Origin of the sequence: Pseudomonas sp. OF001 (assembly GCF_904426495.1) — a bacterium.
Taxonomy (GTDB): Bacteria; Pseudomonadota; Gammaproteobacteria; order Pseudomonadales; family Pseudomonadaceae; genus Geopseudomonas.
Map to the genome: position 1 here is coordinate 1 of NZ_CAJGBM010000005.1, position 111,957 is coordinate 111,957.

Annotated in this window: 105 protein-coding genes and 1 riboswitch (1 of these 106 only partly in view); of the genes, 48 read left to right on the plus strand and 57 right to left on the minus strand. The window is 70.5% G+C overall.

The annotated features are described in order from the left end of the window. Positions 1-124, plus strand: a 124-nt coding sequence (locus RA210_RS04215; RefSeq protein ID WP_201485414.1) for a transposase, incomplete at its 5' end; no start/stop codon positions are given. 170 nt (positions 125-294) lie between these two features. On the opposite strand, the gene RA210_RS04220 is transcribed toward RA210_RS04215, so the two are convergent. After that, positions 295-1,719, minus strand: coding sequence for an aspartate ammonia-lyase (locus tag RA210_RS04220; protein ID WP_201485508.1), 1,425 nt, complete (start codon positions 1,717-1,719; stop codon positions 295-297). A gap of 170 nt (positions 1,720-1,889) precedes the next feature. Here RA210_RS04220 and RA210_RS04225 point away from each other — a divergent pair, with 170 nt between their 5' ends. After that, the gene (locus RA210_RS04225) at positions 1,890-2,837 is read left to right on the plus strand and encodes a LysR substrate-binding domain-containing protein (RefSeq protein WP_201485509.1); all 948 of its coding nucleotides are present in this window, start codon (positions 1,890-1,892) and stop codon (positions 2,835-2,837) included. A gap of 100 nt (positions 2,838-2,937) precedes the next feature. After that, complete coding sequence (locus tag RA210_RS04230) at positions 2,938-3,564, plus strand: SanA/YdcF family protein (protein ID WP_168772534.1); 627 nt, start codon at positions 2,938-2,940, stop codon at positions 3,562-3,564. A 56-nt stretch (positions 3,565-3,620) separates the two neighbouring features. Here RA210_RS04230 and hutC read toward each other — a convergent pair whose 3' ends face one another. From hutC to hutI, 6 genes are all read right to left on the minus strand, one after another. Next, positions 3,621-4,334, minus strand: coding sequence for a histidine utilization repressor (gene hutC / locus RA210_RS04235; RefSeq protein WP_201485510.1), 714 nt, complete (start codon positions 4,332-4,334; stop codon positions 3,621-3,623). 120 nt (positions 4,335-4,454) lie between these two features. Next, positions 4,455-5,795 carry a Na+/H+ antiporter family protein gene (locus RA210_RS04240; RefSeq protein ID WP_201485511.1) on the minus strand — a complete coding sequence of 447 codons (1,341 nt, stop codon included), beginning with the start codon at positions 5,793-5,795 and terminating at the stop codon, positions 4,455-4,457. A 98-nt stretch (positions 5,796-5,893) separates the two neighbouring features. After that, positions 5,894-7,432, minus strand: coding sequence for a histidine ammonia-lyase (gene hutH, locus RA210_RS04245; protein ID WP_201485512.1), 1,539 nt, complete (start codon positions 7,430-7,432; stop codon positions 5,894-5,896). Between the two features lie 3 nt (positions 7,433-7,435). Then, complete coding sequence (gene hutU, locus RA210_RS04250; protein ID WP_201485513.1) at positions 7,436-9,127, minus strand: urocanate hydratase; 1,692 nt, start codon at positions 9,125-9,127, stop codon at positions 7,436-7,438. Between the two features lie 45 nt (positions 9,128-9,172). Further along, positions 9,173-10,120, minus strand: coding sequence for a formimidoylglutamase (gene hutG, locus RA210_RS04255; protein WP_201485514.1), 948 nt, complete (start codon positions 10,118-10,120; stop codon positions 9,173-9,175). Further along, positions 10,110-11,327: an imidazolonepropionase gene (hutI, locus tag RA210_RS04260; RefSeq protein WP_201485515.1), complete on the minus strand. Its 1,218-nt coding sequence runs from the start codon at positions 11,325-11,327 to the stop codon at positions 10,110-10,112. The genes hutG and hutI overlap by 11 nt, the downstream gene beginning before the upstream one ends. A 302-nt stretch (positions 11,328-11,629) precedes the next feature. Between hutI and RA210_RS04265 the strand changes: the two genes are divergently transcribed. Then, complete coding sequence (locus RA210_RS04265) at positions 11,630-12,304, plus strand: HutD/Ves family protein (protein ID WP_201485516.1); 675 nt, start codon at positions 11,630-11,632, stop codon at positions 12,302-12,304. Positions 12,305-12,426: 122 nt separating this feature from the next. Continuing rightward, entirely contained in the window at positions 12,427-12,732 is a 306-nt protein-coding gene (locus RA210_RS04270) for a DUF6482 family protein (protein ID WP_136490642.1), read from the plus strand. A 24-nt stretch (positions 12,733-12,756) separates the two neighbouring features. On the opposite strand, the gene RA210_RS04275 is transcribed toward RA210_RS04270, so the two are convergent. Continuing rightward, a complete protein-coding gene (locus tag RA210_RS04275; RefSeq protein WP_201485517.1) occupies positions 12,757-14,505 on the minus strand; it encodes a cation:proton antiporter in 1,749 nt (582 codons plus the stop codon). Positions 14,506-14,721: 216 nt separating this feature from the next. Between RA210_RS04275 and purE the strand changes: the two genes are divergently transcribed. From purE to RA210_RS04295, 4 genes are all read left to right on the plus strand, one after another. Next, positions 14,722-15,213, plus strand: coding sequence for a 5-(carboxyamino)imidazole ribonucleotide mutase (gene purE, locus RA210_RS04280; RefSeq protein ID WP_136490640.1), 492 nt, complete (start codon positions 14,722-14,724; stop codon positions 15,211-15,213). Positions 15,214-15,224: 11 nt separating this feature from the next. Continuing rightward, positions 15,225-16,307, plus strand: a complete 1,083-nt coding sequence (locus RA210_RS04285; RefSeq protein ID WP_136490639.1) for a 5-(carboxyamino)imidazole ribonucleotide synthase — start codon at positions 15,225-15,227, stop codon at positions 16,305-16,307. 76 nt (positions 16,308-16,383) lie between these two features. Continuing rightward, on the plus strand, positions 16,384-16,629 hold the full coding sequence (locus RA210_RS04290) for a GlsB/YeaQ/YmgE family stress response membrane protein (protein ID WP_136490638.1): 246 nt from the start codon (positions 16,384-16,386) through the stop codon (positions 16,627-16,629). A 28-nt stretch (positions 16,630-16,657) separates the two neighbouring features. Further along, entirely contained in the window at positions 16,658-17,194 is a 537-nt protein-coding gene (locus tag RA210_RS04295; RefSeq protein WP_201485518.1) for a DUF3299 domain-containing protein, read from the plus strand. Between the two features lie 107 nt (positions 17,195-17,301). On the opposite strand, the gene pbpG is transcribed toward RA210_RS04295, so the two are convergent. Then, complete coding sequence (gene pbpG / locus RA210_RS04300) at positions 17,302-18,231, minus strand: D-alanyl-D-alanine endopeptidase (protein WP_201485519.1); 930 nt, start codon at positions 18,229-18,231, stop codon at positions 17,302-17,304. A gap of 180 nt (positions 18,232-18,411) precedes the next feature. On the opposite strand from pbpG, the gene RA210_RS04305 reads away from it, so the two are divergent. The 4 genes from RA210_RS04305 (at position 18,412) to RA210_RS04320 (ending at position 22,542) form a co-directional block, all read left to right on the plus strand. Beyond that, entirely contained in the window at positions 18,412-19,806 is a 1,395-nt protein-coding gene (locus RA210_RS04305) for an aspartate aminotransferase family protein (RefSeq protein WP_201485520.1), read from the plus strand. A gap of 150 nt (positions 19,807-19,956) precedes the next feature. After that, positions 19,957-21,324 carry a glutamine synthetase family protein gene (locus RA210_RS04310; protein WP_201485521.1) on the plus strand — a complete coding sequence of 456 codons (1,368 nt, stop codon included), beginning with the start codon at positions 19,957-19,959 and terminating at the stop codon, positions 21,322-21,324. 289 nt (positions 21,325-21,613) lie between these two features. Beyond that, positions 21,614-22,096: an acyl-CoA thioesterase gene (locus tag RA210_RS04315; protein WP_136490633.1), complete on the plus strand. Its 483-nt coding sequence runs from the start codon at positions 21,614-21,616 to the stop codon at positions 22,094-22,096. 56 nt (positions 22,097-22,152) lie between these two features. Further along, on the plus strand, positions 22,153-22,542 hold the full coding sequence (locus RA210_RS04320) for a DUF3301 domain-containing protein (protein WP_136490632.1): 390 nt from the start codon (positions 22,153-22,155) through the stop codon (positions 22,540-22,542). A 9-nt stretch (positions 22,543-22,551) separates the two neighbouring features. Here the strand turns inward: RA210_RS04320 and RA210_RS04325 are convergent, their stop codons facing one another. From RA210_RS04325 to RA210_RS04360, 8 genes are all read right to left on the minus strand, one after another. Then, the gene (locus tag RA210_RS04325; RefSeq protein WP_201485522.1) at positions 22,552-23,433 is read right to left on the minus strand and encodes an alpha/beta fold hydrolase; all 882 of its coding nucleotides are present in this window, start codon (positions 23,431-23,433) and stop codon (positions 22,552-22,554) included. Positions 23,434-23,446: 13 nt separating this feature from the next. Continuing rightward, positions 23,447-24,352 (minus strand): AEC family transporter, encoded by a 906-nt coding sequence (locus tag RA210_RS04330; protein WP_201485523.1) that lies wholly within the window; start codon positions 24,350-24,352, stop codon positions 23,447-23,449. 75 nt (positions 24,353-24,427) lie between these two features. After that, complete coding sequence (locus RA210_RS04335) at positions 24,428-26,377, minus strand: DUF7844 domain-containing protein (RefSeq protein ID WP_201485570.1); 1,950 nt, start codon at positions 26,375-26,377, stop codon at positions 24,428-24,430. Between the two features lie 17 nt (positions 26,378-26,394). Then, a complete protein-coding gene (locus tag RA210_RS04340) occupies positions 26,395-26,712 on the minus strand; it encodes a DUF2388 domain-containing protein (protein WP_201485524.1) in 318 nt (105 codons plus the stop codon). Positions 26,713-26,888: 176 nt separating this feature from the next. Continuing rightward, positions 26,889-28,403: an acetyl-CoA hydrolase/transferase family protein gene (locus tag RA210_RS04345; RefSeq protein ID WP_136488437.1), complete on the minus strand. Its 1,515-nt coding sequence runs from the start codon at positions 28,401-28,403 to the stop codon at positions 26,889-26,891. A 195-nt stretch (positions 28,404-28,598) separates the two neighbouring features. Then, positions 28,599-30,035 (minus strand): NAD(P)(+) transhydrogenase (Re/Si-specific) subunit beta, encoded by a 1,437-nt coding sequence (locus tag RA210_RS04350; RefSeq protein ID WP_201485525.1) that lies wholly within the window; start codon positions 30,033-30,035, stop codon positions 28,599-28,601. Position 30,036: 1 nt separating this feature from the next. Further along, positions 30,037-30,351, minus strand: coding sequence for an NAD(P) transhydrogenase subunit alpha (locus RA210_RS04355; RefSeq protein WP_041506114.1), 315 nt, complete (start codon positions 30,349-30,351; stop codon positions 30,037-30,039). 29 nt (positions 30,352-30,380) lie between these two features. After that, positions 30,381-31,505: a Re/Si-specific NAD(P)(+) transhydrogenase subunit alpha gene (locus RA210_RS04360; protein WP_201485526.1), complete on the minus strand. Its 1,125-nt coding sequence runs from the start codon at positions 31,503-31,505 to the stop codon at positions 30,381-30,383. A gap of 301 nt (positions 31,506-31,806) precedes the next feature. Between RA210_RS04360 and RA210_RS04365 the strand changes: the two genes are divergently transcribed. From RA210_RS04365 to RA210_RS04380, 4 genes are all read left to right on the plus strand, one after another. Next, positions 31,807-32,127 (plus strand): ArsR/SmtB family transcription factor, encoded by a 321-nt coding sequence (locus tag RA210_RS04365; RefSeq protein ID WP_201485527.1) that lies wholly within the window; start codon positions 31,807-31,809, stop codon positions 32,125-32,127. Continuing rightward, complete coding sequence (locus RA210_RS04370) at positions 32,124-32,558, plus strand: YeeE/YedE family protein (protein WP_201485528.1); 435 nt, start codon at positions 32,124-32,126, stop codon at positions 32,556-32,558. Before RA210_RS04365 ends, RA210_RS04370 begins: the two co-directional genes overlap by 4 nt. 2 nt (positions 32,559-32,560) lie before the next feature. Next, complete coding sequence (locus RA210_RS04375; protein ID WP_201485529.1) at positions 32,561-32,977, plus strand: YeeE/YedE family protein; 417 nt, start codon at positions 32,561-32,563, stop codon at positions 32,975-32,977. A gap of 106 nt (positions 32,978-33,083) precedes the next feature. Continuing rightward, positions 33,084-33,554, plus strand: a complete 471-nt coding sequence (locus RA210_RS04380) for a c-type cytochrome (RefSeq protein ID WP_136490340.1) — start codon at positions 33,084-33,086, stop codon at positions 33,552-33,554. A 49-nt stretch (positions 33,555-33,603) separates the two neighbouring features. On the opposite strand, the gene RA210_RS04385 is transcribed toward RA210_RS04380, so the two are convergent. The 8 genes from RA210_RS04385 to RA210_RS04420 form a co-directional block, all read right to left on the minus strand. Continuing rightward, positions 33,604-34,299, minus strand: coding sequence for a cytochrome b/b6 domain-containing protein (locus tag RA210_RS04385; RefSeq protein WP_201485530.1), 696 nt, complete (start codon positions 34,297-34,299; stop codon positions 33,604-33,606). Positions 34,300-34,382: 83 nt separating this feature from the next. Further along, positions 34,383-36,938, minus strand: coding sequence for a TRAP transporter permease (locus tag RA210_RS04390; RefSeq protein WP_201485531.1), 2,556 nt, complete (start codon positions 36,936-36,938; stop codon positions 34,383-34,385). 127 nt (positions 36,939-37,065) lie between these two features. Then, complete coding sequence (locus RA210_RS04395; protein ID WP_201485532.1) at positions 37,066-38,037, minus strand: TAXI family TRAP transporter solute-binding subunit; 972 nt, start codon at positions 38,035-38,037, stop codon at positions 37,066-37,068. Positions 38,038-38,187: 150 nt separating this feature from the next. After that, complete coding sequence (locus RA210_RS04400; RefSeq protein WP_201485533.1) at positions 38,188-38,952, minus strand: N-acetylmuramoyl-L-alanine amidase; 765 nt, start codon at positions 38,950-38,952, stop codon at positions 38,188-38,190. Between the two features lie 82 nt (positions 38,953-39,034). Further along, entirely contained in the window at positions 39,035-39,886 is an 852-nt protein-coding gene (locus tag RA210_RS04405; RefSeq protein WP_201485534.1) for an endonuclease/exonuclease/phosphatase family protein, read from the minus strand. A gap of 11 nt (positions 39,887-39,897) precedes the next feature. Further along, complete coding sequence (locus tag RA210_RS04410) at positions 39,898-40,542, minus strand: thiol:disulfide interchange protein DsbA/DsbL (protein WP_201485535.1); 645 nt, start codon at positions 40,540-40,542, stop codon at positions 39,898-39,900. 147 nt (positions 40,543-40,689) lie between these two features. Next, entirely contained in the window at positions 40,690-41,295 is a 606-nt protein-coding gene (locus RA210_RS04415) for a c-type cytochrome (RefSeq protein ID WP_201485536.1), read from the minus strand. A gap of 42 nt (positions 41,296-41,337) precedes the next feature. Continuing rightward, complete coding sequence (locus RA210_RS04420) at positions 41,338-41,634, minus strand: c-type cytochrome (RefSeq protein ID WP_136490320.1); 297 nt, start codon at positions 41,632-41,634, stop codon at positions 41,338-41,340. Positions 41,635-41,857: 223 nt separating this feature from the next. Here RA210_RS04420 and yihA point away from each other — a divergent pair, with 223 nt between their 5' ends. Beyond that, on the plus strand, positions 41,858-42,505 hold the full coding sequence (yihA, locus tag RA210_RS04425) for a ribosome biogenesis GTP-binding protein YihA/YsxC (protein ID WP_136490321.1): 648 nt from the start codon (positions 41,858-41,860) through the stop codon (positions 42,503-42,505). Positions 42,506-42,702: 197 nt separating this feature from the next. Here yihA and polA read toward each other — a convergent pair whose 3' ends face one another. Further along, positions 42,703-45,513: a DNA polymerase I gene (gene polA, locus RA210_RS04430; RefSeq protein ID WP_201485537.1), complete on the minus strand. Its 2,811-nt coding sequence runs from the start codon at positions 45,511-45,513 to the stop codon at positions 42,703-42,705. Between the two features lie 76 nt (positions 45,514-45,589). Between polA and RA210_RS04435 the strand changes: the two genes are divergently transcribed. Beyond that, positions 45,590-45,874, plus strand: coding sequence for a DUF2782 domain-containing protein (locus RA210_RS04435; RefSeq protein WP_136490323.1), 285 nt, complete (start codon positions 45,590-45,592; stop codon positions 45,872-45,874). Between the two features lie 28 nt (positions 45,875-45,902). After that, on the plus strand, positions 45,903-46,862 hold the full coding sequence (locus RA210_RS04440; RefSeq protein WP_136490324.1) for a homoserine kinase: 960 nt from the start codon (positions 45,903-45,905) through the stop codon (positions 46,860-46,862). 13 nt (positions 46,863-46,875) lie between these two features. On the opposite strand, the gene RA210_RS04445 is transcribed toward RA210_RS04440, so the two are convergent. The 4 genes from RA210_RS04445 to RA210_RS04460 all read right to left on the minus strand — a co-directional run bounded on the left by RA210_RS04445 (position 46,876) and on the right by RA210_RS04460 (position 50,035). Continuing rightward, positions 46,876-47,412, minus strand: a complete 537-nt coding sequence (locus RA210_RS04445) for a hemerythrin domain-containing protein (RefSeq protein WP_136490325.1) — start codon at positions 47,410-47,412, stop codon at positions 46,876-46,878. Between the two features lie 117 nt (positions 47,413-47,529). Continuing rightward, positions 47,530-47,976 carry a CZB domain-containing protein gene (locus RA210_RS04450; protein WP_136490326.1) on the minus strand — a complete coding sequence of 149 codons (447 nt, stop codon included), beginning with the start codon at positions 47,974-47,976 and terminating at the stop codon, positions 47,530-47,532. Positions 47,977-48,207: 231 nt separating this feature from the next. Further along, positions 48,208-48,672 (minus strand): bacterioferritin, encoded by a 465-nt coding sequence (gene bfr, locus RA210_RS04455; protein WP_136490327.1) that lies wholly within the window; start codon positions 48,670-48,672, stop codon positions 48,208-48,210. Between the two features lie 109 nt (positions 48,673-48,781). Further along, on the minus strand, positions 48,782-50,035 hold the full coding sequence (locus RA210_RS04460) for an MFS transporter (protein ID WP_136490341.1): 1,254 nt from the start codon (positions 50,033-50,035) through the stop codon (positions 48,782-48,784). A 231-nt stretch (positions 50,036-50,266) separates the two neighbouring features. Between RA210_RS04460 and RA210_RS04465 the strand changes: the two genes are divergently transcribed. The 13 genes from RA210_RS04465 to RA210_RS04525 all read left to right on the plus strand — a co-directional run bounded on the left by RA210_RS04465 (position 50,267) and on the right by RA210_RS04525 (position 64,409). Beyond that, on the plus strand, positions 50,267-51,115 hold the full coding sequence (locus tag RA210_RS04465; protein ID WP_136490328.1) for an IclR family transcriptional regulator domain-containing protein: 849 nt from the start codon (positions 50,267-50,269) through the stop codon (positions 51,113-51,115). Positions 51,116-51,325: 210 nt separating this feature from the next. Beyond that, positions 51,326-52,279, plus strand: a complete 954-nt coding sequence (locus RA210_RS04470) for an AraC family transcriptional regulator (protein WP_201485538.1) — start codon at positions 51,326-51,328, stop codon at positions 52,277-52,279. Between the two features lie 205 nt (positions 52,280-52,484). After that, positions 52,485-53,849, plus strand: coding sequence for a benzoate 1,2-dioxygenase large subunit (benA, locus tag RA210_RS04475; RefSeq protein ID WP_136490330.1), 1,365 nt, complete (start codon positions 52,485-52,487; stop codon positions 53,847-53,849). After that, positions 53,846-54,334 carry a benzoate 1,2-dioxygenase small subunit gene (gene benB / locus RA210_RS04480; protein WP_136490331.1) on the plus strand — a complete coding sequence of 163 codons (489 nt, stop codon included), beginning with the start codon at positions 53,846-53,848 and terminating at the stop codon, positions 54,332-54,334. Before benA ends, benB begins: the two co-directional genes overlap by 4 nt. Before the next feature lie 104 nt (positions 54,335-54,438). Next, the gene (gene benC / locus RA210_RS04485; protein ID WP_201485539.1) at positions 54,439-55,449 is read left to right on the plus strand and encodes a benzoate 1,2-dioxygenase electron transfer component BenC; all 1,011 of its coding nucleotides are present in this window, start codon (positions 54,439-54,441) and stop codon (positions 55,447-55,449) included. 63 nt (positions 55,450-55,512) lie between these two features. Next, complete coding sequence (locus RA210_RS04490; protein ID WP_201485540.1) at positions 55,513-56,292, plus strand: 1,6-dihydroxycyclohexa-2,4-diene-1-carboxylate dehydrogenase; 780 nt, start codon at positions 55,513-55,515, stop codon at positions 56,290-56,292. 78 nt (positions 56,293-56,370) lie between these two features. After that, positions 56,371-57,705, plus strand: a complete 1,335-nt coding sequence (locus RA210_RS04495) for an MFS transporter (protein ID WP_136490334.1) — start codon at positions 56,371-56,373, stop codon at positions 57,703-57,705. Positions 57,706-58,132: 427 nt separating this feature from the next. Then, positions 58,133-59,398, plus strand: a complete 1,266-nt coding sequence (locus tag RA210_RS04500) for an OprD family porin (RefSeq protein ID WP_136490335.1) — start codon at positions 58,133-58,135, stop codon at positions 59,396-59,398. Positions 59,399-59,652: 254 nt separating this feature from the next. Then, on the plus strand, positions 59,653-60,876 hold the full coding sequence (locus RA210_RS04505; RefSeq protein ID WP_201485541.1) for an ABC transporter substrate-binding protein: 1,224 nt from the start codon (positions 59,653-59,655) through the stop codon (positions 60,874-60,876). A 123-nt stretch (positions 60,877-60,999) separates the two neighbouring features. Beyond that, positions 61,000-61,860: a branched-chain amino acid ABC transporter permease gene (locus RA210_RS04510; RefSeq protein ID WP_236574613.1), complete on the plus strand. Its 861-nt coding sequence runs from the start codon at positions 61,000-61,002 to the stop codon at positions 61,858-61,860. Positions 61,861-61,873: 13 nt separating this feature from the next. After that, positions 61,874-62,905, plus strand: coding sequence for a branched-chain amino acid ABC transporter permease (locus tag RA210_RS04515; protein ID WP_201485542.1), 1,032 nt, complete (start codon positions 61,874-61,876; stop codon positions 62,903-62,905). Beyond that, the gene (locus tag RA210_RS04520; RefSeq protein WP_201485543.1) at positions 62,902-63,660 is read left to right on the plus strand and encodes an ABC transporter ATP-binding protein; all 759 of its coding nucleotides are present in this window, start codon (positions 62,902-62,904) and stop codon (positions 63,658-63,660) included. Before RA210_RS04515 ends, RA210_RS04520 begins: the two co-directional genes overlap by 4 nt. Beyond that, on the plus strand, positions 63,660-64,409 hold the full coding sequence (locus RA210_RS04525) for an ABC transporter ATP-binding protein (RefSeq protein ID WP_236574614.1): 750 nt from the start codon (positions 63,660-63,662) through the stop codon (positions 64,407-64,409). The genes RA210_RS04520 and RA210_RS04525 overlap by 1 nt, the downstream gene beginning before the upstream one ends. Positions 64,410-64,500: 91 nt before the next feature. Here RA210_RS04525 and RA210_RS04530 read toward each other — a convergent pair whose 3' ends face one another. Further along, positions 64,501-65,556: a TRAP transporter substrate-binding protein gene (locus tag RA210_RS04530; RefSeq protein WP_442963370.1), complete on the minus strand. Its 1,056-nt coding sequence runs from the start codon at positions 65,554-65,556 to the stop codon at positions 64,501-64,503. A gap of 258 nt (positions 65,557-65,814) precedes the next feature. On the opposite strand from RA210_RS04530, the gene RA210_RS04535 reads away from it, so the two are divergent. Beyond that, complete coding sequence (locus RA210_RS04535) at positions 65,815-68,172, plus strand: penicillin acylase family protein (RefSeq protein WP_201485575.1); 2,358 nt, start codon at positions 65,815-65,817, stop codon at positions 68,170-68,172. A gap of 50 nt (positions 68,173-68,222) precedes the next feature. Continuing rightward, positions 68,223-68,759 (plus strand): DUF3087 domain-containing protein, encoded by a 537-nt coding sequence (locus RA210_RS04540; RefSeq protein ID WP_201485544.1) that lies wholly within the window; start codon positions 68,223-68,225, stop codon positions 68,757-68,759. 10 nt (positions 68,760-68,769) lie between these two features. Here the strand turns inward: RA210_RS04540 and wrbA are convergent, their stop codons facing one another. Together wrbA and RA210_RS04550 are read right to left on the minus strand one after the other, a co-directional pair. Beyond that, a complete protein-coding gene (gene wrbA, locus RA210_RS04545; protein ID WP_136490785.1) occupies positions 68,770-69,366 on the minus strand; it encodes an NAD(P)H:quinone oxidoreductase in 597 nt (198 codons plus the stop codon). A 47-nt stretch (positions 69,367-69,413) separates the two neighbouring features. Next, entirely contained in the window at positions 69,414-72,080 is a 2,667-nt protein-coding gene (locus tag RA210_RS04550) for an EAL domain-containing protein (RefSeq protein WP_201485545.1), read from the minus strand. A gap of 158 nt (positions 72,081-72,238) precedes the next feature. Between RA210_RS04550 and RA210_RS04555 the strand changes: the two genes are divergently transcribed. The 5 genes from RA210_RS04555 to RA210_RS04575 all read left to right on the plus strand — a co-directional run bounded on the left by RA210_RS04555 (position 72,239) and on the right by RA210_RS04575 (position 77,655). After that, positions 72,239-73,468, plus strand: coding sequence for a nucleoside recognition domain-containing protein (locus tag RA210_RS04555; protein WP_201485546.1), 1,230 nt, complete (start codon positions 72,239-72,241; stop codon positions 73,466-73,468). A 79-nt stretch (positions 73,469-73,547) separates the two neighbouring features. Then, entirely contained in the window at positions 73,548-74,567 is a 1,020-nt protein-coding gene (locus RA210_RS04560) for an AraC family transcriptional regulator (protein WP_201485547.1), read from the plus strand. A gap of 141 nt (positions 74,568-74,708) precedes the next feature. Further along, on the plus strand, positions 74,709-75,749 hold the full coding sequence (locus RA210_RS04565; protein WP_201485548.1) for a TRAP transporter substrate-binding protein: 1,041 nt from the start codon (positions 74,709-74,711) through the stop codon (positions 75,747-75,749). Positions 75,750-75,783: 34 nt separating this feature from the next. Then, the gene (locus tag RA210_RS04570) at positions 75,784-76,548 is read left to right on the plus strand and encodes a class II aldolase/adducin family protein (RefSeq protein ID WP_201485549.1); all 765 of its coding nucleotides are present in this window, start codon (positions 75,784-75,786) and stop codon (positions 76,546-76,548) included. 114 nt (positions 76,549-76,662) lie between these two features. Next, entirely contained in the window at positions 76,663-77,655 is a 993-nt protein-coding gene (locus RA210_RS04575) for a 2-dehydropantoate 2-reductase (protein ID WP_201485550.1), read from the plus strand. Positions 77,656-77,739: 84 nt separating this feature from the next. Here the strand turns inward: RA210_RS04575 and RA210_RS04580 are convergent, their stop codons facing one another. The 7 genes from RA210_RS04580 to RA210_RS04610 form a co-directional block, all read right to left on the minus strand. Further along, positions 77,740-78,516, minus strand: coding sequence for a MetQ/NlpA family ABC transporter substrate-binding protein (locus tag RA210_RS04580; RefSeq protein WP_201485576.1), 777 nt, complete (start codon positions 78,514-78,516; stop codon positions 77,740-77,742). A gap of 71 nt (positions 78,517-78,587) precedes the next feature. Next, a complete protein-coding gene (locus RA210_RS04585; protein WP_201485551.1) occupies positions 78,588-79,256 on the minus strand; it encodes a methionine ABC transporter permease in 669 nt (222 codons plus the stop codon). After that, on the minus strand, positions 79,256-80,263 hold the full coding sequence (locus RA210_RS04590) for a methionine ABC transporter ATP-binding protein (RefSeq protein ID WP_201485552.1): 1,008 nt from the start codon (positions 80,261-80,263) through the stop codon (positions 79,256-79,258). The genes RA210_RS04585 and RA210_RS04590 overlap by 1 nt, the downstream gene beginning before the upstream one ends. Before the next feature lie 112 nt (positions 80,264-80,375). Continuing rightward, the gene (locus RA210_RS04595; protein WP_136490794.1) at positions 80,376-80,771 is read right to left on the minus strand and encodes a hypothetical protein; all 396 of its coding nucleotides are present in this window, start codon (positions 80,769-80,771) and stop codon (positions 80,376-80,378) included. A gap of 36 nt (positions 80,772-80,807) precedes the next feature. Continuing rightward, positions 80,808-81,596 (minus strand): zinc ABC transporter permease subunit ZnuB, encoded by a 789-nt coding sequence (znuB, locus tag RA210_RS04600; RefSeq protein WP_201485553.1) that lies wholly within the window; start codon positions 81,594-81,596, stop codon positions 80,808-80,810. Between the two features lies 1 nt (position 81,597). Beyond that, entirely contained in the window at positions 81,598-82,371 is a 774-nt protein-coding gene (gene znuC / locus RA210_RS04605) for a zinc ABC transporter ATP-binding protein ZnuC (RefSeq protein ID WP_136490796.1), read from the minus strand. Then, on the minus strand, positions 82,368-82,853 hold the full coding sequence (locus tag RA210_RS04610) for a Fur family transcriptional regulator (protein WP_201485554.1): 486 nt from the start codon (positions 82,851-82,853) through the stop codon (positions 82,368-82,370). The genes znuC and RA210_RS04610 overlap by 4 nt, the downstream gene beginning before the upstream one ends. A gap of 65 nt (positions 82,854-82,918) precedes the next feature. Here RA210_RS04610 and znuA point away from each other — a divergent pair, with 65 nt between their 5' ends. From znuA to RA210_RS04630, 4 genes are all read left to right on the plus strand, one after another. After that, positions 82,919-83,896, plus strand: a complete 978-nt coding sequence (znuA, locus tag RA210_RS04615) for a zinc ABC transporter substrate-binding protein ZnuA (RefSeq protein WP_201485555.1) — start codon at positions 82,919-82,921, stop codon at positions 83,894-83,896. Between the two features lie 100 nt (positions 83,897-83,996). Then, the gene (gene ribA, locus RA210_RS04620) at positions 83,997-84,614 is read left to right on the plus strand and encodes a GTP cyclohydrolase II (protein WP_136490799.1); all 618 of its coding nucleotides are present in this window, start codon (positions 83,997-83,999) and stop codon (positions 84,612-84,614) included. After that, entirely contained in the window at positions 84,611-85,033 is a 423-nt protein-coding gene (locus tag RA210_RS04625) for an MFS transporter (protein WP_136490800.1), read from the plus strand. Before ribA ends, RA210_RS04625 begins: the two co-directional genes overlap by 4 nt. Further along, on the plus strand, positions 85,033-85,842 hold the full coding sequence (locus RA210_RS04630) for a cobalamin-binding protein (RefSeq protein WP_136490801.1): 810 nt from the start codon (positions 85,033-85,035) through the stop codon (positions 85,840-85,842). Before RA210_RS04625 ends, RA210_RS04630 begins: the two co-directional genes overlap by 1 nt. Positions 85,843-85,905: 63 nt before the next feature. Here the strand turns inward: RA210_RS04630 and RA210_RS04635 are convergent, their stop codons facing one another. The 12 genes from RA210_RS04635 to RA210_RS04690 form a co-directional block, all read right to left on the minus strand. Next, positions 85,906-87,804, minus strand: a complete 1,899-nt coding sequence (locus RA210_RS04635) for a TonB-dependent receptor (protein ID WP_201485556.1) — start codon at positions 87,802-87,804, stop codon at positions 85,906-85,908. Positions 87,805-87,905: 101 nt separating this feature from the next. Beyond that, positions 87,906-88,112: riboswitch (cobalamin riboswitch) on the minus strand. 42 nt (positions 88,113-88,154) lie between these two features. Continuing rightward, a complete protein-coding gene (gene dxs / locus RA210_RS04640; protein WP_201485557.1) occupies positions 88,155-90,065 on the minus strand; it encodes a 1-deoxy-D-xylulose-5-phosphate synthase in 1,911 nt (636 codons plus the stop codon). Between the two features lie 164 nt (positions 90,066-90,229). Then, on the minus strand, positions 90,230-91,120 hold the full coding sequence (ispA, locus tag RA210_RS04645) for a (2E,6E)-farnesyl diphosphate synthase (RefSeq protein ID WP_201485558.1): 891 nt from the start codon (positions 91,118-91,120) through the stop codon (positions 90,230-90,232). Then, positions 91,117-91,356, minus strand: a complete 240-nt coding sequence (locus RA210_RS04650) for an exodeoxyribonuclease VII small subunit (RefSeq protein ID WP_136490805.1) — start codon at positions 91,354-91,356, stop codon at positions 91,117-91,119. The genes ispA and RA210_RS04650 overlap by 4 nt, the downstream gene beginning before the upstream one ends. Before the next feature lie 161 nt (positions 91,357-91,517). Beyond that, on the minus strand, positions 91,518-92,288 hold the full coding sequence (locus tag RA210_RS04655) for a sulfite exporter TauE/SafE family protein (protein ID WP_201485559.1): 771 nt from the start codon (positions 92,286-92,288) through the stop codon (positions 91,518-91,520). Between the two features lie 70 nt (positions 92,289-92,358). Further along, positions 92,359-94,224: a putative bifunctional diguanylate cyclase/phosphodiesterase gene (locus RA210_RS04660; protein WP_201485560.1), complete on the minus strand. Its 1,866-nt coding sequence runs from the start codon at positions 94,222-94,224 to the stop codon at positions 92,359-92,361. A 126-nt stretch (positions 94,225-94,350) separates the two neighbouring features. Then, positions 94,351-94,878, minus strand: coding sequence for an inorganic diphosphatase (ppa, locus tag RA210_RS04665; protein ID WP_136491751.1), 528 nt, complete (start codon positions 94,876-94,878; stop codon positions 94,351-94,353). 88 nt (positions 94,879-94,966) lie between these two features. Further along, positions 94,967-96,874, minus strand: a complete 1,908-nt coding sequence (locus RA210_RS22055; RefSeq protein ID WP_201485561.1) for a diguanylate cyclase domain-containing protein — start codon at positions 96,872-96,874, stop codon at positions 94,967-94,969. Positions 96,875-96,937: 63 nt separating this feature from the next. After that, positions 96,938-97,786 (minus strand): zinc-dependent peptidase, encoded by an 849-nt coding sequence (locus tag RA210_RS04675; protein ID WP_201485562.1) that lies wholly within the window; start codon positions 97,784-97,786, stop codon positions 96,938-96,940. A gap of 94 nt (positions 97,787-97,880) precedes the next feature. Continuing rightward, a complete protein-coding gene (locus tag RA210_RS04680; RefSeq protein ID WP_136491754.1) occupies positions 97,881-98,225 on the minus strand; it encodes a YdbL family protein in 345 nt (114 codons plus the stop codon). A 10-nt stretch (positions 98,226-98,235) separates the two neighbouring features. Further along, the gene (locus RA210_RS04685; protein ID WP_136491755.1) at positions 98,236-98,436 is read right to left on the minus strand and encodes a YnbE family lipoprotein; all 201 of its coding nucleotides are present in this window, start codon (positions 98,434-98,436) and stop codon (positions 98,236-98,238) included. Positions 98,437-98,452: 16 nt separating this feature from the next. Continuing rightward, entirely contained in the window at positions 98,453-100,699 is a 2,247-nt protein-coding gene (locus tag RA210_RS04690; protein ID WP_201485563.1) for a YdbH domain-containing protein, read from the minus strand. Positions 100,700-100,867: 168 nt separating this feature from the next. On the opposite strand from RA210_RS04690, the gene mpl reads away from it, so the two are divergent. The 3 genes from mpl to RA210_RS04705 are packed head-to-tail and all read left to right on the plus strand — an operon-like array spanning position 100,868 to position 103,198. Next, positions 100,868-102,220, plus strand: coding sequence for a UDP-N-acetylmuramate:L-alanyl-gamma-D-glutamyl-meso-diaminopimelate ligase (gene mpl / locus RA210_RS04695; RefSeq protein ID WP_201485564.1), 1,353 nt, complete (start codon positions 100,868-100,870; stop codon positions 102,218-102,220). An 11-nt stretch (positions 102,221-102,231) separates the two neighbouring features. Continuing rightward, complete coding sequence (ubiX, locus tag RA210_RS04700; protein ID WP_136491417.1) at positions 102,232-102,864, plus strand: flavin prenyltransferase UbiX; 633 nt, start codon at positions 102,232-102,234, stop codon at positions 102,862-102,864. Beyond that, the gene (locus RA210_RS04705) at positions 102,857-103,198 is read left to right on the plus strand and encodes a YceK/YidQ family lipoprotein (RefSeq protein ID WP_136491418.1); all 342 of its coding nucleotides are present in this window, start codon (positions 102,857-102,859) and stop codon (positions 103,196-103,198) included. Before ubiX ends, RA210_RS04705 begins: the two co-directional genes overlap by 8 nt. A gap of 21 nt (positions 103,199-103,219) precedes the next feature. On the opposite strand, the gene RA210_RS04710 is transcribed toward RA210_RS04705, so the two are convergent. From RA210_RS04710 to RA210_RS04730, 5 genes are all read right to left on the minus strand, one after another. Beyond that, the gene (locus RA210_RS04710; protein ID WP_136491419.1) at positions 103,220-104,086 is read right to left on the minus strand and encodes an MBL fold metallo-hydrolase; all 867 of its coding nucleotides are present in this window, start codon (positions 104,084-104,086) and stop codon (positions 103,220-103,222) included. Between the two features lie 134 nt (positions 104,087-104,220). Beyond that, positions 104,221-106,002, minus strand: a complete 1,782-nt coding sequence (locus RA210_RS04715) for an acyl-CoA dehydrogenase C-terminal domain-containing protein (protein WP_136491420.1) — start codon at positions 106,000-106,002, stop codon at positions 104,221-104,223. Positions 106,003-106,093: 91 nt separating this feature from the next. Continuing rightward, the gene (locus RA210_RS04720; protein ID WP_136491421.1) at positions 106,094-107,761 is read right to left on the minus strand and encodes a cation acetate symporter; all 1,668 of its coding nucleotides are present in this window, start codon (positions 107,759-107,761) and stop codon (positions 106,094-106,096) included. Next, a complete protein-coding gene (locus RA210_RS04725) occupies positions 107,758-108,087 on the minus strand; it encodes a DUF485 domain-containing protein (RefSeq protein WP_136491422.1) in 330 nt (109 codons plus the stop codon). The genes RA210_RS04720 and RA210_RS04725 overlap by 4 nt, the downstream gene beginning before the upstream one ends. 102 nt (positions 108,088-108,189) lie before the next feature. After that, complete coding sequence (locus RA210_RS04730; RefSeq protein ID WP_201485565.1) at positions 108,190-109,809, minus strand: acyl-CoA synthetase; 1,620 nt, start codon at positions 109,807-109,809, stop codon at positions 108,190-108,192. Positions 109,810-110,006: 197 nt separating this feature from the next. Between RA210_RS04730 and RA210_RS04735 the strand changes: the two genes are divergently transcribed. Beyond that, a protein-coding gene (locus RA210_RS04735) for a PAS domain-containing sensor histidine kinase (protein ID WP_442963372.1) crosses the window boundary here: on the plus strand, positions 110,007-111,957 show its 5' portion. It continues 362 nt past the right edge of the window; the window shows 1,951 of its 2,313 coding nt (coding positions 1-1,951); it begins with the start codon at positions 110,007-110,009; its stop codon lies beyond the right edge, outside the window.

Sequence of the window (111,957 nt, forward strand, 5' to 3'; positions counted from 1 at the left end):
CACCAGCCTGCTGGAGGGGGTGAACAACCGGATCAAGGTGATCAAGCGCATGGCCTATGGCTTCAGGGACGCCGATTACTTTTTCCTGAAAATCAAGGCCGCCTTCCCCGGGAAAATGCGATGAACCAATAAAAAAGGGACGAGCCATGAGCGTCCCAAGGACACCGGGATGGGACCTCACCATGCCGGTTGTCGGGTGGCGCGCATCGCGCGCCGCAAGGATGTCAGGCGCCGCCGGCGCGTTCTGTTGTGCCGACAAAAAGGACACCGGCGGCGCCTGGAACCGGGTAGCGATCAGCCCTTCAGCGGCACCAGCCGCGGGGCGATCATGTTCTCCGGGCGCAGGATGTCGGCCAGCATCTCCTCGTCGAGCAGACCTTCCTCGCGTACCAGTTCCAGCACGCCGCGGCCGCTGTCCAGCGCCAGCTTGGCGATGCGCGTGGCGTTCTCGTAGCCGATGTACGGGTTGAGCGCGGTGACCAGGCCGATGCTGTGCTCGACCAGGTGCTGGCAGTGCGCGGCGTTGGCGGTGATGCCGACGATGCAGTGCTCGCGCAGCATGTCCATGGCGCGCTGCAGCAGGCGCATCGAGTCGAACATCTTGTAGGCGATCAGCGGCTCCATGACGTTGAGCTGCAGCTGGCCGGCCTCGGCGGCGAGGGTCACCGCCAGGTCGTTGCCGATCACCTCGAAGGCGACCTGGTTGACCGCCTCGGGGATCACCGGGTTGACCTTGCCCGGCATGATCGAGCTGCCCGGCTGGCGCGGCGGCAGGTTGATCTCGTTGATGCCGGTGCGCGGGCCGCTGGACAGCAGGCGCAGGTCGTTGCAGATCTTCGACAGCTTGACCGCGGTGCGCTTGAGCATGGCCGACAGCAGCACGAAGGCGCCCATGTCCGAGCTGGCCTCGATCAGGTCGGCGGCCGCCACCAGCGGCTGGCCGCTGATCGCGGCGAGGCGGGTGACCGCCAGCTTCTGGTAGCGCGGGTCGGCGTTGATGCCGGTGCCGATGGCGGTGCCGCCGAGGTTGACCTCGGTGAGCATCTCCGGGACCAGGCGCTTGAGGCGGTCGAGGTCCTCGCCGAGGGTGGTGGCGAAGCCGCGGAACTCCTGGCCGAGGGTCATCGGCACGGCGTCCTGCAGCTGGGTGCGGCCCATCTTGATGATCCCGGCGAACTCCTCGCCCTTGGCGGCGAAGGCCTGGATCAGGCTGTCCAGGCTGGCCAGCAGGGTGTTGTGACCGAGCAGCAGGCCGAGGCGGATGGCGGTCGGGTAGGCGTCGTTGGTCGACTGCGCCATGTTCACGTCGTTGTTCGGGTGCAGCGCCTTGTAGTCGCCCTTCGGCCGGCCCATGACCTCCAGCGCCAGGTTGGCGATCACCTCGTTGGCGTTCATGTTGGTCGAGGTGCCGGCGCCGCCCTGGATCACGTCGATCACGAACTGGTCGTGGTGCTCGCCGCGGATCAGTTGCGCGCAGGCCTTGCTGATCGCTGCATGCTTGTCGCCGTCGAGGTGCCCCAGCTGGTGGTTGGCATCGGCCGCCGCCTGCTTGACCATCGCCAGCGCGATCACCAGCTTCGGGTAGTGCGACAGCGGCACCCCGGACAGGCGGAAGTTCTGCACCGCGCGCAGGGTCTGGATGCCGTAGTAGGCATCGGCGGGGACTTCGAGGGTGCCGAGCAGGTCTTTTTCGATACGGAAGGATGCAGCAGCGGACATGATGGCGTGAGGTTCCGAAGGATGGCGGTGAGCACCGCGACGCCCATAGGTTAGGGGCTGTGGCGGATCGGCGGCCAATGCTGTTGCTTGCTGGGTCATGCCGAATCAGCATAATGAAGCTGTAACGGCGTCTTGACGCCGGCGATCCGACTGCGGCCGACGGAGGCGCGATGAACCTGGAAACCAAGTGGCTGGAAGACTTCGTCGCCCTGGCCGCCACCCGCAGCTTCTCCCAGGCGGCGCTCAAGCGCTTCGTCACCCAGCCGGCGTTCAGCCGGCGCATCCGCGCCCTGGAGGAAGCCCTCGGCCTGACCCTGGTCAACCGCGCGCGCACCCCGGTGGAGCTGACCGAGGCCGGCCAGCTGTTCCTGGTCACCGCGCGCAACGTGGTCGGCCAGCTCGGCGAGGCGGTGCGCCACCTGCACGACCTGGAGGGCGAGCAGGGCGACATGCTGCAGTTCGCCGCCGCCCACTCGCTGACCCTCGGCTTCTTCCCGACCTGGATCGCCGGCCTGCGCCGCACCGGCCTGACGATCAAGAGCCGGCTGGTCGCCACCAACGTCGGCGAGGCGATGCACGCCCTGCGCGACGGCACCTGCGACCTGATCCTCGCCTACTACGACCCGGAAGCCTCGCTGCAGCTCGACCCCGAGCTGTTCCCCTCGCTGCACCTGGGCGCCACCGCCATGCTGCCGGTGTGCGCGGTGGACGAGGCCGGCCGCCCGCTCTACGACCTCGACAGCGGGCAGAGCGTGCCGCTGCTGGCCTATACCGCCGGCGCCTTCCTCGGCCGCTCGGTCAACCTGCTGCTGCGCCAGCGCGGCCTGCGCTCGACCACCGTGTACGAGACGGCGATGGCCGACAGCCTGAAGAGCATGGCCCTGCAGGGCCTCGGCGTGGCCTGGGTGCCGCGCCTGTCGGTGGAACACGAACTGGCGCGCGGCGAGCTGGCGGTGTGCGGCGGCGAGCAGTGGCAGGTGCCGCTGGAGATCCGCCTGTACCGCTGCGCGCTGCTGCACAAGCCGGCGGTGAGGAGGTTGTGGAAGGTGCTGGAGGAGGGGGCGGGGGCTCTTGCCGGCGCCGGGAGCGATGCCGGCCCGGTCCGGCAGGGCGGGTAACTCGCGCAGCGATTGCCCGCCGCTGGGATCGGTAGAAAAAATCGCGCCGTTGGTTACCCTATTTGCTTCGTTATATACATCAGGAAGAGGTTCGACAGGAATGTCATTCAAGAAATTATTGCTTGTTTCTGTTTCGCTGCTGGTGGCTTTTTTCGCCTATGCGAATCTGAAGGTGATCCGATATCAGGATTTTTCCGGCAATGTTGTGGACGAGCTTCCCACGGAAAAAGCGTGCCTGGTGCTTGGAACTTCAAAATATCTGAAGAGTGGTGGCGAGAACCTGTTCTACAAGTTCAGGATCGAGGCGGCCAAGCAGGTGTATGCGGCAGGCAAATGCTCCAGGATCGTGGTTTCTGGAGACAATCGGCATCATGACTACAACGAGCCGGAGGATATGCGGCAGAGCCTGGTGGAGCAGGGGGTGCCGATAGCGGATATCTACTGTGACTATGCCGGGGGCAGAACCCTGGACTCGGTAGTGAGATTCAGGCATGTCTTTGGCCAGGCTTCAGGCATCGTGATTTCTCAGGAGTTCCACAATGCGAGGGCCATCTACATAGGCAAGGCCAATGGTGTCAGTCTCACAGGCTTCAATGCCGGGGAAGTTGGTGCTTATAGCGGATTGCGTACCAAGGTGCGAGAGGTTTTTTCAAGAGTCAGGGCGGTAGTTGATGTAGAGGTCCTGCATTCGGAGCCGAGACATTATGGGGAGCCGATAAAACTATGAGTGCACTTCCCAGGTCCCATATGGGCTTTCCCACAGGTGGCAAGTGAGGCCGCTCCCTACCCCCCCAACCCCCGCATCGACGACCGCAACTTATAGCGATCCCCCGGATGGATCAGCCGCGCGTAGCTGATCAGGTTCTCCCCCGACCAAGTGCGGCGGATCACCGAGAGGCAGGGCGCGGTGCTGTCGATGCCCAGCGCGGCGGCGGTGGCCTGGTCGACCAGCACCGCCTCGACCACGTGCTCGACGTCGGAAATCGGGCAGGCGGCGACCAGCACCTCGTTGGGGGTGTGCTGGGCGAAGTCGGTGGTCAGGTAGTCGGGCACCCAGCGCGGGTTGACGAAGCGTTCCTCGAGCTGGATCGGCAGTTCGTCCTCGCGGTGCACGAGGATGGTGTGGAACACCTGGCTGCCCAGGCGCACGCCCAGGCGCAGGGCCACCTCGTCGTCGGCGGCGATGGCCTCGCAGCGCAGCACGTCGTTGGAATAGCGGTGGCCGCGGCCGCGCACCTCGGCGGCGATGTTGAGCACTTCCTGCAGCGAGGATTCGGCCTTGCGGTCGGTAACGAAGGTGCCGAGGCCGGCCTGGCGCACCAGGTAGCCCTTCTGCACCAGGTCGCGGATCGCCTTGTTGGCGGTCATCCGGCTGACGCCGAAGTCGCGGGCCAGCTGCTCCTCCGGGGGGATCTGGTGGTGCGCCGGGTAGGCGCCGCTGTCGATCCGCTCGAGCAGGAAGTCCTCGATCTGCTTGTAGCGCGGTGTGCTGGTCACGGCGGGTTCCTTGGTGTTCGCGGCTGGCGGTGATGATACCCAAGGCTGGCCGCGGGTTCATGGTGCGCGTGGCGCACCCTACGGTTGGCGCGGTCGTAGGGTGCGCCGTGCGCACCGGGGTTACAGCACCATCGCCGCCACCCAGCCGAAGGCCAGCAGCGGCAGGTTGAAGTGCAGGAAGGTCGGCACCACGGTGTCCCAGATGTGGTCGTGCTGGCCGTCGGCGTTGAGGCCGGCGGTCGGGCCGAGGGTCGAGTCGGAGGCCGGCGAGCCGGCATCGCCCAGCGCCGCGGCGGTGCCGACCAGGGCGACGATGGCCAGCGGCGAGAAGCCGAAGCCCAGCGCCAGCGGCACGTAGATGGCGGTTATGATCGGCACGGTGGAGAACGACGAGCCGATGCCCATGGTGATGAACAGCCCCACCAGCAGCATGACCAGCGCGGCCATGGCGCGGTTGTCGCCGATCAGCTGCACCGAGTCCTCGACCATCTGCGGAATGCCGCCGGTGGCCTTCATCACCGCGGCGAAGCCGGCGGCGGCGATCATGATGAAGCCGACCTGGGCCATCAGGCGCATGCCCTGCACCACCACGTCGTCCTGCTCGCGCCAGGCGATCACCCCGCTCAGCGAGATCACCGCGAAGCCGACCAGGCCGCCAAAGATCATCGAGTCGGTCCATAGCTGCACCACCAGCGCCAGCAGCAGGGCCAGGCCGATCATCCCCACCTGGCGGCGGCTCAGGCTGCCGCCGGCCTCATCCGCCGGCTCGCCGCTGGCCACCACGCTCTGGTAGCTGCGCTTGCGGCGGTAGCTGAAGGCGGCGATGGCCAGGCCGGCGACCATGCCCAGCGCCGGCAGCAGCATGGCCTGCGGGGCGATGTCGCGGGTGACGCTGAAGCCCTGGGCGGCGCCGGCCTGGTTGATGTTGGCGATCAGGATGTCGTTGAGGAAGATCGCGCCGAAGCCCACCGGCACCGCCATGTACAGGGTGGTGATGGCGAAGGTGATGGCGCAGGCCACCAGGCGGCGGTCGAGGTGCATGCGGTTCATCACGTACAGCAGCGGCGGCACCAGCAGCGGGATGAAGGCGATGTGCACCGGGATCAGCGTCTCGGCCAGGGCGCCGGCGACGATCAGCGCGGCGAGGATGCCCCACTTGATCAGCACCAGGTTGCCGCTGGCCTGCTCGCCGTGGCCCAGATGGGCGACCACGCGCGCCGACAGGCGCTGGGCGATGCCGGTGCGCGACAGCGCCACGGCGAAGGCGCCGAGGGCGGCGTAGGCCAGCGCCACCGGGGCGCCGCCACCGAGGCCGTCGCCGAAGGCGGCGACGATCCTGTCCATCGGCATGCCGGCGGCCAGGCCGCCGACCACCGCGGCGATGATCAGGGCGAACACCACCGAGACGCGCAGCATGGCCAGCACGACCATCACCAGCACGGCCAGAACGATTGCATTCATGTCGTTTTCCACTCGCTAGTTGTTGTTGTCGGGGAAAAGCAGGACGCAGCGGCCCGCACCCGCGGCGCAGGGCCGCGGGCAGGGCACGTTGGCGTCGGTCAGCCCAGGGAGGGCAGCAACCCGGCCGGCATCAGCGCGTTGAGGCCGCGCGCGGCGAGCAGCGCGCTGGCCGCCTCGATGTCCGGGGCGAAGAAGCGGTCTTCCTGGTAGTACGGGACCTGGTCGCGCAGCAGGCTGCGTGCCTGTTCCAGCTTCGCCGAGGTCTTCAGGCCGGTGCGGAAGTCCAGACCCTGGCAGGCACCCAGCCATTCGATGGCGAGGATGCCGCGCACGTTGTCGGCCATGCTCCACAGGCGCTTGCCGGCGTTCGGCGCCATGGACACGTGGTCCTCCTGGTTGGCCGAGGTGGGGAGGCTGTCGACGCTGTGCGGGTGGGCGAGGGCCTTGTTGTCGCTGGCCAGCGCCGCGGCGGTGACCTGGGCGATCATGAAGCCGGAGTTGACCCCGCCGTTGGCCACCAGGAACGGCGGCAGCTGCGACATGTGCATGTCCATCATCAGCGAGATGCGCCGTTCGGACAGCGAGCCGATCTCGGCGATGGCCAGCGCCAGGTTGTCGGCGGCCATGGCCACCGGCTCGGCGTGGAAGTTGCCGCCGGAGATCACGTCGCCCTCGGCGGCGAACACCAGCGGGTTGTCCGACACGGCGTTGGCCTCGATCTGCAGCACTTCGGCGGCCTGGCGCAGCTGGGTCAGGCAGGCACCCATCACCTGCGGCTGGCAGCGCAGCGAGTAGGGGTCCTGGACCTTGTCGCACTTCTCGTGGGACTGGGCGATCTCGCTGCTGGCGCCGAGCAGGTCGCGGTAGGCGGCGGCCACGTCGATCTGCCCGCGCTGGCCGCGGGCGGCGTGGATGCGCGCATCGAACGGGGCGCGCGAGCCGAGCATGGCCTCGACGCTGAGGCCGCCGCAGACGGTGGCGGCGGCGAACAGGTCCTCGCCCTCGAACAGGCCGCGCAGCGCGTAGGCGGTGGAGGCCTGGGTGCCGTTGAGCAGGGCCAGACCCTCCTTGGCGGCCAGGGTCAGCGGCTCGAGGCCGGCCACCGCCAGCGCCTCGCGGCCGTCGATCCACTGGCCCTGGTAGCGCGCCTTGCTCTCGCCGAGCAGCACCAGCGACATGTGCGCCAGCGGGGCGAGGTCGCCGGAGGCGCCGACCGAGCCCTTCAGCGGGATGTGCGGGTAGACCTCGGCGTTGATCAGGGCGACCAGCGCGTCGATCACCTTGCGGCGGATGCCGGAGAAGCCGCGCGCCAGGCTGTTGACCTTGAGCAGCATGATCAGGCGCACCATGGCGTCGTCCAGCGGCTCGCCGACGCCGGCGGCGTGGGACAGCACCAGCGAGCGCTGCAGCTTCTCCAGGTCGGCCGGGGCGATGCGGGTCGAGGCCAGCAGGCCGAAGCCGGTGTTGATGCCGTAGGCGGTGCGGCCTTCGGCGATGATGCTCTCGACGCAGGCCACGCTGGCGTCGATGGCGGCGTGGCAGCCGCTGTCCAGGGTCACGCGCAGCGGCTGCTGGTAGGCGGCGCGCAGGTCGGCGAGGGTCAGCTGGCCGGGGACGAGATGCAGGTTGTGGGTCATGGCTCAGGCTCCCTTCACCGGATTGATCATCGGCAGGTCGAGACCCTGCTCGCGGGCGCAGTCGATGGCGATCTGGTAGCCGGCGTCGGCGTGGCGCATCACCCCGGTGCCCGGGTCGTTGCGCAGCACGCGGCCGAGGCGGGCGTGGGCGTCCGGCGTGCCGTCGGCGACGATCACCACCCCGGAGTGTTGCGAATAACCCATGCCCACGCCACCGCCGTGGTGCAGCGACACCCAGGTGGCACCGCCGGCGGTGTTCAGCAGGGCGTTGAGCAGCGGCCAGTCGGACACGGCGTCCGAGCCGTCGAGCATGGCCTCGGTCTCGCGGTTGGGGCTGGCCACCGAGCCGGAGTCCAGGTGGTCGCGGCCGATGACGATGGGCGCCTTCAGCTCGCCGTTGGCGACCATCTCGTTGAACGCCTGGGCGAGGCGCGCGCGGTCCTTCAGGCCGACCCAGCAGATGCGCGCCGGCAGGCCCTGGAAGCTGATGCGCTCGCGGGCCATGTCCAGCCAGCGGTGCAGGTGCGGGTTGTCGGGGATCAGTTCCTTGACCTTGGCGTCGGTCTTGTAGATGTCCTCGGGATCGCCGGACAGCGCCACCCAGCGGAACGGGCCGATGCCCTGGCAGAACAGCGGGCGGATGTAGGCCGGAACGAAGCCGGGGAAGTCGAAGGCGTTCTTGACGCCTTCTTCCAGGGCCATCTGGCGGATGTTGTTGCCGTAGTCGAAGGTCGGCACGCCCATCTTCTGGAAGTCGAGCATGGCCTGCACGTGCACGGCCATCGAGCGCTTGGCGGCCTTGGCCACCGCTTCCGGCTCGGTCTTGCCGCGCTCGACGTACTCGTCCCAGCTCATGCCCAGCGGCAGGTAGCCGTGCAGCGGGTCGTGGGCGCTGGTCTGGTCGGTGACCATGTCCGGGCGCACGCCGCGGCGCACCAGCTCGGGGAGGATCTCGGCGGCGTTGCCGCACAGGGCGATGGACACCGCCTTGCCGGCGCTGGTGTAGCGGTCGATGCGCGCCAGGGCGTCGTCCAGGTCGGTGGCCTGCTCGTCGACGTAGCGGGTGCGCAGGCGGAAGTCGATGCGTGACTGCTGGCACTCGATGTTCAGCGAGCAGGCGCCGGCGAGGCTGGCGGCCAGCGGCTGGGCGCCGCCCATGCCGCCCAATCCGGCAGTGAGGACCCAGCGGCCGGTCAGGTCGCCGTTGTAGTGCTGGCGACCGGCCTCGACGAAGGTCTCGTAGGTGCCCTGGACGATGCCCTGGCTGCCGATGTAGATCCAGCTGCCGGCGGTCATCTGGCCGTACATGGCCAGGCCCTTGCGGTCCAGCTCGTTGAAGTGCTCCCAGGTGGCCCAGTGCGGCACCAGGTTGGAGTTGGCCAGCAGCACGCGCGGGGCGTCCTTGTGGGTCTCGAACACGCCGACCGGCTTGCCGGACTGGATCAGCAGGGTCTGGTTGTCCTCTAGGCGCTCGAGCACCTCGACGATCTTGTCGTAGCACTGCCAGTTGCGCGCGGCGCGGCCGATGCCGCCGTAGACCACCAGATCCTCGGGTTTTTCCGCCACGTCCGGGTGCAGGTTGTTCATCAGCATGCGCAGCGGCGCTTCGGTCAGCCAGCTCTTGCAACGCAGGGTGGTGCCGGTCGGGGCGGCGATCTTGCGGCTCGGGTCGTGGCGGGGATCGATGGTGCTCATCGGGGTTCCTCTTTCGCTTGTTGTTGTTGGGGCGTGGGGTTGGGGTCAGCCGTGCAGGGACAGCTTGTGGATCAGGCGCGCCGCCACGCGGGCGGTGCGGTGGTCCTGGTCGTGTTCGGGATTCAGTTCGGCCAGCTCGGCGAGCAGCAGCTTGCCGCTGGCGGCGAGGCGCTCGATCAGGGGCTCGAGCAGGGCGACCGGCACGCCGTGGGCGGCCGGGGCGCTGACGCCGGGGCCTTCCCAGGCCGGCAGCACGTCGAGGTCGACGGTCAGGTAGATGGCGTCGGCCTCGGCGACGAAGGCGTCCAGTTCGGCGCCGATGGCCTCGAGGGTGCTTTCGCGGATCTCGAAGTCCTCGCGCACCAGTACGCCCAGCTCGGCGGCGGTGTGGAACAGCGCGCGGGTGTTGGCGGCGCGGCTGACGCCGAGGCAGGCGTAGCGGAACGGCCAGCCGCGCGCGGCGCAGGCCTCGGCGATCTGCGCGAAGGGCGTGCCGGAGGAGTGCACATGGGCCGGGTCGCGCAGGTCGAAGTGGGCATCGAAGTTGACGATGGCCAGACGCGGCGCGCGGCCGAGCTTGGCGTTCAGGTGCGCGGCGATGCCCTGCCAGCTGCCGTAGGCCACCTCGTGGCCGCCGCCGAGCACCACCGGCAGGTGGCCGGCGGCGAGCAGCTCGGCGACGCTGGCGCCGAGGCGCTGCTGGGCGGCGTCGAGGTTGCCGTCCAGGCAGCACACGTCGCCGGCGTCATAGGCCGGGCCCTGGCGGTGCCAGGCCAGGTTGGCGAGCATCTTGCGGATCGCTGCCGGGGCGCCGGCGGCGCCGACGCGGCCCTGGTTGCGCCGCACGCCTTCGTCGCAGGCGAAGCCGAGCAGGGCCAGGCCCGGCTGGCTGTCCGCGCCCAGCGGCTGGATGCGCTGGTGCCAGCGCGGGCTGTCGGCCTCGGGGTCGACGCGGCCGTGCCAGACGTCCAGGTTCAGGCGATCAACGTTCATTCGTAATGGCTCCATTGAAGATGCGCTGGCGCAGGCGCCCGGCCTGCACCGCGTAGGCCAGTTCGGCGGCGCGTTCGACGTCCCACAGGCACAGGTCGGCCGGCAGGCCTTCGGCGAGGCGGCCCAGCTGCGGCAGGCCGAGGGCGCGCGCGCCCTGGGCGGTCATCCCGGCCAGCGCTTCGCGCGGGGTCATGCGGAACAGGCTGCAGGCCAGGTTGAGCAGCAGGGTGGGCAGGAACAGCGGCGAGGTGCCGGGATTGGCGTCGCTGGCCACCGCCATCGGCACGCCGTAGCGGCGCAGCAGCTCGATCGGCGGGCGCTGGGTCTCGCCGAGCACCAGGAAGGCGCCGGGCAGCAGGGTGGCGACGGTGCCGGCTTGCGCCATGGCGGCGACGCCGGCCTCGTCGAGGTATTCGATATGGTCGGCGGACAGGCCGTGGTGGCGCGCCACCAGCGCGCTGGCGCCCTGGTTGGACAGCTGCTCGGCATGGGCCTTGACCGGCAGGCCGTGGCGCGCGGCGGCGGCGAACACCCGTTCGCACTGCGCCGGGCTGAAGGCGATGGACTCGCAGAACACGTCCACCGCATCGGCCAGGCTCTCGGCGGCGGCCGCCGGGATCATCTCCTCGCAGACCAGCTCGATGTAGGCGTCGGCGTTGCCGGCGTACTCCGCCGGCAGGGCGTGGGCGCCGAGCAGGGTGGTCAGCACCCGCACCGGCAGTTCCGCGCCGAGGCGGCGGGCGACGCGCAGCAGCTTCAGTTCGTCGGCCACCGACAGACCGTAGCCGGACTTGATCTCCACGGTGGTCACGCCGTCGGCGAGCAGCGCTTCCAGACGCGGGCGGGCCAGGGCGAACAGCTCGTCCTCGCAGGCTTCGCGGGTGGCGCGCACGGTGCCGAGGATGCCGCCGCCGGCGCGGGCGATCTCCGCGTAGCTGGCGCCTTCCAGGCGCTGCTCGAACTCGCCGGCGCGGTTGCCGGCGTACACCAGGTGGGTGTGGCAGTCGACCAGCCCGGGGGTCAGCAACCCGCCGCGCCCGGCGAGAGTGGCGCCGGCGACGCGTGACTCGTCCAGCTCGGCCATCGGGCAGAGCAGGGCGACGCGGCCGTCCTCGACCAGCACGGCCATCGGCTCGGGCAGCTCCTTGTGGCCGTCGAAGACGCTGACGTCGCGCCACAGCAGGCGGGGGGTGGAGGGTGCGGACATGGAGTGGATGACCTTCGGTTGGCGTTGTTTGTATATACAATATGAGCGGGGACGCAGGTCGTCAACAGCTGCGACTGCCGTTGGTCCGGCCAGGGGCTGCCGCGCGCGGCGGGAAAGTCGCGCAAAGGCTAGTGTGGCAAGGGTTGTAGGCGCAGGGTGGCTTCTGGTTCGGCGGGCCGGCGGGTGGCGGAAAGAGACGGGCGGGCGGCGGTGCGCGGTGGCGGTGCTTGCGGGTTTCGCGTGTATGTATATACATTTGCTGCCAGCCGATACGGCCCGCCCGCACAGAGGAGCACTGCAGCATGCGCAAGATCAGTCTGGCCGCCGCACCGCGGCGGCCGTGGAAGAACGGCGGCGGCGAAACCCGCGAGCTGGTCGTGGCGCCGCCCGGCGCCGGCCTCGACGACTTCGACTGGCGCATCAGCTGCGCGCAGGTGGCCAGCGGCGGGCCGTTCTCGGCCTTTCCCGGCGTCGACCGCAGCCTGCTGGTGCTGGAGGGCGCCGGCCTGCGCCTGGACTTCGGTGCCGGCGAGGCGCTGGAACTGGACGCGGCTGCCGTGCCGCTGCAGTTCGCCGGCGAGCAGCCGGTCACTGCCGAACTGCTCGCTGGCCCGGTCGGCGACTTCAACGTTATGACCCGCCGCGCGCGCTGGTGCCACCGCCTGCAGGTGCTGGTGCTGCACGGCCGCCAGTTTCTGCGCCGCGAGGCCGAGCTGGAGCTGCTCTACTGCGCCGCCGGCCGCATCGACGGCTGGCTGGCCGACGCCCGGCCGTTCGTCCTGGCCGCCGGCGAGGGGCTGTTGTTCGGTGCGAGCGCAGCAGCGAGCGCAGCCGCGGGCGCAGCAGCGGATGCCGCAGCGGACGCCACTACGCTCGCAACCGAGGGCGCCGCTGTGCCCGCCGACGCTGGCGGCCTGCTGCTGTTCGAGGCTTCGGCACCGACCCGCCTGCTGCGGGTGCAGCTGTGGCGGCGCTGAGCGCAGGGGCTGCCGGCGCGGCGCCCTGACGGGTGGTCGCGGCCCGGGCTTGCCGTGCCACCATTTTGTACAAATACTGTACCTGCTGTTTTTCTTGTACAAATAGATGCGAGGTGAGCGCCATGAACCTGCACGACCTGTCCACCCACGCCCTGGCCGGGCGCATCGACAGCCTCGACCTGATCTCCCTGGAGGGCGGCATCTACGTGCTGGAGGCGCAGATGGACGGCCGCCCGCACAGCCTGGTCGACGAGCAGGGGCGCGTCTGCCACCTGCGCTCGGTGGAACACGCCCGCGACCTGCTGCAGGAGGTTCCGCTGCTGCCCTTCCACCTGGTGCACCAGTCGCCCTACGACGAGATGTGCGGCCTCGCCGAGGGCCGCCGCGAACCGCTGCGCGTGCCGATCGGCATGCGTTCGCACTGGTGAGGCTGCGGGGCCGCGGCGGGCGCCTCAGGGTTCGGGCGGCTCGTGCTGGTCGAGGGCTTCCTGCAGGGCGGCATGCAGGCGCGCATGCAGGCGCACGAACCAGCGCCACAGCAGGGCGAGCAGGGTCACGGCGAGCAGGCCGATGATCAGCAGCCACTCGGTCGGCGGCAGGATGCTCGAGCTGAGGGTGGCGAGCAGCGGCAGGAAGCTGCCGAGGGTCAGCAGCGGGATCAGCTCGGAGAGCACCCGGCGCACCCGGCGGGAGCGGCTGCTGCGCGTGCCCAGCTCGGCGAGCAGCAGCGACAGCGCCTTGAGGCGGTGGTAGGCGGCGATCAGCAGCGGCAGCGAGAGCAGCAGGGCGGCGCCCCAGATCAGCGCCTTGTGCAGGGGCAGCGGCAGCTGCTGGCGGCCGAGCCAGGCGCCGATGGGCTCGGCGAAGTAGCCGGCGCCGAGGAAGATCGCCGCCACCAGCGCCAGGTTGATCACCGCGTGCAGCACGCTGCGGCGGATCAGGCTGGCCAGCAGGGCGTGCTGGCCGGGCAGGCGCAGGTTGCGCAGCCAGATGCCGTAGGCCCCGAACACCCGCGCCACGCCGGGCGGCATGGCCCTGGCGAGGCGCTGGGCCAGCGGGTCGGCGGCGCGGATCAGGTAGGGCGTGGTCAGGGTGGTGATCGCCGACACCGCCACCGCCACCGGATAGAGGAAGTCGCTGGTGACGCCGAGCTGCACGCCGAGGGCGGCGATGATGAAGGAGAACTCGCCGATCTGCGACAGGCCCATGCCGACGCGCAGCGAGGTGCGTCCGTCGTTGCCGGTGACGAAGGCGCCGATGCTGCAGCTGAGGATCTTGCCGAGCACCACGGCGAGGCTGATCACGGCGATCGGCCAGGCATGCTCGCGCAGGACCGCCGGGTCGATCAGCAGGCCGATGGCGACGAAGAAGATCGCGCTGAACAGGTAGCGCACCGGCTCGACCAGTCGCTCGATCTGCGCCAGCTGGCGCGACTCGGCCATGACCGCGCCGATCAGGAAGGCGCCGAGTACCAGGCTGTAGCCGAGCTTGGTGACCAGCAGGCAGAAGCCGAAGCACAGGCCGAGCACGGCGACCAGCAGGGTCTCGTCGCTGCCGAAGCGCGCCACGTAGGCGAGGACGCGCGGCACCAGCAGCAGGCCGACCAGCAGCGACACCAGGATGAACAGCAGCAGCTTGGCGAGGGTGGCGAACACTTCGCCGGCGGCCACGCTGCCGCTGGCGGCGATGCCGGAGAGCAGGGCGACGATGGCGATGCCGAGGATGTCCTCGACGATCAGCACGCCGAAGATCAACTGGGCGAAGCGCTCGTGCTTCATCTTCAGGTCGCCCAGGGCCTTGACGATGATGGTGGTCGAGGAGATCGCCAGGATCGCGCCGAGGAACAGCGCATCCATCGCGCTCCAGGCGAACAGCCGGCCGATCTGGTAGCCGAGCCAGACCATCAGCACGATCTCGAAGAAGGCGGCGAGGATGGCGGTGGGGCCGACGCGCAGCAGCTTGCGCAGGCTGAACTCGAGGCCGAGGCCGAACATCAGGAAGATCACCCCCAGCTCGGCGAGGATGCGGATGCTCCGTTCGTCGCTGATCAGGGCGAACGGCGGGGTGTGCGGGCCGATCAGGAAGCCCGCGACTATGTAGCCGAGCACCACCGGCTGCCTGAGGCGGTGGAAGAGTACCGTCACCAGCCCGGCCGCCAGCATCAGCACGGCGAGGTCCTGGATGAAGGCGATGGCATGCATGGCCGGCTCCTCGGGAGCGGCCCCGCCGGCCGCCCCCGTTCGATGATAGGCGGGTCTGCCCGTCAACAGAACCTTTGCGATATACTCCGCAGCTTTCTTTGGCCGAGCACGCTGTCCGGCCCGCATTTGTCATTCGCAGACAAGCCACGCGCGGTTGCCCGGCGTGGCTTGTTGGTTTTTGTCGCGCCAGGCTGGCGCAGAACTAGAGGCACGACGATGAGCGCACTGGTAGGCGTGATCATGGGCTCCAAATCCGACTGGAGCACCCTCAGCCACACCGTCGACATGCTGGACAAGCTGGGCATCCCCCACGAGGTCAAGGTGGTGTCCGCCCACCGCACCCCGGATCTGCTGTTCCAGTATGCCGAACAAGCCGAAGGCCGCGGCCTGGAAGTGATCATCGCCGGCGCCGGCGGTGCCGCCCACCTGCCGGGCATGTGCGCGGCCAAGACCCACCTGCCGGTGCTCGGCGTGCCGGTGCAGTCGTCGATGCTGTCCGGCGTCGACTCGCTGCTGTCCATCGTGCAGATGCCCGGCGGCATCCCGGTCGCCACCCTGGCCATCGGCAAGGCCGGCGCGATCAACGCCGCGCTGCTCGCCGCCAGCATCCTCGGCGGCAAGCACCCGCAGTTCCACGAGGCGCTCAAGGCCTTCCGCACCCAGCAGACCGAGTCGGTACTGGAAAACTCGGACCCCCGCGAAATCTGAGGCAAGCACCCATGAAGATCGGCGTAATCGGTGGCGGCCAGCTGGGCCGCATGCTGGCTCTGGCGGGTACCCCGCTGGGGATGAACTTTGCCTTCCTCGATCCGGCGCCGGACACCTGCGCCGCCGCCCTCGGCGAGCACCTGCGCGCCGACTACGACGACAAGGATCACCTGCGCCGCCTCGCCGACGAGGTCGACCTGGTGACCTTCGAGTTCGAGAGCGTGCCGGCCGAGACGGTGGCCTTCCTCGCCCACTTCGTGCCGGTGTACCCGAGCGCCGAATCCCTGCGCATCGCCCGCGACCGCTGGTTCGAGAAGTCGATGTTCAAGGACCTCGGCATCCCCACCCCGGAGTTCGCCGACATCCAGTCGCAGGCCGACCTCGACGCCGCGGCGGTCGCCATCGGCCTGCCGGCGGTGCTCAAGACCCGTACCCTGGGCTACGACGGCAAGGGCCAGAAGGTCCTGCGTTCGCCGGCCGACGTCGCCGGCGCCTTCGCCGAGCTGGGCAGCGTGCCGTGCATCCTCGAGGGCTTCGTGCCCTTCACCGGCGAGGTATCGCTGGTGGCGGTGCGCGGCCGCGACGGCGAGACGCGCTTCTACCCGCTGGTGCACAACACCCACGTCGACGGCATCCTGCGCCTGTCGGTGGCCAGCAGCGCGCACCCGCTGCAGGCGCTGGCCGAGGACTACGTCGGCCGCGTGCTGGAGAAGCTCGACTACGTCGGCGTGCTGGCCTTCGAGTTCTTCGAGGTCGACGGCGGCCTCAAGGCCAACGAGATCGCCCCGCGCGTGCACAACTCCGGGCACTGGACCATCGAAGGCGCCGAGTGCAGCCAGTTCGAGAACCACCTGCGCGCCGTCGCCGGCCTGCCGCTGGGCTCGACCGCCAAGGTCGGCGAGAGCGCCATGCTCAACTTCATCGGCGAAGTGCCGCCGGTGGACAAGGTGGTGGCCGTCGCCGACTGCCACCTGCACCACTACGGCAAGGCCTTCAAGGCCGGGCGCAAGGTCGGCCACGCCACCCTGCGCTGTGCCGATCGCGCGACCCTCGAGGCGCGCATCAGGGACGTCGAGGCGCTGATCGAGGGCTGAGGCCTTCCACGATCCGGCAACGAGCGCTCCCGCAGGCTAGGCTGAAGGCAACTTCACCTCTGCGGGAGACTCTGCCATGGGCATCCTCGGCACCATCCTCATCGGCCTGCTGGTCGGTGTGGTCGCGCGCTTTCTCAAGCCCGGGCACCAGCCGATGGGCTGGGTCATGACCATCCTGCTCGGCATCGGTGGCTCGGTCATCGCCACCTACGGCGGCCAGGCGCTGGGCATCTACCGCGCCGGCCAGGCGGCCGGCTTCGTCGGCGCGGTGGTGGGCGCGGTCATCTTGCTGGTAGTGTTCGGCTATCTGAAGAAATCCTGAGGCGCCCGTGCGGCGCCGCGAGACCCGCATGCGCCTGCTGTCCGCCCTCTGCCTGACCCTGATCGCCACCCTGAGCCACGCGGCCGAGCCGCCGGAAACCGACTGGCTGGAGCTGCTGCCGCCCGAGGACCTGGCGGCGCTGGAGGCGATGCCGGAGATCGACCACCAGGGCGCCGAGGGCGACAGCCCGTTCTACGGCCAGGGCGGCCTCAGGCAGCAGGCCGATCTGCCGGCGGTGATGTACTCGACGCGCACCGTGGCGGCCTTCGACGGCCGCGAGGTGCGCCTCGGCGGCTATCCGGTGCCGCTGGAGAGCGATGCCGACGGCCGCTTCCACACCTTCTTCCTGGTGCCCTATCCCGGCGCCTGCATCCACGTGCCGCCGCCGCCGCCGAACCAGATCGTGCTGGTGCGCTACCCCGAGGGGATGGCGCTGGACGACATCTACGCGCCGCTGTGGGTCAGCGGCACCCTGCGCATCGAGAAGGTCGGCAACCAGCTGGCCGACGCCGCCTACGCCCTCGACGCCGAGGGCGTGCGGCTGGTCGAGGAGGCCGATCTCTGACGCTCGTCGCGCAGACGCACAAACGCCGCGCAACCCGCCAGGGTGCGCGGCGTTTGTGTGTGTGGCGTCCGTGCCTGCTGCCTCCCTTCAGCCGGCGGACGGCGTGCTCAGCCCGCCTGGCCGGCCAGGCGCAGCTGCTGGATGCGCTGCTGCTTGTAGGAGCGCGCCGCCGCCGGGACCGGCGTGCTCTTGCCGGTCTCCAGCCACTGGCGCACGCGGCTGGCGTCGCCGATGTGGGAGCGCTTGCCGAAGGTACCGAGCAGCACCATGGCCACCGGACGCTGCCCCACGTGGGCGAGCATCGCCAGGCAGTGGCCGGCCTCGTTGATGAAGCCGGTCTTGGTCACCTCGATGTTCCAGGCCGGGTTGCGCACCAGCGGGTTGGTGTTGAAGAAGCTCTGCGCGTAGTTCGGCTTCTGGAAGTGCGCGTCGCGGTTGGGGGTGGTGCTCAGCTCGCGGATCAGCGCGTACTGCCGCGCGGCCTTGAGCAGGCGCACCAGGTCGCGGGCGGTGGAGACGTTGCGCTCGGACAGGCCGGTGGGCTCGACGAAGTGGGTGCGGCTCATGCCCAGCGCCCGGGCCTTGGCGTTCATCGCCGCGACGAAGCGCGCGTGGCCGCCCGGGTAGTTGTGCGCCAGGGCCGCGGCGGCACGGTTCTCCGAGGACATCAGCGCCAGGCGCAGCATCTCCTTGCGGCTGATCCGGCTGTTGACCCGCACCCGCGAGTACACGCCGCGCAGCTCGCGGGTGTCGTGGATGGCCACCGGAATCACCTCGTCGAGGGGCTGGCGGGCATCCAGGGTGACGATGGCGGTCATCAGCTTGCTGATCGAGGCGATCGGTACCACCGCATCCGGGTGGCTGGCGAACAGGACCTGGTCGGTGCTCAGGTCGACCACCATGGCGCTGCTGGAGGCCAGCTCCAGGCGGGCCGGGTCGCGTGCCGCCCGGCCCGGCTCGGCGGCGAGCAGGGGCTGGGCGAGGCCGGTGAATGAGAGCAGCAGACCGAGAATGAGGGTGCGGAATTTCGGGCGCATGGCGGAGGACTTCGCAAGCAGGGGGAGGAACGGCGCGGCGGGCGCCACGGGGGGCAAGTATAGTTGGCCGATGGGTATTGCGGTGGTGGCCGACGCGCGTTGTCGCACGTTTTTGCCCCGCATTGACTTTTCCCGACCGGCCCGCCAACCATGTGCGAAATAAGCAACGAGGTGTTCAAGATGAATTCCAGCGGAATCGCCGAACACGCGGTGGAAGCCCTCAGCGCCCGCGAGCGCCAGCGCTTCCTCGAGCGCAATCCCCAATCCGTGGCGCTCGCCGCGCGTGCGCGGCACTCGCTGTTCGGCGGCGTGCCGATGCACTGGATGAGCGACTGGTCGACGCCGGTGCCGCTGTTCGTCGAGCGCGCCCGCGGCGCGCGCTTCTTCGACGTCGACGGCCACGAGTACGTCGACTTCTGCCTGGGCGACACCGGCAGCATGTTCGGCCACTCGCCGGCGCCGGTCGCCGCGGCGCTGGCCGAGCAGGCCGGCAACGGCCTGACCACCATGCTGCCCGGCGAGGATGCGGTGCTCTGTGGCGAGCTGCTCGCCGAGCGCTTCGGCCTGCCCTACTGGCAGGTGGCGACCACCGCCACCGACGCCAACCGCTTCGTGCTGCGCTGGGCGCGGGCGATCACCGGGCGCAAGGTGATCCTGGTGTTCGACGGCTGCTACCACGGCACCGTCGACGAGGCCATGGTGCGCGCCAAGGGCGGCCACACCGTGCACCGTCCGGGACTGATCGGTCAGGCGCGCAACCTGACCCAGCACAGCCGCGTGGTGCCGTTCAACGATCTCGCCGCGCTGGAAGCGGCGCTGGCCCCCGGCGACGTCGCCGCGGTGCTCTGCGAGCCGGCACTGACCAACATCGGCATGGTGCTGCCGCAGCCGGTCTTCATGGCGCGCCTGCGCGAGCTGACCCGCCAGGCCGGCACCCTGCTGATCGTCGACGAGACCCACACCATCTCCACCGGTCCCGGCGGCTGCACCCGCGCCTGGAGCCTCGAGCCGGACTTCCTCACCCTCGGCAAGCCGGTGGCCGGCGGGGTGCCCTGCTCGGTGTACGGCTGCAGCGCGGAGATGGCCCGGGCGATGCAGCTGGCCCGCCAGCACGCCAGCGAGCTGAGCCACGGCCACGGCCACAGCGGCATGGGCACCACCCTGTCGGCCAACGCCCTGGCCATGCACTGCATGCGCGCCAACCTGGAGCAGGTGATGACCCCGGCGGCCTACGAGCACATGCTCTGGCTGGCGGCGCGCCTGGCCGAGGGCTTCCGTGGGCTGATCGAACGGCACCGGCTGCCCTGGTCGGTGACCGGGCTGGGCGCGCGCTGCGAGTTCCAGTTCTGCGCCGCGCCGCCGCAGACCGGCGCCGAGGCCGAGGCGGCGTTCCACGACAGCCTGCAGATGGCCCTGCACCTGTACCTGATCAACCGCGGCATCCTGATCACGCCGTTCCACAACATGACCCTGTGCTGCCCGGAGACCACCGCCGGCGACGTCGACCGGCTGCTCGCCACCCTCGACGAGGGGCTGAGCGAGCTGCTGGCCATCCCTGGCGCGCGGGAGTCCTGAGCCGTGGCCCTGTATCCTTCCGGCATCGCGCCCGGGCGCGGCTGACCTCCGGCGCGGCCCATGGCCGCCCGTAGGGTGCGCCGCGCGCACCGCCACGCCCCGGGTGCGCACGGCGCACCCTACGCACCGCCGCCATACAAGGATTCCCCCATGCGCTTCGCCGAACTCGCGGAAGCCGACGCCTTCCTCGCCGCCCATCCCGACGTCAACGCCATCGAGCTGTTCATCATCGACCCCTGCGGCGTGCCGCGCGGCAAGCTGCTGCGCCGCGAGGAGCTGCGCGCCATCTACCAGAACGGCCGGCCGCTGCCGAGCAGCATCCTCGGCCTGACCATCCGCGGCGAGGATGTCGACGCCACCGGCCTGGTCTGGGAGGTCGCCGACGCCGACTGCTGGGCCTGCCCGCTGCCCGGCAGCCTCAAGCTGCAGACCTGGCGCGCCCAGCCGACCGCCCAGGTGCAGGTGTCCATGCACCCCGAGCAGGGCCGCCCGGCCAGCGTCGCCGACCCGCGCCACGTGCTGGCGCGGCAGATCGCCCGGCTCCAGGCCGACGGCTACCACCCGGTGATGGCCGCCGAGCTGGAGTTCTACCTGCTCGACCAGGCCCGCGACGCCGCCGGCCGCCCGCAGCCGGCGCGCCAGGCCAATGGCGTGCGCCCGCAGGCGCCGCAGGTCTACGGCGTGCTCGAGCTGGAGCAGCTGGCGTCGTTCCTCGACGACCTCTACGCCGCCTGCGCCGCCCAGGGCCTGCCGGCGCGCACGGCGATCTCCGAGTACGCCCCGGGGCAGGTGGAGATCACCCTCGAGCACCGCGCGGACGCCCTGCAGGCGATGGACGAGGCGGTGCGCTACAAGCGCCTGGTCAGGGGCGTGGCCCACAAGCACGGCTTCCAGGCCTGCTTCATGGCCAAGCCGTTCGGCGAGCTGGCCGGCAGCGGCCTGCACATGCACGTCAGCCTGGCCGACGAAGACGGCAACAACCTGTTCGCCAGCGAGGATCCGACGGGAACGCCGCTGCTGCGCCAGGCCATCGGCGGCCTGCTGGACACTCTCGAGGACGGCCTGGCGGTGTTCTGCCCCAACGCCAACTCGTTCCGCCGCTTCCAGGCCAACAGCTACGCGCCGCTGGCCAGGAGCTGGGGGGTGAACAACCGCACCGTGTCGCTGCGCGTGCCGGGCGGGCCGGCGGCCAGCCGCCACGTCGAGCACCGCATCTGCGGCGCCGACGCCAACCCGTATCTGGCCGCCGCGCTGCTGCTGGCCGGCATCCACCGCGGCCTGCGCGAAGGGCTCGACCCCGGCGCGCCGATCGAGGGCAACGGCTACGAGCAGGCGCGCGAGACCCTGCCCACCGACTGGCTGACCGCCCTGCGCAGCCTGGAGCGCTCGGCCTGGGCGCGCGAGGCGCTCGGCGAGGACTTCCATCGCGTCTACCTGGCGATCAAGCAGGAGGAATACCGCCAGTTCATGGGCGAGGTCGGCGAGCAGGACTGGCGCTGGTACCTGGGCCACGCCTGAGGCGTCGGTGCAGGATTGTTGCGCCGACGGAAAATGTCCTTGCCGTCAGTCGGGGCGATCGTCGACCATGGTCGCCCCTCGTACCTGGCAAAATGCGTCGAACGCGACATTTCGCCGCAGGTCGCGGCACGATGACCGGCGGATCGCCGCGCGACCGTTCGGAGCTGCGCAAAGCCGCGCCGCGTGCGGGTTCGGCGGGTTTCGGCGCAGGGCGAAATTGCTCCACACAGAAGGGGTGCATTCGACTAAAGTAGCGTCCTCTTCACCCGTAATAGAGCCTGGAACACCCATGCAATCCGGCAATTCGCAGCTGACCATGACCGTCCTGATGACTCCGGACAAGGCCAACTTCTCCGGCAACGTGCACGGCGGCACGCTGCTCAAATACCTCGACGAAGTCGCCTATGCCTGCGCCAGCCGCTACGCCGGTCGCTACGTGGTGACCCTGTCGGTGGACCAGGTGATCTTCCGCCAGCCGATCCACGTCGGCGAGCTGGTCACCTTCCTCGCCTCGGTCAACTACACCGGCAGCACCTCGATGGAAATCGGCATCAAGGTGGTCACCGAGGACATCCGCAACCAGACGGTGCGCCACACCAACAGCTGCTTCTTCACCATGGTGGCGGTCGACGGTCACGGCAAGACCGTGCCGGTGCCGCCGCTCAATCCGCAGACCGCCGAGCAGAAGCGCCGCTTCGCCCAGGCCGAACAGCGCCGCGCGATCCGCCGCGAGCTGGAAGAGCGCTACAAGGCGCTGATGAACCACGACTGAGGGTCGTCCATGCCGCACCGCCACCCGCTTCGCCCGCAGTCCGCCCGGAGGCGCGCATGCTGACGCTCGGCGAACTGGCGGTGCTGCTGCTGGTGGGCGGCGTCTGTGCCTGGCTGTGGCACGCCCACGGCGTTCACGAGCACGCCCTGCGCCTGGTGCGCCAGGCCTGCCTGCGCGAGGACGTGCTGCTGCTCGACGACAACGTGGCGTTCCGCCGCCTGCGCCTGCTGCGCGACCGCAGCGGCCGCCTGCGCCTGGCCCGCGAGTACGCCTTCGAGTTCACCGTCACCGGCGAGCAGCGCCACCCGGGACGGCTGCTGCTGCTCGGTCGCACCCCGGCGCAGATCGAGCTGGCGCCGCACCCCTTCCGCGAGCCGGCGACCGACGACGACCACGACGCCGAGCGGGTGGTCAACCTCGACGACTGGCGCCGCCGCCAGCGCTGAGTCCGCCGCTCAGTCGGCGCTCGCCAGCAGGAAGGCGCGCACCCGCTGCGCCGTCTCCTGCGCATCCTCCTGCATGAAGCAGTGGCCGCCGGCCACCCGCTGCGCGCTGACCCGGTGGTTGAGCGCGCACCAGCGCGCCACGCCCTGGGCGACGAAGGGGTAGGTATCCGCACCCTGCAGCACCAGGGTCGGCGTGCTCACCCTGGCCAGCGCGCGCCACAGGCCGCGCGGGTAGGAGGCGAAGATCTCCGCCTCGCGGCTCGGCCGGCACTTGAGCGCCACCCCGCCCTCGACGCTGCGCAGTGCGTGCTCGACGTAGGCGTGCAGCGCCGCGTCGCTCCAGCCGCGGAAGATCCCCCGGCCATGCAGGCCCGCCCGGGCCGCGGCGCGGTCCGGCCAGCGCTCGCGGCGGCCGCGCGCCTGGCGCACCAGCGCGCGGCGCTCGTGCAGGCCGAGCAGCTCGGACAGCGCCATCACCCCGATCATCGCCGGCGGAAACAGCACCGGGTCGAGCAGCACCGCGCGCTGGAACAGCGCCGGCTCGCCGGCGAGGATCAGGCCGCTCAGCACGCCGCCGAAGCTGTGCCCGCAGGCCAGGCGCGGCACCGCGCCGAAGCGGCCGAGGCCGGCGCGCAAGGCTTCCACCGCCAGCTCGGCGCTGCGGTTCCAGCCGTGGAAGCGTCCGCCGTGGTCGCTGTCGCCGTGGCCTTGGGCGTCGCACAGCCAGAGGTCGAAGTCGCGCGCCAGCAGGGCCAGCAGCGGCTCGTAGGCGCGGCAGCAGAAGCCGTTGCCGTGCAGGAAGTGCAGCAGCGGCTTGCCCGAGGGCTCGCTGTGCCAGCCGCGCAGGGTGAAGCCGGCCGAGCTGAGGTGGGACCAGGGATGCAGGTGCATGGCGAAGCTCCGGTCAGGCCAGCGTCGCCAGCAGCAGCGGCAGGCTGACGGCGGCGAGCAGGGTCTGCAGGGTGATGATGCCGGCCATCAGGTGGCCGTCGCCGCCGAGCTGGCGGGTCAGCGTGTAGGCGGTGGGCGCGGTGGGCAGGGCGAAGAACAGCACCAGCAGGCTGCTCTCCAGCGCCGGCAGGGCCAGCAGCTGCGCCACGGCGAAGGCCAGCAGCGGCATCAGCAGCAGGCGCGCGGCGCAGTTGCCGAGCAGCGCCGGCGCCTCGCCGCGCAGCTCCTGCGGGCGCAGCGCGGCGCCGACGCAGAGCAGGCCGAGCGGCAGGCTGGCGGCGGCGAGCAGGCCGAGCAGGCGCTCCGTGCCGCCGGGCAGGCCGATGCCGCCCAGGTTGAGCAGGGCGCCGCCCAGACAGGCGAGGATCAGCGGGTTCCGGGTGATCGGCAGCAGCAGGCTGCGCGCGCTGACGCCGCGCTCGGCGCTCAGCGCCCACACCGACAGCACGTTCACCGCCGGCACCATCAGCGCCAGCATCAGCGCCGCCAGGGTCAGTCCTTCCGCGCCGTACAGGCTGCCCACCGTGGCCAGGCCCAGGTAGGTGTTGAAGCGCAGTGTGCCCTGGACGATGGCTCCGAAGCGCGCCGCCGGCCAGCCGCGCCAGCGGCGCAGGGCGAGCAGGCCGAGCCAGCCGGCGGCCAGGCCGAGCAGCACCGCCAGCGCCAGGCGCGGCAGCGCCGGGTTGTCCAGCGGCGCGCGGGCCAGGCTGCCGAGCAGCAGGGCGGGGAACAGCACGAAGTAGTTGAGGCGCTCGGCGCCGGGCCAGAAGGCCTCGCCGGGGAAGTCGGCACGGCGCAGCAGGTGGCCGGCGACGATCAGGGCGAACAGCGGCCAGAGGGCGAGCAGCAGGGGCGACATGGCAGCTCCGTTGCAGGGCGGCGCACGCCGCAGGTCCGACGGGAGGAGTCGGCAGTCTAGCGGCAAACGCCGCCGTCAGGGCAGCTGCAGGCCGCCGCCGGCCCTGTGCAGCGCGCGCAGCTGCGCGCCGATCTGGCGCACGTTGGCCTCGCCGTCGTCCAGTTCGCGGCGCCGCTCGCTGCCGAGCAGGGCCAGCAGCTGCGCGTCGAGCCGGTCGCTGAGCTGGCGCAGCTCGGCCTGGCGCGCCCCGCTTTCCTGCTCCAGGCGCTGCCACTCGCCGGGCTGCGGCAGGCCGTAGCCGCCGTCGAGCAGCTCGGCCGGGCGGCTGAGGAAGCCGCTGCCGGCCAGCAGCCGCTCGAGGGTGCGGTCGGCGGCGGCGTTGCTCTGCCCGCGGGCGCGGCGGCCGAGGTAGGCCTGCTTGAGGTCGTCCTGGGCCAGCTGCAGCTGGCGGCGCCGCGCGGCCTGTTCGAGCAGCAGCAGGGCGGCGCTGGCGCGCAGGTCGGCGCCGGCGAAGTGGCGGCGGCGCTCGCCGGCCGGCAGCGCCAGCCAGTCCTCCACCGTGGCCTGCGGCAGGGCCAGGCGCGCGCGGGCGACGGCGAACATCGCCTGGTAGCGCTCGCGGAAGGAGTCGAAGCGGTAGCCCAGGCGCAGCGCCTCGCGCGGATCGGCGAGCACGCTGCGCTCAAGCAGACCGCGCGCCTCGAGCAGTTCGAGCAGGCCGCTCGGCGTGATGCTGTCGAGGTCGGCCAGGCGCGGGTCGGCGCTGCCGCTCCTGAGCAGCTTGAGGGTCTCCACCGCGCAGTTGTTGCTGAGGAACCAGTAGTCGCCGTCGTGGCTCCAGTGCAGCTCGGCGGCGCGCTCGGCCAGCGTGCGGATCTGCACGCGGGTCAGCCCGAGCGGCAGCGAGGCGAGGCTGCGCAGTTCGGTCTTGGTGTATTCGTCGATCACCTGGCCGAGCGGCAGGACGAACAGCCGCGAGGGATAGGCGCCGGTCAGGCCGTCCCAGCTGGACAGCTGCACGTCGCCGACGAAGGCGCGGAACGACAGCACCAGGTGCCGGTCGAGGTCGAGCCGGCAATCCGGGCCGCGCGGCCGGCCGGGGGCGCACACCACCAGGCGCAGCATGCTGTGGCCCCAGCGGCTGACCCAGTTGTCGTTGGCCTCGGCGAACAGGTAGTCGACCGCGTAGATGCGCTCGGGGTCGAGGCGTGCCAGCGGCTGACGGGCGAAGTCGCTGCCGGCGTTGAGGTAGGCCAGCTCGCCGGCGCAGTCGGCTGCCGGCGGCGCCCAGGCGAAGTGGTTGCGCAGGTGGCGGTACAGGCCCGGTCGCCGGCAGGCGTACTGCGGGTCGAGGAGGAAGTACTCCATATTCACCGCGACGAACTCGCGCGGATTGCTCCGCTCGTAGGCGTCGGGGCTGCGCAGCTCCTGCGGGTTGTCGGCCTCGCGCGCGCCGCGGCGGCCGACGCGCTGCGCCCAGCCGGCCAGGTCGAGCAGGTGCGGGTCGTCGGAGAGGGTGAAACGGCGCGCGGTCTGCCCGCGGCACTCGCCCGGCATGCCGATGTCGCCCTGACTGCGGGCCTGCTGCCGGCAGCGGCGGATCAGCCGCGCCTCGTCGGCCGGCCAGGCGCGCGCGCGGTCGTAGAGGTGGGTCAGCTCGTGGAGCAGGGTGGCCAGCAGTTCGCGGCGCAGGGTGCCGTGCGGGCGGCCGGTCGCCGTGCGCGCGGCGCTGCCGTCGGCCAGCGTGGGCAGCAGGCGGGCGTTGAGTTCGAAGGCGTCGAGGCGGTTCAGGCGGCCGTACACCGCGGCCGGCAGCGCGTCGCTCCAGCGCAGCGTGACGCGGCGGTCGAGCTGCTGGCGCAGGCGCGGCGGCAGGGCGGCGAGTGCCTCGTCGAGCAGCGCCTGGCTGGCCTGGCGCTCGGCGGCGGACAGGCCGGCGCCCTGCAGTTCGAGGCGCAGGCCGGCCGGTGCGGCGGCGTGGGCGGGCGGCGTCAGGCTGCCCAGCAGCAGGGCGAGGCCGCCCAGCGCCGCCCGCCAGTTCCTCACAGGGCGAGCAGGGCCTGCGCCAGCTCGGCGTCGCTGGCCGCCTGGGCCTCGGGTACGCGCGCGCGCAGCAGTTGCAGGGCGGCCTCCAGCTGGGCGCCGCGGATCGCGCCTTCGCTGGCGACGAAGCTGGCGGCGTCCTCGCGGGCGGCCTGGACGATCTTCATGTCGCGGATCGAGGTGGTGGTGTCGGAGGTGAAGTCGAGGCTGCGCTCGAGGGCGCGCACCAGGATGTTGCTGGTGGCGACCAGGGTCTGTGCCTGGGCGCTGCCGGCGGCGAGCAGGACGAGGGTGGCGGCGAGCAGGGTACGGCGCATGGAGCTACTCCGGTGGTTCTGGACGAGGCGCGTACTGTATTGATTCGCAGGGCCGCGTGCCAGCCGCGCGCTGCCGCGCTGCGACCGGCGTGGCATCTGCGTGGCGGGGCGCGGCCCGGAAACGACTGCGCCGCCCGAAGGCGGCGCAGTTGTGCAGCGGTCAGCCGATCAGGCGATCAGAGCAGGCCGCAGTGACCCGGCTGGCGCAGCATGTGGCCGGTCTGCTGCATGTTGATGTGCCAGGAGAAGGCCTCGGCGAGGATGTGCGGGGTCTGGCCGCCGACGGTGGCGCAGGCGCGGTCGAAGTAGTCCTGCATGGCCGGGCGGAAGTCCGGGTGCACGCAGTTGTCGATGATCACCTGGGCGCGCTCGCGCGGGGCCAGGCCGCGCAGGTCGGCCAGGCCCTGCTCGGTGACGATGATGTCGACGTCGTGCTCGTTGTGGTCGACGTGCGGGATCATCGGCACGGCGGAGGAGATGGCGCCGCCCTTGGCGATGGACTTGGTGACGAAGATGGCCAGGTGGGCGTTGCGGGTGAAGTCGCCCGAGCCGCCGAGGCCGTTCATCATGTGGGTGCCGTTGACGTGGGTGGAGTTGACGTTGCCGTAGATGTCGAACTCCAGCGCGGTGTTGATGCCGATGATGCCGATGCGACGGACGATCTCCGGATGGTTGGAGATTTCCTGCGGGCGCAGCACCAGCTTGTCCTTGTACTTGTCGAGGTTGGCCAGCACGTGGTGGCACATCTTCTCGGACAGGGTGAAGGAGCAGCCGGAGGCGGCGACCAGCTTGCCGGCGTCGAACAGCTCGAAGGTGGAGTCCTGCAGCACCTCGGAGTACATGGTCAGGCCGCTGAAGTTGGACTTCAGCAGGCCGCTCATCACGGCGTTGGCGATGGTGCCGACGCCGGCCTGCAGCGGCAGCAGGCTCGGGCTCAGGTTGCCGCGCTCGACTTCCTTCTCGAAGAAGGCGATCAGGTGGTCGGCGATGGCCTGGGTCTCGTCGTCGGACGGCAGGACGCTGGAGTAGGAGTCTTCCTGGTCGGTGATGACGATGGCGGCGATCTTCGCCGGGTCGCACGGAATGTACGGGGTGCCGATGCGGTCCTGGCCGTTGACCAGCGGGATCGGGCCGCGCTCCGGGCGCTTGGCCGGCAGGTAGATGTCGTGCAGGCCTTCCAGGGCGGCCGGGTGGGCCAGGTTCAGCTCGACGATCACCACGTCGGCTTCGGTGAAGCTGGCGGAGTTGCCCACCGAGGTGGTCGGCACGATGCCGCCGTTCTCGGTGATGGCGCAGGCCTCGATGATGGCCACGTCGACCTTCGGCAGGCTGCCGGCACGCAGCTGCTCGGCGGTGTCGGACAGGTGCTGGTCGATGAACATCACCTCGCCCTTGTTGATCGCCTTGCGCAGGCCGGCGTCGGACTGGAACGGCATGCGGCGGGCCAGCAGACCGGATTCGGCCATCAGCTTGTCCATGTCGTTGCCCAGGCTGGCGCCGGTGATCAGGGTGATCTTCAGCTCTTCGTGGCGGGCGCGCTCGGCCATGGCGATCGGCAGCTTCTTGGCTTCGCCGGCGCGGGTGAAGCCGCTCATGCCGACGGTGTTGCCGTTCTTGACCAGCTTGGCCGCTTCTTCGGCGGTGGTGATTTTGTCGGTCAGGGACTGCAGGCGAATACGATCAGGGTACAGGGACATTGAGCGGTTCCTTTGGATACGGCCTATGGCGAACACAGTGCGCCGAGTCTAAGGATTCGCTATCGTCACGCCTTTAATACTAAGGTCGTAATGCGCCGGACGGTTTTTGCAAGGCGTCGCGACCTTTTGCCGCAGAAACAACCACTTCCGCGTAGCGGAAGTGGTTGTTTCACCGTGCATTTCGTCGGGTTATTCGACCGCCTTGACCATGTCCTCGACCACCTTCTTGGCGTCGCCGAACACCATCATGGTCTTGTCCATGTAGAACAGCTCGTTGTCGAGACCGGCGTAGCCGCTGGCCATCGAGCGCTTGTTGACGATCACGGTGCGCGCCTTGTACGCGTCGAGGATCGGCATGCCGGCGATCGGCGACTTCGGATCGGTCTTCGCCGCCGGGTTGACCACGTCGTTGGCGCCGAGCACCAGCACCACGTCGGCCTGGCCGAACTCGGGGTTGATGTCCTCCATCTCGTGCACCTGCTCGTAGGGCACCTCGGCCTCGGCCAGCAGCACGTTCATGTGCCCCGGCATCCGCCCGGCCACCGGGTGGATCGCGTACTTCACGGTCACGCCGCGGTGGGTCAGCTTCTCGGTCAGCTCCATCAGCGCGTGCTGGGCACGGGCCACGGCGAGACCATAGCCGGGGACGATGATCACGCTGTCGGCGTTGCCGAGCAGGAACGCGGCATCGTCGGCCGAGCCGCTCTTCACCGGGCGCTGCTCCTGGCTGCCGGCCACGGCCGCGCCGGCTTCGGCGCCGAAGCCGCCGAGGATCACGTTGAAGAACGAGCGGTTCATCGCCTTGCACATGATGTAGGAGAGGATCGCGCCCGAGGAACCGACCAGCGAACCGGCGACGATCAGCATCGAGTTGTTCAGCGAGAAGCCGATGCCGGCCGCCGCCCAGCCCGAGTAGCTGTTGAGCATCGACACCACCACCGGCATGTCGGCGCCGCCGATCGGGATGATGATCAGCACGCCGATCACGAAGGCCAGCGCCACCAGCACGGCGAAGGCGGTCAGGTCACCGCTGAAGGTGAAGGCCAGACCGAGGCCGAGGATGGCCAGGCCCATGGCCAGGTTCAGCCAGTGCTGGCCGGCGAAGGTCACCGGGGCGCCCTGGAACAAGCGGAACTTGTACTTGCCGGACAGCTTGCCGAAGGCGATCACCGAGCCGGAGAAGGTGATGGCGCCGATGGCTGCGCCGAGGAACAGCTCCAGGCGGTTGCCGGCCGGGATGGCGTCGCCCAGCTGCGCAACGATGCCCAGCGACTGCGGCTCGACCACGGCGGCCACGGCGATGAAGACCGCGGCCAGGCCGATCATGCTGTGCATGAAAGCGACCAGCTCGGGCATCTTGGTCATCTCGACGCGCTTGGCCATGATCGTGCCGGCGGTGCCGCCGAGCAGCAGGCCGAGGACCACGTAGCCGATGCCGGCGCCTTCGCCCATCTGCGCGCCGAGCTTGTAGATCAGGCCGACGGTGGTGAGCACGGCGATGGCCATGCCGACCATGCCGAACAGGTTGCCGCGCCGCGAGCTGGTCGGGTGCGAGAGGCCCTTGAGCGCCTGGATGAAGCAGACGGACGCCACGAGGTAGAGGGCGGTGATCAGGTTCATGCTCATCTCAGTGCGCCTCCGCCTTGGCCGGCTTGTCTTTCTTCTTGAACATTTCCAGCATGCGCCGGGTGACCAGGAAGCCGCCGAACACGTTGACCGCGGCCAGCGCCACGGCCAGGGTGCCCATGGTCTTGCCCAGGCCGGTTTCGGTCAGCGCGGCGGCCAGCATGGCGCCGACGATGACGATGGCGGAAATGGCGTTGGTCACCGCCATCAGCGGGGTGTGCAGGGCGGGAGTGACGTTCCACACCACGTGGTAGCCGACGTAGATCGCCAGCACGAAGATGATCAGGTTGTAGAGACCGTCGGAGATCGGGTCCATGGTTGTTGTCCTTGTAATCTGGGGAGCAATCAGGCGGCGTTGCGACGGACCAGCTGGCCGCCCTCGCACATCAGGCAGGCGGCGACGATGTCGTCTTCGCGGTTGAGCTGGAACTTGCCTTCGCCGTCGATGACCAGCTTGAGGAAGTCCAGCAGGTTGCGCGCGTACAGGGCCGAGGCGTCGGCCGGCACCAGCGCCGGCAGGTTGCTGTGGCCGACGATGGTCACGCCGTGGCGCATCACCACCTGGTCGGCGACGGTCAGCGGGCAGTTGCCGCCCTGCGCCGCGGCCAGGTCGATGACCACCGAACCCGGCTTCATCGCCGCCACGGTGTCCTCGTGCAGCAGGATCGGCGCCGGACGGCCGGGGATCAGCGCGGTGGTGATGACGATGTCGGCCTGCCTGGCCTTTTCATGCACTGCCTTGGCCTGGCGCTCCATCCAGGATTTGGGCATCGGCCGCGCGTAGCCGCCGACGCCCTGGGCGCATTCGCGCTCCTCGTCGGTCTCGAACGGCACGTCGACGAACTTGGCGCCGAGGGACTCGATCTGCTCCTTCACCGCCGGACGCACGTCCGAGGCCTCGATCACCGCGCCGAGGCGCTTGGCGGTGGCGATCGCCTGCAGGCCGGCCACCCCGGCGCCGAGCACCAGCACGCGGGCGGCCTTCACCGTGCCGGCGGCGGTCATCAGCATCGGCATGAAGCGCGGGTAGTGGTTGGCGGCGAGCATCACCGCCTTGTAGCCGGCGATGTTGGCCTGCGACGACAGCACGTCGAGGCTCTGCGCGCGCGAGGTGCGCGGCGCCGCCTCGAGGGCGAAGGCGGTGATGCCGCGCTCGGTCATGCGCGCCAGGTTGGCGTTGTCGAACGGGTTGAGCATGCCGACCAGCACGGCGCCGGGCTGCATCAGCTGCAGCTCGTCGGCGTCGGGCGCGGCGACCTTGAGCACCAGGCCGGCGCCGAGGGCCTCGGCGGCCGAGCCGATGCGCGCGCCGGCGGCGACATAGGCGTCGTCCGGGACGCTGGCGGCAACGCCGGCTCCCGACTGGACGACGACCTGGTGGCCCTGGGCGACGAGTTTCTTGACCGTTTCCGGCGTGGCGGCCACGCGGGTTTCCCCGGCGTGGGTTTCGAGCGGTATACCGATTTGCATGAGCAAATCTCTCCATTGGCAAGCGAAATTGTTGTTGTTCGTTGCTCCCGCAGGACGCCAGATCCGCTGGCTAGAGGGGTCGACGCGCGCTGCGCGGACCTCTGGCGGGGCTATATGGCGCCGGATTGTGCCGGGGTGGCGGTTGTCGTTCAACTGTTTTGGAGTGAGTTGAGACGAAAATTGCAAGTCGACTTTGGCCGAAATGATGGGTTTTTCAGCCGAAGGTAGTAGGCGGGCGGACGGTTTGCTTTACAGTTTATATTGATATATATTGTTTTTCGGCTAACTGTATGGAGCCGCCATGCCCCTCGCCGCGACCGATTTCGCCCGCCTGCGCGCCAATGCCGATGCCGCCAGCCAGCTGCTCAAGGTGCTGGCCAACCCGGATCGCCTGCTGCTGCTGTGCCAGCTGGCCGAAGGCGAGCGCAATGTCGGCGAGCTGCAGGATGCGCTGGGCATCGTCCAGCCGACCCTGTCGCAGCAGCTCGGCGTGCTGCGCCGCGAGGGGCTGGTGGCCACCCGCCGCGACGGCAAGCAGATCCACTACCGCATCGCCAGTCCCGCCGCCCTGGCGCTGATCCACACCCTGTACCTGCAGTTCTGCTCGGAGGAACGACAATGACCATCGACTGGGCCCACTTCACCCCCTGGAGCGCCCTCGCCGGCGGCATCCTGCTCGGCCTGGCGACCGGCCTGTTCGTGCTGGCCAACGGCCGCATCGCCGGGATCAGCGGCCTGCTCGGCAGCCTGCTCAACCCGAAGGCCAGCGGCCGGCTGGACAGCCTGCTGTTCGTCGGCGGCCTGCTGCTCGCCCCCTGGCTGTGGCAGGCGTTCGCCGCGCTGCCGGCCATCGAGATGCAGGCCGGCGTGCCGGGTCTGCTGCTGGCCGGCCTGCTGGTCGGCTTCGGCGCGCGCCTCGGCTCCGGCTGCACCAGTGGCCACGGCATCTGCGGGCTGTCGCGGCTGTCGCCGCGCTCGCTGATCGCCACCCTGTGCTTCATGGGCACCGGCTTCGCCACCGTCTTCGTCGTCCGCCACCTGATCGGAGCCTGAGCATGAACCGTCTGACCGCCTTCCTCGCCGGCCTGCTGTTCGGCCTCGGCCTGCTGCTGGCCGGCATGGCCAGCCCGGCCAAGGTGCTGGCCTTCCTCGACCTGGCCGGCAGCTGGGATCCGTCGCTGGCCTTCGTCATGGGCGGCGGCATCGCTGCCGCGCTGCTGCCGTTCACCCTGGCCAAGCGTCGCCAGCAGTCGCTGACCGGCTGCCCGATGCAGTTGCCGAGCAAGCGCGAGCCGGACCGCCAGCTGGTGATCGGCAGCCTGATCTTCGGCATCGGCTGGGGCATCGCCGGCATCTGCCCGGGGCCGGCGGTGGTGGTGCTGGGCAGCGGCAACGCCGCCATCCTGCCGTTCGTCATCGCCATGCTGGCCGGCATGGGCCTGTATCGCTGGTACGAAAGTCGCCGGGTGTGAACCCGGCGGGGCTGCCTGTTGCCCCCGCAGCGGCTACTCTAGAGCCTCTGCCGGCCCGGGGCCGGCACTTCGTGATCATGCCGCAAGGAAAGGGAGAACACCGATGATGAACAAACTGATGGCCTGCACCGCCGGTCTGCTGCTGGCGGGGACCGCCAGCCTGGCCGTGGCCCAGGTCAGCCCGGAAGACCAGATCGAGTTCCGCAAGGCCGGCTACAGCTTCATGTCGTGGAACATGGGCAAGATCAAGGCGCAGGTCGTCGAGGGCTCGGTGCCCTACGACCAGGCGCAGGTCGCCGCCGCCGCCAACGCCATCGCCGGCATCGCCAACTCGGGCATGGGTGCGCTGTACGGCCCGGGCACCGAGCAGTCGGTGGGCGCGCAGAAGACCCGCGTCAAGCCGGAGTTCTTCACCCAGAAGGAGGAGGTCGCCAAGGTGGCCATCGCCTTCAACCAGGCCGCCAACAACCTGGCCAAGGTCGCCGCCGGCGGCGACAAGGCTGCCATCGCCCAGGCTTTCGGCGAGGTGGGCAAGAGCTGCAAGGGCTGCCACGACAAGTTCCGCATGGACGAATGACCGACGCACGGCTGACATGAAAAGGGCGACCCGCGGGTCGCCCTTTTCGTTACCAGGCCGGAGTGCTCTGCGCCGGTGGCGGCGGAGGCGTCGGAATCCAGCTGCCGTTGGCCGCCCATACGGTGGCGCCGGCGAAGGCCAGGGCGACCACCAGCGCCGGCAGGCTGCCGCCGCTGGCCGGCTTGACCGGCCGCGCGGCCGGCACCCGGCGCTTGCCGTGCAGCATGGCCTCGACCAGGTTCTCGCCGCGCACCAGGCGGTAGAACAGCAGCGCCGCCAGATGCAGGACGATCAGCGCGACCACCAGCCACAGGCCCTGGCGGTGCAGGCCGGTCAGCCTGCTGCTGGTGGCGCTGTCGACCAGGCGGTACAGCGGGCCGGTGAAGGCGATGTCGTCGTTGGCCACCAGGCCGCTGGCGACCTGGAAACCGAGGGCGGCGAGCATGGCCAGCACCGACAGCCAGCCCAGCGGGTTGTGGCCGCCGCCGTGCCACGCGCCGCGCAGATAGGCCGGCAGGCTCTGCGGCAGGTGCAGCACCTGGCCGAAGCGCACGTAGGTGGAGCCGAGCACGCCCCAGGCCAGGCGGAAGGCCAGCAGGCCGGCGATGAGCAGGCCCAGGCGGCCGTGCCAGACCATCCAGTTGCCGCCGACCCAGCCGGTGGCGAGGGCGGCGGCGACGGACAGCGCCAGACTCCAGTGGAAGACGCGGGTGGGCAGGTCCCAGATGCGGATATGCAGGGTCATCAGCGGTTCCTTGCTGGTGAAAGAAAGCGGCGCCCGCTGGGCGCCGCCGGATGCTGCTTCAGACTACCTCAGACTGCACGGGTTCAGGTCGCGGCGCGGCGCCGACGGCTCTGCAGCAGCCAGACCAGACCGAACAGGGCGAAGCCCGGCAGCCAGATCAGCTCCTTGGGCCAGCGCTGGGTGGGTGCGCGCACGTCGAGGATCTGCTGGTCGAACTCCAGGCCGAGGTCGGCGGCCGGGCTGCCGAAGGCGACGTTGTCGATCAGGGTCTTGCCGTCCTGCTCGTAGAGCTGGATTCCCAGCTTGCCGAGGCGCTCCTCGCCACTGGCGCCGTCCGGCACCGGCAGCAGCACGGTGAAGACGCGCGGGTCGCCGATCGCGTCCTCGCCCTGGATGCGCAGGCGCAGGCTGCTGTCCGTCTCGACCTCGCCGAGCGCGCTGGCCAGTTGGGCCGGCGGCACCTCGCGGTAGGGGTCGTGCAGCATGTCCATCCAGAAGCCCGGGCGGAACAGGCTGAAGGCGACCAGCAGGAGCAGCAGGCTCTCGTACCAGCGGCTCTTCACCAGGAAGAAGCCCATGGTGGCGGCGGCGAAGACCAGCATGGCCACGGTGGCGACGACGAAGATCAGCACGCCGTGCCAGAAGCTCACGTCGATCAGCAGCAGGTCGGTGTTGAAGATGAACAGGAACGGCAGCGCCGCGGTGCGCAGGCTGTAGAAGAACGCCACCAGGCCGGTCTTGATCGGATCGCCCTTGGACACCGCGGCGGCGGCGAACGAGGCGAGGCCCACCGGCGGGGTGACGTCGGCCATGATGCCGAAGTAGAACACGAACAGGTGCACGGCGATCAGCGGCACGATCAGGCCGTTCTGCTGGCCGAGGGTGACGATCACCGGCGCCAGCAGGCTGGACACCACGATGTAGTTGGCGGTGGTCGGCAGGCCCATGCCGAGGATCAGGCTGAACACCCCGGTGAGCAGCAGCATCAACAGCAGGTTGCCCATCGACAGCAGCTCGACCAGGTCGGCCAGCACCAGGCCGACGCCGGTCTGCGACACCGCGCCGACGATGATGCCGGCGGCGGCGGTGGCGATGCCGATGCCGATCATGTTGCGCGCGCCGGCGATCAGGCCCTCGCGCAGGTCGACGCAGCCGTCCATGAAGCTGCCGTGGGTCCTGCCGCCGTCACCGCGCAGCCAGCCGAGCAGCGGACGCTGGGTGAGCAGGATGACCATCAGCATCACGCTGCCCCAGAACGCCGACAGGCCGGGCGACAGGCGCTCGATCATCAGGCACCAGACCAGCACCACCACCGGCAGCAGGAAGTGCAGGCCGGAGAGCAGCACGGCGCGGGTCTCGGGCAGGGCGTCGATGGGCTTGTCCGGATCCTCGGCGGGCAGCGGCGGGTTGCTCGCGGCGATCTTCAAGAGGCCCAGGTAGGCCGCCGCGAGCAGCACGCCGATGCCCGGCAGGGCGTAGTCGCCGAGCGCCGGCTTGAGCCAGCCGAGGCCGTAGTAGACCGCCAGCGACAGGCCGGAGATCAGCGCGACGCCGAAGGCGAAGCCGGTCAGGCGACGCAGCCAGGGCTTCGGCTGGCGGCTGCCGATCGGCTGCAGGCCGAGCTTCAGCGCCTCGAGGTGGACGATGTAGAACAGCGCGATGTAGGAGATCGCCGCCGGCAGGAAGGCGTGCTTGATGATCTCCACGTAGGGCATGCCGACGTACTCGACCATCAGGAAGGCGGCGGCGCCCATCACCGGCGGCATGATCTGGCCGTTGACCGAGGAGGCCACCTCCACCGCACCGGCCTTCTCCTTGGAGAAGCCGACCTTCTTCATCATCGGGATGGTGAAGGTGCCGGTGGTGACCACGTTGGCGATCGACGAGCCGGAGATCACCCCGGTCAGCGCCGAGGACACCACCGCCGCCTTGGCGGGGCCGCCGCGCAGGTGGCCGAGCAGGCTGAAGGCGAGCTGGATGAAGTAGTGGCCGGCGCCGGCGCGCTCGAGCAGGGCGCCGAACAGCACGAAGAGGAACACGAAGCTGGTCGACACGCCGAGGGCGATGCCGAACACCCCTTCGGTGGTGATCCACTGGTGGTTGGCCAGCGCGGTGAAGCTGACCCCGCGGTGCGCCAGCAGGTCGGGCATCCACGGGCCGGCGACGCTGTAGACCAGGAACAGCAGGGCGATCACCGCCAGCGCCGGGCCGAGGGCGCGGCGGGTGGCTTCCAGCAGCAGCGGGATGCCGACGCAGGCGGTGACCAGGTCGAGGGTGGTCAGGTTGCCCGGGCGCTGCGCCAGCTGCTCGTAGGCGATGAACAGGTAGGCGGCGCTGGCCGCCGCCGCCAGGCCCATGGCCAGGTCGGTGAGCGGCACGCGGTCGCGCGGCGAGCGGCGGAACGCCGGGTAGACGAGGAAGGCCAGCAGCAGGGCGAAGGCCAGGTGGATGGAGCGGGTCTCGGTGTCGTTGAACACGCCGATGCCGAACACGAACGGCAGCGGCGAGGCGATCCACAGCTGGAACAGCGACCAGGCCAGGGCCAGGCCGGTGATCACCGCGGCCATCGCGCCCGGCGGGGTGCGCGCACCGACGTCCTGGGCGATCAGCTCCTCGGTGGAGAGTTGCTTGTCATGCATGGGATGAACCTGCAGCGGAAAACGGATAACGCCGGAACCCGCGGCCTCGCGGCACGCGGGTTCCGGGTGGAAGCGGCATGGCGGGCGCTACTAGCAGCGTAGCAGCGCCGGGGGAGGCGGGGCGGCGTTACAGCCAGCCGCGCTCCTTGTAGTACCGCGCGGCGCCCTCGTGCAGCGGGGCGGACAGGCCGACCTTGATCATGTCCTCGGCCTTGAGGCCCTGGAACGCTGGGTGCAGGCGCTGGAAGCGTTCGAGGTTGTCGAACACCGACTTGACCAGCTGGTAGACCACCTCGGGATCGGTCTTGGCGCTGGTGGACAGCACCGCCTTGCCGCCGATCGACGGGGTCGCCGCGTCGTTGCCCTTGTACAGGCCACCGGGGATCTCGGCCTTGGTGTAGTAGCTCTTCTCGGCCAGCAGCTTGTCGATGTCCGGGCCGGTGACCGGCACCAGCACCGCATCGACCGTGGTGGTGGCTTCCTGGATCGCGCCGTTGGGGTGGCCGACGAAGTAGGTCATGGCGTCGATGTTGTTGTCGCTCAGCGCGGCGGCCTGCTCGGCCGGCTTGAGCTCGGCGGCGAGGGCGAAGGCCGACTTGTCCCAGCCCTTCACGCGCAGGATCTCGTCGAGGGTGTCGCGCTGGCCGGAGCCGGGGTTGCCGATGTTGACGCGCTTGCCCTTGAGGTCGTCGAAGCCGGCGATCCTGGCGTCGCGGCGGGCGAGGATGGTGAACACCTCGCTCTGCAGGGAGAACACCGCGCGGATGTCCTCCATCGGGCCTTCGGCCTGGAATGGCGCCTCGCCCTTCATCGCCTTGTACTGGTGATCGGACTGCATGATGCCGAAGTTGAATTCGCCGCTGCGGATGCCGTTGACGTTGGCCACGCCGCCGCCGCTGGCCGGGGCGTTGCACTTGATCTGGTGCTCGGCCGCGCCGCGGTTGAGGAACCGGCAGATCGACTGGCCGGCCACGTAGTAGACGCCGGTCTGGCCGCCGGTGCCGATGGTGACGAACTTGTCCTGTGCCTGAACGGTCCCGCCCAGAGAGAGGCCTGCCAGGGTTGCGGACAGGGCCCATGCCAAGGTTTTGCCTTTCATGGAGGTGCTTCCTTCTTCTGTTTGTTGGATCTGCCGGCGTGCTTGTGGATCGGCGGCAGACCGGCAAGTTTACCTGCAAACGCGAGCGCTTCCGCCGAACGCGGCGGAAAACCCTGCGCAGAGTGTAGAAGGTCGCGGCGCTCCGGGAGGCTACAGCGCCAGCAGCAGCGCGGCGCTGTGCAGGTCGGGCTGGCCGTCGTGGCGCTCGGGGCGGTACTTCATCTGGAAGGCGGCGAGCACGTTGCGGGTGGCCTCGTCCAGCTGGCCATGCTGCGGCACCGCGTAGCCGATGCGTTCGAGCTGGTGCTGGAACCAGGCCACCTCGGGCACCCGGCCGTCCAGCTGGCGCAGCTTCCCCTGCACCACGGCGGCCTCGGGCCAGGGGATCAGTCCGGCGGCGGCGAGCTGGCGCCAGGGGAACAGCGGGCCGGGGTCGACCTTGCGCTGCGGAGCGATGTCGCTGTGGCCGACGATGTTGACCGGCGCCACGCCGTGGCGGGCCTGGATGTCCCTGAGCAGGGCGATCAGGCGGTCGATCTGCGCCTGCGGGTAGGGATGCCAGGTGCGCCCGTCCGGGCCATCGGTATAGCCGGGGTTGACGATCTCGATGCCGATCGAGCTGGCGTTGAGCCAGGTGCGCCCGCGCCACTGGCTGTCGCCGGCGTGCCAGGCGCGGCGGCTCTCGTCGACCATGCGGTAGATCTTCCTGCCGTCGGCCGGCAGCAGGTAGTGGGCGCTGACGCCGCCGTGGCTGAGGGTCTTCAGCGAGCGCGGCAGGTCGCTGGAGGTGTAGTGGATGACGATGAATTCGACCCGGCTGCTGTGGTCGACCGAGCGCTGGCTGTCGTCGAAGCGCAGGCCGCCGGCGCAGCCGGCGAGCAGCAGGGTGAGGGCGAGGGGGAGCAGGATCTTCATGGCGCGGTGCCGGGTGCGGTGGAGCGGATGCCCAGCATAGCCTGCCGGCGCGCCGGGGCGGACGCTCGAGATGTGAGCGGGTTTATCCGGGCGCCACCACCAGCGGCTGCTGGCGCAGGCCGGCGGGCAGGCGGATGTCCACCGCCACCGGCAGGTGGTCGGAGATCGGCGCATCCAGCACGGCCATGCGCTCCAGGGTCAGCTGCGGGCTGAGCAGGATGTGGTCGATGCAGCGCTGCGGCTGCCAGCTGGGGTAGGTGGCGCAGGTCTGCGGGGCGACCAGGCCGAGGCCGCGCAGCGGCGAGTGCTCGAGCAGTTCGGCGGCGTGGGTGTTCATGTCGCCCATCAGCACGCAGTGGCGGTAGCCGTGGATCAGTTCGCGGATGTAGGCCAGCTGGCGGGTGCGCACGCGCGCGCCGAGGGCCAGGTGCATCATCACCACCGCCAGCGCCTCCGACCCTTCGCCGAAGCGCAGCAGGATGGCGCCGCGGCCGGGCGGGCCAGGCAGCGGGTGGTCCTCCAGCTGCTGCGGGCGCAGGCGGCTGAGCAGGCCGTTGCTGTGCTGGGCCAGCGCGCCGAGGTTGCGGTTGAGCTGCTGGTACCAGTAGGGGAAGTTGCCGAGCTGGGCGAGGTGCTCGACCTGGTTGACGTAGTCGGAGCGCAGGCTGCCGCCGTCGACCTCCTGCAGGGCGACCAGGTCGAAGTCGCCGAGCAGCGCACCGATCTGCTGCAGGTTGACCGCCCGCTCGCGGTGCGGCAGCAGGTGCTGCCAGCTGCGGGTCAGGTAGTGATGGTAGCGGCGGGTGCTGATGCCGACCTGGATGTTGAAGCTGAGCAGGCGCAGGGTTTCGCCGACAGCGACTTCGCCGGCCTGCGGATTGTGTCGCGCGGCCCGGATGCCGGGCGCGCGCGGGGTGGTCCAGCGCCTGAGCATGGCCGCCGCCGTTACTGGGCGGGGGCTTGCTGGGTCGCGCGTTCCTTGGCGATCAGGTGGTCGGCGACCTGGAGGGCGCCGTTCGGGCCGCCGGCGGTGCCGAGGTCGAAGCGGTACTTGCCGTTGACCACCAGCACCGGCACGCCGGTGATCTGGTAGGCCATGGCCAGCTTCTTGGCCTTCTCCATCTGGCCCTTCACGGCGAAGGAGTTGAAGGTCTTGAGGAAGGCGTCCTTGTCCACGCCCTGGCCGGCGAGGAACTCGGCCATCTCCTCCGGGGTGGCGAGCTTCTTGCCTTCGCGGTGGATGGCGGCGAACACCGCGTCGTGCACCTTGGCCTCGACGCCCATGGCCTCGAGGGTCAGGAACATCTGGCCGTGGACGTTCCACAGGCCGCCGAACAGCGCCGGGATGCGCACGAAGTTGACGTCTTCCGGCAGCTTCTCGGCCCACGGCTGGATGGTCGGCTCGAGCTGGTAGCAGTGCGGGCAGCCGTACCAGAACAGCTCGACCACCTCGATCTTGCCGGGCTGGGCGACCGGCACCGGGCTGCTCAGCTGGACGTACTGCTTGCCGGCCTGGATCTCCTCGGCTGAAGCGGTGGCGCCGAACAGGCTGAGGCCGGCCAGAACGGCCGAGAGAATCAGGTTACGCATGCTTGACTCCTGGACAGGATGACGTGGGGCGGCAGGCGGTTGGACACCGGCGGCCGCTGGCGAATTCCACGCGATTGTAGGCGAGACGGGCAAAAAAAAGGGCGGCCATGGCCGCCCTTTTTATGTTGCAGGCTACTGCGGGATCGCTCAGTGCAGGCCCTGGATGTAGCTGGACACCGCTTCGATGTCCTTGTTGCTCAGCTTGGCGGCGATGGAGCGCATGATCATGGCGTCGCCGTCGTTGGTGCGGTTGCCTTCGCGGAAGTCGGTCAGCTGCTTGGTCACGTACTGGGCGTGCTGGCCGTTGAGCTGCGGGAAGCCGGCCAGGTCGTTGCCGCGGCCGTCCGGAGCGTGGCAGCCGGTGCAGGCCGGCATGCCCAGTTCCAGGTTGCCGCCGCGGAACAGCGCTTCGCCGCGCGCCACCAGCTTGGGATCGGCCTGGCCGATGCTGCCCTTCTGGCTGGCGAAGTAGGTGGCGATGTCGGCCAGATCCTGGTCGCTCAGGTTGTTGAGCAGGCCGGTCATCTCGATCACGGTACGCTTACCACCCTTGATGTCCTGCATCTGCTTGAGCAGATAGCGCTCGCCCTGGCCAGCCAGTTTCGGGAAATTGGGCGCTGCGCTGTTGCCGTCCGGGCCGTGGCAGGCGCCGCAGACGGCTGCCTTGGTCTGTCCAGCGGTGGCATCGCCGGCGGCATGGGCCACACCGGTCACGCCCAGGGTCAACAGCAGACTCACGAGTAGTTTGTTCATCAGCTAATCCAGCTACGGCTAAAGGTAAGGGGGGTATCGGGATTACTTGGAGGCACTCATCCACTCGATGACGGCCTTGTAGTCCTCGGCGGTGCAGTCCATGCACATGCCGCGCGGCGGCATGGCATTGAAGCCGTTGGTGACGCTTGCGACCAGTGCATCCATACCCTTGGCCAGACGCGGTTCCCAGGCGGCCTTGTCGCCCTTCAGCGGTGCCATGGGCAGTGCGCCGTTGTGGCAGGCGGCACAGGCACGATTGAACACCGCTTCCGGATCCTGGGCGGCCTGCGCGGAGGCGGCGGCAGCAACGAGCGACACAGCAAGCAACAGTTTCTTCATGGTCGACCTCTTCTACATCAGGGGAAAACGGCCCGTCGCTCTGCCGGCGGGGTCCGTCCGCGTGGACACTGAACTTGGGAATAAAGCGCACACAAAATCCGTGGCATTATATACAGGCGACGTCAAAACGGAAACGGAACCGCCGTCAGCGACACTTTGTCGCAGCACCTACCAGCCCCAGCCTGCAACGCGTTGTTGCGCAGGCGCAGAACAGGCCCTCGCCATGTCCGTCAAGAATCCCATCCTCGGTCTGTGTCAGCAGGCCGCCTTCATCAAGAGCGCCGCCCAGGTCGACCAGTGTCCGCCGGACGAGGGCTTCGAGGTGGCCTTCGCCGGGCGCTCCAACGCCGGCAAGTCCAGCGCGCTGAACACCCTGACCCATGCCCGCCTGGCGCGCACCTCGAAGACCCCGGGGCGTACCCAGCTGATCAACTTCTTCCGCCTCGACGACCAGCGCCGCCTGGTCGACCTGCCCGGCTACGGCTACGCCAAGGTGCCGATCCCGCTCAAGCAGCACTGGCAGCGCCACCTCGAGGCCTACCTGGGCAGCCGCCACAGCCTGGTCGGCGTGGTGCTGCTGATGGACATCCGCCATCCGCTCACCGAGTTCGACCTGCTGATGCTCGACTGGGCCAAGGCCAGCTGCCTGCCCATGCACATCCTGCTGACCAAGGCCGACAAGCTGACCTTCGGCGCGGCGAAGAACACCCTGCTCAAGGTGCAGAAGGAGATCCGCCAGGGCTGGGGCGAGGTGGCCAGCGTGCAGCTGTTCTCAGCGCCCAAGCGCCAGGGCATCGAGGATGCGCAGGCCGTGCTGGCCGGCTGGATGGGCCTGCTGGAGGAAGACGAGGCGGTCGCCGAGCAGGCCTGAGGTTTCGCGCAGGCAAAAAAAACCGACCTTCCGTTGGGGGGATGGAAGGTCGGTCATCGAGCCCGGCTGCCAGGGCGGGGCAGGCGGGCGTTCTGCCAACACAGGGTTCTGCAAGGAAACCCATGAGGGGTCTGCCAACCACTCAGAACAATTGACCGCGGCCTGCGCGACAAAGTTCAGCCGTTGGTCGGCTCGGCTCAGTGCGCCTCGTCCCAGTTGCTGCCCACCCCGGCCTCGACCAGCAGCGGCACATCCAGCTGCGCGGCGCCGCTCATGCGCGGCAGCAGGCCGGCCTCGAGTTCCTCCACCTGGTCCTCGCGCACTTCCAGCACCAGTTCGTCGTGCACCTGGAGGATCATCCGCGCATCCAGCCCGGACTCCTGCAGCCAGGCGTCCACCGCCACCATGGCGCGCTTGATGATGTCCGCCGCGGTGCCCTGCATCGGCGCGTTGATCGCCGTGCGCTCGGCGGCCTTGCGCATGGCGCCGTTCTTCGAGTGGATCTCCGGCAGGTACAGGCGGCGGCCGAACAGGGTCTCGACGTAGCCCTGCGCCGCGGCCTGCTCGCGGGTGCGTTCCATATAGGCCAGCACGCCGGGATAGCGGGCGAAGTAGCGGTCGATGTAGGCCTGCGCCTGCTTGCGCTCGACGCCGATCTGTTTGGCCAGGCCGAAGGCGCTCATGCCGTAGATCAGGCCGAAGTTGATCGCCTTGGCGCTGCGCCGCTGCTCGGAGCTGACCTGCTCCAGCTCGACGCCGAACACCTCGGCGGCGGTGGCGCGGTGCACGTCGCGGCCGTGGCGGAAGGCGTCCAGCAGGCCCGCGTCCTGGGCCAGGTGGGCCATGATGCGCAGCTCGATCTGCGAGTAGTCGGCGGCCACCAGCCGGTAGCCCGGCGCGGCGACGAAGGCCTGGCGGATGCGCCGCCCTTCGGCGGTGCGGATCGGGATGTTCTGCAGGTTCGGGTCGCTGGAGGACAGCCGGCCGGTGGCGGTCACCGCCTGGTGGTAGCTGGTGTGGATGCGCCCGGTGCGCGGGTTGATCTGCTCGGGCAGCTTGTCGGTGTAGGTGCTCTTCAGCTTGCTGACGCTGCGGTAGTCCATCAGCACCTGCGGCAGTTCGAAACCCTGCTCGGCCAGCTCGGCGAGCACGCTCTCGGCGGTGGAGGCCTGGCCCTTGGCGGTCTTCGACAGCACCGGCAGGCCGAGCTTGTCGTAGAGGATGGCGCCGAGCTGCTTGGGCGAGGCGAGGTTGAATTCCTCGCCGGCCAGCTCGAAGGCCTGACGCTGCAGCTGCTGCATCTTCTCGCCCAGCTCGACGCTCTGCTGGCCGAGCAGCTTGGCGTCGACCAGCGCGCCGTGGCGCTCGATGCGCGCCAGCACCGGCACCAGCGGCATCTCGATCTCGGTCAGCACCTTCGCCAGCGCCGGCACGGCTTCCAGCTTCTGCCACAGGGTCTGGTGCAGGCGCAGGGTGACGTCGGCGTCCTCGGCGGCGTAGGGGCCGGCCTGCTCGAGGGCGATCTGGTCGAAGGTCAGCTGCTTGGCGCCCTTGCCGGCGATGTCCTCGAACTTCACCGTGCTCTGGCCGAGGTACTTGAGCGCCAGGCTGTCCATGTCGTGGCGGGTGGCGGTGGAGTCCAGCACGTAGGACTCCAGCATGGTGTCGAAGGCCACGCCGCGCACCTCGATGCCGCAGCGGGCGAGGATGTTGATGTCGTACTTGGCGTGCTGGCCGACCTTGGCCCTGGCCGGGTCTTCCAGCAGCGGCTTGAGCGCGGCCAGCACCGTGTCGCGGTCCAGCTGCGCGGGTACGCCCATGTAGCTGTGGGTCAGCGGCACGTAGGCCGCCTCAAAGGCGCTGACCGCGAAGGAAATGCCGACCAGCTCGGCCTGCTGGGCGTCGAGGCCGGTGGTCTCGGTGTCGAAGGCGAACAGCTCGGCCGCCTCGAGCTTTTCCAGCCAGGCGTCGAACTGCGCCTGTTCCAGCACGATCTCGTAGCGGGTCTCGGGCGCAGCCGCGGCTTCTGTGGCAGTGGCAGTCGCCGCGCCGCCTTCGGCGGGAGCGCCGGACGCCGGAGTGCCGGCCACCGGAGTGCCGGCCACCGGTACGCCGGCGGCCTTCGCCTCGCGCAGCAGCTCGTCCAGCCAGCTCCTGAACTCCAGGGTGCGGTACAGCTCGATCAGTGCCGGGCGGTCGGCTTCGCCCGGGTGCAGGTCGTCGAGGGCGACGTCCAGCGCCACGTCGGTCTTGATGGTCGCCAGCCGGTAGGACAGGTAGGCCATCTCGCGGTGCTCCTCGAGCTTGGCCGGCAGCGACTTGGCGCCGCGGATCGGCAGCGCCGGCACCTGCTCGAGGCTGGAATAGATCAGGTCGAGGCCGCCGCCGAGGCCCTGCAGCAGGCCCAGCGCGGTCTTCTCGCCGACCCCGGGCACGCCGGGGATGTTGTCGACCTTGTCGCCCATCAGCGCCAGGTAGTCGATGATCAGCTCCGGGCCGATGCCGAACTTGGCCACCACGCCGTCGCGGTCCAGGTAGGTCGGCGGGTTGGTCATGGTGTTGACCAGGCTGATGTGGCCGTCGACCAGTTGGGCCATGTCCTTGTCGCCGGTGGAGATCAGCACCGGGCGGTCGGCGGCGGCGCTGGAGCGCGCCAGGGTGCCGATCACGTCGTCGGCCTCCACGCCCTCGATGCACAGCAGCGGCAGGCCGAGGGCGCGCACGCAGGCGTGCAGCGGCTCGATCTGCACGCGCAGGTCGTCGGGCATCGGCGGGCGATGCGACTTGTAGTGCTCGAACAGCTCGTCGCGGAAGGTCGGACCCTTGGCGTCGAACACCACGGCGAACGGGCTGTCCGGGTACTGGCGGCGCAGCGACAGCAGCATGTTCAGCACGCCCTTGACCGCCCCGGTGGGCAGGCCGGCGGAGGTGTGCAGCGGCGGCAGGGCGTGGAAGGCGCGGTACAGGTAGGAGGAACCGTCCACCAGGACGAGAGGGGCTAGACTCATGGGGAAATCGACTCTTCGGCGATGCGACCGGGTAAGATGGCTGTATCGATGACTGCAAAGGGACAAGGTTACCACCATGCGCGCAATCAACCGTCTGCTGCTCGTTGGCCTGCTGGCCGCCGCCCCGCTGGCCGCCGTTGCCCAGGACGAGGCGCCGAGCGGCGAACCGGACGTGACCATCCGCCAGGAAGGCGACAAGACCATCCAGGAATACCGCATCAACGGCTTCCTCTACGCCATCAAGGTCACCCCCAAGGTCGGCAAGCCGTACTTCCTGGTGCGCGCCGACGGCGACAGCAACTTCATCCGCTCGGACAACCCGGACATGCTGATCCCGCAGTGGGAGATCTTCCGCTGGTAAGCCGCTGAGTCCCGATCGAGGAGGCCCCATGTCCGTCTTCACCCCGCTTGAGCGTCACGAGCTGGAAGCCTTCCTCGCTCCCTACGGGCTGGGCCGCCTGCTGGCGTTCCAGGGCATCGCCGCCGGCACCGAGAACAGCAACTTCTTCGTCAGCCTGGAGCGCGGCGAGTACGTGCTGACCCTGGTCGAGCGCGGCCCGCGCGAGGGCCTGGGCTTCAGCGTCGCCCTGCTCGACGTGCTGCACGGCGCCGGCCTGCCGGTGCCCTTCGCCCTGCGCACCGCCGACGGCACCGCCATCGGCGAACTGGCCGGCCTGCCGGCGCTGCTGCAGCCGCGCCTGCCCGGCCACCACGTCGGCCTGCCCAATGCGCACCAGTGCCGGGCGGTCGGCGAGCTGCTGGCGCGCCTGCACCTGGCCACCCGCGACGCGATCATCGAGCGGCCGAGCGACCGCGGTCTCGACTGGATGCTCGCCGAGGGGCCGCTGCAGGCCCTGCGCCTGGACGACGACGCCCGCCAGTTGCTCAAGGGCGCGCTGGAGGAGCTGGGCCGTCTGCGGCAGCGCCTGGAGGCGCTGCCGGCGGCCAACCTGCACGGCGACCTGTTCCACGACAACGTGCTGTTCGACGGCAACCACCTGTCCGGAGTGATCGACTTCCACAACGCCTGCTCCGGGCCGATGCTCTACGACCTGGCGATCGCCGCCAACGACTGGTGCGTGGAGCCGTGCGGCGAGTTCGACCACCATCGCCTCAATGCCCTGCTCGCCGGCTACGCCGCGCTGCGCCCGTTCGGCGCCGCCGAGGCCGAGCTGTGGCCGGCCATGCTGCGCGTGGCCTGCGTGCGCTTCTGGCTGTCGCGGCTGATCGCCGCCGAGGCCTTCGCCGGCCAGCCCGACGTGCTGGTCAAGGATCCCGAGGAGTTCCGCCGTCTGTTGCAGGCGCGCCAGCGGGTCGAGCCGGGGCAGGGACTGCCGTTCGCCCTGTGACGGGCGGGGCCGCTCAGCCGAGATAGGTCGTCCGCCACTGCTGCAGCCGTGCATGCAGCTGCTGGTGGCGGCCGGTGCCCATGACCTTTTCCTCGTGCGCGGCGAAGGCCTGCTGCAGCGCCGCCAGGACCGGCTCGTCGAGCAGGCGTTCGGTCATGGAGAACAGTGCGGCATTCTCCTTGCCGATGTGCGCGCGCAGGTGGCCGGCGTAGGCCGTGGCGGCGGCGGCGAAGTCTGCGCCCGGCCGCCGGCTGCAGGCCTGCGCCATGGCCTGGACCAGGGCGCGGCCCTGGATGTGCTCGGCGTGCAGTTCGTCGATGAAGCCGCCGTGCTCGGCGAGGCCGCCCGCGATCAGCGCGGGGAACAGCAGGGCCTCCTCCTTGCCGTGGTGGCACTGGTCGACGAAGGCGCGCAGGAAATCGAGGAACTCGCCGGCATCCTCGGCCGGCAGCTGGCCCTGCGCGGCCCGTTCGGCCATGCGCTCGAGGACCGGCAGGGCTTCGAGGATGGCGTCGTGCTCGTGCCGGAGTTCGGCGATGACCTGGCTCATGGGGGCTGCTCCGCGGCGGACGGGTCTACTGGGCAGTCTAGGAGCCGGGGGCGGCTTGTCCAGCCGCGAGGGGGGCAGCGCCGGCCACGCCGTTCGGCAGGGGCCGGCGCCGGTGCTTCAGAGCAGCGCCTTGAGGTCGTGCAGGCGGCGCTTGACGGTGGTGCTCAGCTTGCTGAATTCGCCGTGCAGCAGTTCGTGGGCCTCGTCCTGCTTGCCGGCCTGGCTGAGGGTCACCACGCTGGAGGCGGTGTAGTGGAACATCTTGTGGGTGGCCTTGAGGTCCTGGAAGGTCATGTACTGGCCGAGGTGCGCCTCGCCGTCGCCGTAGATCCACTTGCCGAGGTCGCAGCGCTCGTCGCAGCACACCACCTCGGGGCGCAGGTCCTCCTGCGACTTGCCGGTCAGGTAGGTTTCCAGACGCAGCTTCCAGTTGTCGTGGGCCATCACGGCGACGTCGATGTTGAGCGTCTCCGCCGCCTTGATCAGCGCGGCCTGCGCCTCCTGCTTGGCCTTCTCGGTTTCCTTGGAGTGGCTGTCCATCTTGAAGAAGTCGAAGAAGCTCATGGCGGTTGTCCTTTTCCTGGGCGCGCCGCAGCCGGAGGGCGCGACGGGCGGGCTTCCTGGGCGGGCGCTGCCCGGTGGGTGGTGGTGGTGCGTCTGGCATCCATCCTGACACCGCGCGGAGGCCGGGCATTGACCGGGATCAGCCGCGCTCCGGGAATGCTTGGCAGAAGCGGGCGGCGGACAAGGGGAGGGGAAAGGATGGAGGCGCCGCGCACAGGCGGCGCCCGGGGGTCACATCTGCGACTGCAGATAGTTCTCCAGGCCGAGCTTGTCGATCAGGCCGAGCTGGATCTCCAGCCAGTAGGCGTGGTCTTCCTCGGTGTCGTGCAGCTGCTTCTCGAGGATCTCGCGGGTGACGTAGTCCTGGTGCTGCTCGCACAGGGCGATGCCCTTGGCCAGCGCGGCGCGCACCTCGTACTCCAGCGCCAGGTCGGTCTTGAGCATCTCCGGCACGGTCCTGCCGACCCGCACGGCGTCGGGGGTCATGTCCGGCACGCCCTCGAGGAACAGGATGCGCTGCAGCAGGGCGTCGGCGTGCTCGGTTTCCTCGACCATCTCGTGGTCGAGCCGCTCGTAGAGCCTGGTGAAGCCCCAGTCCTGGTACATGCGCGAGTGCACGAAGTACTGGTCGCGGGCGGCCAGCTCGCCCTTGAGCAGGGTCTTCAGGTAGTCGATGACGGCGGTGTGACCTTTCATGGCGGGGCATCCTGGAGCGTGAAGGAGCCTATGTTCGCCCCGTGGCGGCAGGGGATCAACCGAATATAGCCGCTGCGGGCGGGCCTGCGCGCGCGTGCCGCGCCATCCGTCAGGAAGCGGCGCGCTCCTCTTCGGCGGACTTCTGCGCTGCGCCCACCGCGCGGCCCAGCGCCGCATGCCGCGGCAGCAGCCACAGGCACCAGGCGAACAGCAGGGCGCCGGCACCGGCCAGGGTGGCGGGGGCGCCGAGGCGGGTGGCGAGCAGGCCGGCGCACAGCCCGCCGAGCGCCTCGAAGCCGAAGCGGCAGGCGATGTAGAAGGACACCACGCGGCCGCGCAGCGCGTCCGGGGCCAGGCCCTGGATGAGGATGTTGGTGCCGACGTTGGCGCAGGTCAGGCCGAAGCCCAGCACGGCCATGGCGGCCAGCGCCAGCGGCAGGACGGTGCTGGCGGCGAACACCAGCAGGGCGCAGGCGCTCAGCGCGCTGGCGGCGAGGATCAACTGCACCTGACCGGCGGTGGAACGGCGGCTGGCGAGCAGCAGCGAGCCGAGCAGGGCGCCGCCGCCGGCGGCGCCCCACAGCCAGCCGAGGGTGGCGGCGTCGCCGGCGAACACGTCCTTGGCGAACACCGGCAGCAGCACCGCGTAGCAGGAGGCGGCGAAGTTGACCACCATCACGCCGAGCATCAGCTGGCGCACCGTGGCCTGGCCGAGCACGTAGTCGAGGCCCTGGCGGAACACCGCACCCATCGAGCCGCGTGCCGGCGGCGGGGCGTCGATGCGCATGCGCAGCAGGCCGATCAGCAGGGCGAGGAAGGACAGCGCGTTGAGGGCGAAGCACAGCGCCTCGCCGGTCAGACCGAGCAGCAGGCCGGCCAGCGGCGGGCCGAGGAAGCGCGAGGCGTTGACCAGCATGGCGTTGAGCGCCAGGGCGTTGGGCAGGTCGTCGCGGTCGCCGACGAAGCTGCTCATCAGCGCCTGGCGCAGCGGCGTGTCGAAGGCGCCGAGCACGCCGAGCAGCGCGGCCATCGCCACCAGCAGCGCCGGGCCGATCCATTCCAGTGCGGTCAGCGCGGCGAGCAGAGCGGCCTGCACGGCGAGCGCCGCCTGGCTGGCGATCAGCAGGCGGCGCTTGTCGCGGCGGTCGATCCAGGCGCCGATCAGCGGGCCGAGCAGCAGCTGCGGCAGCAGGCTGAGGAAGCTGGTCAGGCCGAGCAGGGCGGCCGAGCCGGTCAGCCGGTAGACCAGCCAGGCCAGTGCCACCTGCTGGATCCAGTTGCCGAGGATCGACACCAGGTGGCCGGTGAAGTACAGGCGGTAGTTGCGGTGGCGCAGGGCGCGCACGGCATGGGGCCAGCGCATGGCGCCGGCGGCGGGGGAACTGCTCACGGGAAGGAATCGCAACCGGATGTGTCGGCGCCACAGCTTAGCGGCGCCGGCGGGTTTTGTCCCCCGGATCGCCCGGCAGGCCCGCCAGGGCGCGCTGCAGAGCGGCGCCGTCGCGCCGGCGGCGATTGCGAGCGGGCGGAGTCTCAGTCGATACTCCGCGCAACGCCCCAGGGAGGGGCCGGACAACGACACCGAGAACCTGCCATGAGCGAGCCTGCACCCCCCGCCAGCCCTTGCGCGCCGGCCCCGTCGCCGCCGCCGTCCGCGGCGCAGCGCATCGAGGAGCTGGGCGGCGATCCGACCTTCATGACCTCGCTGGCGCGCGGCCTGGCGGTGATCGACGCCTTCCACGAGCGCAAGCGCCAGCTGACCATCGCGCAGATCAGCCACCGCACCGGCATCCCGCGCGCCGCGGTGCGCCGCTGCCTGCTCACCCTGGCCCGGCTCGGCTACGTCGGCAGCGACGACGGGCGCACCTACGCGCTGCTGCCCAAGGTGCTCACCCTCGGCCACGCCTACCTGTCGTCGACGCCGCTGGCGGTCAGCGCCCAGCCGTTCCTTGACCGCCTCAGCGAGCAGCTGCGCGAGGCCTGCAGCCTGGCCACCCTGGAGGGCAGCGAGGTGCTCTACCTGGCCTGCACCGCCACCGCGCAGCGCTTCCTGTCGGTGGAGATCCGCGTCGGCACCCGCCTGCCGGCCTACTGCACCTCGCTGGGCCAGGTGCTGCTCGCCGCGCTGGACGAGGCCTGCCTGGACGAGTACCTGGCCGGCGCCACCCTGGCGGCGCGCACCAGCCGCACCCTGTGCGAGCCGCAGGCGCTGCGCGAACGGCTGGCCGAGGTGCGCGCGCAGGGCTGGTGCTTCATCGACCAGGAGCTGGAGGCCGGGCTGCGCTCGATCGCCGTGCCGGTGCACGACGGCGAGGGCCGGGTGCTGGCGGCGATGAGCGTCAGCGGCCATGCCTCGCGGGTGTCCCGCGCCGAGCTGGAGGGCCGCTACCTGCCGGCCCTGCAGGCGGCCAGCCGCGAGCTGGGCGCGCAGCTGCTGCGCTGAAAAGTGGGCGATTACCGCCCGCGGCTCTGTCCGGCGCCCGGGCAATCCCTTAGTGTGCGCGCGGTCTTTGCCGGTCGTCGCGCGCGACGCCATGCGACCTCCGTGGTGGTTGTCGCCGCGGCCGGCTTGTGGATCAATGCAGAATCAAGGGCGGCCCCGTGGTCCCAACCGCCCAGCGTCACCATAAAAACTACAAGAGCACCGTGAGCCATGGACTGTCGTCTGCTGAACGAGAAGAGTCTGGTTTTCGCCCAGGCCGATCCCCATGCGGTGTCGGACTACGTCAACCAGCATGTCGGTTCCCACCGCATCTGCCTGCCGCGCAGCGGTCACCCCGAGGCGAGTCTCAACCACCGTGCCTTCGGCAGTCTGGACCTGTGCCAGATCAGCTACGGCAGCCGCGTGCAGGTCACCTCGCCGGCGCTGGAGACCCTCTACCACCTGCAGATCCTGCTGCGCGGCCACTGCCTGTGGCGCGGCCGCGGCGAGGAGCACCACTTCACCCCCGGCGAGCTGCTGCTGATCAATCCCGACGATCCGGTCGACCTGACCTACTCGGACGACTGCGAGAAGTTCATCGTCAAGCTGCCGGCCACCTTCCTCGACAAGGCCTGCAGCGAGAACCAGTGGCACCACGGCGGCGCGGGCGTGCGCTTCACCCCGCGCCATCGCCTCGAGCAGCTCGACGGCTTCATCAACCTGCTGAGCCTGGTCTGCCAGGAGGCCGAGGCCGAGCAGAGCATCCCCCAGGTGCAGGAGCACTACGCCAAGATCATCGCCAGCAAGCTGCTCGGCCTGCCCGGCAGCAACGTCAGCCGCGAGCCGATCGCGGCCGGCTGCCCGTCGTTCGAGCGGCTGGTCGAGTTCATCGAGCGCAACCTCAAGCAGGACATCACCCTCGAGCAACTGGCCGAGCTGGCGCACATGAGCCAGCGCTCGCTGTACGCGCTGTTCGACCGCCATGCCGGCACCACGCCCAAGCACTTCATCCGCCAGCGCAAGCTGGAGCAGATCCACGCGCGGCTGAGCGACCCGCGTGCCGCGGTGCGCAACGTCACCGAGATCGCCCTCGACTACGGCTTCCTGCACCTCGGCCGCTTCTCCGAGTGCTACAAGAGCACCTTCGGCGAGCTGCCCTCCGACACCCTGCGCCGCCGCAACTGAGTCCCCGCCCCGCGGCGGGTGCCTGCCCGCCGCGTCCTCCTCCCGTCCTCCTGCTGCTGCGCCGCCCTGCGCGGCCCGCCGCCGTCCGTTTCCCGCACGCCGTGCAGAAAGCGGATAGCGATCATGCAGAAAGCGGATATTGCCCCGACCCGCCGGGGCTTAGCCTGCACTCCACAGTACAAAAACAACAACGGAGAGCGCAGACATGTCCGTGGGACCCGAGTACCTGAATTCCCTGCTGGAAGAAGACCAGGAAAAGGGCATCTACCGCTGCAAGCGGGAGATGTTCACCGATCCGGTGCTGTTCGAGATGGAGATGAAGCACATCTTCGAAGGCAACTGGATCTACCTGGCGCACGAGAGCCAGATTCCCGAGAAGAACGACTACTACACCGTGACCATGGGCCGTCAGCCCGTGTTCATCGCCCGCAACCGCGCCGGCGAACTCAACGCCTTCATCAACGCCTGCAGCCACCGCGGCGCCACCCTGTGCCGCTTCAAGAGCGGCAACAAGGCCACCTACACCTGCCCGTTCCACGGCTGGACCTTCGACACCAACGGCAAGCTGCTCAAGGTCAAGGATCCGATCGAGGCCGGCTACCCGGACAGCTTCAACTGCAGCGGCTCCCACGACCTGAAGAAGATCGCCCGCTTCGAGTCGTACCGCGGTTTCCTGTTCGGCAGCCTGAACGCCGACGTGGTGCCGCTGGTCGAGCACCTCGGCGAGTCGGCGAAGATCATCGACATGATCGTCGACCAGTCGCCGGAAGGCCTGGAAGTGCTGCGTGGCTCGAGCACCTACGTGTTCGAGGGCAACTGGAAGCTGCAGGCCGAGAACGGCGCCGACGGCTACCACGTCACCGCCACCCACTGGAACTACGCGGCCACCCAGGGCAACCGCAAGGAAAAGGATGCCGGCGACGACATCCGCGCCATGAGCGCCGGCGGCTGGGCCAAGAAGGGCGGCGGCTTCTACTCCTTCGAGAATGGCCACCTGCTGCTGTGGACCCGCTGGGACAACCCGGAAGACCGTCCGCTGTACGAGCGCCGCGAGCAGCTGGCCGCGGACGTCGGCCAGGCCCGCGCCGACTGGATGATCCAGAACTCGCGCAACCTGTGCCTGTACCCGAACCTGTACCTGATGGACCAGTTCAGCTCGCAGCTGCGCATCGCCCGGCCGATCGCCGTCGACAAGACCGAAGTCACCATCTACTGCATCGCGCCCAAGGGCGAGAGCGCCGAGGCCCGCGCCCACCGCATCCGCCAGTACGAGGACTTTTTCAACGTCAGCGGCATGGCCACCCCGGACGACCTCGAGGAATTCCGCGCCTGCCAGGAAGGCTTCAACGGCCGCGCCGCGCCGTGGAACGACATGTCCCGCGGGGCCAAGCACTGGATCGAGGGCGCCGACGAGGCCGCCAGGGAAATCCAGCTCAAGCCGCTGCTCAGCGGTGCGCGCGCCGAGGACGAAGGCCTGTTCGTGGTCCAGCACCGTCACTGGCTGGCCACCATGCAGAAAGCCGTCGAACAAGAACAACAGAACCTGATCCACGTGGAGGCCGGGCAATGAGCATCTCCTACGAAGCCGTACGCGATTTCCTCTACCAGGAAGCCCGCTTCCTCGACGACAAGGACTGGGACAGCTGGCTCGAGCTGTACGCCGAGGACGCCAGCTTCTGGGTGCCGGCCTGGGACGACAACGACCAGCTGACCGAGGATCCGCAGAAGGAAATCTCGCTGATCTGGTACGGCCGCCGCGCCGGCCTGGAAGACCGCATCTTCCGCATCCGTACCGAGCGTTCCAGCGCGAGCATCCCGGACACCCGCACCTCGCACAACATCAACAACATCGAGATCGTCGAGCAGGGCGAGGGCTACTGCAAGGTGCGCTTCAACTGGCACACCCTGAGCTTCCGCTACAAGACCGTGGACCAGTACTACGGCACCAGTTTCTACACCCTCGACACCCGCGGCCCGAACCCGCTGGTCAAGGAGAAGAAGGTGGTGCTGAAGAACGACTACGTCCGCCACGTGATGGACATCTACCACATCTAAGGAGAAGCGCGCGGGCCGCCCTCGCGGCCCGCAGCGCTCGGCAGCAACCTGCGTGCGCGCACGGCCGAGGCCGGCGCGGAATACCGCTCCAAGCGAGGTGCAGCATGTCGCACAAGATCGCACTGAATTTCGAAGACGGGGTCACCCGCTTCATCGACGCCAACGCCAGCGAAACCGTGGCCGACGCCGCCTACCGCCAGGGCATCAACATTCCGCTGGACTGCCGGGTCGGCGCCTGCGGCGCCTGCAAGTGCCAGGTCGAGTCCGGCAAGTACGAACTCGGCGAGGACTTCATCGACGACGCCCTCAGCGCCGAGGAGGCCGCCCAGGGCCTGGCGCTGACCTGCCAGATGCGCGCGCAGAGCGACTGCGTGGTGCGCGTGCCGATGTCCTCCAGCGCCTGCCGCATCAAGCAGGGCAGCTTCCGCGCGGCGATCCGCGAGGTGCGTGCGCTGTCCGACAGCACCCTCAGCCTGACCGTCGAGGGCGACGAGCTGGGCAAGCTGGCGTTCCTGCCCGGCCAGTACGTCAACCTGCAGGTGCCGGGCAGCGAGCAGACCCGCGCCTACTCGTTCAGCTCGATGCCGCAGGACGGCAAGGTGTCGTTCCTGATCCGCAACGTGCCGGGCGGGCTGATGAGCGGCTACCTCACCGGCGCGGCCAAGGCCGGCGACCTGATGACCATGACCGGTCCGCTGGGCAGCTTCTATCTGCGCGAGGTACAGCGTCCGCTGCTGCTGCTGGCCGGCGGCACCGGCCTGGCGCCGTTCCTGGCCATGCTCGAGAAGCTCGAGGCCGCTGCCAGCGAGCAGCCGGTGCACCTGATCTACGGCGTCACCAACGACTTCGACCTGGTCGAGCTGGACAAGCTGGAGGCCTTCGCCCGACGCCTGCCCAACTTCACCTACGGCGCCTGCGTGGCCAACCCGGACAGCCAGTACCCCAACAAGGGCTACGTGACCCAGCACATCGCGCCGGGCCAGCTGAACGACGGCGACGTCGACATCTACCTCTGCGGTCCGCCGCCGATGGTCGAGGCGGTCAACCAGGATCTGCGCCAGCGCGGAATCCAGCCGGCGAACTTCTACTACGAGAAGTTCGCGGCCAGTGCCTGACAGTCCCTTGGGCCCGTGGTCCGGCCGAGCCGCACGGGCTATTTTTTTCACGGATGCCATGCCATGCACACGAAACGATTTGAACAGAAGGTGGCGGTGATCACCGGCGCCGCCCAGGGCATCGGTCGCCGGGTGGCCGAGCGGATGGCCGCCGAAGGCGGCCGCCTGCTGCTGGTCGACCGCTCCGAACTGGTTCACGAACTGGCCGACGAACTGGGGGGCAGCGCCGAGGTGCTGACCCTCACCGCCGACCTCGAGCAGGCCGCCGACTGCCGGCGGGTGATGGCCGCCGCGGTGGAGCGCTTCGGTCGCCTCGACATCCTCATCAACAACGTCGGCGGCACCATCTGGGCCAAGCCGTTCGAGCACTACCAGGAGCACGAGATCGAGGCCGAAGTGCGCCGCTCGCTGTTCCCCACCCTGTGGTGCTGCCACGCGGCGCTGCCGCAGATGCTCGAGCAGGGCAGCGGCGCCATCGTCAACGTCTCCTCGGTGGCCACCCGTGGCGTCAACCGGGTGCCCTACGGCGCGGCCAAGGGCGGCGTCAACGCGCTGACCGCCTGCCTGGCCTTCGAGAACGCCGAGCGCGGCATCCGCGTCAACGCCACCGCGCCGGGCGGCACCGAGGCGCCGCCGCGGCGCATCCCGCGCAACGCCGCCGAGCAGAGCGAGCAGGAGAAGGTCTGGTACCAGCAGATCGTCGACCAGACCATCGACAGCAGCCTGATGAAGCGCTACGGCAGCATCGACGAGCAGGCCGCGGCGATCCTGTTCCTCGCCTCCGACGAGGCCTCCTACATCACCGGCGTGACCCTGCCGGTCGGTGGTGGCGACCTCGGCTGATCGCGATCCTCCCCCCACCCGCTGCGACCGCCCGCAGCGGGTTTTTTCCGTGCTGCAAATAAGAACAAGAGAAAAGCCATGAAAAAGATCGACGTCCACCAGATCATCGACAACGCGCCCTTCACCCGCTTCCACTGGATGGTGATGTGCCTGTGCGCCCTGCTGCTCATCTTCGACGGCTACGACCTGTTCATCTACGGCGTGGTGCTGCCGGTGCTGATGAAGGAGTGGGGGCTGACCCCGCTGCAGGCCGGTGCACTGGGCAGCTACGCGCTGTTCGGCATGATGTTCGGCGCCCTGGCCTTCGGTACCCTGGCCGACAAGATCGGCCGCAAGAAGGGCATCGCCATCTGCTTCGTGCTGTTCAGCGGCGCCACCGTGCTCAACGGCTTCGCCAGCGGACCGACCGAGTTCGGCATCCTGCGCTTCGTCGCCGGCCTCGGCTGCGGCGGGCTGATGCCCAACGCGGTGGCGCTGATGAACGAGTACGCGCCCAAGCGCCTGCGCAGCACCCTGGTCGCCATCATGTTCAGCGGCTATGCGGTGGGCGGCATGCTCTCCGCCGGCATCGGCATCTACATGCTGCCGGCCTTCGGCTGGCAGGCGATGTTCTTCGCCGCCGCCGTGCCGCTGCTGCTGCTGCCGGTGATCATGCTGTTCCTGCCCGAGTCGGTCGGCTTCCTGGTGCGCCAGGGCCGCAGCGCCGAAGCCCGCGCGCTGCTCGAGCGCGTCGATCCGGCGCGCAAGCTGCAAGGCGACGACGTGCTGGAAATGACCGACGTCAAGGGCAAGGGCGTCGCCGCGCTGGAGCTGTTCCGCGAGGGCCGCGCGGTGCGCACCCTGTCGATCTGGGTGGCGTTCTTCTGCTGCCTGCTGATGGTCTACGCGCTGAGCTCCTGGCTGCCCAAGCTGATGGCCAACGCCGGCTACAGCCTGGGCTCGAGCCTGTCGTTCCTGGTCGCGCTCAACTGCGGTTCGGTGTTCGGCGCCATCTTCGGCGGCTGGCTGGGCGACCGCATGAACCTGCCGCGCGTGCTGATCGCCTTCTTCGTGATCGCCGCGGTGTCGATCAGCCTGCTCGGCTTCAAGAGCCCGACGCCGGTGCTCTACGGGCTGATCGCCGTGGCCGGCGCCACCACCATCGGCACGCAGATCCTGCTGTACGCCCTGGCCGCGCAGTTCTATGGCCTGTCGATCCGCTCCACCGGCCTCGGCTGGGCCTCGGGCATCGGCCGCAACGGCGCCATCGTCGGCCCGCTGCTGGGCGGCGCGCTGCTCGGCATCAACCTGCCGCTGCAGCTCAACTTCATGGCCTTTGCCATCCCCGGCGCCATCGCCGCGATCGCCATGGTGGTCTTCTCCCTCGCTGGCCGCGAGCCGGCGGCGGCGCGCCTGGCCGATCCGGCCGTCTGACCGGCAGTGCCGGGTGGCGCGATCCGCGTCGCCCGGCCGCTGGCCGCACAGGACGGGAGACGACGCGCAACCGCGGATACCTGTCGTGGAGTGCTTTCCGGGCAATTGCCCGGAAAGGATTTCTGCTGCCCGTATTCCGCGCGTCAGTTTTCAATTCGCCATTTCCCGGTAGTTGGCAAGTGTGCGATTAGCGCACAGATAAGTCGCAGCGATGTTGTGTTATTCGGGAAAAGATAGAAGATTGATCGCAAGTTGTTGCGCGTTATCTTCAGGGTGGCGCGGCATTGATTGTCCGCGAGTTGTCGATTCGGAAATGGCTTGAACAAGGTCTTTTCGGCATTGCGCCGAAGTGGCATCGCCTGTCCGGTCGTTGCGTGGCGGCGGTGTTTACCGGCAATAGAATCCCAATAATAAAAAGAGTGAGCACATGAAGAAGAAAGCAGAGTTTCCCCTCCTGGTGATGGCCTGCAGCGGCCTGGCCCTGCCGACCCTGGCAGTCGCCGGCGGCTTCGTCGAGGACTCCACCGCGACCCTGACGGCGCGCAACTACTACTTCAGCCGCGACTTCCGCGACGTGCCGGCCGCCGCCCAGTCCAAGCAGGAGGAGTGGGCCCAGGGCTTCATCCTCAACGTCAAGTCCGGCTACACCCCGGGCCCGGTCGGCTTCGGCGTCGACGCCATCGGCCTGCTCGGCATCAAGCTCGACGGCAGCGCGGACCGCGCCGGCGCGCTGGGCACCGGCCTGATGCCGCGCCAGCAGGACGGCGAGCCGGCCGACGAGTACAGCCGCGCCGGCGCGGCGCTCAAGGTCCGGCTGTCGAAGACCGAGCTGAAGGTCGGCGAGCTGCAGCCCAACCTGCCGGTGCTGGTGTTCTCCGACATCCGCCTGCTGCCGCCGACCTTCCAGGGCGCCAGCATCGTCTCCCAGGAGTTCGCCGGGCTGACCCTGCAGGGCGGCCAGATGCGCTCGATGAGCCAGCGCGACGAGGCCGGCGACGGCCCGATGTCGCCGTGGATCGGCCGCCGCGCGGTGCTGGCGGTGACCAGCGACCGCTTCAACTACGCCGGCGCCGACTACGCCTTCAACCAGAACCGCACCAGCGTGGGCGCCTGGTACGCCCAGCTGGAGGACGTCTACAACCAGCGCTTCTTCAGCCTCAAGCACAGCGAGCCGGTGGGCAGCTGGACCCTGGGCGCCAACCTCGGCTACTTCGACTCCAGCGAGGACGGCGACGAGCTGGCCGGCGCCATCGACAACCAGACCTTCTACACCATGCTGTCGGCCAAGCGCGGCGGCCACACCTTCCAGGTCGGCTACCAGAACCTGTCCGGCGACCACGGCATGGTGCGCATCTTCGGCAACGTGACGCCGCTGGCCAACGAGCTGCCGACCTTCGACTTCGCCTCCACCGACGAGCGTTCCTGGCAGGCGCGCTACGACTACGACTTCGCCGCCCTGGGCATTCCGGGCCTGGTCAGCACCGTGCGCTACGTGAAGGGCGACAACGTCGACACCGGCACCGCCGAGGAAGGCAAGGACTGGGAGCGCGACCTGGATCTCGGCTACACCGTGCAGAGCGGTCCGCTGAAGAACGTCAGCGTGCGCGTGCGCAACGTCACCGCGCGTTCCAACTATCGCGCCAGCATCGACGAGAACCGGCTGATCATCAGCTACAACCTGGCGATCTTCTGATTCGGCGCCGGTCCGGCGCACTAACGAGTTTTACGGGGCTTGCCCGCCGCAAGGCGGGCCTTTTTAGCCTGGAACACGAATGGCCTTGTTTGAAGTTTCGCCCGGCAACTGGCCGGTTTGCGGAATAAGGCAGGGTCGCGTCCGCAGAAAGACAATTTGAAGTTTCATCTCGAGTTGCCGCAAGGAATAGAAAGACAACTGATTCATTGAAGGTAGTTTCATCCACTGTCATCTGGCTGGTTCTGGAGAACGCAATGCACAACAACAAGAAAGCATTTCCGATCCGCGCAACTTCCCCGCGCAAGCTGTTTGCCACCCGTGCCCTGACCCTGGCGCTGACCACGGCACTCGCCGGCCTCGCCCAGGCCGCCGAGCCGGTCAAGGTCGGCATCCTGCTGCCGTTCACCGGCACCTTCGCCGCCCTCGGCGAGGCCACCCACAACGGCCTCAAGCTGGCCATCGAGCAGCAGGGCGGCAAGCTCGGCGGCCGCGAGGTCGAGTTCGTGGTGGTCGACAGCGAGGCCGACCCGGGCAAGGCGGTGCAGAACATGCAGAAGCTGGTGTCCGGCGCCAAGGTCGACGTGGTGGTCGGCCCGGTGCACTCCGGCGTCGGCATGGGCGCGGTCAAGGTCGCCCGCGAGACCGGCGTGCCGCTGATCATCCCCAACGCCGGCTTCAACGCCGCCACCGGCCAGCTGTGCGCGGCCAACGTCTTCCGCACCTCGTTCACCTCCTGGCAGACCGCCTTCCCGATGGGCAAGATCGCTGCCGACAAGGGCTACAAGAACATCGTCACCGTGGCCTGGCGCTACGGCTTCGGCACCGAGTCGGTGGACGGCTTCAAGGAAGGCTTCGAGCAGGCCGGCGGCAAGGTGACCAAGGAAATCTACCTGCCGTTCCCCGAGGTCGAGTTCCAGTCGCAGCTGACCGAGATCGCCGCGCTCAAGCCCGATGCGGTGTTCGTGTTCTTCGCCGGCGGCGGCGCCGCCAAGTTCGTCCAGGACTACGCCGCGGCCGGCCTCAAGGGCAAGATCCCGCTGCTCGGCTCGGGCTTCCTCACCGAGGGCACCCTCGCCGCCCAGGGCCAGGCCGCCGAGGGCCTGCTGACCACCCTGCACTACGCCGACTCGCTGGAGACCGAGCAGAACGCCAAGTTCCGCGGCGACTACAAGCAGCAGTTCGGCAAGGAGGCCGACCTCTACGCGGTGCAGGGCTACGACACCGGCCTGCTGCTCGCCCAGTCGCTGGCCGCGGTGGCCGGCAACACCGGGGACCGCGCCGCCTGGATCCAGGCCATGGAGAACGCGCGCATCGCCAGCCCGCGCGGCGAGTGGACCTTCTCCAAGGCGCACAACCCGGTGCAGAACGTCTACCTGCGCGAGGTGCGCAACGGCGCCAACGTGGTGGTCGACGTCGCCAGCGCCGCGCTCAGCGACCCGGCGCCGGGCTGCAAGCTCGAGCAGGTCGCCAAGCGCTGAGTGACCGCGTCCCGGGCGGTCGGCGCCCGGGACGCCGGTGTTCGCCCCCGGGCGCCGGCGGCTCCTGTCCCCTGGCCGCTGGCGTCCGGGCCTCCCGCATTGCATCGCGTGGATCGCTATCCCATGGACTTCGCCAACATCCTCATCCAGACCATGAACGGTCTGCAGTACGGGCTGCTGCTGTTTCTGATCGCCAGCGGCCTGACCCTGATCTTCGGCATCATGCACATCATCAACCTGGCCCACGGCGCGCTGTACATGGTCGGCGCCTACCTGGCCTGGTGGCTGACCGCGCTGGTCGGCCAGCTGTTCCTCGCCATCCTCCTCGCCATCCCGCTGGCGGTCGCCATCGGCGTGCTCATCGAGCGCTTCCTGATGCAGGCGCTGTACAAGCGCAACCACCTCGACCAGGTGCTGCTGACCTTCGGCCTGATCCTGGTGTTCGACGCCCTGCAGGGCATCCTCTGGGGCAACGACGTGCACAGCGTGGCGATCCCGGCGTTCCTGTCCGGCTCCATCGCCCTCACCGACACCCTCGACTATCCGGTGTACCGGCTGTTCGTCTCGGCGCTGTGCGGCCTGATCGCCCTGGCCATGTACCTGATCCTGCAGCGCACCCGCTTAGGGATGATCATCCGCGGCGGCGCCAGCAACCGCGAGATGGTCCAGGGCCTGGGCATCGACATCCGCCGCATCTACACCCTGGTGTTCGCCGCCGGCGCGGCGCTGACCGCCTTCGCCGGGATGATCGCCGCGCCGCTGTCCTCGGTGTACCCGGGGATGGGCAACCAGGTGCTGATCATCGCCTTCGTGGTGGTGGTGATCGGCGGGCTCGGCTCGATCCGCGGCGCCTTCCTCGGCGCCCTGCTGGTCGGCCTGACCGCCACCTGGGGCGCCGTGCTGGTGCCCGACTTCGCCGGCATGGTGGTCTACGTGCTGATGGCCGCCGTGCTGCTGTTCAAGCCGCGCGGCCTGTTCGCCTGAGGAGAGTTTCGACATGCGTATCCTGCCCACGCCGATCCGCCTGCTGCTGGCGCTCGGCACCCTGCTGCTCGCCCTCTACCCGCTGCTGGGCGCCGCCCTGGCCGGCGAGCAGCACGACTTCTACCTGCAGAAGCTCACCAGCATCATGCTCCTCGCCATAGTCGCGCTGAGCCTCGACCTGCTGGTCGGCATCGGCGGCATGGTCAGCCTGGCCCAGGCGGCCTTCTTCGGCATCGCCGGCTACACCCTGGTGCTGGTCGCCCCCGAGTACGAGGCGATCAGCATCTGGGTCGCCCTGCCGCTGTGCCTGGGCGTCAGCGCGCTGGCCGCGCTGGTCATGGGCCTGCTGATCATCCGCACCTCGGGGATCTTCTTCATCATGGCGACCATCGCCTTCTCGCAGATGCTCTACTACCTGTTCCACGACAGCGCCTTCGCCGGCGGCTCGGACGGCGCCTACCTGTTCATGAAGCCCGCGGTGAGCATCGCCGGCGTGCAGCTGCTCGACCTGGACAACCGCCAGACCCTGTTCTACGTGGCGCTGGCCTCGCTGGTCGGGGTGTTCCTGCTGCTGCGCACCTTCCTGCGCGCGCCCTTCGGCCAGGTGCTGCTGGGCATCCGCGAGAACGAGTCGCGCATCCGCGCTATGGGCTACAACCCGCTGTACTACAAGCTCGCCGCCTTCGTCATCGCCGGCACCCTGGCCGGCTACGCCGGCATGCTGTCGGCCACCCAGTACGGCTTCGTCAGCCCCAGCCAGGTCGGCTGGGAACTGTCGGCGCACGCCCTGGTGATGGTCATCCTCGGCGGCATGGGCAGCCTGTTCGGCGCCATCCTCGGCGCCTTCGCCTTCGAGGGCCTGCACCACGGCTTCGCCGCGCTGACCCCGCACTGGGAGCTGCTGATGGGCCTGGTGGTGATCGGCATGGTGCTGCTGCTGCCGCGCGGCCTGGCCGGGCTGCTGCTGCAGCTGTGCGAACGCAAGCAGGCGAACGACAAGGCCGCTGCCGCGGCCGGCAAGGTGCAAGAGGAGGCGGCACGATGAGCGCGATCATTCTGGAAACCCGCGGCCTGACCAAGACCTTCGGCGGTCTCACCGCGGTCAACGGCGTCAACCTGCAGGTCGGCGAGCGCGAGGTGCACGCCATCATCGGCCCCAACGGCGCTGGCAAGAGCACCATGGTCAACCTGCTGTCCGGGCACCTGCCGCCCTGTGACGGGCAGATCCTGTTCCGCGGCCGGGACATCACCGGCACGCCGCCGCAGCGCATCTCGCACCTGGGCATGGGCCGCAGCTTCCAGCGCACCAACATCTTCCCGACCTTCACCTGCCTGGACAACTGCTGGCTGGCGGCGCAGTCGCGGCTGAAGAACTCGTTCCGCTTCTTCCGCCGCAGCGAGAGCTACGCCCAGGTGCGCGAGCGCGCCGAGCGGGGCCTCGAGCTGTGCGGGCTGTCCGCCAAGCGCGACCGCATCGCCGGCACCATGAGCTACGGCGAGCAGCGCCAGCTGGAGATCGGCATGGTGCTGGCCACCGAGCCGAGCTTCCTGCTGCTCGACGAGCCGATGGCCGGGATGGGCAAGGACGAGTCGGGGCGGGTGGTCGAGCTGCTCGCCAGGCTGTCGAAGGAGTACTCGCTGGTGCTGGTCGAGCACGACATGGACGCGGTGTTCAGCATCGCCCACAAGCTCACCGTGATGGTCAACGGCCAGATGCTGGCCAGCGGCCCGCTGGATGCGGTGCGCAACGACCCGGCGGTACAGGAAGCCTATCTGGGCGACGGCGAGGAGAACTTCTGATGAGCGCAGCAACGGCAATGGCCACCCGCGTCGAGGCGGCCACCCCGCTGGTCGAGGCCCGCGGCCTGCACACCTACTACGGCAACAGCCACGTCCTCCACGGCGTCGACTTCCACATCGCGCCGGGCGAGACCCTGGCCTTGCTCGGCCGCAACGGCATGGGCAAGAGCACCACCATCCGCTCGATCCTCGGCCTCACCGCGCCGCGCCGCGGCGAGGTGCGCATCAAGGGCGAGCTGATGACCGCCCAGCCGACCTGCCGGATCATCCGCCGCGGCATCGGCTTCGTCCCCGAGGGACGCGGCATGTTCCCCAACCTCACCGTGCGCGAGAGCCTGGTGATGGCCGCCCGCCCCGGCGTCGACGGCCGTCGCGACTGGGATCTCGACCGCGTGCTGGCGACCTTCCCGCGTCTGACCGAGCGCTACGGCCACCTGACTGGCAACCTGTCCGGCGGCGAGCAGCAGATGGTCGCCATCGGCCGCGCGCTGATGACCAACCCCGAGCTGATGATCCTCGACGAGGCCACCGAGGGCCTGGCGCCGCTGATCCGCAAGGAGATCTGGCAGGTGATCCGCGCGATCAGGGACAGCGGCATCGCCACCCTGGTGGTCGACAAGAACGTCGGCGTGCTGCTCGACCTGACCGAGCGCAGCATGATCATGGTCAAGGGCCGGGTGGTCTACGACGGACCGAGCAGCGAGCTCAAGCAGCGGCCCGAGCTGCTCCAGGAGCATATCGGCCTGTGAAGCATCCGCTCCGCTTCCCGCGTGCGGGAGCCGGAGCGGCGTCCCCCTGGCGGCCGACGCAGGCGGAACCTGCGCCGGCCGCTGCATCGTTTCAGCGCGCCGCCTGGCCGCTGTACTGGCTGACCCGCTGGCGCGCTTCCCGGAGCAGGCCGGCGCCGTCGCGGTAGCCCTTGCTCTCCAGCTCGCTCACCCACTCGCCGTCCAGGCTGCGCGCCGCGTCCATCCAGCGCTGCTGCTCCTCGGGCGCGAGGAAGTGGATCTGGTTGCCGCGCTGGCGGGCCAGCTCGCGGCCGGTGTCCACCACCCGGGTATCCCACAGGCGGCCGGCGTGCGCCGACAGCGCCCGCCCGCTGTTGGCGTCGATGATCCTGCGCAGGTCCTCCGGCAGGCTGTCGTAGCGCGCCTGGTTCATCGCCAGCACCAGCGCCGCGTGCATCAGCTTGGGCATCCCCTCGGCCGTCTCGGTGTGGTGCTGGACCCGCTCCTGCAGCTTGACCGAGGTGACCACGTCCCACGGCACCGCGGCGCCGTCGAGCAGGCCGCGGGCCAGCGCCGCCGGCACCGGGTTGATCGGCATGGCCTGCGGCGCGCCGCCGAACAGCTCGATCAGCCGGCTCTGCACCGGGTTGGCGGTGCGCAGGCGCAGCCCGGCGAAGTCGGCCATGCTGCGGATCGGCTGCTTGCGGGTGTGCAGCAGCACGCTGTCGGTGAGGTGGGTGGCGAGCAGGTGGACGCCCTGGTATTCGCGCTGGCCGTGGGCCTGCAGGAAGTCCCACATGGCCTGGCTGCCGGCCTCGGCGGAGCGGTTCATGAACGGCAGCTCGAACACCCCGGTCAGCGGGTAGCGGCCGCTGGCGTAGCCGGGCAGCGCCCAGACGATGTCCGCGGTGCCGTCGCGCGCCTGGTCGAGCAGTTGCGCCGGCTTGCCGCCGAGCTGCATCGCCGGGAAGAAGTGGAAGCGGATGCGCCCGCCGGACTCCTGGCTGATCCTGTCGGCCCAGGGCTGGATGAACTCGCGCTGGGTGAAGGAATCGTGCGGCATGAAGTGGTGCACCTTGAGGGTGACCTTGGTCTCCTGGGCGGCGAGCGCCGTCAGGCTGGCGCCCATGCAGAGCGCGGCGAGGGTGGTGCGTAGTGGTTTCACCATGACTGTCCTTGTTGTTGTTCGGGCTTGGACGGTCCGCGGGCTGCGGTCCGCGGCCTATGCTGGGCGGCGGCCGGGCGGCGGACAATCGGCGCCGGCGGCTTGTGGGCGATAGGCGCACACAAAGTGCGGGCAAGCCCGGCGCTCGGCCGGCGGTCTTCCGCTGGCGTTGCGCCGGCGCCCGAGGGCGTAGAATGGCCGCCCTTTGGTTGCCGGAGTCCCGCCGTGTCGAATGCCCAGCCGTCCCCCCCGCGCCGCCGCCTGCGCCGCGTCCTGGCCGCCCTGAGCGGGCTGCTGGTGCTGGGCGCGACCGGCGGCAGCTTCTACCTGAACGAGCAGCGGCCGCAGCGCGCCGGCGAGCTGGCGTTGCCCGGCCTCGCCGCGCCGGTGGCGGTGCGCTTCGACGCCCAGGGCGTGCCGCACGTCCGTGCGCAGAACGAGGCCGACCTGTACCGCGCGCTGGGCTACCTGCACGCCCAGGAGCGGCTGTTCCAGATGGAGCTGCTGCGCCGCCTGGCGCGCGGCGAACTGGCCGAGGTGCTGGGCGCCGGGCTGGTCGATACCGACCGGCTGTTCCGCAGCCTGCGCCTGGGCGAGCGGGCCGCCGCCATGGCCGCCGCCGAGGACAAGACGGCGCCGGCCTGGCAGGCGCTGCAGGCCTACCTCGCCGGCATCAACCACTACCAGGCCAGCCGCGCCCTGCCGCTGGAGTTCGACCTGCTCGGCATCCGCCCGCGGCCGTTCAGCGCCGCGGACAGCTTCGCGGTGATCGGCTACATGGCCTACAGCTTCGCCGCCGCCCTGCGCAGCGAGCCGCTGCTGACCCATGTCCGCGACCGCCTCGGCGCCGGGTACCTGGAGATCTTCGGCCTCGCCGGCGCCGCCGGCGGCCCCGCGCCGGCGCTGGCCGGCGCCGACTGGCGCGGCCTGCACGCGCTGGCGCAGCTGGCCGACGCCGCGCCGGGGCGCGGTCTCAGCCAGTTCGAGGGCAGCAACGCCTGGGCGCTGAGTGGCGCGCGCACCGCCAGCGGCAAGCCGCTCTTGGCCGGCGACCCGCACATCCGCTTCAGCGTGCCGCAGGTCTGGTACAGCGCCCACCTGTCGGCGCCCGGCTTCGAGCTGTACGGCCAGCACCACGCGCTGATTCCCTTCGCCCTGCTCGGCCACAACCGCGAGTTCGGCTGGTCGCTGACCATGTTCCAGAACGACGACCTCGACCTGATCGCCGAGCGGGTCGATCCGGCCCATCCCGGCCAGGTCCGCTACCAGGGCCGCTGGGTGGATCTGGAGAACCGCCGCGAAGTCATCCGGGTGAAGGACGGCGCCGACGTCGAGCTGACCCTGCAGCGCTCGCCGCACGGGCCGATCGTCAACGCCGCCCTCGGCGAGCTGGCCGGGCCGACGCCGATCGCCCTGCGCTGGGTGTTCCACGAGGCGCACAATCCGATCCTCGGCGCCTTCCACCGCCTCAACCGCGCGGCCAGCCTGGCCGAGGCGCGTGCCGCCGCCGCCGGCATCGCGGCGCCGGGGCTGAACATCGTCTGGGCCTCGGCCTCCGGCGACATCGCCTGGTGGGCGGCCGGGCGCCTGCTCGAGCGACCGGCCGGCGCCCATGCGGCCTTCGTCCTCGACGGCGGCAGCGCGCAGGCGGCGCCGCCGCGCTACCTGCCGTTCGCCGCCAACCCGCACGAGGAGAACCCGGCGCGCGGCTACGTGCTGTCGGCCAACCAGGCGCCGGCCGGCTTCGCCGTGCCCGGCTACTACAACCCGGACGGGCGCTACCGGCGCCTGCGCGAGCGCCTCGACGCCCCCGGGGTGCGCTGGGACGTGGACAACAGCCAGGCGCTGCAGCTCGACGGCGGCAGCGACCTGGCGCAGCGCCTGCTGGCGCCGCTGCTCGGCGAACTGCGCGCCGCGCTGCACGGCGAGGAACTGGCGCTGCTCGAGGAGCTGGCCGCCTGGGACGGCGAGCACCGCCTCGACTCGCGCCCGGCGGTGCTGTTCAACCAGCTGCTCTACCAACTGGCCCGCGAGGCCATGGCCGACGAGCTGGGCGGGGACTTCTTCGCCGCGCTGCTCGGCACCCGGCGAGTCATTCCGGCACTGGTGGCGCTGGCCGCCGACCCCGGCTCGCCTTGGTGGGACGATCGCGCCACGCCTGAGCGCGAGGGCCGCGCGCAGATCGCTGCGCGCGCCTGGCGCGCCGGCCTGGCGCACCTGCGCGGCGTGCTCGGCGCCGATCCGGCGCAGTGGCAGTGGGGGCGGGCGCACACCCTGACCTTCGCCCATCCGCTGGGCCGCGTCGCGCCGCTCGACCGCCTGCTCAACGTCGGCGAGTTCGCCGCGCCGGGCAGCCACGAGGTGCCCAACAACCTGGCGCACAAGTTCGGCCCGGCGCCCTGGCCGGTGGAGTACGGGCCGTCGATCCGCCGCCTGGTCGATTTCGCCGCGCCGCAGCAGGGGCTGGCCAGCGCTCCGCTGGGACAGAGCGGGGTGCCCTTCGACGACCACTACGCCGACCAGGCGCAGGACTACCTGGCCGGCGCCTACCGGCCGATGGCGCTGGACGCGGAAGAGATCGCCGCCCAGGCGCGCGGCGTGCTGTGGCTGCGGCCGTGAGCCGGCCGGGCGATAATGCGCCGCCTGCCATCCGTCCAACGAGGGAACCCATGTTCGAGATCAAGCCGATCGGCCCGGAAGCCTACCGCCGGCAGACCCGCCGCAGCACCCTGACCATCCTGCTGGTGTTCGCCCCTCTGGCCATGCTGCTGTCCGGCCTGGCGGTGCTGCTGTTCGGCGAGCCCGGCGGCGACAACTTCCGCTGGAACCTCGGCGGGGTGATCGCCGGCCTGCTGCTCACCGTGCTGCTGGTGCGCCGGGTGTTCTGGACCCAGCCGTGGATGGCCGCGGCGGTGTACGGCTGGCAGCTCAAGCGCAGCCTGATGAGCGTCACCAACGTCATGCACCACGTGCAGGCCGGGGTGGCGGCCGGCGACCCGACCGCCATGAAGCTGCTGCGCTTCTACCACCTGGGCGTGACGCAGATGCACCAGCTGGACGGCAACTCCAGCGGCCTCAGCCAGATGGTCCGCGAGATCGACGCGCACCAGGCGGCCATGGTGGCGCAGGGGCTGGACCCCGATCAGCCGCGTCTCGACCCGGCCTGGCTCGAGGCGGTGAAGCGCCACGCCGCGCCGCGGCGCTAGGGCCCGCGGTCTACTGCAGGCGCACCGCCAGCCTGGCCACGTGCTCGCCCTGGAAGCGCGCCAGGGCCAGCTCCTTGGCGCTGGGCTGGCGCGAGCCGTCGCCGCCGGCGATGGTCGCCGCGCCGTAGGGCGAGCCGCCGCGCAGCTCGCTGACGTCGCTCAGCTCCGGGGCGCTGTAGGGCAGGCCGACGATCAGCATGCCATGGTGGGCCAGGGTGTGCCAGAACGAGGTGATGGTGGTTTCCCCACCGCCGCCGGTGCCGGTGGAGGTGAACACGCTGGCCAGCTTGCCGATCAGCGCGCCCTTGACCCACAGGCCGCCGGTCTGGTCGAGGAAGTTGCGCATCTGCGCGGCCATGTTGCCGAAGCGGGTCGGCGTGCCGAACAGGATGGCGTCGTAGTCGGCCAGCTCCTGCGGCGTGGCCACCGCCGCCTGCTGGTCGAGCTTGGCGCCGGCCTTGCGCGCGAGGTCCTCGGGCATGGTCTCCGGCACGCGCTTGAGGGTCACCGCGACCCCCGGCACGCTGGCGGCGCCGGCCGCCACCGCCTCGGCCATCTGCTCGATGTGCCCGTACATCGAGTAGTACAGCACCAGGATCTTCTTCATCGGCCGCTCTCCAGGCAGGGGGAATGCCCGTTCAGCCTAGCAGGCGCTCAGGATTGCGCGACCAAGCGCCGCGAGGCGGCCTGGGCCTGCCAGTCGCGCAGCCAGGCGGGCAGCTGCTCGGCCGGCATCGGCCGGGCGATGCCGTAACCCTGGGCGAGGCGGCAGCCGAGGCGCTGCAGGGCCAGGCCGTGCTCGATGGTTTCCACGCCCTCGGCGATCACGTGTCGGTTGAAGGCGGCGGCCAGGCGGATCACGCCGTCGACGATGGCGCGGTCGTCGGGGTCGACCAGCATGTCGCGCACGAAGCTCTGGTCGATCTTCAGGGTGTCCACCGGCAGCTTGCGCAGGTAGGTCAGCGAGGAGTAGCCGGTGCCGAAGTCGTCGAGGGCAAAGCGCACGCCCAGCGCGGCGCAGCGCTGCATGACGGCGATGGCGCGCAGCAGGTCGGTGAGCGCCGCGGTCTCGAGGATCTCCAGCTCCAGGCGCTCGCGCGGCACCTGCGGATGACGCTCGAGCAGGCGCTGGAGGTCGTCGACGAAGTCGGCGTGCATCAGCTGGTGGGCGCTGATGTTGACGCTGACGCTGAACTGCAGGCCGGCGTGCAGCCACTGCTCGAGCTGCGCCAGGGCGCTGGCCAGCACCCAGTCGCCGAGCGCGCGCTCCATGGCCTCGACGGCCTCGATGTAGGGCAGGAAGGCGCCGGGGGCGAGCAGGCCGCGCTCGGGGTCCTGCCAGCGGATCAGCGCCTCGACGCCGATCACCCGGCCATCGCCGAGGTCGACCTTGGGCTGGTAGTGGAGGACGAACTCGCCGCGCGCCAGGGCCAGGCGCAGGCGCTCCAGCTGGCGGCGCTGGCACTGGGCCTTGCGGTCGCTCTCCGGGTCGAACAGGTGGTAGCGGTTCTTGCCGGCTTCCTTGGCGAGGAACATCGCCTGGTCGGCATGGCGCAGCAGGGTGTCGCCGTCGGCGTTGTCCTCGGGGTACAGGCTGACGCCGATGCTCGCCGTGGCGTGCAGCTGGCTGCCGGCGACGGTCAGCGGGGTGGCGATGGCCGCCTGCACGCGGTCGAGGAGCGCCGGGCAGCCCTGCGCGGCGTCGATGTCGGTGAGCAGCAGGGCGAAGCTGTCGCCGCCGAGATGGGCCAGGGTATCGTCGGCGCGCAGCGCCGCCTTCAGATTGTCGGCCACCGCGCGCAGCAGCTGGTCGCCGGCGGCGTGGCCGTGGCGCTCGTTGATCTGGCGGAAGTCGTCGAGGTCGAACTGGCAGACCGCCAGGGTCTTGCCGGAGCGCGCCGCACGGGCGATGGCCTGCTCCAGGCGGTCGCCGAGCAGGCGCCGGTTGGGCAGACCGGTCAGCGGGTCGTAGTGCGCCGCGCGGTCCAGTTCGGCCTGGTGGTTCTTCAGCGGGCTGATGTCGGAGAACAGCCCGACGTAGTGGCGCACGCTGCCGTCGTCGTCGCGCACCACCGACAGCGACAGCAGCTGGGCGTAGCGCTCGCCGTTCTTGCGCCGGCTCCACACCTCGCCGCTCCAGAAGCCCTGCGTCTGCAGGCTGCGCCACGGGGTATCGTCGCTGCTGGTGGTATCGGCGGCCAGCCACACCGGCTGCTGGCCGAGCGCCTCGGCCGGGCTGTAGCCGGTGATCCGGGTGAACGCCGGATTGACGCGGACGATGTGTCGCTCGCCGTCGAGCACCATGATGCCCTCGTAGCTGGACTCGAACAGCGCCGCCGCTTCGCGCTGGGCCAGTTCGATGCGCTGGCGCTCGGTGATGTCGCGGGCGATGCCGAACAGCCCGGAGACGGCGCCGGTCTCGTCGAGCAGCGGCCCCCTGCTGACCGAGAACACCAGGCGGCGGCCCTGCTCGCTTTCCAGCGCCTCGTCGCAGGTGCTCACCTGGCCGCTGGCGAGCACCTCGGCGTCGTGCCGGGCGATCAGCCTGGCGGTCGCTGTCGAGAACAGCTGGTCGTCGGTCTTGCCGATCAGTTCGGCGGGCGAGCGGCCGAAGAAGGTGGCGGCGGCCCGGTTGGTCAGCAGGTAGCGGCCGGCGCGGTCCTTGACGAAGATGGCGTCCGGAGTGCCCGAGACGATGGCGTCGAGCAGGCGACGGTTGAAGTCCAGGCCCTCGCGGGTGCGCCTGAGCTGCTCGATGATCACGCTGAGCGCGGCGCCGATCAGCACGAAGAAGAACAGCTGCAGGCGCTCGGCCTGGGAGTCGACGGCCAGTTCGCCGGCCGGAGCGAGGAACAGGAAGGCCAGGCCGAGCGCGGCAGTCAGGGTGGCCAGCAGGCCGGAGCGCAGGCCGCCGAGCAGGGCGCTGAGGGCGACCGGCAGGATGAACAGGATCAGCAGCGGGCGGCCGTCGAGCAGGCCGTCGAGGCTCTGCCGCAGGCCCAGGGTGGCCAGGGTGAGGGCCACGGCGAACAGGCAGGCGACGCAGCCCCGCCGTCGTGGCGTCGCGGCGATGGCCAGGCGGTCGAGCTGCGCGGCGACGCCATCGGCCGTCGGCGGTGGCACCGCGCGCAGGGCGAGGTACAGCAGCACTGTGGTGCTCAGCACGAACAGGCCGCCCTTCCAGCTCGAGGCGAGCAGGAGGGCGTCGCGGTCGGTGAACAGCGCCAGCAGGTTGTCGGACAGGAATATCCAGCCGAGTCCCAGCAGGCAGTAGCTCAGCGTCACCAGACGAATGAACGGCGTGCGCGACAACCTGGCCATGTGGAAATCCCCCCATCCTGTCGGGCGATGGTGCCACAGCGCGGTGGGGCCGACCACGCACGGAACGCAAGGTCTTTGCGCCCGCCGTACCAGCGGGCGGGTGACCCTGGCCGCTGCAGGCCGCTATCATCGGTCGCCTGATCCGGGGGAGATTCACCATGCTCAACGGCCTGTGGCTGGGCTTTTTCGTCATCGCGGCCGTCGCCGCCTTCGGTCGCTGGCTGGTCGGCGACGATGCCGGCGTGTTCGCCGCCATGGTCGAGAGCCTGTTCGCCATGGCCAGGCTCTCCGTCGAGGTGATGGTCGTGCTGTTCGGCACCCTGACCCTGTGGCTGGGCTTCCTGCGCATCGCCGAGCGCGCCGGGCTGGTCGAGCGCCTCGCCGTGCTGCTGGCGCCGCTGTTCCGCCGGCTGATGCCGGAGGTGCCGAGCGGCCACCCGGCGCTGGGCCTGATCACCCTCAACTTCACCGCCAACGCCCTCGGCCTGGACAACGCGGCGACGCCGATCGGTCTCAAGGCCATGCGCGCGCTGCAGGAGCTGAATCCCAGCCAGACCACGGCGAGCAACGCGCAGATCCTGTTCCTGGTGCTCAACGCCTCGTCGCTGACCCTGCTGCCGGTGTCGATCTTCATGTACCGGGTGCAGCAGGGCGCCGCGGACCCGACCCTGGTGTTCCTGCCGATCCTGCTGGCGACCAGCGCCTCGACCCTCGCCGGCCTGCTGTCGGTGGCCTTCATGCAGCGCCTGCGCCTGCACGACCCAGTGGTGCTGGCCTGGCTGGGCACCGGCGCGCTGGCCCTCGGTGCATTCATGACCTTCCTCGCCGGGCTGTCGGCCACCGCGCTGTCCTCGCTGTCCTCGCTGCTCGGCAACCTGACCCTGTTCGGCCTGATCCTCGCCTTCCTGCTGTTCGGCGCGCTCAAGCGGGTGCCGGTGTACGAGGCGTTCGTGGAAGGAGCCAAGGAAGGCTTCGAGGTGGCGAAAAACCTGCTGCCCTACCTGGTCGCCATGCTCTGCGCGGTGGGCGTGCTGCGCGCCTCCGGGGCGCTGGAGTTCGGCCTCGACGGCATCCGCTGGCTGATCGAGGCGCTCGGCTGGGACACCCGCTTCGTCGACGCCCTGCCTACCGCGCTGGTCAAGCCGTTCTCCGGCAGCGCGGCGCGCGCCATGCTGATCGAGACCATGCAGAGCCACGGCGTCGACAGCTTCCCGGCGCTGGTCGCCGCCACCATGCAGGGCAGCACCGAAACCACCTTCTACGTGCTCGCCGTGTACTTCGGCGCGGTCGGCATCCAGCGCGCCCGCCACGCGGTGGGCTGCGCGCTGCTCGCCGACCTGGCCGGGGTGTTGGCGTCGATCGGCGTGTGCTACTGGTTCTTCGGTTGAGGGCACGACGGCCGGCGGCTTGGCGAGTGCCGGCCTGCGTGCTAGAGATGGCAGGCACGTTCGCCGGAGTTCGCCGCCCATGATGTCCCCTGCCGCCGCCCCGCTGCTCGCCGAGCTGGACAGCCTGAGTCAGCGCGCCGAACAGCTGCGCCAGGCGGCGCAGTGGCGGCTGAGCACCCGCGACCCCGTGCAGGCCTCGAGCGGCCTGCACGAGAGCTACAGCCCGCACCGCATGCACCTGCACGGCGACCCGGCGGCCTTCGAGATGCGCCTGGCGCGCCAGCCGCTGGGTAGCCTGGAGCTGAGCTGCCTGTCGTTCGGCACCGAGGTCGAGCTGGAGCAGGCCTGGACCACCGACTTCGTGCTGGTGACCACCCAACTGTGCGGCCACTCGCAGGTCCGCACCCGCGCCGACGAGGTGCAGGGCGCCGCCGGGCTGATCGTCGTCGACTCGCCGGAGGCGCCGGTGACCAAGCGCTTCAGCCCGGACAGCTGGCGGCTCAACCTGCGCATCGGCCGCCCGGCCATCGAACGCCTGTTCGAGCGCCTCTACGAGCGCCCCCTGCACGGGCCGATGCACTTCCATCCCGCCATCGCCCAGGACAGCGCCCTGCACGAGCGCTGGCTGGCGCTGCTGCGCCTGGTGACCAGCCAGCTGGGCACGCCCTCGGCGCCGGCGCTGCTCGGCCCGCTGGAGGAGATGGCGATGCTCCTCTTGCTCACCGAGCAGCCGCACAACCATGCAGCCCTGGAACAGGCCGCCCCGCCCTTGCCGGCGCCCCGCCACGTGCGCCGCGCCGAGGAGTTCATGCGCGGCCATCTCGGCGAGGCGCTGACCCTAGCGGCCATCGCCGAGGCCAGCGGCACCAGCATCCGCAGCCTCACCGCGGGCTTCCGCCAGTTCCGCCAGACCACGCCGATGCGCTGGCTGCACGAGCAGCGCCTGCAGGCGGTGCGCCGCCACCTGCAGCAGGCCCGCGCCGACGAGAGCGTGTCGAGCATCGCCCTGCACTGGGGCTTCGGCCATCTCGGCCGCTTCGCCGGCGACTACCTGCGCCGCTTCGGCGAGGCGCCTTCGGCGACGCTGCGCCGTATCTGAGCACCTGAGCGATTCCCGCCCGATCCGGACAGCCACGGCCGGATGTGGATAGGCCTGCGCAGCGCGCTCGGCCAGGATATACCTGCCTGACCGCCGCGCCCCGCGCGGCGCCTACAAGAACAACAATCTGCGAGGTTCCCCATGAAGCCCGTGCTCACGCGCCTGGCCGTGTCCCTGGCGCTGTCCTGCGCGGCCGGTTCCGCCCTGGCCGCTCCCGTCACCCTCAAGGTCGCGCATTTCCTGCCCAGTACCTCCAGCGCCCAGCAGAAGGTCATCCAGCCCTGGTGCGACGAACTCGAGCGGGCCTCGGCCGGCCGCCTGGTCTGCCAGATCTATCCGTCCATGCAGCTGGGCGGCACCCCGGCCAAGCTGGCCGACCAGGTCCGCCAGGGGGTGGCCGACGTGGTGTGGACGGCGCCGGGCTATGCCGCCGGGCGCTTCCCGAAGACCGAGGCACTGGAGCTGCCGGGCGTGCTGCCGCAGGGCGGTCTGGCCGCCGGGCGGGTGATCTGGAATTTCTACCAGCAGCAGCTGACCGACGAGTACGCGGCCTACAAGGTACTGGCCCTGCACGGCGACGGCGGCATGAACCTGCACACCACCAGCCGTCCGCTGCGCAGCTCGGCCGACCTGCAGGGGCTGCGCCTGCGTGCGCCCAACCGCACCATCTCGCGCACCCTCGAGGCGCTCGGCGTGGTGCCGGTGGCGATGCCGCCGGCGCTGGTCACCGAGTCGCTGTCCAAGGGCGTGGTGGATGGCGCTTCGGCGGTCTGGGAAGTGCTGGCGCCGACCAAGATGGACGAGATCACCCGTAATCACCTCGACACCCCCGCCGACCAGCCGGTGCTGGGCGCCACCGTGCTGGCGATGCTGATGAACCAGCGCACCTACGACCGCCTGCCGGCCGACCTGCGCTTGATCGTCGACCAGTACAGCGGGCTGGCCCTGGTCGAGCGCTTCGGCCAGGTGTGGGACGAGGCCGGCGAGGCGACGCGACAGAAGGTCATCAAGGAGGGCCACGAGGTCCATCGCCTGGCCGAGGACGACTACCGCCAGGTGCTCGAGCGCCTGCGCCCGGTCGAGCAGCAGTGGGTCGCCGAGGCGGCGGCCAAGGGCATCGACGGCCAGGCGCTGCTCGACGCCGCGCGTGCCCTGACGGCGCAGGCCCAGGCGGCGCGCTGAACCCCCGACAAGACCCCTTCAGGAGGAGAGAAGCATGAGCAACAACTACTACGAGCGTCCGCAGCGCTTCAGCGAAGCGGAGTGGCAGGCGCGGGTCAAACTGGCCGCCGCCTACCGGATCTTCGACCATCTCGGCTGGTCCGAGTCGATCTACAACCACATCTCCCTGCGCGTGCCGGGCCCGGACAAGCACTTCCTGACCAATCCCTTCGGCCTGCACTACTCCGAGGTGTGCGCCTCCAACCTGGTCAAGGTCGACGTGCAGGGCAACGTCATCGGCCACTCGGACTGGCCGATCAACCCGGCCGGCTTCACCTTCCACGGGGTGATCCACGACCGTGTGGCCGATGGGCACTGCGTGATGCACGTGCACACCACGCCGACCATGGGCGTCTGCTGCCTGGAGGAAGGCCTGGAGTTCAGCAACTTCTACGCCGCGCAGCTGTTCGGCAAGATCGCCTACCACGAGTTCGAGGGCATCACCGTGCATGCCGGCGAGGGCGAGCGCATCCTCGACAGTGCCCAGGGCAAGCCGGTGCTGCTGCTGCGCAACCACGGCCCGGTGGTCATCGGTGCAACCCTGGCGCAGGCCTTCTCGCTGATGTGGCTGGTGCAGCGCGCCTGCGAGGTGCAGCTGGCGACCCGCTCGATGGGCAAGGCGCGGATGATCCCCGAGCAGGTGCTGCGCAAGTGCGTGGCCGACTCGCTGAACTTCGATCCGAAGTACGGCGCCGGCGAGGATGCCTTCTGCGCGTTCACCCGGCTGATCGAGCGCGTCGATCCCGGCTACCGTCACTGAGTGCGCCGCGGCGCCCCGGGAGTCGGCGCTCCCGGGGGCCTTTGCCCGGTGGCTCTTGTCGAGCGCCCGCCGACGGTCATATAAGGCTCCCTTGGCCTCACAGGAGAATCGAGCATGAAGGTCTGTATTGTCGGCGCCGGCGCCATCGGCGGTTTCCTCGGCAGCAAGCTCGCCGCGGCGGGCGCCAGCGTCAGCGCCCTGGCCCGCGGCGCCACCCTGCAGGCGCTGCGCCGCCACGGCTGGCGCCTGCAAACCGGCGAGGGCCTGCTGCAGGCGCCGCTGGCGGCGGCCGAGGAGCAGGCCGAGGCGCTCGGCGTGCAGGATCTGCTGATCATCGCGGTCAAGGGCCAGGCACTGGCCGATCTGGCGCCGCGCCTCGCGCCGCTGATCGGGCCCGAGACGCTGGTGCTGCCGGCGATGAACGGCGTGCCCTGGTGGTTCTGCCAGGGCCTGCCGGGCTTCGAGGCGCCGCTGGCCAGCGTCGATCCGAGCGGCGCCATCGCGCGGACCATCCCGCTGGAGCGGGTCGTCGGCTGCGTGGTGCACGCCAGTTGCACCGCTCCGGAGCCGGGGCTGGTGCGCCACGTGATGGGCAACGGGCTGATCGTCGGCGAGCCGGCCGGCGGCACGTCGGCGCGGGTGCAGCAGCTGGCCGGGCTGCTGGAAAGGGCCGGCTTCGCCGTCACCGTCAGCGCCGATATCCGCTACGACATCTGGTACAAGCTGTGGGGCAACCTGACCATGAATCCGGTCTCGGCCATCACCGGCGCCACCATCGACCGCCTGCTGGACGACGAGCTGGTGCGCCAGTTCTGCTCGGCGGCTATGCGCGAGGCCGCCGCCATCGGCCGGCTGATCGGCTGCGAGGTGACCCAGAGCCCCGACGAGCGCCATGCGGTGACCCGCAAGCTGGGCGCGTTCAAGACCTCGATGCTGCAGGACGCCGAGGCGGGACGCGCCATCGAGCTGGACGGCATCGTCGGCGCGGTGCAGGAGATCGGCCGGCGCGTGGGCGTCGAGACACCGAACATCGATGCCCTGCTCGGCCTGACGCGGCTGTTCGCGCGGGTGCATGGCCTGTATCCGGAGGCCGCGCCTCAGGGCTGAGGACTTCGGTCGGTTCAGGCCACAAACGCGAAGCCCCCGCAGGTGCGGGGGCTTCGTTGTTTATCGGCTGGCTGGAGAAGGCGCTCAGAACGCCGGCACCACCGCGCCCTTGTACTTGTCGGCGATGAAGGCCTTCACTTCCGGGCTGTGCAGGGCCTTGGCCAGCTTCTGCATGGCTTCGCTGTCCTTGTTGTCGGCGCGGCTGACCAGGATGTTGACGTAGGGCGAGTCGTTGCCCTCGATGGCCAGGGCGTCCTTGGTCGGGGTCAGGCCGGCTTCCAGGGCGTAGTTGGTGTTGATCAGCGCCAGGTCGACCTGCTTGAGCACACGCGGCAGGGTGGCCGCTTCCAGTTCGCGCACCTGGATCTGCTTCGGATTGGCGGCGATGTCCTTGGGCGTGGCGGTGATGCCGGCGCCGTCCTTGAGGGTGATCACCCCGGCCTTGGCCAGCAGCAGCAGGGCACGGCCGCCGTTGGTGGCGTCGTTGGGGATGGCCACGCTGGCGCCCTCGGGCAGCTCGTCGAGCTTCTTGAACTTGCTGGAGTAGGCGCCGAACGGCTCGATGTGCACGCCGGTCACGCTGACCAGCGAGGTCTTGCGGCTGGCGTTGAACTCGTCGAGGTAGGGCTGGTGCTGGAAGAAGTTGGCGTCGAGGTTGCCCTGCTGCACCTGCAGGTTGGGCTGCACGTAGTCGGTGAACACGCGCACCTTCAGTTCCACCCCCTGCTTGGCCAGCATCGGCTTGACCACTTCGAGGATCTCCGCGTGCGGCACCGGGGTGGCGGCGACGTTGAGGGTCTGCGCCTGGGCGGTGGCGGAGAAGGCGGCGAACAGGGTCGCGGCAGCCAGCAGTTTTTTCATGCTTTTCATTATTCAGGGGGCTCCTTGTGGGATGGAACGCCGGGCCGGCGGATGTGGCCGGCCCGGTCGGATTACTTGCGCGAGAAGCGCATCACCAGGCGGTCGCCGGCGCTCTGCAGCACCTGCACCAGCACCAGCAGGAGGATCACGGTGACCGCCATGACGTCCGGCTGGTAGCGCTGGTAACCGTAGCGCACGGCGAGATCGCCCAGGCCGCCGCCGCCGATCAGGCCGGACATGGCGGTGTAGGACACCAGGGTGATGGCGGTGACGGTGACCGCGGCGAGCAGGCCGGGGCGCGCCTCGGGCAGCAGCGCGGCGAGGATGATCTGCCGGGTGCTGGCGCCCATCGCCTGGGTCGCCTCGATGATGCCGCGGTCGACCTCGCGCAACGCGGTCTCGGCCAGGCGGGCGAACAGCGGGGTGGCGCCGACCACCAGCGGCGGGATGGCGCCGACGGCGCCCAGCGAGGTGCCGACGATCAGCTCGGTCAGCGGGATCATCAGGATCAGGAGGATGACGAAGGGCACCGAGCGCAGCACGTTGACCACCAGTGACAGCAGGCGGTACAGCGGCGGGTTGTCGAACAGCTGGCGGGGGCCGCTGAGGAACAGCAGCACGCCGAGCGGCAGGCCGAGCAGCACGGTGAACAGCAAGGATCCGCCGAGCATCGCCAGGGTATCGAGGCTGGCCTGCCAGATCTCCGGCCAGAACACGTTGGGCAGCAGTTTCTCCAGCATCAGCGCAGTACCTCGACATGCACGTCGGCGGCATCGAGGCGCGCCAGGGCGGCGTCCAGGTCGCCGCCGGTGAGGGCCAGGGTCAGCTGGCCGTAGGGGGTCTCGCGGATGCGGTCGATGCGTCCGGCGAGGATGCTGTAGTCGACCCCGGTGTCGCGCGCGACCTGGCCGAGCAGCGGGGCGTAGGTGGCCTCGCCGCGGAAGGTCAGGCGCAGGATGCGCCCGGGCACGTGGGCGAAGTCGTCCTGCTGGGCGTCTGCGTCGACGTGCTCGTCCTCCAGCACGAAGCGCTTGGTGGTCGGGTGCTGCGGATGGAGGAACACGTCGGCCACCGCGCCCTGCTCGACGATCACCCCGCCGTCCATCACCGCCACGCGGTCGCAGACGCGGCGGATCACGTCCATCTCGTGGGTGATCAGCACGATGGTCAGCTTCAGCTCGCGGTTGATCTCGGCCAGCAGCTGCAGCACCTGGCCGGTGGTCTGCGGGTCGAGGGCGCTGGTGGCCTCGTCGCACAGCAGGATCTTCGGCTCCAGGGCCAGCGCGCGGGCGATGCCGACGCGCTGCTTCTGGCCGCCGGAGAGCTGCGCTGGGTACTTGTGCGCGTGCTCGGTGAGGCCGACGCGGGCCAGCAGCTCGGCGACGCGGGCGTCGATGGCCGCGGCCGGCAGCTCGCCGGCCAGCCTGAGCGGCAGGGCGACGTTGTCGGCGACGGTCTTCGAGGCCAGCAGGTTGAAGTGCTGGAAGATCATGCCGATGCGCTGGCGCAGGCGGCGCAGGTCGGCGGCGTCGAGGGCGGTGGCGTCGGTGCCGTCGATCAGGATGCGCCCGCCGGAGGGCTCCTCGAGGCGGTTGATCAGGCGCAGCAGGGTGCTCTTGCCGGCGCCGGAGTGGCCGATCAGGCCGAAGATCTCGCCGGCGCCGACCTGCAGGGAGGTGGGCTGCAGGGCGGGAATGTCGCGGCCATTGACCCGGTACGCCTTGTGGACGTTGTCGAAGTGGATCACGGGAAAACCTTGTGGGTGAGGGAACGGGCCCTGGCGGCAGAGTCTAGCGGCCCGCTTTTAGTGCGGAAAATGCTTTGAAAGACTATCGATATAGCTGATCGAACGGGAGTCTCTATTCGGCGATCTCGCCGCCGACATCCGCCGGCGGCGTCGGCTGCAGCGCGCCACCCAGGCCGTTGGTCAGCGCCGGCGCCTTGGGCATCAGCGCGCGGGCCCGCGCCAGGGCGGTGGTGGCGGCGTTCAGGTCGCCGCGCTCGAGGGCCTGCTGGCTGCGCTGCAGCCAGGCGTCGGCGAGCAGGCGCTGGTAGTGCTCGACCTGTGCCGCATCGCGGGCGCGCAGGTGGCCGAGGGTGACTCCGGCGGCCTCCAGTTCGCCGGCGCCGAGCAGGCGCTCGAACTGCTGGCGCTCGCGGGCCTGGGCGCGCGCGTCCTCGCTCCACGGCAGGCTCTGGCAGGCGCCGAGCAGCAGCAGGGCGAGCAGCGGCAGGCAGCGAAGGGCACGGGTCATGGCTCAGGCCTCGGACTGTTCAGAAAGTAGGCAATTCTACACCGCCCGGCGCGGCAGCAGGAAGCTCAGCAGGAACAGGCCGGCGGCGCTGACCACGATGGACGGTCCGGCCGGGGTGTCCTGGTACCAGGATAGCGCCAGGCCGGCGCACACCGCGAGCAGGCCGACCAGGCTGGCGCCGGCGGCCATCTGCTCGGGGCTGCGCGCATGGCGCTGCGCCGCGGCGGCGGGGATGATCAGCAGCGAGGTGATCAGCAGCACGCCGACGATCTTCATCGCCACGGCGATCACCACGGCGATCAGCAGCATCAGTGTCAGGCGCAGGGCGCCGACCGGCAGGCCTTCGACCCGGGCCAGCTCCTCGTGCACGGTGAGCGCCAACAGCGGACGCCACAGCCAGGCCAGCACGCCGAGCACCAGCGCGCTGCCGGCGACCATCCACAGCAGGTCCGCCGTGCCCACCGCCAGCAGGTCGCCGAACAGGTAGGCCATCAGGTCGACGCGCACCTCGTCGAGCAGGCTGACGGTGACCAGGCCGAGCGACAGGGTGCTGTGGGCGAGGATGCCGAGCAGGGTGTCGGCGGCCAGCGGCTGGCGCTGCTGCAGGGCCACCAGCAGCACGGCGAGGACGATGCAGCCGACGGTCACCGCCAGGGTCGGGCTGATGTCGAGCAGGAAGCCCAGCGCCACGCCGAGCAGCGCGGCGTGGGCCAGGGTGTCGCCGAAGTAGGCCATGCGCCGCCAGACCACGAAGGAGCCGAGCGGGCCGGCGACCAGCGCCAGGGCGAGCCCGGCGAGCAGGGCGTTGAGCAGGAATTCGGGCATGTCAGTGCTTGCAGTGGGGGCCGTGGACGTGGGGTTGCCTGGGCAGCACCACGCTGCCGTGCAGGTCGTGCTGGTGGTCGTGCTGGTGGTGGTAGATCGCCAGGTTGCGCGCGTCGTTGCCGAACAGCTCGCGGAACACCGGGTCGCTGCTGACCTGCTCGGGATGCCCGGAGCAGCACACATGGTGGTTCAGGCAGACCACCCGGTCGGTGGCGCTCATCACCAGGTGCAGGTCGTGGGAGACCATCAGCACGCCGCAGCCGTAGCGCTGGCGCAGGCGGCCGATCAGCCGGTACAGCTCGCTCTGCCCGGCGATGTCGACGCCCTGCACCGGCTCGTCGAGCACCAGCAGCTCGGGCTTGCGCAGCAGGGCGCGGGCCAGCAGCACGCGCTGCAGTTCGCCGCCGGAGATCTTCTGCAGCGGGCTGTCGATCACCTTGGCCGCGCCCACCTCGCCGAGCGCCTCCAGGGCGCGGGCGCGGTCGACCCCCGGCACCAGGCGCAGGAAGCGCAGCACCGACAGCGGCAGGGTCGGCTCGACGTGCAGCTTCTGCGGCATGTAGCCGATGCGCAGCCGCTCGCGCCGCCACAGGCTGCCCGTGTGCGGGGCGAGCAGGCCGAGCACCACGCGCACCAGGGTGGTCTTGCCGGCGCCGTTGGGGCCGATCAGGGTGACGATCTCGCCGGACTTCAGCTCCAGCTGCACGTCCTGCAGCACGGCGTTGCCGGCGAACTCGACGCCGACCCCGTCGAGGCGGAGCAGCGCCTCGCTCATGCCGCCTCCCGGCAGCGCGCGCACAGGCCGACCACCTCGACCATCTGCCCCTCCACGGCGAAGCCCACCTCGGTGGCCGCGGCCTGGATGGCCGCGCCGATGGCCGGCTGCTCCACCTCGATGGCGGCGTTGCACTGGCGGCAGATCAGGAAGTGGCCCTGGTGGCTGTGCCCCGGATGGTTGCAGCCGATGTAGGCGTTGAGCGAGGCGAGGCGGTGGATCAGGCCGTGCTCGAGGAGGAAGTCCAGCGCGCGGTACACGGTGGGCGGCGCGGCGCGGCGGCCGTCCTCGGCGCTGAGCACGCCGAGGATGTCGTAGGCGCCGAGCGGCTGGTGGCTGGCCCAGACCAGCTCGAGCACACGGCGGCGCAGGGCGGTGAGGCGCGCGCCGCTGCGCGCGCACAGGGCGTCGGCGGCGGCCAGCGCCGCGCTCACGCAGTGGCTGTGGTCGTGGGGATGGCAGGCCAGCGGCGTGGAAGACATGGCGACACTCCCGGGCAAAGGGACGTTATTATATAACCATTCAGTTTCCCCGGAGAGAGCTTCCCGTGCCCCGTCTGTCTTCTTTGCTGCCCGCCGCCCTGCTGGCGGCCCTGCTGGCCAGCCCGGCGCTGGCCGAAGTGCGCGTGCTGACCAGCATCAAGCCGCTGCAGCTGATCGCCGCCGCCGTGCAGGACGGCGCCGGCACGCCCGAGGTGCTGCTGCCGCCGGGCGCCTCGCCACACCACTACGCGCTGCGTCCCTCGGATATCCGCCGGGTGCACGAGGCCGCGCTGGTCTACTGGATCGGCCCCGACCTCGAAGTGTTCCTGTCGCACGTGCTGGAAGGGCGCGAGGCGCCCAGCCTGGCCGTGCAGTCGCTGTCCGGCCTGCACCTGCGCCGTTTCGGCGAGGAGCACCGGCACGCGGACGAGGAGCACGCCGCGCACGGGGAACACGATGAGCACGGACACGACGGGCATGCCGCCCGTGATGACCAGGGCCACGACCACGCCCATCGCCCCGGCACGCTGGACGCCCACCTGTGGCTGCTGCCGGCCAACGCGCGGGTGATCGCCGCGCGCATGGCCGCCGACCTGGCCCGGGTCGACCCGGCCAACGCCGCGCGCTACCGGGCCAACCTGGCCGCCTTCGAGCAGCGCCTGGCCGCCACCGACGACAAGCTCAGGGCGCGGATGGCGCCGCTCAAGGGCAAGCCGTTCTTCGTCTTCCACGAGGCCTTCGACTACTTCGAGGAAGCCTACGGCCTGCAGCACGCCGGGGTGTTCGCGGTGAGCGCCGAGGTGCAGCCGGGCGCCCGCCACGTCGCCGCCATGCGCGAGCAGCTCAAGGCCGCCGGGCCGAGCTGCGTGTTCAGCGAGCCGCCGCTGCGTCCGCGCCTGGCGCAGACCCTCAGCGACGGCCTGCCGGTGCATCTCGCCGAACTGGATGCGCTGGGCTTCGACCTCGAGGCCGGGGCCGGCGGCTACGAGAAGCTGCTGGAGAACCTCGGCGACGGCCTGGCGGGCTGCCTGGAGCAGCTCTGAGCGCGGGCCGGGCGGGCGACGGCGGCGGCCAATCCCGACTGGCCGCCTCGGCCATGCTTGCTGCTACAATCGGTGCCCTACGTCCCGCAGGAGTGTCCCGGTGTCCGTCGTCTTTGTCGCCGCCTCGAAGCTGCCAACCCCGTTTGGCGTGTTCACCATGCATGGCTTTCTCGATGAGGCCACCGGCAAGGAGCACGTGGCCCTGACCTTGGGCGACGTCGCCGACGGTCGCCCGGTGCTCGGCCGCCTGCATTCCGAATGCCTGACCGGCGATGCGCTGTTCAGCCTGCGCTGCGACTGCGGCGCCCAGCTCGAGGCGGCGCTGCGCGCCATCGCCGCCGAAGGCCGCGGCGTGCTGCTCTACCTGCGCCAGGAAGGTCGCGGCATCGGCCTGCTCAACAAGATCCGCGCCTACGAGCTGCAGGACGCCGGCGCCGACACCGTCGAGGCCAACGAGCGCCTGGGCTTCGGCGCCGACCAGCGCGACTACGCCATGTGCCGGCCGATGCTCGACCACCTCGGCATCCACGAGCTCAAGCTGATGACCAACAACCCGCGCAAGCTCAAGGCGCTGGAAACCTACGGCATCCGCCTGGCCGAGCGCGTGCCGCTGCACAGCGGCCTCAACCCGCACAACAGGCACTATCTGGCGACCAAGGCCGGCAAGCTCGGCCACCTGCTCGGCAACCTGCACCAGGCCGAGAACGAAGGCGAATGAGTGCGGTGGCGCTGCAGCGGCCGGCGTTCGCCCGCCGCTGGTGGGGCATGCTGGCCCTGGCCTGGCTGCCGCTGATCCTGCTCGGCGCCTTCGGCCCGGAGCGTGCGCTGCTGCCGGACAGCCTGGCCATGCCGCTGTTCGTCGCCGCGCTGCTGTCGATGTTCGTCGGCCTGCCGCTGTTCCGCCGCTTCAAGCATGGCCTGATCGCCACCGCCCGCGCCCTCGACACTCCCGATGAGGATGCGGCCTGGGCCGTGTTCGCCCGGACCCAGCGCCACGGCCTGCTCGGCGCCCTGCTGCCGGCCTGGATCGCCGCTGTCGGCCGGCTGGCCGACCTGCACGCGGTGCCGGTGCTGCTGCTGGCGTTCGCCAGCCTGGTGATCGCGCTGCTCTATCGCCTGCCACGCCAGCTCGGCTGATGCGCCGCCTGCTGCTCGCCGTCCTGCTGCTCGGCGCCGCCCTGGCGCAGGCCACGGAGCCGGACGCGCGGCGGGTGGTGGCGCTGGCGCCCTCGCTCAGCGAGATCATGGTCGAGCTGGGCGCCGCCGAGCGTCTGGTCGGCGTGCTCGACGGCGGCCCGCGCCTGCCGGCGCTGGCCCACCTGCCATCCCTCGGCCGCCACGGCCAGCTCAACCTGGAGGTGCTGCTCAGCCTGCAGCCGGACCTGGTCCTGCTCTGGCCGGACAGCGTCGGCCCGGCCATGCATGCGCAGCTCAGGACCCTCGGCATCCCGCTGATCGAGGCGCAGCCGCACGACCTCGACGAGTTGGCCGGCCAACTGGCGGCGATCGGCGCCGCGGTCGGCCATGGCGCGGAGGGCGAGCGCCTCGCCGCGCGCATGCGCGCAGGCATCGCCGCGCTGCGGGCGCGCTACGCGGGCAGCGCGCCGCTGGCAGTGTTCTACCAAGTGTGGGACCGGCCCATGTACACCCTCGGCGGCCGGCAGATCATCAGCGACGCCCTGCGCCTGTGCGGCGCGCGCAACGTGTTCGAGGACCTTGCCCTGCCGGCGCCGCAGGTCGGCGTCGAGTCGGTGCTGGCCCGCGACCCGGCGGTGATCCTGGTCGGCGAGCCGGGCCAGGCCGGCGCCTGGCAGGCCTGGCCGCAACTGACCGCGGTGCGCCGTGGCCAGGTGTGGGAGGTGCCGGACGAGGGCATCGAGCGGCCCAGCTTCCAGATGCTCGCCGCCACGGCGAAGCTGTGCGAGCTGCTGGACAGGGCGCGCTGAGTCTGCGCGGCTGAAACGACGAGGCCCCGCTTAGGCGGGGCCTCGTCGTTTCCGGCGTCCGGATCAGAAGCGGTAGCCGACGCTCAGCTGCACGTCCTCTTCCGGCGCCGGGTAGCGGCCGAAGGGGTTGGCATAGGTGTCGTACTGCTTGCCGGTCAGGTTGTTGATCCGCAGCCTGGCGGTGAGCTGGCGGTAGTCGTAGCTCAGTGCGGCGTTGAGCAGGGTGTAGCCGCCCTCGCGCGGCTGGCTGTGGGCGTCGTCGCTGTACAGGTAGTAGCCGCCGGTGTACAGGGCCTCCAGGCGGCCGTTGAGTCCCGGCAGGAGCAGGTAGTCGAGGTGGGCGCTGGCGCTGTGGCGCGATACGCCGGGCACCTCGTTGCCCGCGAAGGGGCCGGTGCGGTACTCGGAGTCGGTGAAGCTGTACTGGCCGCCGAGGGCGAGGCGCTCGGTCAGCTGGCGGCGGGCCTCGAGCAGCAGGCCATCGCGGCGGGTCTTGTCCAGGTTGACGTTGGCGCCGGTGCCGGGACCGAAGGGGCCCGTGGCCGTGGCGTCGTACATCAGCTCGTCGTCCAGATCGAGGCGGTAGACGCTCAGCTGGTAGCGCTGCGCGCCGTCGTCCCATTCCACGCCGCCTTCCCAGGATGCGCCGGTCTGCGGCTTGAGGAACTCGACGCCGGGGCCGACGAAGCCGTTCTCGTCGACGTTGGCCCAGCGCAGCACGTCCTCGCGCTTGAGGAACACGCGGGTCTGCGCGTCGGCCTGCCAGGACAGGCCGACGCTGCTGCTGCCCTCGCGGTCGGTGTGGTTGCTGCCGGCGCTGTGGTCGCGGTCCTCGGCCTCGCTGGCGCGGTAGCCGAGGCTCAGCGTCAGGTCGTGGCCGAGCGGCTGGCTGAATTGGGTGTACCAGTCGCGCAGGGTCTGGCGGAAGTCGCTGCCCCAGGAGGCCTGGTAGTCGCTGGTGATGTGGTCGTGGCCCAGCAGCCATTCGCTGTGGCCGCGCGCCGTGTCCCAGCGGGCGGTCAGGCGCGGGCTGAAGCTTTCGATGCGAGTGCCTTGGCTGAAGCCGCCTCCGAAGAACGAGCCCACGCCATCCTGGTCGCTGTGGCTGTAGTCGAAGTTGGCGGTCCAGATCTCGTCGAGGCGCTGCTCGACGGCGAAGCGGTGCACCTGGGTATTGCTGTCGTTCCAGTCCGTGGACTGGCTCTGCTTGCGGTCGCTGCGGCGTTGGGCGAGGCTCAGCGCGCCCGGATAGAGCAGCTCGTCGTCCACCGTCTGGTACTCGTACAGCGCCCAGCCGCGGGCGTGGTCGTAGCGCAGGCGGCCGAAGGCGTTGCCGTAGTCGGCGGCGTTGTGGTCGCGGTAGTTGTCGGTGTGGCGGGCCTCGCCGCTGGCGTACACCGAGAAGCCGCCGCCGAGCTGCTGGAAGACATGGCCGCGATAGGCTTCCAGGTCGTGGCTGCCGCGGCTGGTCTCCACGTAGGCCTCGTTGCGCCGCGGCGTGCGGGTGACGATGTTGATCACCCCGCCGACCGCCTGGTCGCCGTACAGCACGGTGCCGGCGCCGCGCAGGATCTCGATGCGCTCGATGTTGGCCAGCGGCACGCTGTTGAGGTCGGCGCCGGCCATCGCCGGCTGGTTGAGGCGGCGGCCGTCGACCAGGATCAGCGTGTTGTTCACCGCGTTCTCGCCGAAGCCGCGCAGGCTGGGCGTGGCGCGGCTGCCGTCGCCGATGATGTCGCGCAGCTGCACGCCGGCCTGGCCGCGCAGCACGTCGATCAGGTTGTGGGCGCCGCTGCGCTCGATCTCGGCGCGCTTGATCACCCGCACGCTGGCCGGCGCCGGCTGCTCCAGCGGAGTGGCGCGGGTGATGACCAGGGGCGCGATGTCGTCGCTGGCCGGCTCGGCGGCCAGGGTCAGGCTCGGGGCGAGGGCCACGGCCAGCGCCAGACGGGAAAGCTTCATCAGGAAATCCTCAAAAGTGAAGGCAGACTTTCGAGGAGGGCAGAAGACAGAAACGCGCCCACAGGACGGGCGCGCGACTGACGGTGCGGCCCTCCGCAACACCTGTCGAATCCGTCGGGGCCGGTCTCCGGGCTGTCGACGCGCCGGTTCGCCTTCCCGGGACATTCCCAGTGGCTGTTGAACGGGCGTGCAGACCGAGGTCTGCGGTCGATTACCGTTGCGGGGGCAGCGCCGGCCTTGTCCGAGGACGCACCGGCTTCCCGTTTAACGCAGGCCCTAGCCTGCGCACCCTGACGAAAAGCAAAACGCCGCGCACCTTAGTGCGCGGCGTGGTGAAACTCAAGCAGCTTTCAGACGACTCGGGATGAGTTTTTCTCAAGCAGCGCCAGGCGCGCGCGCACCGCGGACTCGATGCCGGCGGCATCCAGGCCGCATTCGGCGAGCATCTCGGTCGGCTTGGCGTGCTCGACGTAGCGGTCGGGCAGGCCGAGCTGCAGCAGCGGCATGACGATGCCCTCGGCGGCGAGGAATTCGGCCACCGCGCTGCCGGCGCCGCCCATCACCGCGTTCTCCTCGACGCTCACCAGCAGCGCGTGGCTGGCGGCCAGCTCGCGTATCAGTGCGGCGTCGAGCGGCTTGACGAAGCGCATGTCGACCACCGTGGCATCGAGCTTCTCGGCCACCTCCAGCGCGGCGGCCAGCTGCACGCCGAACACCAGCAGGGCGACCTGGCCGGCGCCGTGACGACGGACCACGCCCTTGCCGATCTCGACTGCCTCCAGCGCCGGAGAGATCGGAGCGTTGGGGCCGCTGCCGCGCGGGTAGCGTACCGCCGCCGGGCCGACATGCCGGTAGCCGGTGGTCAGCAGCAGGCGCAGCTCGTTCTCGTCGCTGGGGGTCATGACGACCATGTCGGGGATGCAGCGCAGGTAGGAGAGGTCGAAGCTGCCGGCGTGGGTCGGGCCGTCCTCGCCGACCAGGCCGGCGCGGTCGATGGCGAACAGCACGTCGAGGTCCTGTACCGCGACGTCGTGGATCAGCTGGTCGTAGGCGCGCTGCAGGAAGGTCGAGTAGATCGCCACCACCGGCTTGGCGCCCTCGCAGGCCAGGCCGGCGGCGAGGGTCACCGCGTGCTGCTCGGCGATGGCGACGTCGAAGTAGCGTTCCGGGAAGCGCTCGGCGAAGGCCACCAGGTCGGAGCCTTCCTTCATCGCCGGGGTGATGCCGATCAGGCGCTCGTCGACGGCCGCCATGTCGCACAGCCACTGGCCGAACACCTCGCAGTATTTCGGTCCGCTGGCCTTGGGCGCGGCGCTGCTGCCGACCTCCAGCTTGCCGATGGCGTGATAGCCGATCGGGTCTTCCTCGGCCGGGGCGAAGCCCTTGCCCTTCTTGGTCACCACGTGGAGGAACTGCGGGCCCTTGAGTTCGCGCATCTTGCGCAGGGTGGCGATCAGGGTCGGCAGGTCGTGGCCGTCGATGGGGCCGATGTAGTTCCAGCCCAGCTCCTCGAACAGGGTGCCGGGCACCAGCATGCCCTTGGCGTGCTCCTCGGTGCGGCGGGCGATCTCCCAGGCGCCGGGGATGCGCGAGAGGATCTTCTTGCTGCCCTCGCGCATGCTGGCGTAGGTGCGGCTGGAGAGGATCTTGGTCAGGTAGTTGTTCAGGCCGCCGACGTTGCGCGAGATCGACATGTCGTTGTCGTTGAGCACCACCAGCATGTCGGCGGCGGTTTCCGAGGCGTGGTTGAGCGCCTCGAAGGCCATGCCGGCGGTCAGTGCGCCGTCGCCGATCACCGCCACGGTGCGCCGCTCGCTGCCCTGCAGACGGTTGGCCAGGGCCATGCCCAGCGCGGCGCTGATCGAGGTGCTGGAGTGGCCGACGCCGAAGGTGTCGTACGCGCTCTCACTGCGCCGCGGGAAGGCGGCCAGGCCGCCCTTCTGGCGCAGGGTCGCCATCCGCTCGCGGCGGCCGGTGAGGATCTTGTGCGGGTAGGCCTGGTGGCCGACGTCCCACACCAGACGGTCCTCGGGGGTGTGGTAGACGTGGTGCAGGGCGATGGTCAGCTCGACCACGCCCAGACCGGCGCCGAAGTGCCCGCCGGTACGCCCCACCGTGTAGAGCAGGTACTGGCGCAGCTCGTCGGCCAGGGTGTCCAGCTCGGCCTCGCTGAGGTCGCGCAGCGCGGCGGGGCTGTCGATGCGGTCGAGCAGGGGCGTGTCGGGCCGCTGGCGGGGAAACTCGTGCAGCGTCTTGGGCATCGGACGGGTTCGGCAGTCGGAAAAAGATGGGCGAGTTTACCCGAAGCGGCCGGGGTGCCCAAGCAAGCGAAGGTCGAGTGGAGCCGGCGCAGGGGGGATGGCCACCCCGTGGAAAATTCGCGCCGCGATTTTCCGCCGTGGCGGCCGGGTCCGGACCGGGGAACTCAGTGCGTGCGTGCGACTATGTAGCAGGCCAGCTGGCGCAGGGCGTCGGCGCGCTCGTCGAATGGCTGCAGGGCCGCCAGCGCCAGATCGCGCAGTTCCAGGGCGTAGGCCTTGGCGGCGTCGAGGCCGAGCAGCGCCGGGTAGGTCGGCTTGTCGTGGGCCTGGTCCTTGCCCTGGGTCTTGCCCAGGGTGGCGGTGTCGCTCTCCACGTCGAGGATGTCGTCCTGCACCTGGAAGGCCAGGCCGATGGCGCGGGCGTAGTCCTGCAGCGCGGCGAGGCTGCTGGCGTCGCTGCCGCCGCTGGCCAGGGCGCCGAGGCGCACGCTGGCCTCGATCAGCGCACCGGTCTTGTGCCGGTGCATGGTCTCCAGGGCGGTCTGGTCGAGCTGCACGCCGACCGAGCCGAGGTCGATGGCCTGGCCGCCGACCATGCCGGCCGGTCCGGCGGCGCGGGCCAGGCTGACGACCATGTCCAGGCGGGTGGCGGCATCGGCGGGGTTGCGCCCGGCGTCGGCGAGCACCTCGAAGGCCAGCGCCTGCAGGCCGTCGCCGGCGAGGATGGCGCAGGCCTCGTCGAAGGCGATGTGGGTGGTCGGCTGGCCGCGGCGCAGCTCGTCGTCGTCCATCGCCGGCAGGTCGTCGTGGACCAGCGAGTAGGCATGGATCAGCTCCACCGCGCAGGCCGCGCCGTCGGCCCGTTCGGCCGCGCCGCCGAGGGTCTCGCAGGCGGCGTAGGCGAGCAGCGGGCGCACGCGCTTGCCGCCGTTGATCACGCTGTAGCGCATGGCCCGGTAGAGGCGCTCGAGTTCGGGACGGGGAGCGACGAACAGGGCGTCGAGGGCGGCGTCGACGCGTGCCTGGCAGGCGGCCTGGTACTGCTGGAGACTCATTGCGCCTCGCCCTCCGCGTCGAAGGGGGCGGTCTGGCCGTCCTGGCCGAGGAGGATCTGCACCTTCTGCTCGGCCTGGCCCAGCGCACCCTGGCACTCGCGGGTCAGGCGGATGCCCTGCTCGAAGGCGGCCAGCGAGTCCTCGAGGGACAGCTCGCCGCTCTCCAGGCGCTCGACCAGGGTCTGCAGCTCGCTCAGCGACTGCTCGAAATCGGGGGCGGTTTTCTTGCGGGCCATGGCGGCGCTCTCGGACGGCGGAAAAACGGGCGCGACACTAGCAGAGCCGCGGCGTGTGGGCAAACGCCATCCAGGCGGCTGGGGCGCCTGTCCCGGTGCGCATGGCGCACCCTACGGAGACGGTGCGATGCGTAGGGTGCGCCGTGCGCACCATGGGCCGCTCAGCGCCCGTAGGTGGCCCAGAAGTAGTAGAGGGTCATGCCGCTGCCGACGACGATCACCAAGGCGCGCAGCCAGCGCGCCGGCAGGCGCTGGCCGAGCGCGCCGCCGGCGTAGCCGCCGAGGGTGGCGCCGGCGAGCAGCACGGCCAGTTCCGCCCAACTGACCCGGCCGGCGACGACGAAGGTCAGGCTGGCGACGCTGTAGATCACCGCCGAGATCAGGTTCTTCAGCGCGTTGGCGCGGGCCAGGGCGTGGCCCTCGATGGCGAAGGCGGCCAGCTGCAGGATGCCCATGCCGGCGCCGAAGTAGCCGCCGTAGATCGATACCAGCGAGTGGGCGCCGAGCGACAGCGGGCCGTGCGGCGGCACCGCGCTGGCGGTGCCGCGGCGGGCGGCGAGCAGGCGGCTCAGCCAGGGGCTGGCGGCGAACAGCGCAGTGGCGGCCAGCAGCAGCCAGGGAATCAGCACGCGGAACACCTCGTCTCCGCCGGCCAGCAGCAGCAGGCCGCCGCCCAGGCCGCCGGCGAGGCCGGCGGCGAGCAGCGGCCGCAGGTAGCTGCCCAGCGGGCGCAGCGAACCGCGCGCCGCCCAGGCCCCGGCGATGCTCGCCGGCCACAGGGCCACGGCGTTGGTGGCGTTGGCGGTGACCGGCGGCAGGCCGGCGGCCAGCAGCGCCGGGAAGGAGAAGAAGGTGCCGCCGCCGGCCAGGGCGTTCATGCCGCCGGCGGCCAGGCCGGCGAGCAGCAGCAGGAGCAGGTCGGACAGGGGCATGGCGGGCTCCGCACAAAAATGGTGCACCAGCTTAGCAGGTCGCGGCGGCGCGGGGAGAGTGGCGCCGGGCTCAGACGCGGGCCGGCGACTCCGCGGCGGCGCAGGCGTCGGCCGGCTGCGGGCGGCCGAACAGGTAGCCCTGCAGGCGGTGACAGCCGTTGCGGCGCAGGAAGTCGGCCTGGCGCTGGTTCTCCACGCCCTCGGCGACCACCTGCATGCCGAGCTGTTCGGCGATCACCAGGATGCCGCGCACCAGCGCCACCGACTGGCGGCAGTCGGGCAGGCCGCTGACGAACTGGCGGTCGATCTTCACCCCGTCGAAGGGGAAGAACTGCAGGTAGGCCAGCGAGGCGTAGCCGGTGCCGAAGTCGTCGAGGAACAGGGTCAGGCCGGCCTGCTTGAGGGCATGCAGGGTGTCCTGCACCTGCTGGTCGGCATCCAGCAGGGTGGTCTCGGTGATCTCCAGCTCCAGGCGCTGCACCGGCGGGCGTTCCTCGGCGAGGATCGCCAGCAGCGTGCCGGCCAGGTCGGCCTGGCGGAAGTCCAGCGGCGACAGGTTGACCGCGATGCCCCAGTCGCGCCCCTCGTCCTGCCACTGGCGCAACTGGCGGCAGGCCTGGCGGAAGATCCAGCGGGTGGCGTCGAGGATCAGCCCGGTCTCCTCCAGCACCGGCATGAACTGCGCCGAGCTGACCAGCCCGCGTTGCGGCGAGCGCCAGCGCAGCAGCGCCTCGAAGCTGTGCCGGCGGCCCTGGCGGTCGAGCTGCGGCTGGTAGTACAGCTCGAACTCGCCGCGCGTCAGGGCGTTGCGCAGTTCGGCCTCCAGCCGGTGGCGCTGCTCGGCCTCCTCGGCCAGGCGCCGGTCGAAGTGGGCCAGGCGGTTGCGGCCGTGGCCCTTGGCCTGGTAGAGGGCGAGGTCGGCTTCCTTGAGCAGCTGCGCGGCGCTGGCCTGGCCGCCGTGCTGGTGGGCGATGCCGATGCTCGGGCTGCTGAACAGCTCGTACTGGCGCACCTGGAACGGCTGGCGGAAGGCCTGCAGCAGGCGCTCGGCGAGGGTGTCGGCCTGGCCGGCGAGTTCGCCGGGCAGCAGCAGGATGAACTCGTCGCCGCCGAGGCGGGCGAGCATGGCGCCGGGCGGCGCGCACTGGCGCAGCCGCTCGGCCACTGCGCACAGCAGCTGGTCGCCGATCTCGTGGCCGAGGGTGTCGTTGATCCGCTTGAAGTGGTCGAGGTCGATGAACAGCAGGGCCTGCGCCTCGCCGCACTGCAGGCCGAGTTCGATGCGCGCCTGCAGCTGGGTGCGGTTGGCCGCGCCGGTCAGGGTGTCGAAGTGGGCCTGGTAGTGCAGGCGGTTCTCGGCGGCCTTGCGGTCGCCGATGTCGCGCGCCAGCAGCAGCTGCAGCGGCTGGCCGCCGCGCTGGAAGGGCGTGCAGGAGGCCTCCAGCGGGAAGCTGCCGGTGCCGCGGCGGGCGGCGAACTCGAGGTTGCGGTTGGGCTGGGCGAGCAGCCGGCTCCAGCCGTCGCCGATCAGCAGCTCGTCGATCCGGCGCCCGCGCAGGGTCGCCGGCGGGCAGTCGAACAGCGCCCCGGCGGCCGGGTTGGCCGAGTCGACCCGGCCCTGGGCGTCGAGCACCAGCATGCCCACCGGGGCGGCCTCGATCAGGCTGCGCAGCTGCTGCTCGCTGCCCTGCAGGGCGCGGCGCTCGTCGGCGAGCTGGCCGAGCATGCGGTTGAGGTGCCGGGCCAGCTGGCCGGCGCAATCCTCGCCGGGCGCGGCGCGGGCCAGGCTGTCGCCGGCGGTGAAGGCCTCGGCCACCGCACCGAGGGCGGCCAGGCGGCGGCGCAGGCGGCGCTGGCGGGCGATCAGCAGGATGCCGCCGACCGCCGGCAGCAGGCCGAGCAGCGCGAAGAGGCCGGGCAAGGGGTCGAGGGGCATGGCGCGGACGAGTCCTGCTGTGAAGCCCGACACATTAGCGGAAAGGGTCGCACAGGAAAATCCCGCTTAAAACGACAGGCAATAAAAAGCCCGCCTTGTGGGCGGGCTTTCCGAAGCGGGTCCGGCTTACTTCTGGTAAGCCGCCACCGCCTTGAGAATCAGCTGGCGGGCCTCTTCGGCGTCGCCCCAGCCTTCGACCTTCACCCACTTGCCCTTCTCGAGATCCTTGTAGTTCTCGAAGAAGTGCTTGACCTGCTCGATCAGCAGGGCCGGCAGGTCGGTGTAGTTCTGCACGTCCTTGTACAGGACGGTCAGCTTGTCGTGCGGTACGGCGATCAGCTTGGCGTCGCCGCCAGCCTCGTCGCTCATGTTCAGCACGCCGACCGGACGGGCGCGGATCACCGAGCCCGGCGCGACCGGGTAGGGGGTCACTACCAGCACGTCGAGGGGGTCGCCGTCGTCGGCCAGGGTGTGCGGGATGAAGCCGTAGTTGGCCGGGTAGAACATCGGGGTGGCCATGAAGCGGTCGACGAACAGGCAGTCGCTGTCGTGATCGATCTCGTACTTGATCGGCGCGTGATTGGCCGGGATCTCGATGGCGACGTAGATGTCGTTCGGCAGGTCCTTGCCGGCCGGGATCTTGCTGTAGCTCATGGGTGACTCCGAGGGTCAGGGCCAAAAATTGGCGCGGATTATAGGCGTATTCGGGCGGATGCGCCATGTTGCCGCAGCCTGCCGTGCGTCAGTCGGTCAGGGTCCGCTGTCGCTGGTCATGGAAGGCGTAGCGGTTGCGGCCGTTGTCCTTGGCCCGGTACATGGCGGCATCGGCCTTGCGCACCAGTTCGGCGGCGTCGCTGCCGTCGTCGGGATACAGGGCGATGCCGATGCTGGTGCCGATGTGCAGCACGTGGCCGTCGATCGGGAAGGGCTGCTGCAGCGCCTCGACCAGGCGGCCGGCGATCCGCTCGGCCATGGCGACGTCGTCGAGGTCCTCGAGGACGATCAGGAACTCGTCGCCGCCCAGGCGCGCCACGGTGTCGCTGTCGCGCACGGTCTGCGCCAGGCGCTCGGCGACGGCGCGCAGCAGCAGGTCGCCGACGGCATGGCCGAAGGTGTCGTTGACCGGCTTGAAGCGGTCGAGGTCGAGGAACAGCACGGCCAGCAGGCTGCCCTGGCGCCTGGCCTGGCGCAGCGCCTGGGTCAGGCGGTCGCGAACCAGGCTGCGGTTGGGCAGCCCGGTGAGGCGGTCGTGGTAGGCCATCTGCAGGATGCGTTCCTGCTCCTCCTTGGCGGCGCTGATGTCGGTGAACAGGCCGGTGAAGTGGCTCGGCCGGCGCTGCTCGTCGTAGATCGCGGCCAGCGACAGCCAGGCGCTGAAGGCCTCGCCGTCGCCACGCAGCAGGGTGACCTCGCTCTGCCAGCTGCCGGTCCGGCTGACCTGGGCCCACATGGCGGCACAGTCCGCTTCGCTGGTGTCGAGCAGCAGGGCCTCGCAGGCGCGCCGGCCTTCCAGCTCGGCGAGCCGGCAGCGCAGCAGACGGCTGCCGGCGGGGTTGAGGCCGATGATGCGCTGTCGCTCGTCGAGCAGCAGGATGCCCTCGTTGCTGTGCTCGAACACGCTGGCCGCCAGGCCGAGGCTCTGCGACTGCTCGAGCATGCGCTGCAGCAGCGGGCGCGCCAGCATGAAGATCAGCCCGCCGCCGGCGAGGCCCAGCAGGAGGATGCCGAGCAGCGGCCAGAGCAGTTCCGCGCGGGCGCCGGCGTACAGCACGTCGCGCGGTGAGAGCAGGGCGATGGCCCAGTCGCCGTGCTCCGGCAGCGGGCGGGCGAAGGCGACCAGGGCGCCGAGGCGCTCGTGCTCGGGCAGCCGCACGGCATGCAGCGGCAGGTCGCTCGCCTGGCGCAGGGCCGCGAACAGCGGATGCCAGTCCGGCGTCGCCAGCAGCGCGGTGTCGGCATCGTGGACATGCACGGCGCGCCGTTCGGCCACGTTGATCAGGTGGATCTGCATGTCGCCGCTGTACCCGTCGGTCATCGGCAGCAGGTCGCGCAGCCTGTCCAGGGTGAAGGCGGCGATGTCGGTGCCGGCACGGCGGCCGTCGGGGGAGAGGATGGGGGCGCCGACCAGCAGCACCGGGGTGTCGCCGATCAGCAGCGGCCCCACCAGGCGGGGCAGCTGCTGATCGGCTGCGGGGATCGGCCAGTGCTCCCTGGGCACGGGCTGGCGCAGGGCGAGTACCGGCTGCCCGCGGGCGTCCAGGCGCACCAGGCCGAGCACGTCCGCCGCCTGCGCCAGGGGTTCGCGCAGGCGCGGTGCGGTGAACGCCTGCAGCTCGGCGAGCTCGATCTCGCCGGCGTTGTAGCGCTCGAGCATGCGGCGGATTTCCGAGCGCGAGGTGAGCTGCATGGCGGTATCGGCCATGTGTTCGAGCAGATGGCTGCTGGCCAGCGCGCGGACCTGCACGTCGAGTTCGGCGTGCAGGTCGATCTTGTTGCTCAGCTGGAGGTACATCGGCAGGCTGGTGGCCAGGCCGACCAGGCAGGTGGTGGCCGCCACCCCGATGGCGAGCAGGCGCTGCAGCCGGCGCTGCAGGCGGGGAATGGACTGGCCTTGTGGGCGAGCGAGTTGGTCTGCCGTGCGGTTGGGCAATCTGGGGCTCCTTCGGGCGGGCAGTCGCCGAACCCGCGTCGGCTGCTCGGGGTGGCGTGAGGGTCAGTGGCGCGGCGCCCGGGCGTCGGGCAGGCCGTGCGGGCAGGCGTTCCCGTTCGGCGCGGACAGCTCCTGCAGGCGCTCGCCCAGGCGCGCCAGCGGATCCTGGCGATAGAACAGGCGCAGCTGCGCGTAGACAGCCGGGAAGGCGGCGTCGAGCAGGTCGGGGGCGCTGAAGAAGTACTCGCTGGCCACGGCGAAGAACTCGGCCGGGCTCTCGGCGGCGTAGGGATCGATGGCGGTCTCGGCGTCGGGGTCGCGGTCCAGTTCGGCGTTCAGCGCATCGAAGGCCTGCTGCATGGCGTCGGCCCATTCGGCGATGCGCATGTCGGCGTGCAGCGGCGGCAGGCCGTTGGCGTCGCCGTTGAGCATGTCCAGCTTGTGCGCCAGCTCGTGGATCGGCAGGTTGTAGCCGTCCAGGGTGCCGCTGGCCTGCACCCCCGGCCAGGCGAGGATCACCGGGCCCTGCTGCCAGGCCTCGCCGCTGCGCTCGTCGTCCCAGACGTGCTCGACCCCGGCCTCGTCGCGGTGGCGCTGCGGGCTGAGGAAGTCGTCGGGATACAGCAGCAGCTGGTGGAAGCCCTGGTACCAGTCGAGGTCGGGCAGGTGCAGCAGCGGCAGGCAGGCCTGGGCGGCCAGGCGCAGGCGCGCGGCATCGTCCAGCTCGACGCCGGGCAGGCAGGTCAGCTGCTTGTCGTGGAGCAGCAGCAGGCACAGCTCGCCGAGGCGCTGGCGCTCGCCGGCGTCGAGGCCGGCGAGCAGCGGCAGGTCGGCGCACACCGCGGCCCATAGCTGCGGGTCGAGGGGATGGCGGGCGAGCAGACGGCGGCGGCGCCAGTTGCGGAAGAACACGGCAGAGACTCCCTCGGGCGGCAGGCGATGGCCGATTGTAAGCCATCGCCGCCGGGGTGTGGGGCCCGGCGCCACTTCGCGGGAGGGGGACGGGCTACTTGCGCCGCCACTGGCCGTCGAGGCGGATGAACTGGCCGGGCGGGGTCTTCTCCACCGCCTTCTTGCCGGCCAGGGCTTCGACGTCGGCGAGGCGGATGCCGTTCTGGGTGGCCAGGCGCTGGTACTCGGCGCGCCGCGCCTGGTTGATCAGGCGGGCGATCTCGGCCGCCTGGCCGCCGGGGGCGACCACGCCGAGATAGCCGTCGGTCTGCTCGCCGAGCTGGCCGGCGGCCTTGGCGGCGGGCAGCGCGGTCATCGCCCCGGGCAGGTCGAGGGCCAGGGCCGAGAGGCTGAAGCCGAAGGCGAGCAGCAGGGTGGCGATGCGCTTGGGAAGGGTCATGTCGGGCTCCTCAGAACAGGCCGCTGGATTCGTCGAGGATGTTGTCCAGCGCCTTGTCCACCTTGATGTAGATCTCGTGCTCGATCTTCACGTTGAGGTTGATGTTGATCGGCTCCTTGGGGGCGGCCAGTTGCACCGTGGGGGTGCAGGCGCCCAGCAGGCCGAGCAGCAGGCTCGCCGTCAGGAGGGTGGCGAGGTGGCGCAGGCGCATGGTGCGGTCTCCCGTGTCAGTCGCGCCGCTGCAGCTGTTGCTGCACGCGGCGCTGGATGGCTTCGTTGACCCGCCCGGAGAGCTGCAGGCTGGTCAGCAGGCTGGGCACGTTCTCTTCCAGGTTGATGGCGAGATTCACCGGCCGGCCGCCCTCCAGCGCGGGGTTCTGGCCGTGCAGGCGCAGGGCCAGCAGCAGCTGGCCGCGGGGCGCGTAGTCGACCTCGCTTTCCAGGCGATCGTAGCGGAAATCCTCCAGCGCCGTGGCGGCCAGTTGCAACGCGGGGTTGCTGCGGGCGAAGGCGCGGATGCGCTCCGAGCGCAGCTGCAGCGCGCCGCCCGGGGCGCGCGCGGCGATCCGTCCCTCGACGATGTGCAGGCCCTCGGCGTCGAGGCGCAGCGGCAGGCGGCCGTCCAGGGTGCCGCGGCCGGAGAGTCCCTCTGCGGGGTAGACCCGCAGCAGTTCGGCCAGTTCCAGGCCGCGGACCTGCACGGCGAGGCGCTGCGGCGGGCGGGCCAGGTCGAGGCGCGCCGGCTCGGCCGCCAGCTGGCCGCCGAGCAGCCCGGCCTCGGCCTGCCACAGCTGCAGGCGCCCGGCCAACGGCGTCGCCTGCGCGGCCTGGTAGCTGGCGCGCAGCTGCAGCGGGCCGAGGGGAATGCCCGGATTGAGGCGCTGAAGGCGCAGGGCGGGCAGCTCCACGGCGAGCTGCCGCTCGTGCAGTTCGGCGTGCAGGCTGCCGTCCAGGCCGAGCAGTTCGCTGCGCTCGAGGATGCCGCCGACGGCCTTCAGCTGCAGCTCGAGTTCGCCGCGCGGCGCGGCCTTGCCCGCGGGCAGCTGCAGGTCGGCGTGGGCGGCGAGGTGGCCGCTGGTCAGCTCCAGCGGCGCCGGCCAGGCGGCCAGGGTCGCGGCCAGCGGGTTGCCGGCGGCCAGGTCGAGCTCCGCCAGGCGGCCGCGCAGGGCCAGGCTGCCGTCGGCCGGGCGCTGCAGCTGCAGGTCGAGCGCCAGGCCGGCGTCGTTGTCCAGGCGGCCGTCGAGACGCAGCGCCTGCGCGTTCGCCTCGACGCGGCCCTGCCAGCGCCAGCCCTGCGGCTGCAGGGCGGCCTGCTGCAGGCGGGCGCCGTGCAGGCTCAGCGGGCCGGCCAGCTGCACGCTGCCGTCCGCCTCGCGGCGCAGCTGCAGGCCGGCCAGCCCGAGGCGCGGGGCGTCGAGGCGCAGGCCGTCGGCACCGCTCAGGCGGCGTGCGGCGAGGTGCGCGTCCGCCGCGAGTTCCAGTTGCAGCGCCTCCTCCTGCCACTGGCCGGCCAGCGCCAGGTCGGCGCGGACCTCGTGCAGTTCGAACGACTCCAGGCGCAGGCGCGGCAGCCGGGCCTGCAGGCGCGCCTGCTGCAGGTTGGCCGCGGCCGGCAGGCCGTCCTGCGGGCGCCAGCCGGCCGGCAGCTGCAGGGTCCAGTCGGCGTCGAGCTGCAGGTCGTCCGGCAGGCGGGCCAGCGGCTCGGCGGCGGCGCCGAACATCGACGCCAGCCACTGCCGCAGCCAGGGCGCCGGGGGCCGCGGCGGCAGCTGCAGGCTGCCCTGCAGGCTGCGCTGGCCGGACGCGTCGCCGAGCCGGGCGGCGAGGGCGAGGTGCGGCTGCCCGTCCAGTTCCAGCGCCAGCTGCAGGCGGGCGTCGTCCGCGCGGCCGTCCAGGCTGCCGGCCAGTCGCAGGCGGTGCTCGCCTTCCTCCAGGTCCAGCCTCAGGCTGGCCGGCAGCAGGACGGCGCCGGGCTGCTGCAGGGCGAGGCTGCCGCGCAGCCGGCAGGGAGCGGCGGGGCAGGGCAGGCGGGCGTCGATGCGCTGCACCTGCAGCTCGCGCGGCAGCCAGGCGAGCAGGCCGGCCAGCGCGTCGGCGCTGGGCAGGCGGCTGGCCTCGCCGCCGGGCGCGGCCGGCGCCTGCCAGTCGAGCTGCAGGTGCGCGACGTGCAGGCGCTCGAGGTATGACGCGGTGCGCTGCAGCCGCCAGTCGAGCTGCACGGTGTCGGCGGCGAGCTGCAGGCGGCGGCCGTCGGCGGCCAGCTGCTGCAGCTCCAGGCGTTCGAGGCGCAGGCCGTGGCGGGACACCTGCAGCCCGTGCCAGTCGAGGCCGACGATGCCCTGTTCCTGCTGCACCTGCAGCCACCACTGCCAGGCGTAGCCGGCCGCGGCCAGTGCGGCAGCCAGCGCGGCGAGCGGCAGGGCGAGCGCCATCCGGCGCAGGGTGCGGCGCCAGCGGGGCGGGCGTGCCGTCATCGGACGGTCCTCGGGTCGGTTGCGCATGCCGGCAAGGGTGGCCCGCCGGCGCCGCGGGGGCAAGGCAGTGGTTCGCGGAATTGCCGGCCGCGCCTGTGGTCCACCGGGGGCTGTGCTAACCTGCGCGACAGTTTTCCGGGCCCTGCCCGCCCGTATTCGAGGACACCCATGCATATCCACATTCTCGGCATCTGCGGCACCTTCATGGGCTCGCTGGCGGTGCTGGCCAAGGAACTCGGCCACCGCGTCACCGGCTCCGACGCCAACGTCTACCCGCCGATGAGCACCCAGCTCGAGGCCCAGGGCATCGAACTCATGCAGGGCTACGATCCGGCGCACCTCGACCCGGCGCCGGACCTGGTGGTGATCGGCAACGCCCTGTCGCGCGGCAACCCGGCGGTGGAGCACGTGCTTAACGCCGGCCTGCCCTACGTCAGCGGCCCGCAGTGGCTGGCCGACCACGTGCTGCAGGGCCGCTGGGTGCTGGCGGTGGCCGGCACCCACGGCAAGACCACCACCAGCAGCATGCTGGCCTGGGTGCTGGAGGATGCCGGGATGAGCCCGGGCTTCCTGATCGGCGGGGTGCCGCAGAACTTCGGCGTGTCCGCGCGCCTGGGCGGCACGCCGTTCTTCGTGGTCGAGGCCGACGAGTACGACAGCGCCTTCTTCGACAAGCGCAGCAAGTTCGTCCACTACCGCCCGCGCACCGCGATCCTCAACAACCTGGAATTCGACCACGCGGACATCTTCCCGGATCTGGCGGCCATCGAGCGGCAGTTCCACCACCTGGTGCGCACCGTGCCGGGCGAGGGGCTGATCATCCGCCCGGCCGCCGAGGAGGCGCTCGGCCGCGTGCTGGAGATGGGCTGCTGGACCCCGGTGCAGACCACCGGCCACGGCGGCCAGTGGCAGGCCCATCTGCTCGCCGAGGACGGCTCGCGCTTCGAGGTGCTGTTCGAGGGCGCCGTGCAGGGCAGCGTCGAGTGGGAGCTGACCGGCCGCCACAACGTCGCCAACGCCCTGGCCACCCTGGCCGCGGCGCGTCACGTCGGCGTCACTCCGGCGCAGGGCTGCGCGGCGCTGTCGAGCTTCAGGAGCGTCAAGCGGCGCATGGAGAAGGTCGCCGAGGTCAGGGGCGTCACCCTCTACGACGACTTCGCCCACCATCCGACCGCCATCGCCACCACCCTCGACGGCCTGCGCAAGCGCGTCGGCAGCGCGCCGATCATCGCGGTGATCGAGCCGCGCTCGAACTCGATGAAGCTCGGTGCCCACCGCGAGGGGCTGGCGGACTCGGTGAGCCAGGCCGACCGCGCCATCTGGTACGCGCCGGCCAGCCTCGGCTGGGACCTGGCCGCCAGCGTGGCCGGCTCCACGGTGCCGAGCACCGTGTGCGACTCGCTGGAGGGCATCATCGCCGCGGTCAAGGGCAGCGCCACCCCGGGCACCCAGGTGGTGATCATGAGCAACGGCGGCTTCGGCGGCCTGCACGGCAAGCTGGCCAAGGCGCTGGCCGAATAAGGAGGATGGCGATGAGCGGTCCCGAACGCATCACCCTGGCCATGACCGGCGCGTCCGGCTCGCAGTACGGCCTGCGCCTGCTCGACTGCCTGGTGCAGGAGGAGCGCGAGGTGCACTTCCTGATCTCCAGGGCGGCGCAGCTGGTGATGGCCACCGAGACCGACGTCGCCCTGCCGCCGCGGCCGCGGGCGATGCAGGCGTTCCTCACCGAGTACACCGGCGCCGCGCCCGGGCAGATCCGCGTGTTCGGCCAGGACGACTGGATGGCGCCGCCGGCCTCCGGCTCCAGCGCCCCGGCGGCCATGGTGGTGGTGCCGTGCTCGACCGGCTCGCTGTCGGCCATCGCCACCGGCGCCTGCAACAACCTGATCGAGCGCGCCGCCGACGTGGCGCTCAAGGAGCGCCGCCAGCTGATCCTGGTGCCGCGCGAGGCGCCGTTCTCCACCATCCACCTGGAGAACATGCTCAGGCTGTCCAACATGGGCGCGGTGATCCTGCCTGCCGCGCCGGGCTTCTACCACCAGCCGCAGACCATCGACGACCTGGTCGATTTCGTGGTGGCGCGCATCCTCAACCAGCTGAACATCCCCCAGGACATGCTGCCGCGCTGGGGCGAGCACCACCGGGTGAGCCCCGATGAGTGAACCTGTAGGGGCGAATTCATTCGCCGGCCTCGCCGCGAAGGCGAACAGATTCGCCCCGGCGCTCCTGCTGCTGGCGCCGCTGCTGCTGAGCGGCTGCGCCAGCGTGCGCACCCTCGATGCCGCCAAGCCTGGCGCGCCGCTGATCTATTCCGGCACCCGCCTGGACTGGTACGCCCTCAACGGCGGCTGCTGCCCGCTGGACCGCTTCGGCGCCGAGGCGCCGAAATATCCGGGGCTCGACCTGCCGGCCAGCGCGTTGCTGGACACCCTGCTGCTGCCGCTGTCGATTGCGGCGGAGCTGGGGCTGGGGTTGCAGGTGGTTGGCGGCAACTGAGGCGGCGTCAGGCGCGATCGGTCACTCCACCAGCCCCACCACCTCCGCACAGCCTTCGCTCAACCCGTACTTGCCCTTTGAATCGCGCACCACCCGGCCCATCGCCACCCTGGGGTCGTGGGTGAACACCAGCCGGCCATTGCGCGCCAGCAGGTCCTCGAGCAGCGCGGTCTTTTCCTCGATCAGCCCTTCCGGGAAGCGGTCGTAGCCCATGGTGATCGGCAGGTGCACCCAGGGTGCGCCGGGGATCAGGTCGCCGGCGAACACCACCGGGCCGCCGGGCATCTGCACCTCGGGGAGGAACTGGCCGGGGGTGTGGCCGTCGCTGACGTGGAAGCGCCAGTCGGGGCCGAGGGTCGGCGAGGTCTCGCCGTCGTCGAGCAGTTCCAGGCGGCCGCTGGCTTCGAGCAGTTCGAGCAGCTCGGGGATGTAGGAGGCGCGGTCGCGGGCGTGCGGCGCCAGGGCGCGCTGCCACTGGCGGCGGCCGGTGACGAAGCGGGCGTGGGGGAACAGCAGGCGCGGCGGCTGGCCCTCGGCCCAGGGGGCGAGCAGGCCGCCGGCGTGGTCGAAGTGCAGGTGGGTGAGAACCACCACGTCGATGTCGGCGTCGGACAGGCCCAGCTTCGCCAGGTTGTCGAGCAGCACGTGGCGGCTTTCCTGCACGCCGAAGCGTTCCTTCAGTTCGGGGCTGAAGAAGGCGCCGATGCCGGTTTCCACCAGCACGTTGCGCTCGTCCTCGCGCACCAGCAGGGCGCGGCAGCCGAGATCGATGCGGTGCAGCTCGTCGGCCGGCATCCAGCGCTCCCACAGGGCGCGCGGGGCGTTGCCGAACATGGCGCCGCCGTCGAGTTTCTGGCTGTTGCCGGACAGGGTGGTCAGGGTACGCATGGGGGCTCCTTGTTGTTGTTTTGCTGCGCGCAGCGGCGCGGCAGGCAGTCAGGCTGCCACGCGGAAGAAAAAAACGCGACGGCCGCAGGACGGCACGCCGCGCAAAGTGGCTCACGGGAAACGGGGAAGGCGGTTCAGAACTGCGCGTCGTCGAGTCCGTACAGCGGCGCGCTGCCGGCGCGGATGCTCGCCTCCAGGCTGTGGATGCGCGGCAGCAGCTTGCGGAAGTAGAACTGCGCGGTGGCCAGCTTGGCGGCGTAGAAGGCCTCGTCGGCGCCACGGTTGGCCTGGGCCACGGCGGCCATGCGCGCCCACATGTAGGCGTAGGCGACGTAGCCGAACAGTTGCAGGTAGTCGACCGCGGCGGCGCCGACTTCCGCGGGGTTGGCCGCGGCCTGCTGGCGCAGCCAGTCGCCGCAGTGCTCCAGGCAGTCGAGGGCGGCGAGCAGTTCGCCGGAGAACGGCTGGGCGCTGCCGGCCGGGCTGTCGACGAAGGCGCGGATCTCGGCGGCGAACAGGCGCAGGCCGGCGCCGTCGCCGCCCAGCACCTTGCGGCCGAGCAGGTCGTGGGCCTGGATGCCGTTGGTGCCCTCGTAGATCTGCGCGATGCGCACGTCGCGCACCAGTTGCTCCTGGCCCCACTCGCGGATGTAGCCGTGGCCGCCGAACACCTGCTGGCCGTGCACGCAGCTCTCCAGGCCGGTGTCGGTGAAGAACGCCTTGGCCACCGGGGTGAGCAGGGCGACCAGCGCCTCGGCGTCGCGCCGCTCCTGCGCGTCGCTGGCGAACTTGGCCAGGTCGAGCTGCTGGCCGACCCAGCAGGCGAAGGCGCGCCCGCCTTCGGTGAGCGCCTTCATGGTCAGCAGCATGCGCCGCACGTCGGGCTGGGCGAGGATCGGGTCGGCGCTCTTCTCGGGCGCCACGGCGCCGCCCGGCGCGCGGCCCTGCAGGCGCTCGCGGGCGTAGGCCACGGCGCTCTGGTAGGAGGCCTCGGCGCAGCCGATGCCCTGGATGCCGATCGACAGGCGCTCGTAGTTCATCATGGTGAACATCGCCGCCAGGCCGCGGTTCGGCTCGCCGACCAGCCAGCCGCGGGCGCCGTCGAAGTTCATCACGCAGGTGGCCGAGGCCTTGATGCCCATCTTGTGTTCGATGGAGCCGCAGCTCACCGGGTTGCGCGCGCCGAGGCTGCCGTCGGCTTCGACCAGGAACTTGGGCACCAGGAACAGCGAGATGCCGCGCGAACCGGCCGGGGCGTCGGGCAGGCGCGCCAGCACCAGGTGGACGATGTTCTTGGTGAGGTCCTGCTCGCCGCCGGTGATGAAGATCTTGGTGCCGCTGATGGCGTAGCTGCCATCGGCCTGCGGCTCGGCGCGGGCGCGCAACAGGCCGAGGTCGCTGCCGGCATGGGGCTCGGTCAGGCACATGGTGCCGGCCCACTCGCCGCTGTACAGGCGCGGCAGGTAGGTCTGCTTGAGTTCCTCGCTGGCGTGGGCGTCGATGGCCAGACAGGCGCCGGAGGTCAGCGCCGAGTACAGGGCGAAGCTGGAGCCGGCGGCGTAGAGCATCTCCTCGAACTGCACGGCGAGCATCTTGGGCATGCCCAGGCCGCCGTAGGCCGGGTTGCCGGACAGGCCGACCCAGCCGCCGTCGATGTAGGTGGCGTAGGCCTCGCGGAAGCCGGCTGGGGTGGCCACCGCGCCGTTGTCGAAGCGCGCGCCTTCCTCGTCGCCGCTGCGGTTGAGCGGGGCGAGCAGTTGGCCGGTGACCTTGGCGGCCTCCTCGAGGATGGCGTCGGCGGTGTCGGCGTCGATGCTCTCGCTGAGCGCCGGCAGGCGCGCCCACAGGGCCGGGGCGGCGAAGACTTCATGGAGGACGAAGCGCATGTCGCGCAGGGGGGCGTTGAACTCGGGCATGTCGGAACCTCGATGGATCAGGGCGCGCGGGCGCCCGCTGATTCGTGCGCCCCGGCCATCCGCGGACGGCCGGGGCGCTGTTGCTGTGGGGTCAGTGGGCGACCGCGGCGGCCGAGCCGAGGCCGGTCTGCGCGCGTACGAACTGGTCGTCGAAGGCGGCGCGCTCGCGCATCGCGCGGGCGCTGCGGTCCAGCCTGGAGACCACCACGATGACCAGGAAGGCCAGCGGCATGGAGATCAGCGCCGGGTGGTCGTAGGGGAAGATCGCCTTGGCGTTGCCCAGCACGGTGACCCACACCGCCGGCGACAGGATCACCAGCAGCATGGCGCTGACCAGGCCGGCGATGCCGCCGCACAGGGCGCCGCGGGTGGTCAGGCCCTTCCAGTACATGGCCATGATCAGCACCGGGAAGTTGGTCGAGGCGGCGACGCCGAAGGTCAGGCCGACCAGGAAGGCGACGTTCTGCTTCTCGAACAGGATGCCCAGCAGGATGGCGACGATGCCCAGGCCGACGGTGGCGATGCGGGTCACGCGCATCTCGTCCCGCTCGCTGGCCTGGCCCTTCTTCAGCACGGTGGCGTACAGGTCGTGGGAGATCGCCGAGGCGCCGGCCAGGGCCAGGCCGGCGACCACGGCGAGGATGGTGGCGAAGGCCACGGCGGAGAGGAAGCCGAGGAACAGGTTGCCGCCGACCGCCTTGGCCAGGTGCATGGCCACCATGTTGCCGCCGCCGACCAGCGCGCCCTTGGTGTCGCCGCCGACGAAGTACTGCGGGTCGCTGCCGACGATGACGATGGCGGAGAAGCCGAGGGTGGCGACCACCAGGAAGAAGAAGCCGATGAAGCCGGTGGCGAAGAACACCGACTTGCGTGCTTCCTTGGCGTTGGGCACGGTGAAGAAGCGCATCAGGATGTGCGGCAGGCCGGCGATGCCGAACACCAGACCGAGCGACATCGAGGCGGCGTTGAACGGGTCGGCGAGCATGCTGCCCGGGCCCATGATCGCCTTGCCGATGGCATGGGTGTCGATGGCGCGCTCGGCCAGCGCCGAGTAGCTGAAGCCGAACTCGGCCATGGCCAGGAACGCCAGGGTGGTACCGCCGGCGAGCAGCAGCACGGCCTTGATGATCTGCACCCAGGTGGTGGCGATCATGCCGCCGAAGATCACGTAGACCAGCATCAGCAGGCCGACCACCACCACCGCCACCGGGTAGTCGAGGCCGAACAGCAGCTTGATCAGCTGGCCGGCGCCGACCATCTGCACCACCAGGTAGCAGCACACCACGGTCAGCGAGCCGAACGCGGCGAAGGTGCGGATGCGCGTCTGGTCGAGGCGGTAGGAGACGATGTCGGCGAAGGTGAAGCGGCCGAGGTTGCGCAGGCGCTCGGCCATCAGGAAGGTGATCAGCGGCCAGCCGACGAAGAACGCCACGGTGTAGACGAAGCCGTCGTAGCCCTTGGCGAACATCAGGCTGGACAGGCCGAGCAGGGTGGCGGCGGACATGTAGTCGCCGGCGATCGCCAGGCCGTTCTGGAAGCCGCTGATGCCGCCGCCGGCGGTGTAGAAGTCGGACGTCGAGCGGGTCTGCCGCGCCGCCCACCAGGTGATCGCCAGGGTGCCGAGGACGAAGACGAAGAACATGCCGATGGCGTGCAGGTTGAGCGGCTGCTTCTCGGCCGCGGCGACGCCGGGGCCGGCGAGGGCGGCGGCGGGCAGCAGGGCGAGGGCGGCGAGGCCGAGGGTGCGCAGTGCGTTCATTGCCGGCTCTCCTCGATCAGTTCGGCGTTGAGGGCGTCGAAGCGGGTGTTGGCGCAGCGCACGTACCAGCCGGTGAGCAGCCAGGACAGCACGATCACTGCGGCGCCGACCGGCAGGCCGACGGTCAGCGGGCTGCCCTCGGCCAGCGGCCGGTGCAGCAGTTCGGGGGCGAAGGCCACGGTGGCCATGAACAGGAAGTAGGTGCCGAGCACCGCGGCGCTCAGCGACCAGGCCAGGCGCGAACGGCTCTGCGCCAGCTGGCGGAACTTGGGGTTGTTGCGGATCTGGTCGTAACTCTGGGCATGACGGGTAACGCTGAGGTCCATGAGCGGGCTCCGAGTTGTTGTTGTAGCCGTACCCTGCACGGCGGCGCGCGAGGCGCCGCCGCGTGGTGATCCTGGGCGGGGAGGGGCGGGCCGGAGGGCGGGCTAGAGCGCCCGCGCCCAGTCGCGCAGCACGTACTTCTGGATCTTGCCGGTGGAGGTCTTCGGCAGGGCGTCGAACACCACGGTCTTCGGCACCTTGAAGTGCGCCAGGTGCTCGCGGCAGAAGGTGACGATGTCCGCCTGGCTGGCCGCGTGGCCCTGCTTGAGGGTGACGAAGGCGCAGGGCGTCTCGCCCCACTTCTCGTCCGGGCGGGCCACCACCGCGGCCTCCAGCACCGCCGGGTGGCGGTACAGCACGCCCTCGACCTCGATGGTCGAGATGTTCTCGCCGCCGGAGATGATGATGTCCTTGAGACGGTCCTTGATCTCCACGTAGCCGTCCGGGTGGCACACGGCCAGGTCGCCGGTGTGGAACCAGCCGCCGGCGAAGGCTTCCTCGGTGGCGGTCGGGTTCTTCAGGTAGCCCTTCATCACCGTGTTGCCGCGCATGAAGATCTCGCCGAGGGTCTCGCCGTCGCGCGGCACCGGCTCGAGGGTCTTCGGGTCGCCGACCATCACCCCTTCCAGGGTCGGGTAGCGCACGCCCTGGCGCGCCTTGATGCGCGCCCGCTCGTCCAGCGACAGGGCGTCCCACTCCTCGTGCCAGGCGCACACGGTGACCGGGCCGTAGACCTCGGTGAGGCCGTAGACGTGGGTGACCTTGATGCCCATCTCCTCCACCGCGCCGATCACCTTGGCCGGCGGCGCGGCGCCGGCGACCATGGCGTTGACCGGGTGGTCGATGGCGGCCTTGGCCGAGTCGGGCATGTTGACCAGCGCGTTGAGCACGATGGGCGCGCCGCACAGGTGGGTGACGCGGTGCTCGCGGATCAGGGTGAGGATCTTCTGCGGGTCGACCCGGCGCAGGAGCACGTGGGTGCCGGCCAGCGCGGTGATGGTCCACGGGAAGCACCAGCCGTTGCAGTGGAACATCGGCAGGGTCCACAGGTAGACCGGGTGATGGCCCATCGCCCAGGTCATCTGGTTGCCCATGGCGTTGAGGAAGGCGCCGCGGTGATGGTAGACCACCCCCTTGGGATTGCCGGTGGTACCGGAGGTGTAGTTGAGGCTGATCGCCTGCCACTCGTCGTCCGGGCCCTGCCAGGCGAACTGCGGGTCGCCCTCGGCGAGGAAGGCCTCGTAGTCGAGTTCGCTGGTCGGTTGGCCCTCGCCGTACTCGGGGTCGTCGACGTCGATCACCAGCAGCGGCCGGCCGAGCATGCCGACCGCGGCGTGCACCACCTCGTGGAATTCGCGGTCGGCGATCAGCACCTTGGCCTCGCCGTGCTGCAGCATGAAGGCGATGGCCTCGGCGTCCAGGCGCACGTTGAGGGTGTTGAGCACCGCGCCGACCATCGGCACGCCGAAGTGCGCCTCGAGCATGGCCGGGATGTTGGGCAGCATCACCGCCACGGTGTCGCCCTGGCCGATGCCGCGCCCGGCCAGCGCCGAGGCCAGGCGCCGGCAGCGCCGGTAGGTCTCGCGCCAGTCGCGGCGGATGGCGCCGTGGATCACGGCGAGGCGGTCGGGGTAGATGCTGGCGGTGCGCTCGATGAAGCTGAGCGGGGAGAGGGCGACGTGGTTCACGGGGGCGGGCGCGAGGCCCTGCTCGTAGATCGACATGACAGTATCCGCTGGCTGATTGTTAGCTCTGTTCTTGTTCGTGCATCGACGCGGCGCGGCCGGATCGACGACCTGCGGCACCACGTCCCTGTGATGACTTGCCCCGAGCATAGATCGTATTTTCGGAAATGTGTATAGGTTTTTATCTGTAGATATATAGTACAAATACCATATCAGACGGGAGAGGCCCGGAGACCATGGCGTTGATCGACACTCAGGGGGGCGGGGTGCCGCGCGAAATGCGCGAGCTGCTGCGCTTGGCCGGCGAGAGCGTGGCGCGCGACGAGCTGGCCGACGCCCTGCTGCGCCTGGCGCAGGCGCGGCCCGAGGTGGCGCAGGCCTACTACCTGGCCTGGCAGACGGCGGCCGGCACCTACGCCGAGCTGGGCAGCGCGCGGCGCCTGCCGCCGGGGGCGGGCGATCCGGCGGGGGCCAGCGATGCCGAGCTGCTCGCCGCGCTGGCGGCGCGCCGCGAACTGGACGTCGCGACCCTGCGTGCGCTGCCCTGCTGGCTGGCCGGCCGCCTGCGCCGCGCCGGCATCCGCGATGGCGTGGCCCTGGCCCTGGAGCTGGCTCCCGGCGAGCCCGGCCTGCTGCTGCTGGTGCTCGCCGAGGGTGTCGCGCCGGGGCTGGCGGCCTGGCTCGGCGAGCTGCTCGCTGCGCTGCTCGGCCTGGCCCGCCAGCAGCTGCGTCCGGCGCCGCTGCTGCAGGCCGACGATGCGCCAGGCCTGCTGCTCGACGCCGAGGGTGGCGTGCTCGACCTCAACCGCGCCGCCCACCGCCTGCAGCAGGACTGTGCGGCCAACTCCACGGCGGCGCTGCTGCCGGTCAACCATCGCCAGCTGGTGCAGGCCTGTCGCGGCCAGCAGCGCGCGGTGGGGCCGGTGGCCGCCGAGGTCGGCGGGCGCAGTCTGCTCTGGCAGTTCGTCCCGGTGGACGGCGGCCGCGTGCTGGCGCGCGGCCGCGACGCCAGCGAGCAGCTGCGCGGCGAGCGCGAGGCGGCGCGGGCGCGCCGGCTGTACCGGGTGATCACCGAGAACACCACCGACCTGATCTCCCGGCACACCCCGGACGGCCGCTTCCTCGACGCCTCGCCGGCGTCCTGGACCCTGCTCGGCTACTGGCCGGAGCAGCTGCGCGGGCTGCGCGTGCGCGAGCTGCTGCATCCGGGCGACCTGGGCCAGATGCGCCAGGCCCGCGAGCAGCTCGAGCGCCTCGGCTACCACACCATGAGCTACCGCCTGCGCCACCGCGATGGCCGCTACCTGTGGTTCGAGACCGCCGCGCGGGCGATCCGCGAGACCTACACCGGCACGGTGGTGGAGATCGTCAGCGTGTCGCGCGACATCACCGCGCGGGTGCAGGGCGAGGAGGCGCGCCGGCGGCTGGCCGAGGTGATCGAGGCGACCACCGACCTGGTGCTGTTCATCGACCGCGGCGGCAATCTCACCTACCTCAACCAGTCGGCGCGGCGCACCCTGGGCCTGGCCGAGGGCGCGGCGGCGCCGTCGCTGGCCGCGCTGCTGGAGCCCGCCGAGCTGGCGCGCCTGCTCGGCGCCGGGCTGGCCTGCGCCGAACAGCACGGCGTGTGGAACAGCGACATGCGCCTGCACGCCCCGGACGGCACGGCGTCCCTGCCGGTGTCGCTGGTGCTGCTGGCGCATGCCGGCGCCGACGGCGGCCGCTACTTCTCGCTGGTGGCGCGCGACATGACCGAGCGCGAGCTGCGCGAGAGCCAGCTGCGCCGCCACCAGGACGAGCTGGCGCACACCGCGCGGCTGGTCACCCTCGGCGAGCTGGCCTCGGGGATCGCCCACGAGATCAACCAGCCGCTGGCCGCGGTGGTCAACTACGCCGGCGCCAGCCAGCGCTACCTGCGCAGCGTCGGCCAGGACCCGCAGGCGGTCGAGCGGGTGGCCCAGGGCCTGGAGCGGATCACCGCCCACGCCAACCACGCCGCCGAGGTGATCCGCCGCCTGCGCGCCTTCCTGCGCAAGGGCCAGCGGCGCATGCAGGCGCTCGACGCCGCGGCGGTGGCGCGCGAGGCGGTGCGCCTGTGCGCCTGGGAGGCGGCGCAGGCGCAGGTGGCGATCGACGAGGATCTGCCGGACAATCTGCCGCCGGTGTACGCCGACCGCGTGCTGCTCG

Coding starts and splice junctions, on each gene's coding strand:
- RA210_RS04315 (WP_136490633.1), top strand. CDS start 21,614: ATGCAATCCGGCAATTCGCAGCTGACCATGACCGTCCTGATGACTCCG.
- RA210_RS04680 (WP_136491754.1), bottom strand. CDS start 98,225: ATGACCCTTCCCAAGCGCATCGCCACCCTGCTGCTCGCCTTCGGCTTC.
- RA210_RS04625 (WP_136490800.1), top strand. CDS start 84,611: ATGAGTGCGGTGGCGCTGCAGCGGCCGGCGTTCGCCCGCCGCTGGTGG.
- RA210_RS04420 (WP_136490320.1), bottom strand. CDS start 41,634: ATGAAGAAACTGTTGCTTGCTGTGTCGCTCGTTGCTGCCGCCGCCTCC.
- RA210_RS04580 (WP_201485576.1), bottom strand. CDS start 78,516: ATGAAAAAACTGCTGGCTGCCGCGACCCTGTTCGCCGCCTTCTCCGCC.
- RA210_RS04470 (WP_201485538.1), top strand. CDS start 51,326: ATGGACTGTCGTCTGCTGAACGAGAAGAGTCTGGTTTTCGCCCAGGCC.
- RA210_RS04220 (WP_201485508.1), bottom strand. CDS start 1,719: ATGTCCGCTGCTGCATCCTTCCGTATCGAAAAAGACCTGCTCGGCACC.
- znuB (WP_201485553.1), bottom strand. CDS start 81,596: ATGCCCGAATTCCTGCTCAACGCCCTGCTCGCCGGGCTCGCCCTGGCG.
- ppa (WP_136491751.1), bottom strand. CDS start 94,878: ATGAGCTACAGCAAGATCCCGGCCGGCAAGGACCTGCCGAACGACATC.
- RA210_RS04410 (WP_201485535.1), bottom strand. CDS start 40,542: ATGCGTAACCTGATTCTCTCGGCCGTTCTGGCCGGCCTCAGCCTGTTC.
- RA210_RS04365 (WP_201485527.1), top strand. CDS start 31,807: ATGCCCCTCGCCGCGACCGATTTCGCCCGCCTGCGCGCCAATGCCGAT.
- RA210_RS04440 (WP_136490324.1), top strand. CDS start 45,903: ATGTCCGTCTTCACCCCGCTTGAGCGTCACGAGCTGGAAGCCTTCCTC.
- RA210_RS04495 (WP_136490334.1), top strand. CDS start 56,371: ATGAAAAAGATCGACGTCCACCAGATCATCGACAACGCGCCCTTCACC.
- RA210_RS04325 (WP_201485522.1), bottom strand. CDS start 23,433: ATGCACCTGCATCCCTGGTCCCACCTCAGCTCGGCCGGCTTCACCCTG.
- RA210_RS04395 (WP_201485532.1), bottom strand. CDS start 38,037: ATGAAAGGCAAAACCTTGGCATGGGCCCTGTCCGCAACCCTGGCAGGC.
- RA210_RS04405 (WP_201485534.1), bottom strand. CDS start 39,886: ATGCTCAGGCGCTGGACCACCCCGCGCGCGCCCGGCATCCGGGCCGCG.
- RA210_RS04285 (WP_136490639.1), top strand. CDS start 15,225: ATGAAGATCGGCGTAATCGGTGGCGGCCAGCTGGGCCGCATGCTGGCT.
- RA210_RS04490 (WP_201485540.1), top strand. CDS start 55,513: ATGCACACGAAACGATTTGAACAGAAGGTGGCGGTGATCACCGGCGCC.
- hutG (WP_201485514.1), bottom strand. CDS start 10,120: ATGAACGTTGATCGCCTGAACCTGGACGTCTGGCACGGCCGCGTCGAC.
- RA210_RS04370 (WP_201485528.1), top strand. CDS start 32,124: ATGACCATCGACTGGGCCCACTTCACCCCCTGGAGCGCCCTCGCCGGC.
- hutH (WP_201485512.1), bottom strand. CDS start 7,432: ATGACCCACAACCTGCATCTCGTCCCCGGCCAGCTGACCCTCGCCGAC.
- pbpG (WP_201485519.1), bottom strand. CDS start 18,231: ATGCGCCCGAAATTCCGCACCCTCATTCTCGGTCTGCTGCTCTCATTC.
- RA210_RS04710 (WP_136491419.1), bottom strand. CDS start 104,086: ATGCGTACCCTGACCACCCTGTCCGGCAACAGCCAGAAACTCGACGGC.
- dxs (WP_201485557.1), bottom strand. CDS start 90,065: ATGCCCAAGACGCTGCACGAGTTTCCCCGCCAGCGGCCCGACACGCCC.
- RA210_RS04465 (WP_136490328.1), top strand. CDS start 50,267: ATGAGCGAGCCTGCACCCCCCGCCAGCCCTTGCGCGCCGGCCCCGTCG.
- RA210_RS04385 (WP_201485530.1), bottom strand. CDS start 34,299: ATGACCCTGCATATCCGCATCTGGGACCTGCCCACCCGCGTCTTCCAC.
- RA210_RS04310 (WP_201485521.1), top strand. CDS start 19,957: ATGCGCTTCGCCGAACTCGCGGAAGCCGACGCCTTCCTCGCCGCCCAT.
- RA210_RS04460 (WP_136490341.1), bottom strand. CDS start 50,035: ATGCGCTGGCCCCATGCCGTGCGCGCCCTGCGCCACCGCAACTACCGC.
- RA210_RS04690 (WP_201485563.1), bottom strand. CDS start 100,699: ATGACGGCACGCCCGCCCCGCTGGCGCCGCACCCTGCGCCGGATGGCG.
- RA210_RS04450 (WP_136490326.1), bottom strand. CDS start 47,976: ATGAGCTTCTTCGACTTCTTCAAGATGGACAGCCACTCCAAGGAAACC.
- RA210_RS04390 (WP_201485531.1), bottom strand. CDS start 36,938: ATGCATGACAAGCAACTCTCCACCGAGGAGCTGATCGCCCAGGACGTC.
- RA210_RS04355 (WP_041506114.1), bottom strand. CDS start 30,351: ATGGACCCGATCTCCGACGGTCTCTACAACCTGATCATCTTCGTGCTG.
- hutI (WP_201485515.1), bottom strand. CDS start 11,327: ATGTCCGCACCCTCCACCCCCCGCCTGCTGTGGCGCGACGTCAGCGTC.
- hutU (WP_201485513.1), bottom strand. CDS start 9,127: ATGAGCACCATCGATCCCCGCCACGACCCGAGCCGCAAGATCGCCGCC.
- RA210_RS04270 (WP_136490642.1), top strand. CDS start 12,427: ATGAACCTGCACGACCTGTCCACCCACGCCCTGGCCGGGCGCATCGAC.
- RA210_RS04360 (WP_201485526.1), bottom strand. CDS start 31,505: ATGCAAATCGGTATACCGCTCGAAACCCACGCCGGGGAAACCCGCGTG.
- RA210_RS04630 (WP_136490801.1), top strand. CDS start 85,033: ATGCGCCGCCTGCTGCTCGCCGTCCTGCTGCTCGGCGCCGCCCTGGCG.
- RA210_RS04240 (WP_201485511.1), bottom strand. CDS start 5,795: ATGAATGCAATCGTTCTGGCCGTGCTGGTGATGGTCGTGCTGGCCATG.
- RA210_RS04540 (WP_201485544.1), top strand. CDS start 68,223: ATGTTCGAGATCAAGCCGATCGGCCCGGAAGCCTACCGCCGGCAGACC.
- RA210_RS04635 (WP_201485556.1), bottom strand. CDS start 87,804: ATGAAGCTTTCCCGTCTGGCGCTGGCCGTGGCCCTCGCCCCGAGCCTG.
- RA210_RS04715 (WP_136491420.1), bottom strand. CDS start 106,002: ATGCCCGAGTTCAACGCCCCCCTGCGCGACATGCGCTTCGTCCTCCAT.
- RA210_RS04305 (WP_201485520.1), top strand. CDS start 18,412: ATGAATTCCAGCGGAATCGCCGAACACGCGGTGGAAGCCCTCAGCGCC.
- znuC (WP_136490796.1), bottom strand. CDS start 82,371: ATGAGCGAGGCGCTGCTCCGCCTCGACGGGGTCGGCGTCGAGTTCGCC.
- RA210_RS04550 (WP_201485545.1), bottom strand. CDS start 72,080: ATGGCCAGGTTGTCGCGCACGCCGTTCATTCGTCTGGTGACGCTGAGC.
- RA210_RS04655 (WP_201485559.1), bottom strand. CDS start 92,288: ATGCCCCTGTCCGACCTGCTCCTGCTGCTGCTCGCCGGCCTGGCCGCC.
- RA210_RS04525 (WP_236574614.1), top strand. CDS start 63,660: ATGAGCGCAGCAACGGCAATGGCCACCCGCGTCGAGGCGGCCACCCCG.
- RA210_RS04230 (WP_168772534.1), top strand. CDS start 2,938: ATGTCATTCAAGAAATTATTGCTTGTTTCTGTTTCGCTGCTGGTGGCT.
- purE (WP_136490640.1), top strand. CDS start 14,722: ATGAGCGCACTGGTAGGCGTGATCATGGGCTCCAAATCCGACTGGAGC.
- RA210_RS04515 (WP_201485542.1), top strand. CDS start 61,874: ATGCGTATCCTGCCCACGCCGATCCGCCTGCTGCTGGCGCTCGGCACC.
- RA210_RS04555 (WP_201485546.1), top strand. CDS start 72,239: ATGCTCAACGGCCTGTGGCTGGGCTTTTTCGTCATCGCGGCCGTCGCC.
- RA210_RS04560 (WP_201485547.1), top strand. CDS start 73,548: ATGATGTCCCCTGCCGCCGCCCCGCTGCTCGCCGAGCTGGACAGCCTG.
- RA210_RS04565 (WP_201485548.1), top strand. CDS start 74,709: ATGAAGCCCGTGCTCACGCGCCTGGCCGTGTCCCTGGCGCTGTCCTGC.
- yihA (WP_136490321.1), top strand. CDS start 41,858: ATGTCCGTCAAGAATCCCATCCTCGGTCTGTGTCAGCAGGCCGCCTTC.
- RA210_RS04725 (WP_136491422.1), bottom strand. CDS start 108,087: ATGGACCTCAGCGTTACCCGTCATGCCCAGAGTTACGACCAGATCCGC.
- RA210_RS04530 (WP_442963370.1), bottom strand. CDS start 65,556: ATGGTGAAACCACTACGCACCACCCTCGCCGCGCTCTGCATGGGCGCC.
- RA210_RS04295 (WP_201485518.1), top strand. CDS start 16,658: ATGCGCCTGCTGTCCGCCCTCTGCCTGACCCTGATCGCCACCCTGAGC.
- RA210_RS04265 (WP_201485516.1), top strand. CDS start 11,630: ATGCGCAAGATCAGTCTGGCCGCCGCACCGCGGCGGCCGTGGAAGAAC.
- RA210_RS04380 (WP_136490340.1), top strand. CDS start 33,084: ATGAACAAACTGATGGCCTGCACCGCCGGTCTGCTGCTGGCGGGGACC.
- RA210_RS04350 (WP_201485525.1), bottom strand. CDS start 30,035: ATGAGCATGAACCTGATCACCGCCCTCTACCTCGTGGCGTCCGTCTGC.
- RA210_RS04650 (WP_136490805.1), bottom strand. CDS start 91,356: ATGGCCCGCAAGAAAACCGCCCCCGATTTCGAGCAGTCGCTGAGCGAG.
- RA210_RS04415 (WP_201485536.1), bottom strand. CDS start 41,295: ATGAACAAACTACTCGTGAGTCTGCTGTTGACCCTGGGCGTGACCGGT.
- RA210_RS04400 (WP_201485533.1), bottom strand. CDS start 38,952: ATGAAGATCCTGCTCCCCCTCGCCCTCACCCTGCTGCTCGCCGGCTGC.
- mpl (WP_201485564.1), top strand. CDS start 100,868: ATGCATATCCACATTCTCGGCATCTGCGGCACCTTCATGGGCTCGCTG.
- benB (WP_136490331.1), top strand. CDS start 53,846: ATGAGCATCTCCTACGAAGCCGTACGCGATTTCCTCTACCAGGAAGCC.
- polA (WP_201485537.1), bottom strand. CDS start 45,513: ATGAGTCTAGCCCCTCTCGTCCTGGTGGACGGTTCCTCCTACCTGTAC.
- RA210_RS04720 (WP_136491421.1), bottom strand. CDS start 107,761: ATGAACGCACTGCGCACCCTCGGCCTCGCCGCCCTCGCCCTGCTGCCC.
- RA210_RS04225 (WP_201485509.1), top strand. CDS start 1,890: ATGAACCTGGAAACCAAGTGGCTGGAAGACTTCGTCGCCCTGGCCGCC.
- RA210_RS04595 (WP_136490794.1), bottom strand. CDS start 80,771: ATGACCCGTGCCCTTCGCTGCCTGCCGCTGCTCGCCCTGCTGCTGCTC.
- RA210_RS04375 (WP_201485529.1), top strand. CDS start 32,561: ATGAACCGTCTGACCGCCTTCCTCGCCGGCCTGCTGTTCGGCCTCGGC.
- wrbA (WP_136490785.1), bottom strand. CDS start 69,366: ATGAAGAAGATCCTGGTGCTGTACTACTCGATGTACGGGCACATCGAG.
- RA210_RS04435 (WP_136490323.1), top strand. CDS start 45,590: ATGCGCGCAATCAACCGTCTGCTGCTCGTTGGCCTGCTGGCCGCCGCC.
- RA210_RS04575 (WP_201485550.1), top strand. CDS start 76,663: ATGAAGGTCTGTATTGTCGGCGCCGGCGCCATCGGCGGTTTCCTCGGC.
- RA210_RS04585 (WP_201485551.1), bottom strand. CDS start 79,256: ATGCTGGAGAAACTGCTGCCCAACGTGTTCTGGCCGGAGATCTGGCAG.
- RA210_RS04660 (WP_201485560.1), bottom strand. CDS start 94,224: ATGCCCCTCGACCCCTTGCCCGGCCTCTTCGCGCTGCTCGGCCTGCTG.
- RA210_RS04500 (WP_136490335.1), top strand. CDS start 58,133: ATGAAGAAGAAAGCAGAGTTTCCCCTCCTGGTGATGGCCTGCAGCGGC.
- RA210_RS04330 (WP_201485523.1), bottom strand. CDS start 24,352: ATGTCGCCCCTGCTGCTCGCCCTCTGGCCGCTGTTCGCCCTGATCGTC.
- RA210_RS04290 (WP_136490638.1), top strand. CDS start 16,384: ATGGGCATCCTCGGCACCATCCTCATCGGCCTGCTGGTCGGTGTGGTC.
- RA210_RS04340 (WP_201485524.1), bottom strand. CDS start 26,712: ATGCGCCGTACCCTGCTCGCCGCCACCCTCGTCCTGCTCGCCGCCGGC.
- RA210_RS04320 (WP_136490632.1), top strand. CDS start 22,153: ATGCTGACGCTCGGCGAACTGGCGGTGCTGCTGCTGGTGGGCGGCGTC.
- benA (WP_136490330.1), top strand. CDS start 52,485: ATGTCCGTGGGACCCGAGTACCTGAATTCCCTGCTGGAAGAAGACCAG.
- bfr (WP_136490327.1), bottom strand. CDS start 48,672: ATGAAAGGTCACACCGCCGTCATCGACTACCTGAAGACCCTGCTCAAG.
- benC (WP_201485539.1), top strand. CDS start 54,439: ATGTCGCACAAGATCGCACTGAATTTCGAAGACGGGGTCACCCGCTTC.
- RA210_RS04520 (WP_201485543.1), top strand. CDS start 62,902: ATGAGCGCGATCATTCTGGAAACCCGCGGCCTGACCAAGACCTTCGGC.
- RA210_RS04610 (WP_201485554.1), bottom strand. CDS start 82,853: ATGTCTTCCACGCCGCTGGCCTGCCATCCCCACGACCACAGCCACTGC.
- RA210_RS04705 (WP_136491418.1), top strand. CDS start 102,857: ATGAGTGAACCTGTAGGGGCGAATTCATTCGCCGGCCTCGCCGCGAAG.
- RA210_RS04510 (WP_236574613.1), top strand. CDS start 61,000: ATGGACTTCGCCAACATCCTCATCCAGACCATGAACGGTCTGCAGTAC.
- RA210_RS04570 (WP_201485549.1), top strand. CDS start 75,784: ATGAGCAACAACTACTACGAGCGTCCGCAGCGCTTCAGCGAAGCGGAG.
- ispA (WP_201485558.1), bottom strand. CDS start 91,120: ATGAGTCTCCAGCAGTACCAGGCCGCCTGCCAGGCACGCGTCGACGCC.
- RA210_RS04730 (WP_201485565.1), bottom strand. CDS start 109,809: ATGTCGATCTACGAGCAGGGCCTCGCGCCCGCCCCCGTGAACCACGTC.
- RA210_RS04505 (WP_201485541.1), top strand. CDS start 59,653: ATGCACAACAACAAGAAAGCATTTCCGATCCGCGCAACTTCCCCGCGC.
- RA210_RS04275 (WP_201485517.1), bottom strand. CDS start 14,505: ATGCATGCCATCGCCTTCATCCAGGACCTCGCCGTGCTGATGCTGGCG.
- RA210_RS04445 (WP_136490325.1), bottom strand. CDS start 47,412: ATGAGCCAGGTCATCGCCGAACTCCGGCACGAGCACGACGCCATCCTC.
- ubiX (WP_136491417.1), top strand. CDS start 102,232: ATGAGCGGTCCCGAACGCATCACCCTGGCCATGACCGGCGCGTCCGGC.
- RA210_RS04685 (WP_136491755.1), bottom strand. CDS start 98,436: ATGCGCCTGCGCCACCTCGCCACCCTCCTGACGGCGAGCCTGCTGCTC.